The organism is Geodermatophilus sp. SYSU D01105 (genome assembly GCF_054050095.1).
In genome coordinates, this window is the sequence record NZ_JBJGYR010000007.1 from 114,569 (window position 1) to 228,267 (window position 113,699).

107 protein-coding genes, 1 tRNA gene and 1 riboswitch (2 of these 109 running past the window's edge) are annotated in these 113,699 nt (G+C 75.9%); of the genes, 54 read left to right on the top strand and 54 right to left on the bottom strand.

The genetic code is table 11. From position 1 onward, the window contains the following. The 6 genes from ACI79I_RS08530 to ACI79I_RS08555 form a co-directional block, all read right to left on the bottom strand. Positions 1-530 carry the beginning of a serine/threonine protein kinase gene (locus tag ACI79I_RS08530; RefSeq protein ID WP_456991877.1) on the bottom strand. Its footprint begins 1,378 nt before the window's first position, so 530 of the gene's 1,908 nt are visible here — the first part of the coding sequence; the start codon lies at positions 528-530; the stop codon falls past the left edge of the window. Further along, the gene (locus ACI79I_RS08535) at positions 530-1,972 is read right to left on the bottom strand and encodes a peptidoglycan D,D-transpeptidase FtsI family protein (protein WP_456991878.1); all 1,443 of its coding nucleotides are present in this window, start codon (positions 1,970-1,972) and stop codon (positions 530-532) included. The genes ACI79I_RS08530 and ACI79I_RS08535 overlap by 1 nt, the downstream gene beginning before the upstream one ends. After that, a complete protein-coding gene (locus ACI79I_RS08540; RefSeq protein ID WP_456991879.1) occupies positions 1,969-3,387 on the bottom strand; it encodes an FtsW/RodA/SpoVE family cell cycle protein in 1,419 nt (472 codons plus the stop codon). The genes ACI79I_RS08535 and ACI79I_RS08540 overlap by 4 nt, the downstream gene beginning before the upstream one ends. Positions 3,388-3,430: 43 nt before the next feature. Continuing rightward, positions 3,431-4,813, bottom strand: a complete 1,383-nt coding sequence (locus tag ACI79I_RS08545; protein ID WP_456991880.1) for a PP2C family protein-serine/threonine phosphatase — start codon at positions 4,811-4,813, stop codon at positions 3,431-3,433. Positions 4,814-4,868: 55 nt separating this feature from the next. Then, complete coding sequence (locus tag ACI79I_RS08550; RefSeq protein ID WP_456944869.1) at positions 4,869-5,330, bottom strand: FHA domain-containing protein FhaB/FipA; 462 nt, start codon at positions 5,328-5,330, stop codon at positions 4,869-4,871. 211 nt (positions 5,331-5,541) lie between these two features. Then, positions 5,542-6,354: an FhaA domain-containing protein gene (locus tag ACI79I_RS08555; protein WP_456991881.1), complete on the bottom strand. Its 813-nt coding sequence runs from the start codon at positions 6,352-6,354 to the stop codon at positions 5,542-5,544. Between the two features lie 187 nt (positions 6,355-6,541). On the opposite strand from ACI79I_RS08555, the gene ACI79I_RS08560 reads away from it, so the two are divergent. After that, positions 6,542-6,624: transfer RNA gene (locus ACI79I_RS08560), tRNA-Leu, on the top strand. A gap of 58 nt (positions 6,625-6,682) precedes the next feature. Here the strand turns inward: ACI79I_RS08560 and ACI79I_RS08565 are convergent. The 4 genes from ACI79I_RS08565 to ACI79I_RS08580 all read right to left on the bottom strand — a co-directional run bounded on the left by ACI79I_RS08565 (position 6,683) and on the right by ACI79I_RS08580 (position 12,536). Further along, positions 6,683-9,589: an EAL domain-containing protein gene (locus ACI79I_RS08565; protein ID WP_456991882.1), complete on the bottom strand. Its 2,907-nt coding sequence runs from the start codon at positions 9,587-9,589 to the stop codon at positions 6,683-6,685. A 598-nt stretch (positions 9,590-10,187) separates the two neighbouring features. After that, positions 10,188-10,661: a DUF1707 SHOCT-like domain-containing protein gene (locus ACI79I_RS08570; RefSeq protein WP_456991883.1), complete on the bottom strand. Its 474-nt coding sequence runs from the start codon at positions 10,659-10,661 to the stop codon at positions 10,188-10,190. Positions 10,662-10,750: 89 nt separating this feature from the next. Then, on the bottom strand, positions 10,751-11,230 hold the full coding sequence (locus ACI79I_RS08575; RefSeq protein WP_456991884.1) for a pyridoxamine 5'-phosphate oxidase family protein: 480 nt from the start codon (positions 11,228-11,230) through the stop codon (positions 10,751-10,753). Between the two features lie 142 nt (positions 11,231-11,372). Then, positions 11,373-12,536: an acyl-CoA dehydrogenase family protein gene (locus ACI79I_RS08580; protein WP_456991885.1), complete on the bottom strand. Its 1,164-nt coding sequence runs from the start codon at positions 12,534-12,536 to the stop codon at positions 11,373-11,375. An 84-nt stretch (positions 12,537-12,620) separates the two neighbouring features. Between ACI79I_RS08580 and ACI79I_RS08585 the strand changes: the two genes are divergently transcribed. Both ACI79I_RS08585 and ACI79I_RS08590 read left to right on the top strand, forming a co-directional pair. Continuing rightward, positions 12,621-13,220 (top strand): TetR/AcrR family transcriptional regulator, encoded by a 600-nt coding sequence (locus ACI79I_RS08585; protein ID WP_456991886.1) that lies wholly within the window; start codon positions 12,621-12,623, stop codon positions 13,218-13,220. A gap of 10 nt (positions 13,221-13,230) precedes the next feature. Further along, positions 13,231-13,710, top strand: coding sequence for a GNAT family N-acetyltransferase (locus ACI79I_RS08590; RefSeq protein ID WP_456991887.1), 480 nt, complete (start codon positions 13,231-13,233; stop codon positions 13,708-13,710). 5 nt (positions 13,711-13,715) lie between these two features. Here ACI79I_RS08590 and ACI79I_RS08595 read toward each other — a convergent pair whose 3' ends face one another. After that, positions 13,716-14,771, bottom strand: coding sequence for a hypothetical protein (locus ACI79I_RS08595; RefSeq protein ID WP_456991888.1), 1,056 nt, complete (start codon positions 14,769-14,771; stop codon positions 13,716-13,718). Beyond that, complete coding sequence (locus ACI79I_RS08600) at positions 14,768-15,211, bottom strand: hypothetical protein (protein WP_456991890.1); 444 nt, start codon at positions 15,209-15,211, stop codon at positions 14,768-14,770. The genes ACI79I_RS08595 and ACI79I_RS08600 overlap by 4 nt, the downstream gene beginning before the upstream one ends. Before the next feature lie 152 nt (positions 15,212-15,363). On the opposite strand from ACI79I_RS08600, the gene ACI79I_RS08605 reads away from it, so the two are divergent. From ACI79I_RS08605 to ACI79I_RS08625, 5 genes are all read left to right on the top strand, one after another. Further along, positions 15,364-16,272, top strand: a complete 909-nt coding sequence (locus tag ACI79I_RS08605; protein ID WP_456991891.1) for an aldose 1-epimerase family protein — start codon at positions 15,364-15,366, stop codon at positions 16,270-16,272. A gap of 1 nt (position 16,273) precedes the next feature. Beyond that, complete coding sequence (locus ACI79I_RS08610) at positions 16,274-16,993, top strand: MOSC domain-containing protein (protein WP_456991892.1); 720 nt, start codon at positions 16,274-16,276, stop codon at positions 16,991-16,993. A 217-nt stretch (positions 16,994-17,210) separates the two neighbouring features. Continuing rightward, on the top strand, positions 17,211-17,435 hold the full coding sequence (locus ACI79I_RS08615) for an RNA-binding S4 domain-containing protein (RefSeq protein ID WP_456991893.1): 225 nt from the start codon (positions 17,211-17,213) through the stop codon (positions 17,433-17,435). 41 nt (positions 17,436-17,476) lie between these two features. Beyond that, a complete protein-coding gene (locus ACI79I_RS08620; protein ID WP_456991895.1) occupies positions 17,477-18,667 on the top strand; it encodes a pyridoxal phosphate-dependent aminotransferase in 1,191 nt (396 codons plus the stop codon). Further along, the gene (locus tag ACI79I_RS08625) at positions 18,664-19,455 is read left to right on the top strand and encodes a nitrilase-related carbon-nitrogen hydrolase (protein WP_456991896.1); all 792 of its coding nucleotides are present in this window, start codon (positions 18,664-18,666) and stop codon (positions 19,453-19,455) included. The genes ACI79I_RS08620 and ACI79I_RS08625 overlap by 4 nt, the downstream gene beginning before the upstream one ends. Positions 19,456-19,488: 33 nt before the next feature. On the opposite strand, the gene ACI79I_RS08630 is transcribed toward ACI79I_RS08625, so the two are convergent. After that, entirely contained in the window at positions 19,489-20,538 is a 1,050-nt protein-coding gene (locus ACI79I_RS08630) for a DUF2382 domain-containing protein (protein ID WP_456991898.1), read from the bottom strand. 142 nt (positions 20,539-20,680) lie between these two features. On the opposite strand from ACI79I_RS08630, the gene ACI79I_RS08635 reads away from it, so the two are divergent. Then, positions 20,681-22,243, top strand: a complete 1,563-nt coding sequence (locus tag ACI79I_RS08635; RefSeq protein WP_456991899.1) for a CYTH and CHAD domain-containing protein — start codon at positions 20,681-20,683, stop codon at positions 22,241-22,243. Between the two features lie 87 nt (positions 22,244-22,330). Beyond that, complete coding sequence (locus ACI79I_RS08640) at positions 22,331-23,536, top strand: metallophosphoesterase (protein WP_456991900.1); 1,206 nt, start codon at positions 22,331-22,333, stop codon at positions 23,534-23,536. Between the two features lie 25 nt (positions 23,537-23,561). Here the strand turns inward: ACI79I_RS08640 and ACI79I_RS08645 are convergent, their stop codons facing one another. After that, complete coding sequence (locus ACI79I_RS08645) at positions 23,562-24,128, bottom strand: TetR/AcrR family transcriptional regulator (protein WP_456991902.1); 567 nt, start codon at positions 24,126-24,128, stop codon at positions 23,562-23,564. Positions 24,129-24,458: 330 nt separating this feature from the next. Here ACI79I_RS08645 and ACI79I_RS08650 point away from each other — a divergent pair, with 330 nt between their 5' ends. From ACI79I_RS08650 to ACI79I_RS08660, 3 genes are all read left to right on the top strand, one after another. After that, positions 24,459-25,199: a GntR family transcriptional regulator gene (locus ACI79I_RS08650; protein ID WP_456991903.1), complete on the top strand. Its 741-nt coding sequence runs from the start codon at positions 24,459-24,461 to the stop codon at positions 25,197-25,199. 34 nt (positions 25,200-25,233) lie between these two features. Further along, positions 25,234-25,701 carry an SRPBCC family protein gene (locus ACI79I_RS08655; protein WP_456991904.1) on the top strand — a complete coding sequence of 156 codons (468 nt, stop codon included), beginning with the start codon at positions 25,234-25,236 and terminating at the stop codon, positions 25,699-25,701. Between the two features lie 111 nt (positions 25,702-25,812). Continuing rightward, on the top strand, positions 25,813-26,082 hold the full coding sequence (locus ACI79I_RS08660; protein ID WP_456944887.1) for a GlsB/YeaQ/YmgE family stress response membrane protein: 270 nt from the start codon (positions 25,813-25,815) through the stop codon (positions 26,080-26,082). Between the two features lie 27 nt (positions 26,083-26,109). Here the strand turns inward: ACI79I_RS08660 and ACI79I_RS08665 are convergent, their stop codons facing one another. After that, positions 26,110-26,748 (bottom strand): MBL fold metallo-hydrolase, encoded by a 639-nt coding sequence (locus ACI79I_RS08665; protein ID WP_456991905.1) that lies wholly within the window; start codon positions 26,746-26,748, stop codon positions 26,110-26,112. Positions 26,749-26,865: 117 nt separating this feature from the next. Between ACI79I_RS08665 and ACI79I_RS08670 the strand changes: the two genes are divergently transcribed. Further along, a complete protein-coding gene (locus ACI79I_RS08670; RefSeq protein WP_456991906.1) occupies positions 26,866-27,096 on the top strand; it encodes a hypothetical protein in 231 nt (76 codons plus the stop codon). A gap of 56 nt (positions 27,097-27,152) precedes the next feature. On the opposite strand, the gene ACI79I_RS08675 is transcribed toward ACI79I_RS08670, so the two are convergent. After that, the gene (locus ACI79I_RS08675) at positions 27,153-29,741 is read right to left on the bottom strand and encodes a LuxR C-terminal-related transcriptional regulator (protein ID WP_456991907.1); all 2,589 of its coding nucleotides are present in this window, start codon (positions 29,739-29,741) and stop codon (positions 27,153-27,155) included. Next, a complete protein-coding gene (locus ACI79I_RS08680; RefSeq protein WP_456991908.1) occupies positions 29,738-31,735 on the bottom strand; it encodes an Hsp70 family protein in 1,998 nt (665 codons plus the stop codon). The genes ACI79I_RS08675 and ACI79I_RS08680 overlap by 4 nt, the downstream gene beginning before the upstream one ends. A 296-nt stretch (positions 31,736-32,031) precedes the next feature. Between ACI79I_RS08680 and ACI79I_RS08685 the strand changes: the two genes are divergently transcribed. From ACI79I_RS08685 to ACI79I_RS08695, 3 genes are all read left to right on the top strand, one after another. Next, positions 32,032-33,210, top strand: coding sequence for an IniB N-terminal domain-containing protein (locus ACI79I_RS08685; RefSeq protein ID WP_456991909.1), 1,179 nt, complete (start codon positions 32,032-32,034; stop codon positions 33,208-33,210). A gap of 105 nt (positions 33,211-33,315) precedes the next feature. After that, positions 33,316-35,127, top strand: a complete 1,812-nt coding sequence (locus ACI79I_RS08690) for a dynamin family protein (RefSeq protein WP_456991910.1) — start codon at positions 33,316-33,318, stop codon at positions 35,125-35,127. Further along, on the top strand, positions 35,124-36,710 hold the full coding sequence (locus tag ACI79I_RS08695; RefSeq protein ID WP_456991911.1) for a dynamin family protein: 1,587 nt from the start codon (positions 35,124-35,126) through the stop codon (positions 36,708-36,710). The genes ACI79I_RS08690 and ACI79I_RS08695 overlap by 4 nt, the downstream gene beginning before the upstream one ends. Here the strand turns inward: ACI79I_RS08695 and ACI79I_RS08700 are convergent. The 4 genes from ACI79I_RS08700 to ACI79I_RS08715 all read right to left on the bottom strand — a co-directional run bounded on the left by ACI79I_RS08700 (position 36,615) and on the right by ACI79I_RS08715 (position 41,089). Continuing rightward, on the bottom strand, positions 36,615-37,244 hold the full coding sequence (locus tag ACI79I_RS08700) for a hypothetical protein (RefSeq protein ID WP_456991912.1): 630 nt from the start codon (positions 37,242-37,244) through the stop codon (positions 36,615-36,617). The genes ACI79I_RS08695 and ACI79I_RS08700 overlap by 96 nt on opposite strands. A gap of 151 nt (positions 37,245-37,395) precedes the next feature. Beyond that, entirely contained in the window at positions 37,396-38,187 is a 792-nt protein-coding gene (locus tag ACI79I_RS08705; RefSeq protein WP_456991913.1) for an enoyl-CoA hydratase-related protein, read from the bottom strand. Positions 38,188-38,423: 236 nt separating this feature from the next. Continuing rightward, complete coding sequence (locus tag ACI79I_RS08710) at positions 38,424-40,085, bottom strand: AMP-binding protein (protein ID WP_456991914.1); 1,662 nt, start codon at positions 40,083-40,085, stop codon at positions 38,424-38,426. Positions 40,086-40,090: 5 nt separating this feature from the next. Next, the gene (locus ACI79I_RS08715) at positions 40,091-41,089 is read right to left on the bottom strand and encodes a cyclase family protein (RefSeq protein WP_456991915.1); all 999 of its coding nucleotides are present in this window, start codon (positions 41,087-41,089) and stop codon (positions 40,091-40,093) included. A gap of 286 nt (positions 41,090-41,375) precedes the next feature. On the opposite strand from ACI79I_RS08715, the gene efeU reads away from it, so the two are divergent. The 5 genes from efeU (at position 41,376) to ACI79I_RS08740 (ending at position 48,348) form a co-directional block, all read left to right on the top strand. Beyond that, a complete protein-coding gene (gene efeU / locus ACI79I_RS08720; protein ID WP_456991916.1) occupies positions 41,376-42,275 on the top strand; it encodes an iron uptake transporter permease EfeU in 900 nt (299 codons plus the stop codon). Beyond that, positions 42,262-43,419 carry an iron uptake system protein EfeO gene (efeO, locus tag ACI79I_RS08725; RefSeq protein ID WP_456991917.1) on the top strand — a complete coding sequence of 386 codons (1,158 nt, stop codon included), beginning with the start codon at positions 42,262-42,264 and terminating at the stop codon, positions 43,417-43,419. Before efeU ends, efeO begins: the two co-directional genes overlap by 14 nt. 72 nt (positions 43,420-43,491) lie before the next feature. After that, positions 43,492-44,802 (top strand): iron uptake transporter deferrochelatase/peroxidase subunit, encoded by a 1,311-nt coding sequence (gene efeB / locus ACI79I_RS08730; protein WP_456991918.1) that lies wholly within the window; start codon positions 43,492-43,494, stop codon positions 44,800-44,802. A gap of 233 nt (positions 44,803-45,035) precedes the next feature. Then, complete coding sequence (locus tag ACI79I_RS08735) at positions 45,036-46,700, top strand: protein kinase domain-containing protein (RefSeq protein WP_456991919.1); 1,665 nt, start codon at positions 45,036-45,038, stop codon at positions 46,698-46,700. Between the two features lie 79 nt (positions 46,701-46,779). Next, a complete protein-coding gene (locus ACI79I_RS08740) occupies positions 46,780-48,348 on the top strand; it encodes a protein kinase domain-containing protein (RefSeq protein ID WP_456991920.1) in 1,569 nt (522 codons plus the stop codon). 14 nt (positions 48,349-48,362) lie between these two features. Here the strand turns inward: ACI79I_RS08740 and ACI79I_RS08745 are convergent, their stop codons facing one another. Further along, the gene (locus ACI79I_RS08745; protein WP_456991921.1) at positions 48,363-48,764 is read right to left on the bottom strand and encodes an MmcQ/YjbR family DNA-binding protein; all 402 of its coding nucleotides are present in this window, start codon (positions 48,762-48,764) and stop codon (positions 48,363-48,365) included. A gap of 51 nt (positions 48,765-48,815) precedes the next feature. Beyond that, the gene (locus tag ACI79I_RS08750; protein ID WP_456991922.1) at positions 48,816-49,460 is read right to left on the bottom strand and encodes a hypothetical protein; all 645 of its coding nucleotides are present in this window, start codon (positions 49,458-49,460) and stop codon (positions 48,816-48,818) included. A 125-nt stretch (positions 49,461-49,585) separates the two neighbouring features. Here ACI79I_RS08750 and ACI79I_RS08755 point away from each other — a divergent pair, with 125 nt between their 5' ends. After that, positions 49,586-50,857 carry a competence/damage-inducible protein A gene (locus tag ACI79I_RS08755; RefSeq protein ID WP_456991923.1) on the top strand — a complete coding sequence of 424 codons (1,272 nt, stop codon included), beginning with the start codon at positions 49,586-49,588 and terminating at the stop codon, positions 50,855-50,857. Continuing rightward, the gene (locus ACI79I_RS08760) at positions 50,854-51,240 is read left to right on the top strand and encodes an SRPBCC family protein (RefSeq protein WP_456991924.1); all 387 of its coding nucleotides are present in this window, start codon (positions 50,854-50,856) and stop codon (positions 51,238-51,240) included. Before ACI79I_RS08755 ends, ACI79I_RS08760 begins: the two co-directional genes overlap by 4 nt. A 51-nt stretch (positions 51,241-51,291) precedes the next feature. Here the strand turns inward: ACI79I_RS08760 and ACI79I_RS08765 are convergent, their stop codons facing one another. Further along, positions 51,292-51,666 carry a VOC family protein gene (locus ACI79I_RS08765; RefSeq protein WP_456991925.1) on the bottom strand — a complete coding sequence of 125 codons (375 nt, stop codon included), beginning with the start codon at positions 51,664-51,666 and terminating at the stop codon, positions 51,292-51,294. A gap of 432 nt (positions 51,667-52,098) precedes the next feature. Between ACI79I_RS08765 and ACI79I_RS08770 the strand changes: the two genes are divergently transcribed. The 8 genes from ACI79I_RS08770 to ACI79I_RS08805 all read left to right on the top strand — a co-directional run bounded on the left by ACI79I_RS08770 (position 52,099) and on the right by ACI79I_RS08805 (position 62,728). Then, entirely contained in the window at positions 52,099-53,718 is a 1,620-nt protein-coding gene (locus ACI79I_RS08770; RefSeq protein WP_456991927.1) for an acyl-CoA dehydrogenase family protein, read from the top strand. A 175-nt stretch (positions 53,719-53,893) separates the two neighbouring features. Continuing rightward, a complete protein-coding gene (locus tag ACI79I_RS08775; protein ID WP_456991928.1) occupies positions 53,894-55,936 on the top strand; it encodes a putative bifunctional diguanylate cyclase/phosphodiesterase in 2,043 nt (680 codons plus the stop codon). Positions 55,937-56,063: 127 nt separating this feature from the next. Further along, positions 56,064-56,765 carry an NYN domain-containing protein gene (locus ACI79I_RS08780; protein ID WP_456944911.1) on the top strand — a complete coding sequence of 234 codons (702 nt, stop codon included), beginning with the start codon at positions 56,064-56,066 and terminating at the stop codon, positions 56,763-56,765. A gap of 5 nt (positions 56,766-56,770) precedes the next feature. Then, entirely contained in the window at positions 56,771-58,279 is a 1,509-nt protein-coding gene (locus ACI79I_RS08785; protein WP_456991929.1) for a phospholipase D-like domain-containing protein, read from the top strand. Positions 58,280-58,356: 77 nt separating this feature from the next. After that, entirely contained in the window at positions 58,357-58,593 is a 237-nt protein-coding gene (locus ACI79I_RS08790) for a hypothetical protein (RefSeq protein WP_456944913.1), read from the top strand. A 155-nt stretch (positions 58,594-58,748) separates the two neighbouring features. Next, entirely contained in the window at positions 58,749-59,390 is a 642-nt protein-coding gene (locus ACI79I_RS08795) for a flagellar brake protein (protein WP_456991930.1), read from the top strand. Between the two features lie 30 nt (positions 59,391-59,420). After that, complete coding sequence (locus tag ACI79I_RS08800) at positions 59,421-61,118, top strand: ABC transporter (protein WP_456991931.1); 1,698 nt, start codon at positions 59,421-59,423, stop codon at positions 61,116-61,118. Next, entirely contained in the window at positions 61,115-62,728 is a 1,614-nt protein-coding gene (locus ACI79I_RS08805; RefSeq protein WP_456991932.1) for a GTPase, read from the top strand. Before ACI79I_RS08800 ends, ACI79I_RS08805 begins: the two co-directional genes overlap by 4 nt. 141 nt (positions 62,729-62,869) lie before the next feature. On the opposite strand, the gene ACI79I_RS08810 is transcribed toward ACI79I_RS08805, so the two are convergent. Next, positions 62,870-63,373, bottom strand: a complete 504-nt coding sequence (locus ACI79I_RS08810; RefSeq protein ID WP_456944917.1) for an ATP-binding protein — start codon at positions 63,371-63,373, stop codon at positions 62,870-62,872. Positions 63,374-63,539: 166 nt separating this feature from the next. On the opposite strand from ACI79I_RS08810, the gene ACI79I_RS08815 reads away from it, so the two are divergent. Next, positions 63,540-64,259: an ANTAR domain-containing protein gene (locus ACI79I_RS08815; protein ID WP_456991997.1), complete on the top strand. Its 720-nt coding sequence runs from the start codon at positions 63,540-63,542 to the stop codon at positions 64,257-64,259. On the opposite strand, the gene ACI79I_RS08820 is transcribed toward ACI79I_RS08815, so the two are convergent. Continuing rightward, the gene (locus ACI79I_RS08820; RefSeq protein WP_456991933.1) at positions 64,222-65,175 is read right to left on the bottom strand and encodes a nucleoside hydrolase; all 954 of its coding nucleotides are present in this window, start codon (positions 65,173-65,175) and stop codon (positions 64,222-64,224) included. The two genes, ACI79I_RS08815 and ACI79I_RS08820, sit on opposite strands and share 38 nt — an antisense overlap. Before the next feature lie 12 nt (positions 65,176-65,187). Beyond that, positions 65,188-66,531, bottom strand: coding sequence for an APC family permease (locus ACI79I_RS08825; RefSeq protein WP_456991934.1), 1,344 nt, complete (start codon positions 66,529-66,531; stop codon positions 65,188-65,190). A gap of 325 nt (positions 66,532-66,856) precedes the next feature. Between ACI79I_RS08825 and ACI79I_RS08830 the strand changes: the two genes are divergently transcribed. Together ACI79I_RS08830 and ACI79I_RS08835 are read left to right on the top strand one after the other, a co-directional pair. After that, complete coding sequence (locus ACI79I_RS08830) at positions 66,857-67,549, top strand: hypothetical protein (RefSeq protein WP_456991935.1); 693 nt, start codon at positions 66,857-66,859, stop codon at positions 67,547-67,549. An 869-nt stretch (positions 67,550-68,418) separates the two neighbouring features. Further along, positions 68,419-70,464 (top strand): SpoIIE family protein phosphatase, encoded by a 2,046-nt coding sequence (locus tag ACI79I_RS08835; RefSeq protein ID WP_456991936.1) that lies wholly within the window; start codon positions 68,419-68,421, stop codon positions 70,462-70,464. A gap of 57 nt (positions 70,465-70,521) precedes the next feature. Here ACI79I_RS08835 and ACI79I_RS08840 read toward each other — a convergent pair whose 3' ends face one another. Both ACI79I_RS08840 and ACI79I_RS08845 read right to left on the bottom strand, forming a co-directional pair. Then, the gene (locus ACI79I_RS08840; protein WP_456991937.1) at positions 70,522-70,950 is read right to left on the bottom strand and encodes an ATP-binding protein; all 429 of its coding nucleotides are present in this window, start codon (positions 70,948-70,950) and stop codon (positions 70,522-70,524) included. A gap of 118 nt (positions 70,951-71,068) precedes the next feature. Continuing rightward, positions 71,069-71,602, bottom strand: coding sequence for a DUF1697 domain-containing protein (locus ACI79I_RS08845; RefSeq protein ID WP_456991938.1), 534 nt, complete (start codon positions 71,600-71,602; stop codon positions 71,069-71,071). A gap of 117 nt (positions 71,603-71,719) precedes the next feature. On the opposite strand from ACI79I_RS08845, the gene ACI79I_RS08850 reads away from it, so the two are divergent. Further along, positions 71,720-73,054 (top strand): uracil-xanthine permease family protein, encoded by a 1,335-nt coding sequence (locus tag ACI79I_RS08850; protein WP_456991939.1) that lies wholly within the window; start codon positions 71,720-71,722, stop codon positions 73,052-73,054. Positions 73,055-73,067: 13 nt separating this feature from the next. Here the strand turns inward: ACI79I_RS08850 and ACI79I_RS08855 are convergent, their stop codons facing one another. From ACI79I_RS08855 to ACI79I_RS08880, 6 genes are all read right to left on the bottom strand, one after another. Next, positions 73,068-73,835, bottom strand: a complete 768-nt coding sequence (locus tag ACI79I_RS08855; RefSeq protein ID WP_456991940.1) for an energy-coupling factor transporter transmembrane component T family protein — start codon at positions 73,833-73,835, stop codon at positions 73,068-73,070. Beyond that, complete coding sequence (locus ACI79I_RS08860) at positions 73,832-75,223, bottom strand: ABC transporter ATP-binding protein (RefSeq protein ID WP_456991998.1); 1,392 nt, start codon at positions 75,221-75,223, stop codon at positions 73,832-73,834. Before ACI79I_RS08860 ends, ACI79I_RS08855 begins: the two co-directional genes overlap by 4 nt. A 32-nt stretch (positions 75,224-75,255) precedes the next feature. Next, positions 75,256-75,870 (bottom strand): ECF transporter S component, encoded by a 615-nt coding sequence (locus tag ACI79I_RS08865; protein ID WP_456991941.1) that lies wholly within the window; start codon positions 75,868-75,870, stop codon positions 75,256-75,258. Further along, positions 75,867-75,970: riboswitch (TPP riboswitch) on the bottom strand. (Overlaps the previous gene by 4 nt.) A gap of 144 nt (positions 75,971-76,114) precedes the next feature. Next, complete coding sequence (locus ACI79I_RS08870) at positions 76,115-77,407, bottom strand: Nramp family divalent metal transporter (RefSeq protein ID WP_456991942.1); 1,293 nt, start codon at positions 77,405-77,407, stop codon at positions 76,115-76,117. Positions 77,408-77,515: 108 nt separating this feature from the next. Further along, entirely contained in the window at positions 77,516-78,238 is a 723-nt protein-coding gene (locus ACI79I_RS08875) for a Mut7-C RNAse domain-containing protein (RefSeq protein ID WP_456991943.1), read from the bottom strand. A gap of 19 nt (positions 78,239-78,257) precedes the next feature. Next, complete coding sequence (locus ACI79I_RS08880) at positions 78,258-79,715, bottom strand: aminotransferase class I/II-fold pyridoxal phosphate-dependent enzyme (RefSeq protein WP_456991944.1); 1,458 nt, start codon at positions 79,713-79,715, stop codon at positions 78,258-78,260. 96 nt (positions 79,716-79,811) lie between these two features. Here ACI79I_RS08880 and ACI79I_RS08885 point away from each other — a divergent pair, with 96 nt between their 5' ends. Together ACI79I_RS08885 and ACI79I_RS08890 are read left to right on the top strand one after the other, a co-directional pair. Continuing rightward, positions 79,812-80,324: a VOC family protein gene (locus ACI79I_RS08885; RefSeq protein WP_456991945.1), complete on the top strand. Its 513-nt coding sequence runs from the start codon at positions 79,812-79,814 to the stop codon at positions 80,322-80,324. A gap of 77 nt (positions 80,325-80,401) precedes the next feature. Further along, positions 80,402-80,947, top strand: coding sequence for a GNAT family N-acetyltransferase (locus ACI79I_RS08890; protein ID WP_456991946.1), 546 nt, complete (start codon positions 80,402-80,404; stop codon positions 80,945-80,947). Here the strand turns inward: ACI79I_RS08890 and ACI79I_RS08895 are convergent, their stop codons facing one another. After that, the gene (locus ACI79I_RS08895) at positions 80,948-81,394 is read right to left on the bottom strand and encodes a rhodanese-like domain-containing protein (protein WP_456991947.1); all 447 of its coding nucleotides are present in this window, start codon (positions 81,392-81,394) and stop codon (positions 80,948-80,950) included. A gap of 107 nt (positions 81,395-81,501) precedes the next feature. Between ACI79I_RS08895 and ACI79I_RS08900 the strand changes: the two genes are divergently transcribed. Continuing rightward, positions 81,502-82,161, top strand: a complete 660-nt coding sequence (locus ACI79I_RS08900) for a GntR family transcriptional regulator (RefSeq protein WP_456991948.1) — start codon at positions 81,502-81,504, stop codon at positions 82,159-82,161. Next, the gene (locus ACI79I_RS08905; protein WP_456991949.1) at positions 82,145-83,167 is read left to right on the top strand and encodes a 1-aminocyclopropane-1-carboxylate deaminase; all 1,023 of its coding nucleotides are present in this window, start codon (positions 82,145-82,147) and stop codon (positions 83,165-83,167) included. The genes ACI79I_RS08900 and ACI79I_RS08905 overlap by 17 nt, the downstream gene beginning before the upstream one ends. A gap of 51 nt (positions 83,168-83,218) precedes the next feature. Here the strand turns inward: ACI79I_RS08905 and ACI79I_RS08910 are convergent, their stop codons facing one another. The 6 genes from ACI79I_RS08910 to ACI79I_RS08935 all read right to left on the bottom strand — a co-directional run bounded on the left by ACI79I_RS08910 (position 83,219) and on the right by ACI79I_RS08935 (position 86,608). Then, the gene (locus tag ACI79I_RS08910; protein ID WP_456991950.1) at positions 83,219-83,524 is read right to left on the bottom strand and encodes a hypothetical protein; all 306 of its coding nucleotides are present in this window, start codon (positions 83,522-83,524) and stop codon (positions 83,219-83,221) included. 17 nt (positions 83,525-83,541) lie between these two features. Beyond that, complete coding sequence (locus ACI79I_RS08915; RefSeq protein ID WP_456991951.1) at positions 83,542-83,937, bottom strand: DUF1622 domain-containing protein; 396 nt, start codon at positions 83,935-83,937, stop codon at positions 83,542-83,544. A gap of 35 nt (positions 83,938-83,972) precedes the next feature. Next, complete coding sequence (locus ACI79I_RS08920; RefSeq protein WP_456991952.1) at positions 83,973-84,194, bottom strand: hypothetical protein; 222 nt, start codon at positions 84,192-84,194, stop codon at positions 83,973-83,975. 471 nt (positions 84,195-84,665) lie between these two features. Next, positions 84,666-85,349 carry an alpha/beta fold hydrolase gene (locus ACI79I_RS08925; protein WP_456991953.1) on the bottom strand — a complete coding sequence of 228 codons (684 nt, stop codon included), beginning with the start codon at positions 85,347-85,349 and terminating at the stop codon, positions 84,666-84,668. Next, positions 85,346-85,555 (bottom strand): hypothetical protein, encoded by a 210-nt coding sequence (locus ACI79I_RS08930; RefSeq protein ID WP_456991954.1) that lies wholly within the window; start codon positions 85,553-85,555, stop codon positions 85,346-85,348. Before ACI79I_RS08930 ends, ACI79I_RS08925 begins: the two co-directional genes overlap by 4 nt. Before the next feature lie 30 nt (positions 85,556-85,585). Continuing rightward, the gene (locus ACI79I_RS08935) at positions 85,586-86,608 is read right to left on the bottom strand and encodes an NADP-dependent oxidoreductase (protein WP_456991955.1); all 1,023 of its coding nucleotides are present in this window, start codon (positions 86,606-86,608) and stop codon (positions 85,586-85,588) included. 323 nt (positions 86,609-86,931) lie between these two features. On the opposite strand from ACI79I_RS08935, the gene ACI79I_RS08940 reads away from it, so the two are divergent. The 3 genes from ACI79I_RS08940 to ACI79I_RS08950 all read left to right on the top strand — a co-directional run bounded on the left by ACI79I_RS08940 (position 86,932) and on the right by ACI79I_RS08950 (position 90,933). Then, positions 86,932-88,071, top strand: coding sequence for a class I SAM-dependent methyltransferase (locus ACI79I_RS08940; protein WP_456991956.1), 1,140 nt, complete (start codon positions 86,932-86,934; stop codon positions 88,069-88,071). Positions 88,072-88,129: 58 nt separating this feature from the next. After that, positions 88,130-89,221 carry a class I SAM-dependent methyltransferase gene (locus tag ACI79I_RS08945; RefSeq protein ID WP_456991957.1) on the top strand — a complete coding sequence of 364 codons (1,092 nt, stop codon included), beginning with the start codon at positions 88,130-88,132 and terminating at the stop codon, positions 89,219-89,221. A gap of 128 nt (positions 89,222-89,349) precedes the next feature. Beyond that, complete coding sequence (locus ACI79I_RS08950; protein ID WP_456991958.1) at positions 89,350-90,933, top strand: methyl-accepting chemotaxis protein; 1,584 nt, start codon at positions 89,350-89,352, stop codon at positions 90,931-90,933. 360 nt (positions 90,934-91,293) lie between these two features. On the opposite strand, the gene ACI79I_RS08955 is transcribed toward ACI79I_RS08950, so the two are convergent. Then, positions 91,294-91,785: a phosphoribosyltransferase gene (locus ACI79I_RS08955; protein WP_456991959.1), complete on the bottom strand. Its 492-nt coding sequence runs from the start codon at positions 91,783-91,785 to the stop codon at positions 91,294-91,296. 61 nt (positions 91,786-91,846) lie between these two features. Here ACI79I_RS08955 and ACI79I_RS08960 point away from each other — a divergent pair, with 61 nt between their 5' ends. Continuing rightward, a complete protein-coding gene (locus ACI79I_RS08960) occupies positions 91,847-92,341 on the top strand; it encodes a hypothetical protein (protein WP_456991960.1) in 495 nt (164 codons plus the stop codon). A 9-nt stretch (positions 92,342-92,350) separates the two neighbouring features. Here ACI79I_RS08960 and ACI79I_RS08965 read toward each other — a convergent pair whose 3' ends face one another. The 4 genes from ACI79I_RS08965 to uraD all read right to left on the bottom strand — a co-directional run bounded on the left by ACI79I_RS08965 (position 92,351) and on the right by uraD (position 94,769). Beyond that, positions 92,351-92,917 (bottom strand): DUF6461 domain-containing protein, encoded by a 567-nt coding sequence (locus tag ACI79I_RS08965; RefSeq protein WP_456991961.1) that lies wholly within the window; start codon positions 92,915-92,917, stop codon positions 92,351-92,353. Between the two features lie 4 nt (positions 92,918-92,921). Continuing rightward, positions 92,922-93,812: a factor-independent urate hydroxylase gene (pucL, locus tag ACI79I_RS08970; protein WP_456991962.1), complete on the bottom strand. Its 891-nt coding sequence runs from the start codon at positions 93,810-93,812 to the stop codon at positions 92,922-92,924. Positions 93,813-93,957: 145 nt separating this feature from the next. Further along, positions 93,958-94,275 carry a hydroxyisourate hydrolase gene (uraH, locus tag ACI79I_RS08975; protein ID WP_456991964.1) on the bottom strand — a complete coding sequence of 106 codons (318 nt, stop codon included), beginning with the start codon at positions 94,273-94,275 and terminating at the stop codon, positions 93,958-93,960. Further along, complete coding sequence (uraD, locus tag ACI79I_RS08980; protein WP_456991965.1) at positions 94,272-94,769, bottom strand: 2-oxo-4-hydroxy-4-carboxy-5-ureidoimidazoline decarboxylase; 498 nt, start codon at positions 94,767-94,769, stop codon at positions 94,272-94,274. The genes uraH and uraD overlap by 4 nt, the downstream gene beginning before the upstream one ends. An 81-nt stretch (positions 94,770-94,850) precedes the next feature. On the opposite strand from uraD, the gene aceB reads away from it, so the two are divergent. The 6 genes from aceB to ACI79I_RS09010 all read left to right on the top strand — a co-directional run bounded on the left by aceB (position 94,851) and on the right by ACI79I_RS09010 (position 105,431). After that, positions 94,851-96,422, top strand: a complete 1,572-nt coding sequence (gene aceB, locus ACI79I_RS08985) for a malate synthase A (RefSeq protein ID WP_456991967.1) — start codon at positions 94,851-94,853, stop codon at positions 96,420-96,422. 12 nt (positions 96,423-96,434) lie between these two features. Continuing rightward, positions 96,435-97,727 carry a DUF6986 family protein gene (locus ACI79I_RS08990; RefSeq protein WP_456991968.1) on the top strand — a complete coding sequence of 431 codons (1,293 nt, stop codon included), beginning with the start codon at positions 96,435-96,437 and terminating at the stop codon, positions 97,725-97,727. A gap of 44 nt (positions 97,728-97,771) precedes the next feature. Then, the gene (locus tag ACI79I_RS08995; RefSeq protein WP_456991969.1) at positions 97,772-102,898 is read left to right on the top strand and encodes a SpoIIE family protein phosphatase; all 5,127 of its coding nucleotides are present in this window, start codon (positions 97,772-97,774) and stop codon (positions 102,896-102,898) included. 101 nt (positions 102,899-102,999) lie between these two features. Further along, positions 103,000-104,001, top strand: a complete 1,002-nt coding sequence (locus ACI79I_RS09000) for an anti-sigma factor RsbA family regulatory protein (protein ID WP_456991970.1) — start codon at positions 103,000-103,002, stop codon at positions 103,999-104,001. Positions 104,002-104,047: 46 nt separating this feature from the next. Next, the gene (locus ACI79I_RS09005) at positions 104,048-104,893 is read left to right on the top strand and encodes an SDR family oxidoreductase (protein WP_456991971.1); all 846 of its coding nucleotides are present in this window, start codon (positions 104,048-104,050) and stop codon (positions 104,891-104,893) included. A gap of 7 nt (positions 104,894-104,900) precedes the next feature. Continuing rightward, positions 104,901-105,431, top strand: a complete 531-nt coding sequence (locus ACI79I_RS09010) for a MarR family winged helix-turn-helix transcriptional regulator (RefSeq protein ID WP_456991973.1) — start codon at positions 104,901-104,903, stop codon at positions 105,429-105,431. Positions 105,432-105,450: 19 nt separating this feature from the next. Here ACI79I_RS09010 and ACI79I_RS09015 read toward each other — a convergent pair whose 3' ends face one another. The 4 genes from ACI79I_RS09015 to ACI79I_RS09030 all read right to left on the bottom strand — a co-directional run bounded on the left by ACI79I_RS09015 (position 105,451) and on the right by ACI79I_RS09030 (position 109,372). Beyond that, on the bottom strand, positions 105,451-106,233 hold the full coding sequence (locus tag ACI79I_RS09015) for a DUF899 family protein (protein WP_456991974.1): 783 nt from the start codon (positions 106,231-106,233) through the stop codon (positions 105,451-105,453). A 119-nt stretch (positions 106,234-106,352) separates the two neighbouring features. Then, the gene (locus ACI79I_RS09020; protein WP_456991975.1) at positions 106,353-107,363 is read right to left on the bottom strand and encodes an ATP-dependent DNA ligase; all 1,011 of its coding nucleotides are present in this window, start codon (positions 107,361-107,363) and stop codon (positions 106,353-106,355) included. A gap of 150 nt (positions 107,364-107,513) precedes the next feature. Continuing rightward, complete coding sequence (locus tag ACI79I_RS09025; RefSeq protein ID WP_456991976.1) at positions 107,514-107,906, bottom strand: MerR family transcriptional regulator; 393 nt, start codon at positions 107,904-107,906, stop codon at positions 107,514-107,516. Continuing rightward, the gene (locus ACI79I_RS09030) at positions 107,906-109,372 is read right to left on the bottom strand and encodes a SulP family inorganic anion transporter (RefSeq protein ID WP_456991977.1); all 1,467 of its coding nucleotides are present in this window, start codon (positions 109,370-109,372) and stop codon (positions 107,906-107,908) included. The genes ACI79I_RS09025 and ACI79I_RS09030 overlap by 1 nt, the downstream gene beginning before the upstream one ends. A 184-nt stretch (positions 109,373-109,556) precedes the next feature. On the opposite strand from ACI79I_RS09030, the gene ACI79I_RS09035 reads away from it, so the two are divergent. Then, a complete protein-coding gene (locus ACI79I_RS09035) occupies positions 109,557-110,129 on the top strand; it encodes an NADPH-dependent FMN reductase (protein WP_456991978.1) in 573 nt (190 codons plus the stop codon). Positions 110,130-110,430: 301 nt separating this feature from the next. Then, positions 110,431-110,907, top strand: a complete 477-nt coding sequence (locus tag ACI79I_RS09040) for a DnaJ family domain-containing protein (protein WP_456991979.1) — start codon at positions 110,431-110,433, stop codon at positions 110,905-110,907. A 93-nt stretch (positions 110,908-111,000) separates the two neighbouring features. Here ACI79I_RS09040 and ACI79I_RS09045 read toward each other — a convergent pair whose 3' ends face one another. After that, positions 111,001-111,369: a nuclear transport factor 2 family protein gene (locus ACI79I_RS09045; protein ID WP_456991980.1), complete on the bottom strand. Its 369-nt coding sequence runs from the start codon at positions 111,367-111,369 to the stop codon at positions 111,001-111,003. A gap of 20 nt (positions 111,370-111,389) precedes the next feature. Beyond that, a complete protein-coding gene (locus ACI79I_RS09050; protein ID WP_456991981.1) occupies positions 111,390-111,779 on the bottom strand; it encodes a hypothetical protein in 390 nt (129 codons plus the stop codon). Between the two features lie 87 nt (positions 111,780-111,866). Here ACI79I_RS09050 and ACI79I_RS09055 point away from each other — a divergent pair, with 87 nt between their 5' ends. Together ACI79I_RS09055 and ACI79I_RS09060 are read left to right on the top strand one after the other, a co-directional pair. Next, entirely contained in the window at positions 111,867-112,685 is an 819-nt protein-coding gene (locus tag ACI79I_RS09055; protein WP_456991983.1) for a helix-turn-helix domain-containing protein, read from the top strand. 29 nt (positions 112,686-112,714) lie between these two features. Continuing rightward, positions 112,715-112,915, top strand: coding sequence for a hypothetical protein (locus tag ACI79I_RS09060; RefSeq protein ID WP_456948285.1), 201 nt, complete (start codon positions 112,715-112,717; stop codon positions 112,913-112,915). 81 nt (positions 112,916-112,996) lie between these two features. Here the strand turns inward: ACI79I_RS09060 and ACI79I_RS09065 are convergent, their stop codons facing one another. Continuing rightward, positions 112,997-113,699 carry the final stretch of a hydantoinase B/oxoprolinase family protein gene (locus ACI79I_RS09065; protein ID WP_456991984.1) on the bottom strand. 1,169 nt of this gene lie beyond the right edge of the window, so 703 of the gene's 1,872 nt are visible here — the last part of the coding sequence; its start codon lies beyond the right edge, outside the window; the stop codon is at positions 112,997-112,999.

The window sequence follows — 113,699 nt, forward strand, 5'->3', positions numbered from 1 at the left end:
ACCATGCCGGTGCGGGTCAGCGGCGTGGCGTCACGCGCGCGGGCGATGCCGAAGTCGGTCAGCTTCACCACGCCGTCCGGGCGGACGATGAGGTTGCCCGGCTTGATGTCGCGGTGGACGACGCCGGCCTTGTGCGCGGCCGAGAGCCCGTCGGCGGCCTGGCCCAGGACGTGCAGGGTCCAGTCGACCGGGAGCTTGCCCTCCTCGTGGAGGATCGTGACCAGCGGCTTGCCCTCGACCAGCTCCATGACCAGGAAGGCCAGCTGGGCGCCGCGCTCGTCCTGCGTCTCCCCGTAGTCGTAGACCGAGGCGATGTTGGGGTGGCTCAGCGCCGCGGTGTGCCGCGCCTCGTTGCGGAACCGCGCGACGAAGCTGGGATCGCCGGTGAACTCGCTGCGCAGGACCTTGGCGGCGACGACGCGGTCGAGCACGCGGTCCCGGGCGCGCCAGACCTCGCCCATGCCGCCGGTGGCGATCGGGGCGGTGATCTCGTAGCGGCCGGCGAGCACCGTGCCGGTGGAGAGAGCCATCAGCCGCCCTGTCCCTCGAGGTGTGCCTGCATGACCCGGCGGGCGATGGGTGCGGACACGTCCCCACCCGTACCCCCGCCGTTGGCGACGAAGACCGCGACCGCGATCTGCGGGTCGTCGGCGGGTGCGAACCCGATGAACCAGTTGTGGTCGGGCCCGGCGTTCTCCGCCGTCCCGGTCTTGCCGGCCACCTGGACGCCGGAGATGCGGGCGGCCCGGCCCGAGCCGTTGGTGACGACGCTCTCCATCATCTCGGTCAGCTGGTCGGCCACCTCGGGGGTGACCGGCTCGCTCAGCTCCTCCGGGTCGGTCTGGTCGAGGACGGACAGGTCGGGGGCGCGCAGCTGGTCGACCAGGTAGGGCGTCATGAGCGTGCCGTCGTTGGCGACCGCTGCGGCGATCATCGCCGCCTGCAGCGGGGTCACCACCACGCTCTGCTGGCCGATGGAGCTCACACCGAGCTGCGCGTCGTTCTCCGGGTCGCCCATGGTGCTGGGCTCCACCGTGAGGGGGATCTCGCGCCGCTCGCCGTCCATCCCGAACGCCTCGGCCATCTCCCGGACGCGGTCCTCGCCGAGGTCGATGCCGAGCTGGGCGAAGGCGGTGTTGCAGGAGATGGTGAGCGCGTCGATCAGCGGCTGCTCGCCGGTGCTGCTGCAGCGGGAACCGCCGAAGTTCTCCAGCTCGGTGGAGGTGCCGGGCAGGGTCAGCGTGTCCGGCGCCGGGATCACCGTGTCGGGGGTGTACTCCCCGGTGGACAGCGCGGCCGCCGAGACGATCACCTTGAACACCGATCCCGGCGGGTAGTTGTCGCTGATGGCCCGGTTGAGCCGGGGGTCGCGGTCGGCCTCGTTGAGCTGCGCCCAGTAGTCCCGGATGGCCTGCGGGTCGTGGCTGGAGAGCAGGTTCGGGTCGTAGGTGGGCGTGCTCGCCATGCCCAGCACCGCGCCGGTCGACGGGTCGAGCGCGACCACCGCACCCGTCACGCCCTCCAGTCCGGCCATGGCGGCCTCCTGGACGGCCGGGTCCAGCGTGAGGACGACGTCACCCCCGCTGGGGTCGCGGCCGGTGAACAGGTCGGCGATCCGCCGGGCGAACAGCCGGCCGTCGGAGCCGGCGAGGATCTCGTTCTCGGCCCGCTCGACCTGCGAGTTGCCGTACACCAGCGAGTAGTAGCCGGTCACCGGCGCGTACAGCGGGCCCTGCGGGTACTGCCGCAGGTAGGTGAGCCGGTCGTCGGTGGCGACGGAGTTGGCGATCTCGGTCCCGGCCACGACGATCGAGCCCCGCTCCCGGTCGTACTCCTCGGTGAGGACCCGCGTGTTGCCGGTGTCGTTGCGCAGCTCGTCGGAGCGCACCACCTGGATGTAGTTGACGTTGACGATGAGCAGCGTGAACAGGACGAGCACGCTGATCGCCACGCGGCGCAGGGGGGCGTTCACGGTGTCACGACCTCGGTCGGGGCGTCGCCCAGCGCCGGCTTGGGCGGACCGGCCGGGGCGGCCGGGCGGCGGGCGGCGTCACTGATCCGCACCAGGACGGCGACCAGCACGAAGTTGGCCACCAGCGAGGACCCGCCGTAGGCGACGAACGGGGTGGTCAGGCCGGTCAGCGGCAGCAGCCCGGTGACCCCGCCCAGCACGACGAACACCTGCCAGGCGATGGCGAAGGACAGGCCCGCGGCGAGCAGCTTGCCGAACGCGTCGCGGACGATCAGCGACGTCCGCAGTCCGCGCTCGACCAGGATCAGGTAGACGACGATCAGCGCGACCAGGCCGAAGAGACCCAGCTCCTCGCCGAGGGCCGCGGCGATGAAGTCGCTCTTGGCGACCGGCACCTGGTCGGGGCGGCCGCCGCCGAGGCCGGCGCCGAACAGCCCGCCGGTGCCCAGCCCGAACAGCGACTGGACCAGCTGGTAGCCGCCCTCGTCGCGGTAGGCGAAGGGGTCCAGCCAGGTGTCGACGCGGACCCGGACGTGCCCGAACAGCTGGTAGGCCAGGAACGCGCCGGCGGCGAACAGTCCGACGCCGATGAGCAGCCAGCTGGCCCGCTCGGTGGCGACGTAGAGCATCACCACGAAGATGCCGAACAGCAGCAGGGAGCTGCCCAGGTCGCGCTCGAAGACCAGCACGAGGATCGACATCGCCCAGGCGACCAGCACCGGGCCGAGGTCGCGGGCGCGCGGCACCTCCAGGCCCATCACCCGGCGGCTGGCCAGCGCGAGGACGTCGCGCTTGTCGACGAGGTAGGCGGCGAAGAAGACGACCAGGCAGATCTTGGCGAACTCGCCGGGCTGGATGCTGAAGCCCGCGACCCGGATCCAGATCTTGGCGCCGTACACCTCGGAGATCGACGCGGGCAGCACCGCCGGGAGGGCCAGCAGCACGAGGCCGACGAGGGCCAGGGTGTAGGCGAACCGGGAGAGCAGCCGGTGGTCCCGCAGCACCATGACCACGGCCACGAACAGCGCCACACCCAGCGTCGCCCAGATCAGCTGGACCGGTGCGTCCTCCCGGGTGGCGGTGGCGTCGACCTGCTCGCCGGCGAGGTCGAGCCGGTGGATCATGGTCAGCCCGAGCCCGGTCAGCAGCGCCACGGCCGGCAGCAGCAGCGGGTCGGCGTAGGGGGCGAACCTCCGGACGACGACGTGCACCACCGCCCACAGCGCGGTGAACCAGCCGCCGAAGGTGACCAGCTCGGGGCGCAGCGACCCGGTGATGGTCAGGTCGACGATGCACTGCGCGGCCAGCGTGATGAGCACGGCGAAGCCGAGCATCGCCAGCTCCGTGTTGCGCCGCGTGGGCGTGCCCACGCCCGGCGCGACCGCGCGGGGGTCGGTGGAGGGGGCCGCGGTCACGCCACCACCCCGTTCCCTCGTCGGCCGCCCTCCCGGACCCCGGTCACCGCGCCTCCCGGCAGTCCACGCCAGGCTCGGGCGTCGCCGTCCGCTCCGTCGTCGTCGGCGCCTCGGTCGGCTCCGCGGACTCCGACGGCGTCGCCTCGCCGTCCGGGGCCGGCGGGGTCGGGGTGGGGGAGGCCGACAGCGCCGTCCCGCCCTCCTCCTCGTCGGCCGACGGGCAGACCGGCAGCCGGGAGTCGCGCAGCATCGCCACGATCCGCTCGGCGTGCGCGCCGTCGGTCGCCTCGATGCCGCGCCGGACCTTGCTCGCGTCGGCCTGGGTGAGGTCGCCGACGGCGAGGTCGGTCACGTCGGAGACCTGGTTGAGGTCGACCCCCAGCAGCGCGGTGTCGATGCCGCGGAAGACCGCGACCTGCTCACCCTCGGAGGTCTCCTGCACACCCACGAACCAGTTGGACAGCACCCACACGTAGGCGCCGACGGCGGCCGCGGCCACCAGCACCACCGCACCCAGCGCCCAGAGCAGCCGGCGGCGGCGCCGGCGCGGCGGCGCGGCGGAGGCCGCCGGCCCCGGGGACGCCGGGGGAGGCGGCGGCGGGTCGGCCAGGGCGGCCCGCCCGGCGGCCGACCGCGGGTCGACCTCGCGCTGGCCGACGTTGTCACCGGCCGCTCCGTCGACGACCGGGTCCAGCGGGGCGTCGTGGCCGCCGTCCTCCACGACGTCGGCGACGATCACGGTGATGTTGTCCGGGCCGCCGCTGCGCAGGGCCAGCTCGATGAGCCGGTCGGCGGTCGACTGGGGATCGGGGTCCTTGAGCGCCTCGGCGAGGGTCTCCTCGCTGACCACGCCGGAGAGCCCGTCGGAGCACAGCAGGTAGCGGTCGCCGGCGCGGGCCTCGCGCATCGACAGGTCGGGGTCGACCTCCTGCCCGTTCAGCGCGCGCAGCAGCAGCGAGCGCTGGGGGTGGTGGTTGGCCTCCTCCGGGGTGATCCGGCCGTCGTCGATGAGCGTCTGCACGAACGTGTCGTCATGGGTGATCTGGGTGAGGACGCCGTCGCGCAGCAGGTAGGCACGGGAGTCACCGATGTGGCACAGCGCCAGCCGCCCGCCGGCGAACAGGACGGCGGTCAGCGTCGTCCCCATGCCCTCCAGCTGCGGGGACTCGCGGATGACCTCGCGCAGGTGCTCGCTGCCGTCGAACACGGCCGCGCGCAGCGCCTGCAGCATGTCGCCGGAGGGCGCGTCGTCGTCGAGGTGCTCCAGCGCCGCGATGACCACCTTGCTGGCGACGTCGCCGGCGGCGTGGCCGCCCATGCCGTCGGCGACGGCGAGCAGCCGGGGCCCGGCGTACACCGAGTCCTGGTTGTTACCGCGGACCAGTCCACGGTCGGACCGGGCCGCGTAGCGCAGTGCCAGGCTCATCGGATCGGGCTCCCGGGGATGCGACCGCTCCTCGGGGTGCACTCACAGGTGACTGTCATGTACGCAGCTCCAGGGCCGTCTGGCCGATGCGGATCGGCTGGCCCGGGGACACGAGCAGCGGCCCCTGGACGCGCTGCTGGTCCAGGTAGGTGCCGTTGGTGGAGCCGAGGTCCTCGACGTACCACTGGCCGCCGCGGTTGGTCAGCCGCGCGTGCCGCGAGCTGGCGAAGTCGTCGGTCAGCACCAGCGTGGAGTCATCGGCGCGGCCGATGAGGATCGGCTGGTCCCCGAGCGTGATCTTGGTCCCGGTCAGCGGGCCGGCGGTGACCACCAGCGTCTTCGGCCCGCGGCTCTTCCGCTTGCCCGGCGCGGCCGCGCGGGGCGGCACCGACGCCACCCGGCCGGCGCGGCCGCCGAACAGGTCGGCGCGGACCACGCGGAAGGCCGCGAAGATGAACAGCCACAACAGCAGCAGGAAGCCGAAGCGGAAGATCTGCAGGACGATCTCGGCCGTCACGGAGCCGCCTCGCTGGCGCTCGCCAGCGCCGTGGCGGGCCGTGCTGCGCTCCTGCGTGCCCTCGCCGGCTCGGGCACCGAAGCCGCCTCGCTGGCGCTCGCCAGCGCCGTGCCGGGCCGTGCTGCGCTCCTGCGTGCCCTCGCCGGCTCGGGCACCGGAGCCGCCTCGCCGGCGCTGGCCCACCTGGTCACCGATCCCACTCCGCGGGGGCTCACGCGCCGTCCTGCCGGTAGACCAGCACCGAGTGGCCGATGCGGATCACGTCGCCGTCGCTCAGCGGCTGGCGGGTGATCCGGCGGCCGTTGACCAGGGTGCCGTTGGTGGAGCCGAGGTCCTCGGCGATCGCGGTGCCCCCGTCGAGGACGACGTCGACGTGCTTGCGGCTGACCCCGGTGTCGGGCAGCCGGATGTCGGCGTCGGTGCCGCGGCCGATGACGTTGCGCCCGGTGGTCAGCTCGTGGCGGGTGCCCGGGCCGTCGACGAGGAGCACGTGGGTGACCCCGGGCTTGGACCCCGCGCGGCCCACGACCGACGACGGGACCTGCCGGCCGGTGTCGGTGGCCATCCGGCTGCGCAGCGGCGGCAGCGGGGGCACCGCGCCGCTGCCGGTCACGGGCGCGACCGGTTCGTCGGCGCGAGTTCCGGGGCGGGCCGGGTCGGCGACGTGGGAGCTCACCTCGAACACGCCGGTGGGCAGGTCGTCGTCCCGCTCGAGCCGGACCTGGACGGCGTCGAAGACCTGGTAGCCCTCGCCCTCGATGTGCTCGGCGACCATGTCGGCGAGCTGGGTGGCCAGCTGCTCGGACCACTCGGCCAGGTGCTCGTAGTCGGTGGAGCCGAGCCGGACGTCGTAGACGTTGGGCGCCAGGACCCGGCCCTCACCGAGCACCGAGCGTTGCTCGTCGGCCTCGCGGGTCAGCGCCTTGGCGATCTCCGCGGGGTGGACCTTGCCCTTGAAGATGCGGGCGAAGGCCAGCCCGACCATCCCCTCCAGCCGTCGCTCGAAGCGCTGCAGCACACCCACAGTCGCTCCCTTGCGCTCGCCCGGACGTCTCGATCTGCCACCGTTGATCGTAGCCGGGTGCGGCGCGGCTGACCGTGGCGCAACGCCCCAGGCGCCCCACCCGCCCCAGCCGTGCGGCGCGGTCCGGCGCTGCAGCCGCCCCCCTGCCAGCGGCCCCGCTCCGGGCTGCTAGTGTCTCTCCCTGCCAGGGCAAGTGGCGGAATGGCAGACGCGCACGGTTCAGGTCCGTGTGTCCGGAAGGACGTGGGGGTTCAACTCCCCCCTTGCCCACAACAGCGACGACAGCGGCCCCCGGGATCCCCGGGGGCCGCTGTCGTGCCAGGACGGGTCACCCGGTCAGCGCAGCGCGGGGAGAGCTGCCAGCGTGCGCGAGGAGGACCTCGCGCACGGCAGCGGGTTCGGCAGGACGGCCGAAGAGGTGGCCCTGGACCCGGTCGCAGTCCATGCCCCGCAGCGCCTCGGACTGGGCGCACGTCTCCACGCCCTCGGCCACGACACGGAGGCCGAGGCCGTGGGCGAGGCCGATGATGCCGGCGACGAGAGGCGAGGAGGGGGCGGCCTCGGTGAGCTCCGAGGTGAAGGACCGGTCGATCTTGAGCTCGGTGACCGGCAGCCGCTGGAGCTGGGCCAGCGAGGAGTAGCCGGTCCCGAAGTCGTCCACGGAGATCCCGACACCGTGGGCGCGGAGCTGCTCCAGGTGCCCGTGGCGGGTGGCGACCTCGGTGAGCACCTGGCTCTCGGTCACCTCCAGGGTCAGCGACCGAGCCGGCAGTCCGGTCTCGGCGAGGACGCGGAGCACGGATCCGGTGAAGCCGGGATCGGTGAGCTGGACGGCGGAGACGTTGACGGCCACCTCGAGGTCCGATCCGTCTGCCCGCCAGGCGGCGAGGGTCCGGCATGCCTCGTACAGCACGTGTTCGCCGATCTCGCGGATCTGGCCGCTGGCCTCGGCGAGGGGGATGAAGACGTCGGGTCGGACCGGCCCGAGCGTGGGGTGCTGCCAGCGCGCGAGGGCCTCGACGGCGACGACCCGGCCGCTGGCGAGGTCGACCTGCGGCTGCAGGTGGACGACGATCTCACCACGGCCGATCGCGCCGTGCAGGGCGGTCTCCAGGCGCAACTGCTGCCGCGCCCGCTCGTCCTGCTCGGTGGGCGCAAGGGCGCCCGTCCTGCGCCGGCGCATCGCCTCCTCGGCGCGTTGGACGAGGTCCTGGGCCTCGGTCCGTGCGGCGTCGTCGGACGTGCTTGACGCCGCCCCGGTCACAGCGATGCCGATGGCCAGGCCGACGAACACCTCCTGGCCGTCGACGTCCAGCGGGGCGGAGAGGGAACGGTGGATCCGGTCGGCGACCTCCTGGGCGCCGGCCTCCGCGGTGTCGGGGAGCAGGACGACGAACTCGTCGCCGCTGGAGCGCGCCACGGTGTCCTGCTCTCGGGTCACCGACCGCAGCCGGCGGGCGACCTCCTGGAGCACCTCGTCCCCCGCACTGTGTCCGAGGCTGTCGTTGACGCGCTTGAGCCGGCTGACGTCGCAGTACAGGAGTGCGACGGGGCCGGCCGGCGGCACGGCCTGGCTCACGGCGGCCTGGAGCCGCGCGTCGAGGTGCGCCCGGTTCGGCAGACCGGTGAGTGGGTCGTGGGCGGCCCGGTGCCTGATCTCGTCGAGCAGGTGCGTGTTGTCCAGAGCCACGCCGGCCAGGCCGGCCAGGCCCCACATGCGCTCGGTGATCCCCTCGCCGAGCGTGGTCGGCGGTGTGCTGTGCGCCCAGTAGGCGAGCACGATCCCCACCAGCCGGTCGTCCACGTTGATCGGCACCCCGCCCATCGCGGTGACGTCGAAGTCGCGCAGGACCTCATCGGCCCAGGGTGAGCTCGACCGGTCGACCAGCATCGGTGCGCCCACGGCGATCAGCTCGCACAGCTCGGGGCTGTCGTCCGTGCTCGTGACGAAGCCGGCGGCCCGGTCGGCCAGGTCCGGCGGCCAGCCGCTGAGGCCGGCGATCCAGACGGCCTGGACCTCGGGATCCCACAGCGCCACGGCGGCGCGGTCGGCGCCGCAGAGCGTGGGGACGGCGTCGGCGATGGTCTGGGCGATCTGCTGCGCCTCCCGGCGTCCCGTGAGTGAGCGCGCGACGGTGAGCAGCAGGCGTGCGGTCTCCTCCTGCTCGCGCGCCTCGGCCAGCGATGCCGTCAACTCGATGGCGGCTGCCGCGTACCGGGCATAGGCGGTGAGCAGTTCGACGTCGCCGGGAAAGGGCTCCTGGCCGGGCCAGGCGACCACGGCGAGGACCCCGTACTCCCGGGTCGCGGAGGTCACCGGCACGGCGAGCACGGACGTCCCGCCGATCACCCGGCACCCGGCCTCGAGCCGTTGGTCCCCGAGCGCGGCCAGCACCGACGAGCCCAGGCCACGGGAGCGTACGTGCCGCTTCCGGTGGGGCAGTCGGACGTCGAGCACGTAGCCGGGGGCGTGCACGGCGCGGTCCACACGTTCGGCGACGCGGTCGAGGGTGTCCTCGAGGGAATCCCCGCTGAGCAGGTCAGTGGCGGCTTCCTGCAGGTCGTGCAGTCGCTCCTCCGCATCCGCGGCGGGCGCGTGGCCCGTGCCGCGCAGCGTCCAGCGGCTCCGGCCGCGGCCACGCCACCGGGAGGACGCGTGCTGCTCCTGCCAGGTGACCGTGTACTCGCACTGCGGGGCGCCGTCGACCTGGCAGGTCCAGTGCTCGACGACCGCCGGGGGGAGACCGAACAGCACCGGAGCCTCGCGGAGCATCCCGATGTTGTAGTCGCAGTCCACGCGACCGGGGTGGTGCGGTGGCAGCACCCGCCAGGTCAGCTGCGCCGTCCCGTTCACGGCCGACTCGCAGCGGAACACCGCGGAGGTGTCCAGGCGGGTGGAGACTCGCGAGACCTGACGGAGCAGTCCCGCGGGGGTCCCGAAGGTCGTCAGTACGCGCCGCAGCGCCATCACCGCGGGGTCCGCGATGGCGGCGTTGCCCAACGCGAGCCCGATCCGCGGGTCACCGAGTTCCTCAGCGGCTGCGTCGAACAGCCGCAGCTTCGCCGGGTACGACACCCGGCCCCCGAGGCTCTGCAGCAGTGCCCGCTGGTCGGCCAGTCCCGCGCGGTCGAGCACCCGTTCGACGGCACACTCACCGCCCTGCGCGGCGACCACGCTCAGCAGCAGCCGCGTGGTCACCGTGGAGGTCCCCGCCAGTGCCTGCGCCTCGTCCACGGTGCCTCCGTCCTGTCCGGCCCGGCGCCGATACCCAGCGCCGGACCCATTCCGCCCTTCCCGGCGGGTATCGGCCGGTTCTGTACCGGCTTGAGGCCCCGAGTGCGCGCTCCTCCCCCGCAAGGGTGCCGTGGCCGGCGCGGACCGTCGGTCGATCACAGCGCTGACGGCCGGGTGGCGGGAGACGGGCGCGGCCCCGCAGGTGACGCAGCCGACCAGTCGGACCCGTTGCGACGTGAGGTGGCACGAGAACGCCACCCCGTCGTCGACAGACCGCCACCATTCCTTCGTCAGCCGAGAACGGCTGTCGTCCATGCGTCGTCGACGAGGTGGTGTCGCACCCGGATCGTCGTCCGAAGCCGGTCCGACACGCGCACGCATCTCCGTCCGGCTTCCCGGCACCCCTGACGTCCTGCCGCACCGGAGCTCGGGACCGCGCAGCTGCGGTCACGGCGCCGGCAGCCCGGCCCCCTCGTCGGCGCCGGCGGAGCACGGCGCCCCCCGCGGCCGGCCTCGGGCGGCCGGGGGAGCGCACCGCCTGAGCCCCGGAACGCTCCCGTCGGTCACTGTCCGGGGCCGGCTCGCTGCGTCTGCGGGGTCAGGGCAGGGGGCGGCGCCCGTCGTCGTCCCGGCGCCGGTCGCCGATCGACTGGGCCAGCAGGACGGCGCCCCACGGGCCGATCACCCAGATCGGCCACGGGTAGAGCAGCTCGCCGCTGGCGATGCACGTGGTGATCCACACACCCAGCACGATGACGGCGGTGACGAGCCAGTTCCGCCACGCGACCTGCCGCGAGGGGCCGCCGGCCCAGCCGCCCCAGGAGCCGGTGTGGCTGATCCCGTGCCCGGCCGGGACGGCGGGCGTGGACGCGGGCGCGGGCTTCGGCTCGACCGTCTTCGGGAGGTCCGCGGTGATCTCTGCGAGCTCGCCGTAGGTGCGGGCGGCGTAGGTGCGGGCCAGGCGCTCGTCGTACTCGGCGACGCTCAACCGGCCGGCGGACATGTGCTCGCCCAGCTGGGTGGCGACGGCTGCACGGTCGGCGTCGGCGGCGCGCAGGTGCGACTCGGGCATCGGGGACCTCTCTCAGCGGGGAGTCCAGTCTGGTCCGCGACGGGACGCCGGGTCCACTGACGTTCGTCACGGCTTGGGGATGGGACCCGTCAGGTCCGCTCGGTCCGGGTCAGCCCCGTGCCCGGCCGCCACGAGCTGATGACCAGCGCGGTCTTGTCGTCGTTGAGGGCGGTCAGCACCACCTGGTCGATGTCGACGCGGAAGAGCTCGTAGTCGATCGACTCCTCCGGGAGCCCCGCCGCGGCCGCGTACCCCCGGCGCTCCCCGGGGTCGGTGAGCTCGGTCGCCCGACCGGAGAGCTTGGCGTCGGCGGCGAAGGTGTCGGGCTCGTCACTGCCGCTGTGCAGCGCGAACCGCGGGTCGCGGCGCAGGTCGGCGAACTTCACCGACCCCGGCATGCCGGCCAGCCACGGCTCGCCTGCGACGAACTGCATCTCGATGCCGCTGACCCGCGGCGAGCCGTCGGCGCGCAGCGTGGCGAGGACCTTGTGCCGATGGGCGTCGAAGGCCGCCCGCACCCGGGCGGCGAACTCCGGCTCGGCTGCTTCCACGTCCGAGAACGAGGCCATGGACGCAGATGGTGCACCCGACCGGCCACGGATCGGGCTCTCGGACGACCGGGGGACGCGCACCGACTCGTACGACGTCGTGGCCATCGGGCCGCGATGACCACGAGACCGCAGGACTCGACGCGCGAGCCGGGGGACGGCGTCAGCTCGCGGCGGGGGCGCCCTCGGCCGCGAGGTGCCGGCCGATGACCATGCGCTGGATCTGGTTGGTGCCCTCGAAGATCTGCATGACCTTCGCCTCCCGCATGAAGCGCTCGGCGGGGTGGTCGCGGGTGTACCCGGCGCCCCCGAGCACCTGGACGGCGTCGGTGGTCACCCTCATCGCGGCGTCGGTGGCCACGAGCTTGGCGATGCTGGCCTGCCGGGAGTACGGCTTCCCGGCGTCCTTGCGCCGCGCGGCCACCAGGTAGGTGGCCCGGGCCGACTCGACGGCGGCGGCCATGTCGGCGAGCAGGAACGCCACGCCCTGGTGCTCGACGATGGGCCGGCCGAAGGTCTCCCGCTCCCGCGCGTAGCCGATCGCCAGGTCCAGCGCGGACTGGGCCAGCCCGACGGCGACCGCGCTCACGCCGAGCCGCCCCGAGTCGAGGGCGGCCAGCGCGATGCCCAGCCCGTGCCCGGGGTCCCCGACCAGCCGGTCTTCGGGGATCGGGACGTCGTCGAGCCGGATCGCGGCCGTCGTCGACGCGGTCAGCCCCATCTTCTCCTCGGGCTTCGCGGCGGAGAAGCCGGCGAGGTCGGGGGTCAGGTGGAAGCACGAGATGCCCCGCGGGCCGTCGTCCGGGGTGCGCAGGAACGTGGAGTAGAAGTCGGCGTGGCCCCCGTGGGTGACCCACGCCTTCTCGCCGTTGGCCAGCCAGCCGGCGTCGGTGGCCTTGGCGGCGGCCCGCATGGCGCGGGGGTCGGAGCCGGCGTGCGCCTCCGAGAGGCAGTACGCGCCGAGCAGCTGCCCGCCGACCATCGCCGGGAGCAGGTCGCGGCGCTGCGCCTCGGTGCCGAACCGGTCGATCGGGAAGCAGGCGAGGGTGTGCACGCTCACGCCGAGGGCGACACTGGCCCATCGGGCGGCCAGCTCCTCGACCACCTGCAGGTAGACCGCGTAGGGCTGGCCACCACCCCCGACGTCCTCCCCGAACGGCAGGCCGAGCAGGCCGACCTCGCCCAACAGGCGGAACACCTCCCGGGGGAACCGTTCCTCGCGCTCGAACGACGCCGCCTTCGGCGCCAGCTCCGCGTCGGCGATCTCGCGGGTGAGGGCGAGGAGGTCGGCGGCCTCCTGGGTGGGCAGTTCACGGTCGACCGGCACGGCATCTCCTCGTCGAGACAGTACCGGGGACGATACCGCAGTACAGTTCCCGGTCCAGGGGGATGCTGGTCCGCCGGAGGTGCCATGACGACGACCGTCCCGCCGTCGGACGCCGGGGGTGTCCGGCTGACCCGGCGCCAGGCCGAGCTGCTCGACCAGCTGGAGGCGCTGTTCCTGGCCGAGGGCTTCAGCCGGTTCACCCTCGAGGACCTCGCCGTCCGGCTGCACTGCTCCAAGAGCACCCTGTACGCGCTGGCCGAGAGCAAGGAGCAGCTCGCCGCCCGCGTCATCCGGCACTTCTTCCGCAAGGCCACCGCCGAGGTCGAGGCCTGGACGGCGACCGAGGAGGACCCCGCGCTGCGGGTGACCGCCTACCTGACCGCCGTCGCGCGGGCCCTGGCGCCCGCCGGCCCGGCGTTCTACCGGGACCTGGACTCCTTCGCCCCCGGCCGGGCGGTCTACGAGCAGAACACCGCCCGCGCCGCGGAGCGGGTGCGGGAGCTGATCGCCGACGGCGTGGCACGCGGCCGCTTCCGCGAGGTGCACCCGGCCCTGGTCGCCGACACGGTGAGCACGCTGGTGTTCCGCATCGGCCGCGGCGACACCGCCCGCGCCACCGGGCTGGACGACGCCGCCGCCTACCGCGAGCTGGCCGCCCTGCTGCTGCACGGGATCAGCCTGTGAGGATGCGGCGGTGACCACCTCGACCTGCTCCGTGACCGCCGCCGCCTGGGACGACCCGGAGGTGCGCGCCCTGACCACGGCGCAGCAGGGCGAGCTGCGGGCCCGCTACGACGGCGCGGGCGAGCCGGGCACCCCGCCGTCGGCGGCCGACGTCGGCGTGGTGCTCGTGGCCCGGGACGCCGACGGGACGGCGATCGGCTGCGGTGCGCTGCGTGGCCTGGAGCCCGGGGTCGCCGAACTCAAGCGGATGTACGTGGTGCCCTCGGCGCGCGGGCGCGGGGTGTCCCGGCAGCTGCTCGCCGCGCTGGAGGCCGAGGCCGGGGCGCGCGGTTGGACCACCCTGCGCCTGGAGACCGGCCCGCGGCAGCCGGAGGCGATCGGGCTGTACGAGAGCGCCGGCTACCGGCCGATCGAGGCCTTCGGTGCCTACGTCGACGAGCCCGACGCCGGCTGCTCCCTGTACTACGAACGGGTGCTCGGGCCGGCCTGAGGGGGTCAGCAGGTGCCGTCCGCCGCGACGCCCGGCTGGCCGAACTCGAGGCGCACGCGCTCGTCGCGGGGGATCAGGATGGCGCGCCCGTACTCGGCGTTCCAGGCCTTGGGCAGCAGCAGGTACTGACTGCCGGACTGGATGAGCAGGGACAGCCCGGTGTAGCGATAGCGGTAGGCCGCGTCGTCCGCGCAGCGGAGCTCGGTGATGCCGGGCCCGCGCAGGCTGAGGTCCCCGGCGCTGTAGAGCACGGTGTCCGGTTGGGCGGACACCAGCGTGGACGCGAACTGTTGTGCCCGGAGGCGGCCCACCCCGCCGGCGTAGCTGCCCGCGGCCCAGAACAGCCCGATGGCCACGAGCAGGAAGACGACACATCCCTGCGCCACGGCCAGGGCGTCGACCGACTGCCCGGGTCGTCCGCCGGCTCTGCGTCCCGCCCAGCTCATCCGCGCGAGACGTGCGGCGTAGGCCAACAGGAGCACGCCGATCGACAGGGCGAGCCCCCGGCCCTCCCCGAAGGGGAAGCGCCATGCGCCGAGGGTGGCCGCCAGCGAGAGGGAGACGAGGACGGCGCCGGTGACGGCCGCGACGGGTGCCAGGATCGTGCGCAGGGGACCGCGGAGCCGATCCGGCAGCGTGCCCGACAGGACCTGGTGGGTCCAGAGCGCGAGGAGGGCCAGCCCGAGCAGGAGGACGACGGGGAGGCCCGCGACGTCGATGCTGCGGAACAGCTGGTCGTTCACCGTCAGGTCGAGGACGGTGACGGGGACCCCGAAGTACCCGACGAGCGCCGTGGCGTGCGCCCGGCCGAGGTAGAACAGCAGCGCCGTCACCAGGGTCGTCGGTGCCACCACGGCACCGACGACCCTGAGCAGTTGCGGCAGCGCGGTCGTGGCCTCGGCGACGGCGGACTCCGGAGCGCCGTCGGCCGTCTCCGTGGCCCGTCCGCGGTGGTCGTCGGTCGCCGGCCCGTCGGCCCGGGCCGTGCCGCGCGCGCCCGGTTCCGGACCGCGGGCTCCCCCCGGTGCACCCGCCGCGGCCGGGACCCCGGTCGCGGTCACGCCCCGGCCAGCCCGCACAGCGCGCGGTCGTCGCCCGGGTCCTCCGGGGTGGTGTCCGTCGCGACCTCGACCGTCACCGTCGCGCCTCGGGGGACGTGGCGCTCCCCGTTCCTGTCCTCGGCGGGAGGGTCCGTGCTCGTGATCCGGCAGGCGAGGTGGCTGATCCGGCGGTCCTCCGGCACGGCGGGCTCGGTCTGGATGTCCAGGCACCCGTCTTCGCCGACGGCCCCTGGGTCGCAGTTCTCCTGCTGCTTGGTCACCCAGCGGTCCAGCCGGCCGCCCCCGGCCTCGACGAGCAGGATGCTGTCCGGTGCCGAACCCGGTCGGACACCTGGCGTGTCCTCTGCGGACGACGTGCCCGAGCCCGACGAGCACCCCGCCAGGACCCCGGTCACGCCGGCGCTGAGCAGGAGGCTGGACAGCCGATGGAACCGCAGCATCGCTTCCCCCAGCGAGTACGACCGCTCTCGGTAGTAGGACGATCCCCCTCCGTCGCTGATTCGTCGATGGGGTGGTTCGCCGTGGCCGCAGTGGCCGGCGGTCTGTCGCTGCGAGGAGCCGCCGTGGAGCACGGGTGTGGTGGGGTGGTCGCATGAGCGGTGCGTGGCCGGCCACCGAGCCGGCAGGGGTCGAGCTGACGGCCGGCCGTGCCCGGCTGGCCGTCGACCTGCGCGGCGGCGGCCTGCGGGCGCTGACGGTGGGTGGCCGGGACGTCGTCGACGGCTACGAGGCCGGGGCGGTGCCGGCCGGTCGCCGCGGCGGGGTGCTGCTGCCCTGGCCCAACCGGCTGCGCGAGGGCCGCTGGACCTGGGCCGGCCGCGAGCTCCAGCTCGACGTCGCCGCTCCGGGGAAGCCCGCCGCGCACGGGCTGGTGTCCTGGCAGCCGTGGGCGGTCCTCGAGCGGACCGACGACGCGGTCACCGTCGGCACCGTCGTCGAGCCGCGACCGGGCTACCCGTTCCGGCTGGCCGCGGCGATCGACTACGCGCTGCGCCCCGACCGGCTCACGGTGACCGTTCGGGTGCGCAACGCCGGCGGGGAGCCGGCGCCCTTCGGTGTCGGGATGCACCCCTACCTCGCGGTCGGCGCGACCGAGGACGGCGGGGTCGCAGACGCCGAGCTGACCGTGCCGGCCCGCACGGCGCTCGTCACCGACGGGGGCCTGCCCACCGGGGAGCGTGAGCCCTTCGACGGCGCGGTCGGCCGGATCGGGGACCGCGCGATCGACACCCCGGTCACCGACCTGGTGCGGGACGGCGACGGCTGGGCGCGGCTCCGACTGCGCGGCCCGGCGGGGGAGCTCCAGCTCGCCGTGGACGGCGCCTGGCCGTGGCTGCAGGTCTACACCGGCGACACGCTCCCCGAGGGGCAGCGGCGGCGCAGCGTGGCAGTGGAGCCGATGACCTGCCCGCCCAACGCCCTGGCCGACGGCGTCGACCTCGTCGTCCTGGACCCGGGGGCGGAGTGGGCCGGCACCTGGACCCTCTCCTGGGAGGCCTGACGTGCGCGTCGCAGAGCTGTGGCGCTACCCGGTCAAGTCCCTGCAGGGGGAGCGGGTGGACCGCGCCGACATCGGCCCTGAGGGACTGACCGGCGACCGTCAGTGGGCGCTGTTCGACGTGGCGAGCGGCTTCGGCCTCACCGCGCGGCGGGTCCCCGACCTGCTCTTCGCCTCCGCCCGGCTGCGCCCGGACGGCGCGGTGGAGGTGGTGCTGCCGGACGGCACGGTCACCGCCGACGACGCCGTCCTCTCCGCCTGGCTGGGCCGCCCGGTCGAGCTGCGTGCCGCGGCGGACGCGCCGGGGGACCGGCGGTACGAGAACCCCGCCGAGGTCGGGGAGGAGGACGAGTACGACTGGGACGCCTTCACCGGCGCCCGCGGGGCGTTCCACGACAGCTCCCGCATCCGCGTCTCGCTGGTCTCCACCGGCACGCTGGGCACCTGGGACCGGCGCCGCTTCCGCGCCAACGTGCTCCTCGACGGGGAGGGGGAGGACGCGCTGGTCGGGACCCGGGTGCGGCTGGGCGAGACCGAGCTGGACGTCGTCAAGCCCATCGACCGCTGCGTGATGGTCACCCGGCCGCAGCCCGGCGGGATCGGCCGGGACACCGGGGTGCTCCGGACGGTGCACCGTGAGCGCGGCGGCAGGCTGGCGATCGGTGCGCTGGTGGTCCGGCCGGGGCGCGTGGCCGTGGGCGACGAGGTGGACGCCGTCGGCTGAGGGCGTGGGCACGGGGCAGGTCTGGCGGTGCTCGTGCTCTGCGTACCCCGCGCATGCAGAGCACGAGGTGCCCAGGGACGGGGTGCCGCCGGGGGGCGGCAGTGCCGGCTCGAGCGGGGGGCAGCGCCGACCGCCGGGGCACCGCAGCGAGCGCCGGCGCGTCAGCAGCGGCCCAGCGGCGGACCGGAGCGCGGGCAGCCGACCGGCGTCAGGGACCATGAGCGGCGTGCGCACCGTCGACCTGCGTCCCGGCGAGGACTCCATCCGCCTCGGCCAGCTGCTCAAGCTGGTCGACGCCGTGCCGACCGGCGCCCAGGTGAAGGACGTGCTGCTCACCGGCGCGGTGCGGGTCAACGGCGAGCCCGAGGAGCGGCGCGGCCGGCAGGTCCGCCGGGGTGACGTGGTGCAGATCGAGGGCATGGAGGACGTGCTCGTCGGCTGACCGCCGTTCCACGTGGAACGTCGTCTGCCAGGCTGGGGGGCATGACCCGCGCGCCGTACCTGTCGGCCCGCCTGCAGGGCTTCGGGACGACGGTGTTCGCCGAGATGAGCGCGCTCGCCGTCGCCACCGGGTCCATCAACCTCGGCCAGGGCTTCCCCGACTACCCCGGGCCGCCCGAGGTGCTCGACGCCGCCCGGGCCGCGATCGGCACCCCGCACGACCAGTACCCGCCCGGGCCCGGCATCCCGGAGCTGCGCGAGGCGATCGCCGAGCACGGGCGGCGGTTCGGCGGTCACGCCTACGACCCGGCCGACGAGGTGCTGGTCACCGCGGGCGCCACCGAGGCGCTCACCGCCGCACTCCTGGCGCTGCTGGAGCCCGGCGACGAGGTCGTCCTCTTCGAGCCGATGTACGACTGCTACGCCGCCGGCATCGCCATGGCCGGCGGCGTGGCCCGCCCGGTGCCGCTGCGGCCGCCTGGGTCCGGCACCGGCCCGTGGACCTTCGACCCCGCGGAGCTCCGGGCGGCGGTGACCCCGCGGACCCGGCTGCTGCTGGTCAACAGCCCGCACAACCCGACCGGCAAGGTCTTCACCCGCAGCGAGCTGGGCACGCTGGCCGCCCTGGCCATGGAGCACGAGCTGCTGGTGCTCACCGACGAGGTGTACGAGCACCTGGTCTTCAGCGGCAGCCGGCACACGTCGATCGCCACGTTCCCGGGCATGCGGGAGCGCACGCTCGTGGTCAGCAGCGCCGGCAAGACGTTCAACGTGACCGGTTGGAAGGTCGGCTGGATCTGCGGCCCGGCCGAGCTGGTGGCCGCCGTCCGCACCGCCAAGCAGTTCCTGACCTACGTCAACGGCGGACCCTTCCAGCCGGCCGTCGCCGCCGGGCTGCGGCTGTCCGACGAGTACTTCACCGGCATCGCCCGCGACCTGGAGTACCGCCGCGACGTGCTGGTCGAGGGGCTGACCGCCGCCGGGCTGCCGGTCGTCTGCCCGGAGGCGACCTACTTCGCGACCGTCGACGTCCGGCCGGTGCAGCCCGACGGGGACGGCGTGGCGTTCTGCCGCTCGCTGCCGCAGCGGGCGGGTGTCGTCGCCATCCCCACCGTGGTGTTCTACGACCCCGCGCACGCGGCGCTGGGCCGGCACCTGGTCCGGTTCGCGTTCTGCAAGGGCGACGCCGTGCTGGGGGAGGCCGTGGAGCGACTGGAGAGGATGAGCCGATGAGGATCGCGGCGGTCCAGCACGACATCGTCTGGGAGGACCGGGCGGCCAACTTCGCCCGGCTGGCTCCGCAGGTGGCCCGGGCGGTCGGTGCGGGGGCGGAGTTCGTGCTGCTGAGCGAGACGTTCTCCACCGGGTTCACCATGACGCCGGGCATCGGTGAGCCCGAGGGCGGCCCGTCGTCGCAGTTCCTCCAGGCCCAGGCGGCCGAGCACGGCGTGTGGGTGGCCGGCAGCTGTCCCGAGGTGGGCGCGGACACCGAGGTGGGGGCGGACGCCGGTGGGGTCACGGCCCTGCCGCACAACTCGCTGGTGATCGCCGGCCCTGACGGCACCGTGCACCGCTACCGCAAGCTGCACCCGTTCACCCACGGCGGCGAGCACGAGCGGTTCCGCGCCGGCGAGAAGCCGCTCACCGTGGAGATCGGCGGGCTGCGGGTCACCCCGTTCATCTGCTACGACCTGCGCTTCGCCGACGTCTTCTGGGCCGCGGCCCAGGACACCGACGTCTACCTGGTGACGGCGAACTGGCCCGCGGCCCGGCGGCTGCACTGGCAGACGCTGCTGCAGGCGCGAGCGATCGAGAACCAGGCCTACGTCGTGGGCTGCAACCGGGTCGGTGCGGCCGGCGACGGCACCGAGCACGCCGGTGACAGCCGCATCGTCAGCCCGATGGGGGAGCTCCTGGCCACCGCCGCCGGGGTGGAGACGCTGGTGGTCGCCGACGTCGACCCCGCCGAGGTCGCCGCCGTCCGGGAGCGACTGCCCTTCCTGGCCGACCGCCGCAGCTGAGCGGAGTGCGAGGGCGCGGGAAGCGCGCCCCGCTCACCCCGCTCGGTGCGGTCGGTCCTCGTCGACGACGATCTGCTCCCGCTGCAGCTGCTCGGTCACCCGTTCCTGGCCGGTCACCACCTCGGTGCCCAGCCGCACCCGTTCCACCGGCACGACCTCGACCGAGACCACCGGCCGCTCGGCGTGCAGGACGATCTCCCCGGGCAGGCCCGACGTGGCCGCGGCGGTGCCGCCCGTGCCGGTTCCCCCGGGGGCGCTGTCGGGTGCCAGTGACTCACCGGGGCCGGGGTCGGGGGCGTCCACCGGCACCTGCTCCACCCGGATCTCCTCGCGGCGGATCGGGACGGTGAGGGTCACCTCCTCGGTCACCACGTACTTGACCAGCCGGGCGCGGGTCGCGGCGACCCGCTCGGTCCCCACCCGCAGCTGCTCCTCGCTGCGGGTCATCGCGCCGTCGGGGGCGGCGGTCCCGCCCGCGGCGCCGGCTGCCGCACCGGCCGCCCCTGCCACGGCCGCCCCGGCGGCGCCCGCGGGTGCGGTTCCGCCCACCTGCACGGTGTCCCCCGCCCGGCCGGTCTGCTCGACGCGGACGGTGTCCCCGCCGTGGGCGGTGGTCGCCACCGGCGCGGTCTGCTCGTCCGGCCCGGCACCCGCCGGGGGAGCCGTGTCCGCAACGGCCGCGGACGGGGCGCCCGCCGTGGCGCGCCCCTCTCCGCTGTCCACGGTCCCGGCGTCCCCGGCGGCGCTGTCCACGGTCCCGGCGTCCCCGGCGGCGCTGTCCACGGAGTAGTGACGGCGCAGCAGCTCCTCGGCGTCGGGGTCGAGGTGCTCGTCGGAGACGTGCGGCGCCTTGCGGACGGCGTCCCGCGTCACCGGCAGCTGCAGCGCGCCGTCGCCGAAGGTCGCCTCCGAGGCCGGGACGACGGAGCGGCGGGTCCCGAACAGGCCGGTCGACACCGCGACCCAGGTGGGTGCCCCCGTGCGGTCGTCGGTGAAGAAGTGCTCGACCGTGCCGATCTTCTGCCCGTCCGGGCCGTACGCCGTCGCGCCGATCGCCGCGGCCAGCTCCCGCTCGCTCAACATCTCAGCCGGCTCCCCTCCTGCAGGAGGCCCCGACGGGGCACTCTCCTGTGCGGGAGCGTGCCCAGGGCGGGCCCCTCGCGAACATCGGCGGAGGCCTGGGCGGAGTGCTGACCAGCCCGGACCTGGCCTACCGTGGCGGATCGTGACCACCGAGCACCTGGAGATCGAGCGCAAGTTCGAGGCCGACGACGCCTTCAGCCTGCCCAGCCTCGACGTGGACGGGGTGGCCGCGGTCGGCGCGCCGGACGAGCAGGAGCTGGAAGCCACCTACTTCGACACCCCCGACCTGCGGCTGCTGCGCTCCCGGGTCACCCTGCGGCGGCGCACCGGGGGCTCGGACGCCGGCTGGCACGTGAAGCTGCCCGCCGCGGCCGGCGCCCGCCGTGAGCTGCACCAGCCGCTTGGGCGGGCGGGCCGGACGGTGCCCAAGGCGGTCGTCGCCCCCGTGCTGGGCCTGCTCGGGACGGCGATCCCGGGCCCGGTCGCCACCCTGCGCACCCGCCGCGTCGTGCACCGCCTGCTCGACGGCGAGGACCGGGTGCTGGCCGAGGTCGCCGACGACAGCGTCGTCGGCACCGCCCTGGCCGCCGACCCCGGGGAGCCCGCGACGGTCACCACCTGGCGCGAGGTCGAGGTCGAGCTGGTCGACGGCGACGAGGTGCTGCTCGAGGCCGTCACCGAGCGCCTGGTCGCGGCCGGCGCCCGGTTCTCGGCGGTGCCGTCGAAGGTCGGCCGGGTCCTCGACGGCCGGGTGCCGGCACCCCGGCCGGTCGACGAGCCGGCGGCGCCGCCCGCGGGGAAGAAGGGCAGGAAGAAGCAGAAGGGCCCCTCGGCCGGGGACGTCGTCCTCACCGCCCTGGCCACCCAGCTCGCCGCGCTGCGCGAGGCCGACCTCGCCGTCCGCACCGAGCAGCCCGAGGGCGTGCACGACGTCCGCGTCGCCTGCCGCCGGCTGCGCAGCATCCTCGCCGCCTTCCGGCCCGTGCTGGACCGCGAGCGGACCGACCCGCTCCGCGACGAGCTGCGCTGGGTGGGCGAGCAGCTGTCCGCGGCGCGGGACGGCGAGGTCGCCCTCCAGCACCTGCGCGAGCTGGTCGAGGCCCAGCCGGTGGAGCTGGTGCTCGGGCCGGTCGCCGCCCGCATCCAGCAGACCACCGTCAAGGACCACGAGGCCGGCTCGCGGAAGGTCGCCCGGGCCCTCGCCGACCGCCGCTACCTGCGCCTGCTCGACTCCCTCGACGCCCTGCTGGCGGACCCGCCGCTCACCGAGGCGGCCGCCGACCCCGCGCCCGCGGTGCTCGCCGACGCCGTCCGGCGGACCGGCAAGCGCCTGCGCCGGGCGGTCGAGGCGGCGCGGTCGGCCGAGGGCGACGAGCAGGAGCACGAGCTGCACGAGGCCCGCAAGGCCGCCAAGCGGGTGCGCTACACCGCCGAGGTGGCCTCCGACGTGCTGGGCGCCCCCGCGGCGGAGCTGGTCGACCTGATGAAGCGGGTCCAGGACGTGCTGGGCGCCTCGCAGGACACCGTCGTCACCCGCCAGTACTGCACCCGTCTCGGGCGGGCCGCCTTCGCCGCGGGCGAGAACGCCTGGACCTACGGCCGGCTGCACGGCCTCGAGGAGGGGCGCGCCGCCGCGGCCCGGGCGGAGTTCTGGACGATGGAGCCGTCCCTGCGGACGGCGATCCGCGCCGCCGTCCGCGCCTGAGCCGGCCGGTCCCCCCGAGAACCCCGCCGGTCCCGAGAAACGAGGCCCCCGCTGTCCCTCATCGGCCTGCTCGGCTTCGGCACGGTCGTGCTGCTGGCCCTGGTCCTCCTGCACTCCTACCTCTGGTGGCGGCTGGTCCGCGGCACCACCCGCCCCGGGCCGGCGCGCAGCCGGCTGACCCTCCTGACGGTCGTCCTGGCGCTCCTGCCCGCCGGCGCGGTGCTGCTGCGCCGCGAGGACTCCGCGGCCACCACCGCCCTGCAGTGGGTCGGCTTCAGCTGGCTCGGCGTCGCGTTCTACCTGTTCCTGGCGCTCCTGGCGCTGGAACCGGTGCGGCTGCTCCTGCGGCGGTGGGCGGACACCCGGCAGCCCGTGCCGGTGCCCGTCCCCGCCGGGACGGCGCCGGCGGACTCCCCGCCGGAGACCCCGGCGGAGGCCGACACCGTCGCCGACCCGTCCCGCCGCCTGCTGCTGGCCCGCGGGCTGGCCGTGACGGCGGGGGCGGTCGCGCTCGGGACGGCGGGCACCGGCGCGTACCTGGCCAACTCCGCGCCCGTCGTCCGGCGGGTGCCGGTCACGCTGCCCGGGCTGGACCCCGCCCTGGACGGCCTGCGGATCGTCACCTTCTCCGACGGGCACCTGTCGGCCACCTACGGCGGGCGGCGCTTCGAGCGGCTCGTGGAGACGGTCAACGCCCAGCGCCCCGACGTCGTGGCGATCGTCGGCGACCTGGTCGACGGCGACGTGGCCGACCTGCGCGAGGAGGTCGCGCCGCTGGCCGACCTGGTCAGCGGGCAGGGGGTCTACTTCGTCACCGGCAACCACGAGTACTTCGTCGACACCACCACCTGGCTGGACCACCTGCCGACCCTCGGCGTGCAGGTCCTGCGCAACGAGCGGGTCGCGATCCGCCGCGGCGGTGCGTCGGTCGACCTGGCCGGCATCGACGACCGGACGGCCGCGCGCTCGGGCGTCCCCGGTCACGGCGCCGACCTCGACGCCGCGCTGGACGGCCGCGACGACGCCGTCCCGTTGGTGCTGATGGCCCACCAGCCGTGGATGGTCGAGCAGGCCAGCGCCGCGGGCGTCGGGCTGCAGCTGTCCGGCCACACCCACGGCGGGCAGCTGTGGCCGTTCGACTACGCCATCCGGCTCGACCAGCCGTCGGTCGAGGGGCTGTCCCGGGTCGGCGACACCCAGCTGTACGTGACCACCGGCGCCGGGTACTGGGGACCGCCGATGCGGGTCGGCGCCCGGCCGGAGGTCGCCGTCGTGGAGCTGCGGGCGCCCTGAGCGGACGAGGGGGCGCGGACCGGGGTCAGAGCTCGCGGAGGGCGGCCAGCACCTGCTCGGCGACCTCCTCCAGCGGCACCCGGCCGTCGGCCTCGGCCCAGCGGAGCAGGATCTGCGTGTAGGCGGACAGGCTGGCCGCGACGACCACGTCCGGCAGACCGGTGGCCGAGTCCTCGGACCGCACCAGACCGAGCACCATCTCGGCGGTGGCCCGCTCGAAGGTCGCCGCCCGGGTGCGCAGGCCCGGGGTCGCGACGACGATCCGCCACCGCGCGAGGAGTTCCTCGCGGTCCTCCCCCTGGTAGCTGGCCAGCCAGCCCAGGATCCCCTGCCGCATCCGCTCCGCCACGCTCAGCCCCTCCCCCTGGCCGAGGAGGACCTGCTCGATCTCCTCGGCCCGGGGCATCGGCAGGACGATGTGTTCCTTGCTGGGGAAGTGGTCGTAGAAGGTGGGTACGGAGACCCCCGCCGCCGCGGTGATGTGGGCGACGGTCACCTCGTCGTAGCCACGTTCCTGGAACAGCCGCATGGCGCAGTCGTAGATGCGCCGGTGGGTCTCCTGGCGACGCCGGGCGCGGGGGTCCTGCGACACGCTGTCAACCTGCCATCCTCCGGGCATCCCGTACGGAGGATGCGATGCCGCGTGGTGCTGGTCTGCAGCCTCTCATCCCGTCGGGGCGGGACACCGCCGTGGTGCGCGGAACGATCCGGGTGCGCCCCGGCGCGGCCCGGACGGTGGTGGGAGGCAGCCACGACGGCGCGCTCGTCGTCCCTGGTGAGCAGCTCGGCCAGCCGGACGGAGGTCGTGGAGGTCGAGGACGGCGACCGCTCCCGGCCGACCGCTCTCCTGGGGGATGACCCGACCGGCTGAGACAGACGTCTCAGACGACCAGACGTCTACCTGTCCAGTACCTTTGCTGTCGTGACCAGTGCCGTGTCGGGACCGAAGTACCTGTCGGTCCGCGAGCACCTGCGCCGCCGGGTGTCCGCGCTCCCCGAGCACACGCTGCTGCCTCCCGAACCGGTCCTCTGCGCCGAGTACGGGGTCAGCCGGATCACCCTGCGCCGCGCCGTCGACGGCCTGGTCGCCGACGGTCACCTGGTGCGCGAGCAGGGCCGGGGCACCTACGTCACCCGCCCGGCCATCCGGCACGAGTACCGCGAGAGCTTCGTGCACCGGATCGCCGGGTTCAGCTCGGTCATGACCGAGCAGGGCGCCCAGGTGGGCACCACGGTGCTCACCCAGCGGATCGTGCCGGTGCAGCCGCCGGTCGCGGCCGAGCTGGGCCTGGAGACCGCGACCGACGTCGTCGAGCTGGTCCGGCTGCGCAGCCTCGACGGCGTGCCCAACCACGTCGCGCACAGCTTCATGGCCGCCGACACCTACCCCCGCGCGGCGGAGGAGGACTTCAGCGAGGGGTCGCTCTACGACTTCCTGCGCCGGGAGTACTCCGCCGACCTGGCCCACGCGCGGATCGTCGTCGACGTGGGGACGGCCGCGCCGGACGAGGCCGACGTGCTCGGGGTCGTGGCCGGGTCGCCGCTGCTCGTCGTCCGGACGACGGTGCGCGACAGCAACGGTCAGCCGCAGGTGCACAGCTTCTCGCGGCTGCGCCCGGACGTCAGCCAGGTGGAGTTCGAGGTCTCCGTCGGCGGCCGGTGAGGCGGTGGCCCGGCGCCGACTACCGTCGGCGGGGATGACCACCGTGAGCGGCACCCGCGAGGTGCCCTTCGACCGCGCCCGGGTGTGGCGCGCCCTCGCCGTCCTGGCCCCCTACTGCTCGGTGTGCGACGTCTCCTACGTCGTCGACGGTGCCGGGTCCCCGGGCGTGGGGACGACGTTCGTCTGCGTGCCCGGCCGGCTCGGCGACGGCGCCCAGCCGCCCGCCGGGGCACCGCGGGGCGAGATCGTCGAGTGGGAGCCCCAGCAGGCGGTCACCACCCGGCTGGAGCTGACCCCGGAGACGTGGACGACGCGGATCGAGCTGGCCGACGCCGGCTCCGGCGCGACCAGCGTCACCATCACCGTGGGCCACGAGCCCCGCACCGGCGGCCGGCTGGCCCGGCGGCTGCAGCGCGGGGCGATCCGGCAGATGGTGCAGCGGACCGTGGACGGCGAGCTGGACCTGCTCCCCGCGCACGTGGACGTGTTGTCCCGCAGCTGAGGAAGGGTCACGATCGGGTGACCGGCAGGTGTGCCGCGGTGATCTTGGGGTAGCCACCTCGCCGAACGGGTGCGCCGACTGGGGCGCGCCCGAGGACGCAAGGAGGAAGACGTGCAGATCCTCGGTCTCATCGTCGTCGGCCTGATCATCGGGGCCCTGGCCCGTCTCATCAAGCCGGGCAAGCAGCGGCTGAGCATCCTGATGACGCTGGTCCTGGGCGTCGTGGGCGCACTCATCGGCGGCGTCGTCGCCAGCCTGCTGGGCACCGGCGACATCTGGGAGCTCAACGTGCTCGGCTTCATCGTGGCCGTGATCGCCGCGGTGGTGCTCATCGGCGTCGCCGAGGGCCTCTCGGGCGGTCGCAACCGCGCCGTCCGCTGACGCTGCGCCCGGGGGACCCGGTCGAGATCAGAGGTCGACCGAGTCCCCCGGGGACAGCCGGCTGTAGGGGGTGGGCGTGCCGGGGCCGCGCTCGCCCAGCCAGCCGCCGTAGACCCCCAGCCCCTGCTCACTGAGCAGCGCGTCGTGGATCGCGTAGGCCTGGTCGGCGTCCACCGCGCGGACGTAGTCGATGACGTCGGAGACCCTCGACCAGGGGGCGTGCACCGGCAGCAGCAGGGTGGGGACGGGCACCTCCGGCACCGTGAGGGCGTCGCCGGGGTGGAAGACCTGGCCGTCCACCAGGAACCCCACGTTGAGGATCTGCGGGACGTCGGGGTGGATCACCGCGTGCATCTCCCCGTGCACCGTCACGTCGAACCCGGCCGCGGTGACCGCGTCGCCGTGGCCGACCACGTGCACCCGCCCGCCCAGCCCGTCGAGCTGACCGGCCACCGAGCGGTTGCTCCACACCTCCAGCGCCGGGTCGGCGTCCATCGCCGCGCGCAGCACGTCGGCCGCGAAGTGGTCGAAGTGCTCGTGGGTCACCAGGACGGCGCCGGCGCCGTCGAGGACCGCCGGGTCGGTGAAGGCGCCCGGGTCGATGACCAGCCGCCGGTCACCGTCGCTGAGGACGACGCAGGCGTGGCCGTGCTTGGTCAGCTCCATGACCGCATCCTGCCTCGCCGCCGTCCGGTCGGCGATCGGGTGGTCCTCTCACCCCTCCGGGGGAGGGCACCGGGACGGGCCGTGTCCCTCGGGGCCGGCCGTGCCGACCGTCTCCGCATGAGCACCTCCACCCTCGCTCCCGCCCCGACCCACGTCCCGGCCCGCAGCCGCGCCCACGGCCCCACCGCGGCCCTGTGGCACGCGGTCGAGCTGCACCGGCCCACCGCCGAGCTCGACGGCGCCTGCGAGCTGACCCTGTGCGGCTCGCTGGCGCGCGTCACCGTCGACGAGCCGTGGCCGACGCCGGCCCGCGACGTCTGCCCGGCCTGCGTCGTCCTCTCCCGCTGAACGGAGTCCGAGGGCGCGGATGACGCGCCCCTGGCACTCCGCCCACGCGGGTCCTCCTACTCCCCCAGTTCGGCCCGGAGCCGGGCCAGCAGGTCCGACCGGCTGCTCGCCCCCAGGCGCTGCCGCATCCGGGACACGTGGTGCTCCACGGTCTTGGCGGAGATGTAGAGCCGCCCGCCGATCTCGCGGTAGGTCTGCCCGGCCACGACCAGCCGGGCCACCTCCCGCTCCCGCTCGGACAGCGCACCGCTCGGGGCCGGCGCAGGCGCACCCTCCGCGGCCGGCCGGGGCGCGGGCGCCGTGGGTGCGCCCTCGCAGCCGGCGCTGTCGGCCAGCGTCCGGGCGCAGCCCAGCAGCAGCGAGCGGGCCTTCTGGTCGGTCGCCCGGGCCGCGGCCTGACCGGCCAGCCGCGAGCCGTCCCACCCCAACCCCACGGCGGTGAGCTCCTCGGCCGCGGCCACCACGCTGGCCGCGTCGACGTCGCCGGCGAGCACCCGCATCCAGGACCGTCCCGCCCGGGCCAGGGTCGCCGCGTAGGGGCTGGTCCGCGCCGCCGCGACCAGGGCCGCCGCGTGCGGCCGCAGCCGGTCGGGGTCATCGGCCAGGATCGCCGCCTGCGCGCCGCTCCAGTGCAGCGACGTCGCCCACAGCTGCGGATCGCCCAGCCGCCCCAGCAGCGCCTGCGCCTCGGCCAGGTGCGGGCGGAGCCGGTCGTCGTCCTGCAACCGGGTCGCGGCCACGACCAGCTCGCCGAGCGGCAGCAGCGTGAACAGGTCCACCGGGTGGCGGACCACCGCCTCCCGCGCGCGCACCCACGCCCGCACCAGCGCGGGCACGTCGCTGCTGCGGCGGGCCAGACCCACCTCCAGGGCCTGCAGGAACACGTCGTCGCGCGGCTCCAGGGCCGCCGTCCCCTCCCGGGCCGCGGTCATCTGCGCCGAGTCCTGCGCCGCCGCCATGAGCTCGCGGGCGCGGGTCAGCCGTCCGGCCAGCATCGCGATCCAGGCCAGCAGCAACCGGTGCCGCGGCCGGCACGGCGGCCCGCCGAGGTCGGCGTCCACCGCGCGCTGCAGCACCGACTCGGCCACCCCCAGCTCGCCGCTGTGCAGCGCGACCAGCGCGGCCAGCGCCGCCGGGGTGTCCACCAGCACCGCCGTCCGCCCCACCGGCTCGAGCAGCGCCGCCGCCCGGGTGAGCGTGGACAGCGCCGCAGAGATGTCGTCGGCGGCGTTCGCGCCGGTGCGCAGCGACTGGGCGACGCCCTGGGCGGTCAACTCCTCGCTCACCGACAGCATCGTGGGCGCCCCGCGCGCGGCGCCGGCCTCCCCGAGGACGGCCTGTGCCTCCTCCGGTGCCCCCGTCGCCAGCAGGGCCAGGGCCGCGGCCCCGGCGCGTTCCGGGCCGGCCAGGCGGCAGAGGTCGGCCGCCCGGCCGAGCAGGCCGCGCTGGGCCAGCACGGCCGCGGTCACGCCCGCCGCCCGCGCCCGGTCCGGAGCGGCCGGGTCGGCCAGGGCGGTGTCGGCCCACTGCAGGGCGCCGTCGAGGTCCCCGGCCAGCACCGCGGCCTGGGCCCTCCGTGCGGCCAGCCCGGAGACCGGTGCCCCGGTCCGGGCCGCCTCGCCCAGCAGCTGCCCGGCCAGCGCCGGGTCCGCGGCCAGCGCCGCCTCCCCGTGTCGTTCCAGCAGCCGCGCCGCCCGCGGGTCGCGCACCCGCTCGGCCGCCAGCCGCCGGGCCAGCTCCACCGGCTCCTCACCGCGCTCGATCAGCAGCGACAGCAGCTGCCGGCGGGTCCGGCGGGTGATGTCGGGCGGGGTGGTCGCGAGCAGCACCTGCGCCACGATCGGCACCACCGCACCGCTGGCCAGCAGCAGGCCGCTCGCCCGCGCGGCGCTGATCAGCTCCGCCGCGTCGAGGGGCGGCACGCCGAGGAGGTCGCCGAGCACCTCGTCGTCCAGCGGAGCCCCGGCGGCGACGGCGTGCAGGAGGGCCCGGGTGCCCTCGTCGACCGACGCCAGGCCGGCGCGGGCCCGGTCGCCGACCTCCTCGGGCACGGCCAGCCGGGCCGGCTGCCCCGGGACGGCGGGCCCGGGCCCGCGCCGGGCCAGCGACCGCAGCAGCGGGTGGACCAGCGCGGGGAGCCCACCGGTCTGGGCGAGGACGGCGTCGACGAGCCCCGGGGCCACGGCCTGCCCCAGGTGCTCCCGCGTCCAGCTGCGGACCTGCGCGCGGTCGGCGTGCCCGAGGACGACGGCGCGCCGGTCGGGACCCACCTCGGCCAGCAGTGCGGTCAGCGGCCGCGGACGGGGCCACGGCCGGTAGGCGATCGACACCCGGGCGCCGGGGTGCCGCACCAGGCCGATCAACCCGGCCGCCGCCGCCTCGGTCAGCCGGTGCGCGTCGTCGACCACGACGGCGAACTCGTCCGGGAGCTCGGCCGGGTCGACCGGCGCGGCCTCGAGCACCGGCAGCCCCGCCCTGCGGTGGGCCGCGGCCAGCTCGGTCAGCAGCAGCGTCTTCCCGGTCCCCCCGGGGCCCTGCACGGTCACCGGGACCGCGGGACGGCCGGGCGGACCGGCCAGCTCGCGGACCGCGTCGGGCCCGCAGTCGGCCAGCAGCGTGCCGCCGGCGCCGATGTCGGCGATCACAGCGCCTCCGTGGCGGAGACGGGGTCGCTGACCGGGTCCGGCACCGGGACCGGGTCGGGCACGGGCTCGGGCTGCGGCTCGGGCTGCGGCTCGGGCTCGGGGTCCGGCTGGGGCTCGGGGTCGGGCACCGGGTCCGGCTCGGGGTCGGGCACGGGGTCGGGCTCGGTGACCGGCGCCGGATCGGTCGGCGGGGTCGTGGTCGGGGTGTCGTCGGGTGGGGTGGTCGTCGGGGTGTCGCTCGGGGGCGTGGTGGTCGGCGGGTCGGTGGTCGGCGGGGTGGTCGTCGGGGGCGTCGTCGTGGGGCCCTGGCCGGTCGCGGGGGGCGGCGTCGAGCCGGGGAGCGGCGGGGTGGTCGTCGTCCCGCCCCGGGGGGTCGAGGTCGTGCCCGGCGCCCGCGAGGCCCCGGCCGCGGGGGTGTCCGCGGCAGCCGCGGCGCCCCGGGTGGCGGTGGCGACCGCCGCGCCGAGCCCGCCGCCCGGCAGCACGCTGCCCGGGTCGACCGCCGGTGCGCGGCCCGCGCCCGTTCCCTGACCGCGGCCCGAGGCGGACCCGGCGGACTCGGCGGCGGGCGTGGTGCCCCCGACCGCGGCGCTGCCGGAGGCCACGACCTCGCCGTCCTGCACGCCGGCGACCACCCCGTCGGTCGGGACGCTGGTCAGGTCCACGCCGATCACGCCGGCGATGGCCGGGGGCAGCACGACCAGGCCGAGGAAGCCCCCGGCCACGACCGCGCCGCGCCGGACGCGGGAGCCGCGCGCGCTGCCTGCCGGGCGCACCGCGCCGCCCGGGCGCCGGGTCCCGGCGACGAGCGCCCTCGGCCGCCGCGGGGTGACCCCGGCCGGCTCGGGGGCGTCCTCCGGGGGGACGGCGAGCTCCGGAGGGGAGCCCGCCGGGACGGCGACCGTCGCGCCGACGGGGGCGGGGTCCCCGGTCTCGGCGGCGAGCAGCCGCACGGCCACCAGGGCGTCCGCGGCGAGGGCAGCGGCACCGAGAGCGGCAGTGAGGGCCGGGTCGGGGGAGACGACGAGGGGCCTGCCCAGCTCGCCGGAGAGCACCTCGGCCACCAGCGGGACGCGGACCGCGCCGCCGGCCAGCACGACCGCGTCCAGCTCGGAGAGCTCCACCCCGGCGGCGGCGAGGGCCTCGGTCACGGCCGACACCGACGCGCGCACGGGCCCGTCGACGACCTCGTCGAACTCCTCGCGGGTGAGCCGGACCGGTCCGTCCGGGCCCTCGGCGGCCACCAGGACGGTCGTCTCGGCCGACAGGGCCTCCTTGGCCGCGGTGCACGCCGCGCGCAGCGCCCGGGACGCGGCGGCGTCGGCCGGCGTCCCGGCGCAGCGGAGGACGTGCGCCACGACGGCGTCGTCGAGGTCGCGCCCACCCCACGGCCGCGCGACCGGGGGGGTCCCCAGGTGGCCCAGCGGCTCGTCGGGGGTGGGGCCGACCACCGCGGTGTCCAGCGTGCTGGCGCCCAGGTCGTAGACGGCGACGGTGGCGTCGGGCGGGAGGTCCCCGCAGGTCACGTGGTGGTGGGCCGCGGCCACCGCGCTCGAGACGAGGGAGAACCGGGGGACCCCGGCGTCCTCGAACGCGCGGGCGAGCACCGCCCGGCGGTGTCCGCCCCAGGACGGCGGGACCGTGACCACGGTCCAGGACTCGGGGCGACCCGCGTGCCGGGCGGCCGCCTCGCGGACGCGCTGGACCGCGCTGGCCACCAGCTCGGCGGCCGCGACCGGACGGTCGCCCGCGTAGAGGGGAGCGGGGTCGCCGACGCGGGCCAGGACGTGCGCCACCGGGGCCGCCCCCCCGGCCGCCCCGAACGACACGCGGCCGTCCTCGCCCACGGACAGCGCGGCGGGTGCCGTCGCCCCGGACTCCCCGATGACCAGCGCCTCTGCGCCCGCCGCACCTCCCTCGTCGCCGTCGCACACCGCGGCGGAGATGGATCCGTCGCCGATGTCGATGCCCAACCCGTACTCGCCGTTGCGCACAGGTGCCCCCTGATCCGCATTCCGCAACCCCGGCGCCCTGTGTCGGACCGGCCGGGTCCTCCGAACGTATGGCCCGCCTGCACCATCTGTCCCGCGCGGCACCCGCCACGGGCGGATGCGGACCGTAAGTAGGGGGCGACACCCCGCAGCCCCTAACGCTCAGTCAGCGCACACCCCCCATCGGGGTGACGAGGTTGGGGGGATCGACCCCGATGCCGGGGGAGCCCCCCGGCGGGTGGACTGCCGCTGCCAGCCGGCCGATGGCGGACCGGCTCCCAGACCCAGGAGTGCCAGCCATGTCGACTCTCGCCAGCTCGTTGCTCGACTTCATCCTCGACCTGTTCCGCGACCCGGCGAAGGCCGCCGCCTACGAGGAGGACCCGCAGGCGGCCCTCGACGCCGCCGGCCTGACCGACGTCTCGCCCGACGACGTCGCCGACCTCATGCCGATGGTCGCGGACTACTCCACGGTCGGCGGCTGGAACGGCGGCAACGGCGACTCCTGCGACGGCGACGGCGGTGCGCGCCCCGCCGGCGTCCAGTCCCGCAGCGACGACGAGGACGTCCGCGAGCACTCCGGCGGCACCGCCCACCTGCCGGCCCGCGACGAGGACGACGACGAGGACGACGACGACACCCAGGGCGGCTCCGGCCACGGCCACGGCCCGGCCGGGGGTCACGAGACCGTCGTGATCACCCACCTGCAGGAGATCCAGTACGAGAACCACGAGACCCACGTCTCGATCGACGCCTCCCACAGCATCTGGGTGAGCGGCGACGCGCAGGCGATCTTCGGGGACGACAACGTGTTCGTCGGCGGGGACGGCGTGGCCGCCGGCGGCGACGTCGACGGCGACGTGACCCAGATCGACAACGAGGGCGGCATCGTCGCCGGCGACGACGTCGAGGACGTCACCATCGACAACAGCGACAACTCGGTGAACGACTCGTACAACGACAGCTACGACGTCTCCGGCGACGGCAACGCCGTGGGCCGCGACAACGACGTCGACACCGAGATCGACACCGACATCGACGTGGAGAACTCCGGCAACACCCAGAACGGCGACGGCAACGTCGCCGGCAACGGCAACGACACGGACAACTCCACCGACGTGGAGGTGGACGTCGAGGACTCGTTCAACGAGGACAACTCCGACAACTCGGTGAACGACTCGGGCAACGACAACTCGACCACCACCACGACCGAGGTCGAGGTCGAGGACTCGTTCAACGACAACTCGACCGACGTCGACGTGGACGTCGAGGACTCCTTCCAGGACAACTCCGACGACGACGGCTTCGACGACTCGCTCAACGGCAACGAGCTGACGCAGGACAACAGCCAGAACACCGACAACAGCGAGTACACCGAGGTCGAGGTGGACGTCGAGGACAGCCTCAACGACAACTTCTCGGACAACCTCTCCGACAACTTCTCGGGCAACGAGGTCGAGGACGTCACCGCCGGCTGACCCACTCCCACCGGGTCCCGGGCGCGCCGCGGGGGCGCCCGGGACCCGGGCACGTCCCGGGCCGGCCCGCACGCGGGTGGTAAGACCGGGTGACTGGAGGTGACCGTGTCCACGACAGCACAGGTGATCGACCGGGCGGTGGCGCTCGCGGAGGTCTGCGAGCGGCCGGACCTGCACCGGCGGCTGCTCCAGGCGCGGGAGCGCTCGCAGACCCCCGGGGTGCGGGTGCTGGTCGTGGGCGAGCCCAAGCAGGGCAAGAGCTCGCTGGTCAACGCCCTGGTGGGCGCCCCGGTCTGCCCGGTGGCCGACGACGTCGCCACCGTCGTCCCGACGGTCGTGCGCAACGGGGAGGCCCCCCGCGCCACCCTCGTCCTGGCCGCCGGACCGGCCGCCGAGGCCGGGGCAGACGTCCCCACCGAGCGGGTGCCGGTGCCCATCGACCAGGTCGCGGCGCGGGTGACCGGCACCGACGAGCGGCTGCTGCAGGCGGAGGTGGAGCTCCCGCGGCGGCTGCTCGACGGCGGTCTGGAGCTCGTCGACACCGCCGGTGTGGGCGGGGTGGGCACGGTGCGGGCGCTGCGGACGGTCGACCTGCTGCCGACCGCGGACGCCGTCCTGCTCGTGTCCGACGCGAGCCAGGAGTTCACCGCCCCGGAGATGGCCTTCCTGGAGCAGGCGCGCGGCCTGTGCCCGACGGTCGTCTGCGTCCTCACCAAGACCGACGCCTGCCCGCAGTGGCGCACCGTCCTCGAGCTCGACCGCGCCCACCTGGCCGGCCGCGGCATCGAGGCGCCGCTGTTCGCCGTCTCCTCGGCGCTGGCGCAGCTGGCGGTGCAGCACCGGGACCGGGAGCTGCACGAGGAGTCCGGCATCGGGGCGCTGGTCACCCACCTGCGCCGCGAGGTCGTCGACCGCGCCGAGGTCCTCGCCCGGCGCGCGCTGGTGCACGACCTCGCGGCGGTCACCGAGCACCTCTCCCTCGCCGTCCGCACGGAGCTGGCCGGCCTGCAGGACCCGGCCGGCCGGGAGGAGCTGCTGCGCGGTCTGGAGGAGGCCAAGGCCGCCGCCGACGACCTGCGCCGCCGCTCCTCGCGCTGGCAGCAGGTGCTCGCCGACGGCGTCACCGACCTCATGAGCGACATCGACTTCGACCTGCGCGACCGGTCCCGGGTGGTGACCCGGGAGGCCGAGGAGGCGATCGACGCCCAGGACCCCGGTCCGGCATGGGCCGAGCTGGCCGCGTGGCTCGACCGGCGGATCGCCGCGGCCGTCGCCGACAGCTACGTCTGGGCCGGGCAGCGCTCGGAGTGGCTGGCCGAGCGGGTGATCGAGCAGTTCTCCCGGGACGGCGGCGCCGCGGTCCCGGCCCTGTCCGTGGGGGCCGCCGGCGACGCCCTGGAGAGCCTGGTCGACCTGCCGGAGATCGACGAGGGCGCCATGACCCTGCGCGAGCGGGCGCTGATCGGGCTGCGCGGGTCCTACACCGGCGTCCTGATGACCGGGCTGGTGACCAGCCTGGCCGGGATGGCGATCATCAACCCGATCTCGCTGGCCGCCGGCGTCCTGCTCGGGCGCAAGGCCTACAACGACGACAAGAAGCAGCGGGTGCAGCGGCGGCAGTCCGAGGCGAAGGCCGTCGTCCGCCGGCACCTGGACGAGGTGGTGTTCCAGGTCGGCAAGCAGCTCAAGGACCGGCTGCGGACCGTCCAGCGCACCCTGCGCGACCTGATCACCGACACCGCGGAGGAGATGTCCCGCTCCCTGGCCGACGCCGTGGCGGCCGCGCAGCGCTCGACCAAGGAGGCCACCGCCGAGCGCGACGCCCGCATCCGCTCCCTGCGGCTGCGGCTGGACCAGCTCGACCGGCTCGCCGCCGAGGTGCGCCAGCTCAGCCGGACGGCGGTGGCGGTCCCGTGACGCTCACGGCGGGGGCTCCGACGGCGGTCCTGGACGACGTCCGGGCGCTGCTGGACGACGCGCTGGAGCGCTACGCCGACCGGCCCGACGTCGCCGAGCGGCTGCGGGCGCAGCGGCGGCGGCTGGACGAGCCGCTGCGGCTGGCGCTGGTCGGGCGGGTCAAGTCCGGGAAGTCCACCCTGCTCAACGCCCTGGTGGGGGCGCGGATCGCGCCCACCGACGCCGGCGAGTGCACCCGGGTGGTGACCCTCTACCGGCACGGGGCCACGCCGAGGGCGGTCCTGCACGGCACGGACGGGCAGACCCGGACCCTGCCGGTCCGCCGGGCCGACGGCGGCCTGCAGCTGGAGCTCGGCGGGACCCCGCCCGAGGAGGTCGCCTCGCTGCTGGTGGAGTGGCCGGCCCCCGACCTGCAGCCGGCCACCGTGGTCGACACCCCGGGCATCTCGTCGCTGTCGGCGGACACCAGCGCCCGGACCCGCACCTTCCTGGACGGCGACGAGGGGACCGCGGGTGCCGACGCGGTCGTGTTCCTCACCCGCCAGCCCCAGCCCGAGGACGTCGCCGTCCTCGCCGGGTTCCAGGCCGGCGCGGCCGCCGGGGCGCACGCCACCACGATCACCGTGCTCTCCCGCGCCGACGAGGTCGGTGCCGGCCGGCTGGACGCCCTGCACGCGGCCGGCGCGGTGGCCCGGCGGATGTCCGAGGACCCCGAGCTGCGGGCGGTGAGCGCGGCCGTGGTGCCCGTCGCCGGGCTGCTGGCGCTGGCCGGCCGCACCCTGCGGCACGGGGACTACGTCGCCCTGCGCAGCCTGGCCACCGCCGACCAGGCGCAGGTCGCCGCGATGCTGCTCACCCCTGACCGGTTCTGCCGCGCCGAGGCGCCGGTGCCGCTCGCGCAGGACGTCCGGGCCGCGCTCCTGGACCGGCTGGGCCTGTTCGGCATCCGGCTGTCCCTCGCGCTGATCCGGGCCGGCGTGCCCGACGCCTCGGCCCTCGCCGTGGAGCTGCTGCAGCGCAGCGGGCTGGTCGAGCTGCAGCGGCTGATGCGCGTCCACCTCACCGACCGCGGTGACGCGCTGAAGGCGGGGACGGCGCTGCGGCTGCTGCAGGCCGTGCTGGAGGAGCACCCGGTGGACGGCGGCGACGCGCTGCGCGCCGGCGTCGAACGGGTCCGGCTGGCCACGCCGGCCCTGGCCGAGCTGGAGCTGCTGGCCCGGGCGCGGTCGGCCGACAGCCCGCTGGCGGAGCAGCTGCGGCCCGACGCCGAGCGCCTGCTCGGTGCCGAGGGGACCGGACCCGCCGCCCGCCTGGGGCTGCCCGCGGACACCCCGCACGCCGACCTGCGGACCGCGGCGTTCGAGGCGCTGGGCCGCTGGCGCGCGACGGCCGAGGACCCGTTGGCCGGCCGGGCGAGCGCCGACGCCGCCGAGGTCGTCGTCCGCTCGTGCGAGGCGCTGCTGGCCGAGCTGGACGGCTGGGGGACGTCAGCGGCGAGCGCCCCGGCAGAACGCGCGGGCGGAGCGGCTGAGGAGGGGGACGAGGGCGACGACGAACAGGCCGGCGGCGAGGACCAGCGCTAGCCGGTCGGTGTCGGCATCGCCGGCGACGACGCTCTGCGCCACGTCCAGGGCCAGCAGGAGCGGCGCCGCGGTGACCACCAGCGCCCAGCGGGCCCACGTGCGGGCGCGCAGCAGCAGGCCCACCCACAGCAGGGAGAGGGCGACCAGGGCGGCGACGCTCGCCAGCACCAGGACCATCGTGGCGCGCACGCCGTCGGCGACCAGGTCGGCGGAGGCCGCCGGGTCGGCGGCGGTGGCGGTCTCGGTCAGCCGGGCCCGCAACGCCTCGGAGTCCAGCAGCGCGGCACCCAGGCCGGTCAGCGCCGCCACGCAGCCGGCCCACCACAGCGCGGCGGTGGCCCGGACCGTGCCCGGCGCCGCCGGCCGAGGACGGCCGATCGGCGGGGCGAGGTCACTCGTGGTCGCCGGGCGCGGGGGCGGCGGCGGGGGGAGCTGCTGGACGACGTTGCCGGTGAGGACGACCCGCCGCGGCTGCGGTCGCCCGTCGGCCGCCCGCGGTGGCGGCGCGGTGCGTGGTGGCGGCGTCCGGCCCACCGGACCCGCTGCTCCGCTCCGCGTCCCCCGCGACCCCGCGGACCCCGTCACGTCTCCCCCTCCCGACGACCTCCCGGAGCCTGTCATCGCGAACCGGGGGTGACCGTCTCGGTACGGGGCGCGTCGGCAGGACCCGGTCGTGTCGACACCCTCAGTGACCGGTGAAGCGCGGCGTGCGCTTCTCCAGGAAGGCCTCCACGGCCTCGCGGTGGTCGGCGGTCTGCCCGAGCTCCTTCTGCAGCCGCGCCTCCAGGGCCAGGGTGTCCTCGAGGGAGTCGGTGGCGGCGGTGGCCAGCACCGTCTTGAGCGCCCGGTAGGCGGCCGTCGGGCCGGCGGCGAGGCGGGCAGCCAGTGCCTGCGCCTCGGGCAGCACCTGCTCGGGCTCGACCACCCGGTGCACCAGGCCCCAGGTCGCCGCCGTCTCGGCGGGGAAGGGGTCGGGCAGCAGCAGGATCTCCGCGGCGCGGGAGCCGCCGACGCAGTGGACCAGCCGGGAGGCCAGCGCGGAGTCGCTCGACAGGCCGATCCCGGTGAAGGCGGTGGTGAACTTGGCGCCGGCGGCGGCGATCCGCAGGTCCCCGGCCAGCGCGATGCCCAGGCCCGCCCCGGCGCAGGCCCCGTTGACCGCCACCACCACGGGCACGCGCAGCGCGGCCAGGGCCAGGACCAGCGGGTTGTACTCGTCCTCGACCACCGACAGCGAGCTCGCGGCGTCGCCCCGGAGCGCCTCGACGTGCTGGGCGAGGTCCTGCCCCACGCAGAACGCCCGGCCGCGCCCGGTGAGCACGATCGCCCGCACCGACCCGTCGGCGCCGACCTCCCGGACGACGTCGAGCAGCTCCCGGCGTGAGCGGTGGGTGAGGCCCGGCCGCAGCAGGGTGATGGTCGCGACGCCGCCGGCGTCCTCACGGGTCACGGTCTCCGGCTCTGTCGCCTCGGGCATCGTCGCCCCACCTCGTCTCTCGTCGGTCCTGCGGTCCAGCCCGTGCGGCCGCGGGCGTCCTCCCCTCCCGTGCGGGGTCCACCCCCACGGCGAACGGTGGGGAGGACCCCGCGCGATCAGGTCACCTGATCACGGCCCGGCCCGAGGAGCCCACCCGGTGGGCGGGTCGTCGCGGTCCCCATGGCGACCGTCCGGCTCTCGCTCCGCTCCTCGGTCGCTGGCGCTCCCTGCGGTGCTCACCCGGGCTTCCGGTCGCGGAGCTCCCGGCGGAGGATCTTCCCCGTCGTCGTCTTCGGCAGCTCGTCGACCAGTTCCACCGACCGCGGGTACTTGTAGGCGGCCATGCGTTCCCTGGCGAAGGCGATGACCTCCTCCGGGGTCGCGGTCGTGCCCGGCTTGAGCGACACGAACGCCTTCACCGACTCGCCGCGGTAGGCGTCGGGGACGCCGACGACCGCCGCCTCCCGCACGGCCGGGTGCCCGTACAGGACGTCCTCGACCTCGCGGGGCCACACCTTGTACCCGGCCGCGTTGATCATGTCCTTCTTGCGGTCGACGATGTAGAACCAGCCCTGCTCGTCCATGAACCCGACGTCGCCGGTGCGCAGCTCCCCGCCGGGCAGGGACTCGGCGGTCGCCTCGGGCTTGTTCCAGTAGCCCGGCACGACCTGCGGCCCGGCGGTCGCGATCTCCCCGATCTCCCGCGGCGGGAGCTCCTTGCCGTCCTCGTCGAGGATGCGGACGACGGTGTTGTAGACCGGCACCCCGACCGAGAGCGCGCCCGAGTCCGGGTCCACCGGCGCGGTCCGCCCCAGCGGCACCAGGTGCGACGGGGAGTTGGTCTCGGTGAGCCCGTAGGCGTTGTGGATGTAGTGCCCGGTCAGCGCCTCGAACTGCTCGGTGACCGCCGGGGCGATCGGCGCGCCGCCGGAGTAGATGGCCCGGAACGAGGCGAAGTCGTCCCGGGACACCCCGGGCACCCCCATCAGGGAGATGAACACCGTGATCGACCCGATGGTGAACGTGGGGCGGTGTTCCCGGATGGTGTCCAGCACCGCCTCGGGGTGGAAGCGGTGCGCCAGCACCAGCGGGCAGCCCACCAGCAGCGCGACGGCGACGTGGGCGACCAGCCCGGTGATGTGGAACAGCGGCGCGATGCCCAGGACGCTGTCCTCCGGCGTGAGCCGGACCCACTCCCGGTAGGTGTAGGCGTTGAAGGTCATCGTGCGGTGGGTGTTCATCGCGCCCTTGGGCACGCCCGTCGTCCCCGACGTGTAGGTCAGGATCGCCACGTCGTCCCCGGACGGCGCGGGGGCGTCGGGCTCCTCCCCGGCGTGGGTGGAGAGCAGCTCCTCGAGGTCGAGGGTGCCCTCCGGCCGGGTGCGGACGACGTCGCCGAGCACCCGCGGGTCGTCCCGGGTCTGCCGGTCGAGCGCGGAGCAGGTGACCACGGTGCGCACCTGCGTCTCCGGCAGGACGTCGCGGGCCACCCCCGTGTAGAGCTCCTCGAGGCACAGCAGCGCCGTGGCACCGGAGTCGCTGAGCAGGTAGGTCAGCTCGCGCGCCTTGTTCATCGGGTTGATCGCCACCGCCGCGCCGCCGGCCTTCCACGCGCCGAGCAGCCCGATGACGAACGCCGGGTCGTTCTGCACGTACAGGCCCATCCGGTCGCCCGGGGCGAACCCGGCCCCGGCCAGCCCCACGGCCAGGGCGTCGGAGGCGGCGTCGAGGTCGGCGAAGGTGAGGACGCCGTCGAAGTAGCGGATCGCGACGGCGTCCGGCGCGGCCGCGAGCGAGGCCTCGAAGACCTCGAGCATCGTGGCGTGGTCGGGGGTGATGTCGGCGGGCTGGCCCTCCGCGTAGAGGGCCAGCCACGGCCGCTGCTCGTAGGTCGACATCGCCGTCACTTGATCGCGAGGGGGTTGACCGGCGAGCCGGTGGCCCGGTGCACCTTCAGCGGCGCGGCGGCGTAGAGGAACGTGTACTGCCGGTCCGCCGCGCAGTTCTCGGCCAGCGCCTCCAGGTCGCAGATCTCGGTCAGGGTGACCCCGAGGTTGCGCATCAGCGCGCAGTGCAGGGGCAGCGCGGTGCCGTTGTTCGGGTCGTAGGTGACCTCGTTGGCGATGGTGTCGGTGACCAGGTTGGGGATCTCCATCTCCTGGAACCAGCGCACCAGCTCGGGGCTGTAGACCAGGCCGGGCTCGTTGAAGCCCTCGTAGAAGGCCTCGCCCTGGTCGTAGAACAGCTGGAGGAAGTTGGTCCGGATGACCAGGATGTCGTGCTTCTCGATCCGGGTGCCCTGGGCCTCGGCGCAGGCCATGAGGTCCTCGTGGGTGAAGGTCTCGCCCTTGTCGAGGGTGGGCTTCCCGCGGAAGCGGGCCATGTCGAGCAGGATGCCGCGGCCCACGACGCCGCGCTGGGCGATCGGCTCGACGCTGGCCTTGTCCATCCCGCCGACCGTCGTCCGGGCGTCGTAGCCGTTCCAGATCTGCCCGCCGTACCAGACGTGGCCCAGGGCGTCGTACTGCGTGGAGCCCTGCAGGAAGGCGTTGATCTTGTCGTCGGCGTAGTGCAGGCCGCCGGGGAACTGCGGGGCGTCGGGGGAGTCCCAGGTGGACTCGTCCAGGATCATCGTCCGCTCGGCCGGCGAGCGGCCGGGCCACACCGGGTCGCCCTTCGGGTCGCCGATCAGCCGCTGCAGCGTGAAGACCGTGCCCTGCTTGACGTGCTGGATGCCGCGGAGCACCTCCTCGGCGGTCAGGTAGTTGAGCGACCCGACCTCGTCGTCCGGACCCCACTTGCCCCAGTTGGTGGGCGCGTCGGCCAGGACCTCGGTCATGTCGGGGGCGGCGGGGGGCGGGGTGGGCGCCTGCTCCTCGGCCTGCTCGGCAGCGTTGGTCATCGGGGGACCGTCCTCTCGGCGTTGGGAGGGAACCGGCGGCGGCCGCCGGGGGTGTCCACCGTCACAGTCGACCGTTGCGGCTGGCAAGCGTTGGCCGCGTCCGGATCGGGACCGCTGCAACCTCGCCGCAACGCCGCTCCCGGCGGGCCCGGCTCCGCGGCCGCCCGTCCGCGGCCGCCCGTCCGCGGCCTGCGACCCGCCTGGAACCCCGCGGATCCGTGAGTAAGGTGAGCCTGCCCTACGACGCCGTCGCGGGGCTCGCCCGTGTCACGGATGGGGTCCCCGCATGGACCAGGCGTTCCTCGCCAGCTACCTGATCGGGCTCCGGGAGGGGCTCGAGGCCACCCTGGTGGTCAGCATCCTGGTCGCCTACCTGGTGAAGTCCGGCCGCCGCCGGCAGCTGCTGCCGCTGTGGGCCGGCGTCGCCCTCGCCGTCGCGCTCTCGGTGCTGTTCGGCGCGCTGCTCACCTACACCGAGACGACGCTGCTGGCCGACCACCGGTCGCGGGAGCTGTTCGAGGCGATCACCTCGGTGCTGGCCGTCGTCCTGGTCACCTGGATGGTCTTCTGGATGCGGCGGACCGCCCGCAGGCTCAAGGGCGAGCTCACCGGGCAGCTCGAGCACGCCCTGGGGATGGGCGCGCTGGCCGTCGCCGGCGTCGCCTTCCTCTCGGTCGTCCGCGAGGGCCTGGAGACGACGCTGCTCTTCTACGCCGCCGCGCAGGGCGCGACGACGACCGCGACGCCGCTGGTCGCGATCAGCGCGGGCGTGCTCAGCGCCGTCGTGATCGGGGTCGGCCTCTACGCCGGCGCGATCCGGGTGGACCTGTCGCGGTTCTTCACGGTCAGCGGGGTGCTGCTCGTCCTCGTGGCCGCCGGGATCCTCAAGTACGGCGTCCACGACTTCCAGGAGGCCGGCGTGCTGCCCGGCCTCGACGTGCTCGCCTTCGACGTCTCCGGCGTCCTGCCCCCCGACAGCTGGTACGGGGCGGCCCTCGCCGGGATGTTCAACGCCACCCCCGCCCCGACCGTCCTCGAGTCGATCGCCTGGGTGGTCTACGTCCTCCCGGTGCTGCTCGCCTTCCTCTGGCCGGCCCGGCCGCGGTCCGCCACTCCCCCGTCCTCCCCCGGCGCCCAGCTGGGGAGCCCGTCGACCCCGGAGACCCACGAGAATGTCCGCGCGTAGCCGTCGCCTCCCCGTCCTCGCCGCCACCCTGCTCGCGGCACTGACCACCGCGGCCTGCAGCAGCAGCGGCGGGACCGGAGCCGCAGAGGGCGCCTCCGGCTCGTCGGCCGCGGACACGATCGCGGTCGCAGCGGCCGACGACGCCTGCGACGTGGCCGAGTCCGAGCTGCCGGCCGGCACCCACTCCTTCCAGGTCACCAACCAGGGCAGCCGGGTCACCGAGTTCTACGTCTACGCCGAGGGCGACCGGGTGATGGGCGAGGTGGAGAACATCGCCCCCGGGCTGACCCGCGAGCTGCTCGTCGAGCTGCCGGCCGGGGACTACCAGACCGCCTGCAAGCCGGGGATGGTCGGTGACGGGATCCGCAACGGGCTCACCGTGACCGGGGAGGCGCCGCAGCTGTCCGAGGACGAGAGCCTCGCCCAGGCCTCGGCGGACTACCAGCGCTACGTGCAGAGCCAGACCGGCGCCCTGCTGGAGCAGACGACCGCCTTCACCGACGCCGTCCGGGCCGGGGACGTCGAGGGGGCCAAGGCGCTGTTCCCGGTGGCGCGCACCTACTGGGAGCGGATCGAGCCGGTGGCCGAGAGCTTCGGCGACCTCGACCCGCTCATCGACGGCCGCGAGGGCGACCAGGAGCCCGGCCAGGACTTCACCGGCTACCACCGCATCGAGCAGGCGCTGTGGGTCGGGGGCACCACCGAGGGCATGACCCCCTACGCCGACCAGCTGGACGAGAACGTGCAGGAGGTCGTCGACCTCGCCAACGACGTGACCCTCGACCCGCTGCAGCTGGCCAACGGCGCCAAGGCGCTGCTCGACGAGATCGCCACCGGCAAGATCACCGGCGAGGAGGACCGCTACTCGCACACCGACCTGTGGGACTTCGCCGCCAACCTCGAGGGCTCCGAGGCCGCCGTCCAGGCGCTGCGCCCCTACCTCGAGGAGGCCGACCCCGACCTGGTGGCCGAGATCGACGAGCGGTTCGCGGCCACCGAGGCCGAGCTGGAACAGCACCGATCCGGCGACGGTTGGGTCCTGTACGACCAGCTCACGCAGGAGCAGCTGCGCGGCCTGAGCGACAGCATCACCGCGCTCACCGCTTCCGTCAGCCAGGTCGCCGCGGTCGTCGCCGACCGCTGACCAGCAGCGCGGTCGGCCGACCGCGGATCGAACCCGCGGTCGCCCGCCGCGGACCAGCGCAGTGAGGCAGTCATGAGCGAACCGACCCCGTCTGTCCGGGGCCTGTCCCGGCGCCGCCTGTTCGGCCTGGTGGGAGCCGGCACCGCGGGGGTCCTCGCGGCCGGGGCCGCCGGCGGCGCGGTGGGGCGGGCCACCGCGGAGGGCAGCGGCACGGCGACGGCGGCCGGGCCGTCGCCGACCGACGCGGTGGAGTTCACCGGCGTGCACCAGGCCGGGATCGTCACGCCGGCCCAGGACCGGCTGCACTTCGTCGCCTTCGACGTCACCACCGACAGCCGCGACGAGCTCGTCGAGGTGCTCAAGGCCTGGACGGCGGCCGCGCGCCGGATGGCCGCCGGCCAGGACGCCGGCCCGGTCGGCGCCGTCGACGGTGACCAGTACGCCCCGCCGGACGACACCGGCGAGGCGATCGGCCTGCCGGCGTCCGGGCTGACCCTGACCATCGGCTTCGGCCCGACCCTGTTCACCGCCGCCGACGGCACCGACCGCTTCGGGCTGGCCGCCCGCCGGCCCGGGCCGCTGGTGGAGCTGCCCCCCTTCCCCGGCGACCAGATCGACCCCGCCATCAGCGGTGGGGACCTGTGCATCCAGGCCTGCGCCAACGACCCGCAGGTGGCCGTGCACGCCGTCCGCAACCTGGTCCGCATCGGCGCCGGGGTGGTCTCCGTCCGCTGGTCGCAGCTCGGTTTCGGCCGGACGTCGTCCACCACGACCGGGCAGGCCACCCCGCGCAACCTGTTCGGCTTCAAGGACGGGACCGACAACCTCAAGGCCGAGAACACCGAGACCCTGGACCGGTTCGTCTGGGTCGGGGACGACGATGCCGACGGGGGCGGGGCCGACTGGCTGACCGGCGGGACCTACCTGGTCACCCGCCGCATCCGGATGCTCATCGAGCCCTGGGACAGCTCCACGCTGGACGAGCAGGAGAAGACCATCGGCCGGACCAAGGGCGCCGGCGCGCCGCTCGGCCAGCAGCGGGAGTTCGACCCGGTGGACTTCACCGCGCAGGTGGACGGCGAGTTCGCCATCCCCGAGACGTCGCACGTGTTCCTCGCCCACCCGACGAACGCAGGGACGGCGATCCTGCGACGCGGCTACAGCTTCGTCGACGGCTCCGACGGCCTGGGCCGGCTCGACGCCGGGCTGTTCTTCATCGCGTTCCAGCGCAACCCGGAGACCGGCTTCGTCCAGGTGCAGCGCAACCTGCGCGACGACGCCATGAACGAGTACATCCGGCACACCTCCTCGGCCGTGTTCGCCTGCCCGCCGGGCGTCCGCGACGAGTCCGACTGGTGGGGTCGATCGCTCTTCGAGCCGTGACCGAGTCGTGATGAACGGTCCCGTCACGGGGTGTCCCTGACCTGGGACGATGGGGGCGATCTCCCGGAGGGGGCACCTGCGCCCGCGCCCTCGGACAACGACACGCCCGAGACGCGGTCGGCGGTCCGCCGCATGTGTACCGGCGCTCCTCACGGGACATCCAGACCCAGGGGGGACCGGCACCCCCCGGGCCGAGATCGGGCGGCCGGGTCGCAGGCGAGGGGTGAGCCACGGTGGTGGAGCCGGGACGGCGCAGCCTGGGTGGCCGCTACGAGCTCGCCGACCTGATCGCCGCCGGCGGCATGGGGCAGGTGTGGCGGGGCTGTGACACCCTGCTCGGCCGGCCCGTCGCGGTGAAGGTCCTCCGCAGCGAGTACACCGCCGACCCCACCTTCCGGGCCCGGTTCCGCGCCGAGGCCCAGCACGCCGCGGCGCTGAGTCACCCCAACATCGCCGCCGTCTTCGACTTCGGTGAGACCGAGGCGGAGGACGGCAGCGGCGAGCCGCTGTCCTACCTGGTCATGGAGCTGGTGGAGGGCGAGCCGCTGTCGGCGGTGCTGCACCGAGGGGACCGGTTCGACGCCGAGACCACCCTCTCCCTCCTGGAGCAGACCGCCTCCGCGCTGGCCGAGGCGCACCGCGTCGGACTGGTCCACCGGGACGTCAAGCCGGGCAACATCCTCGTCCGCGCCGACGGCAGCGTGAAGATCACCGACTTCGGCATCGCCTGGTCGGCCGACAGCGTGCCGCTCACCCGCACCGGCCAGGTCATCGGCACGCCGCAGTACCTCTCGCCCGAGGTCGCCGAGGGCCACCACGCCACCCCGGCCAGCGACGTCTACGCCCTCGGCCTCGTCGGCTACGAGTGCCTGACCGGGCACCCGGCCTTCGACGGCGACAACGCGGTCACGATCGCGCTCAAGCAGGTGCGCGAGGACCCCGACCCGCTGCCCGACGACCTGCCCGGCGACGTCCGCACGCTGATCCGCCGCGCCCTGAGCAAGGACCCCGCCGTCCGCATGGCCGACGGCGCGGCGTTCGTGGCCGCGATCGAGGACGTCCGGGCCGGCCGCCCGCAGCCCGAGCCGCCGGCCACGCAGGCCGTCGCCGTCCCGCCGCCCCCGCCTGCCGGGAGCGGGGAGCCCCCCGCCGGCCCGCCGTCGCTGCCGACGCCGCGGACGGACAGCACGCCCGCGCCGCACACGATCAGCCCGCCGGTGCACCGCCGGCACGGGCCGGCCGCGGTGCTCGTGCCGCTGCTCACGCTGCTGCTGGGCGCCGGGGCCGCCGCGGGGGTGTTCGTCGCCGTCAACGACGGGCCGAGCGCACCGCCGCAGGTCGCCGCGCAGACGCAGGGCGCGGAGATCCTCCTCGACGTCACGGACTACGTGGGCCGGCCGGTCGACGAGGTGGCGCTGGCACTCTCCGCGCTGGGCCTGCTGGTCTCCCGGCAGGAGCAGGTGACGCCTGACTCCGTGCCCGGCCTGGTCACCGGGCTGGAGCCGCCGGGCGGGGCGCTGCGGCCCGGTGACGAGGTGGTCGTGCTCTACGGCGTCGCGCCGCCGGTGTCCCGGACGCCGGACCGCGGCTCCTCGCCGGTGACCGGCGCCGCCGGCGAGGGACCCTCCACCGTCCGGCCGGCACCGCAGGAGGAGCAGGAGGCCGCGCCGACCACGACCGTCCCGGCGCCGGATCCGACGCAGTTGTCGGGCAGCGCCCCGCCGTCGTCGTCCGCGCCGACGACGACCGCGCCGGCCACGACCACCACGACCACCACGGCGCCGACCACGACCACGACCGCGCCGACGACCACGACCACCACGTCGTCGTCCACCTCGGAGGAGTCGCGCTGGCAGGACCAGGACGACGAGGACGACGACGAGGAGGACCGCGGCTGACCGGCGTCCGGATGTCGTCTGCCGCCTGCGGTGGCACGCTGGGGAGCCGCTGAGGGACGGCCGAGGTCAGGAGGCAGGTGTGACGGAGCTCGGGCGGCGCACGCTCGGCGACCGCTACGAGCTGCTGACCCTGCTCGCGACCGGCGGCATGGGCCAGGTGTGGCGGGCCCGGGACCGGCTGCTCGACCGGGCCGTGGCGGTCAAGGTCCTGCGCAGCGAGTACACCGGCGACCCGACCTTCCTCGCCCGGTTCCGCGCCGAGGCGCACCACACCGCCCGGCTGCTGCACCCGGGCATCGCCGCGCTGCACGACTACGGGGAGGTGGTGTCCGGGGAGGGGGAGACCCTGGCCTACCTGGTGATGGAGCTGGTGGAGGGGGAGCCGCTCTCCGCGCTGCTCGCCCGGGAGGGCCGGCTCGGCCCCGAGCGGACCCTGGACGTCGTCGGGCAGACGGCGGCGGCGCTGGCCGTGGCGCACGCCGCCGGGGTGGTCCACCGCGACGTCAAGCCCGGGAACGTGCTGCTCGGCGTGGACGGCAGCGTCAAGATCACCGACTTCGGCATCGCCTGGTCGGCGTCGAGCGTGCCGCTCACCCGGACCGGCCAGGTGGTCGGCACCGCCCACTACCTGGCCCCGGAGCAGGCGGCCGGCGGCAAGGCGGGCCCGGCCAGCGACGTCTACGCCCTGGGGGTCATCGCCTACGAGTGCCTCGCCGGGCGGCGCCCGTTCGAGGGTGAGAGCCCGGTGCAGGTCGCGCTGATGCAGATCCGCGACGAGCCCGACCCGCTCCCCGACGACGTCCCCGGGCCCGTGCGCACCCTCGTCGCCACCGCGCTGGTCAAGGACCTGGCCGCCCGGTTCCGCGATGGCGCCGCCGTCCGGGACGCCGTGGCCGACGTCCGGGCCGGACGTGCCCTCCCGCCGCCCCCCACGGCGGCGCTGCCGCTCACCGGGCTCACCCCGGTCCCGCGACGTCGCCGGTTGCTGGTCCCGGTCGTCGCGCTGCTGGCCGGTGTCGGCATCGGGATCGGCGCCCTGCAGCTCGCGGACGACCGGACGCCGGTGGCCGTGGCCTCGCCTGCCGCCCCGTCCGACCCGGCGGGGGAGGACGACGGTCAGCAGGTCCCGGGCGTGCTGGTGGCCGCCGCCGACCACCTGGGTCGGCCCGTCGACGAGGTCGAGGCCGCGCTGGCCGCCCTGGGCCTGCGGGTCGAGCGGGTGGTGCAGGAGCGCGGGGACGTCCCCGCCGGGCAGGTGACCGCCCTCGGCCCGGTCGGGGCGCTGGTACCGGGCGACCTCGTGACGCTCACCGTGTCGGTGGCCCCGCCGCCCGCGCCGGTCGTGCGGGAACGGGTGGTCGTCGAGACCGTCGTCCCGCCCTCGTCGCCGGAGCCGGCTCCCGAACCCGCTCCTGCGCCCGAACCCGCGCCTCCGGTGACGGAGGCCGTGGACGACTCCGGGGGTGGCCCGGAGGACGCGGAGGGCGAGGAGGCCGAGGACGAGTCGGAGGACGCCGACCAGGGGTCCGACTCGTCCTCCGACTCGGGGAACGGGAACGGCAACGGCAACGGCAACGGGAACGGCAACGGCAACGGCAACGGGAACGGGAACGGGAAGGGCCGCGGGAACGGGAACGGCCGCGGCTGACCCGTCCCCCGAGGTCAGCGCCGGTCGGGTACGGAGGCGTCCTGCGGTTCGCCGTGGGACTGCCTCGCACCGGTCGGGCGCTTCCTCCTGGGCAGTCCCTCCACCACCAGCTCGTACGAGTTGCGCACCAGCTCGTCGACGAGCTCCCGCGTCATCGCGTCACCAGCGCGGATGGTCAGCCAGTGCCGCTTGTCCATGTGGTAGCCGGGGACGACCTCCGCGTACCGCTGCTGCAGCGCCCGGCTGTGCTCGGGCTCGCACTTCAGGGTCACGACCGGCTCGCCGGGCACCTCGGTCGCGAGCAGGAACACCTTGCCGACGACCTTGAACACCTCCCACTCGGGCCCGAACGGGTGCTCGTGCGTGACCGCCGGGAGCTGAGCGGCGGTCCCCATCGCGATCGCGAGCAGCTCCACGCCGTCCAGCCTCTACTCGACCGCCCGTGCGTCTCCCCGTGCCTGCCGGACTCAGCGCCGGCGGACCGGGGCGATCCAGAGCGCCACGCCGAGGGCGGCGAGCGCGGCGGTGAGGACGAAGCCACGGTTGCTGTCCACGGCCGGGAGGACCACCAGCACCCAGAAGACCGCCAGGCCGGTCAGGCCGGCGGCGGCCACCCGCCAGGCGCCCTCGGGGCGCCGCCGGACGCTGGGGAGGACCCGGCCGGCGAACGGCAGCAGGCCCACGACGCCGGCCAGCGTGGCGAACGCCGACCACAGCGGCACCGTCGACCAGAGGGCCCCGGTGTCGACGCGCAGCAGCAGGCCGACCTCGAGCAACACCAGGCTCAGCCCGGCCACGCCGGCACCCATGAGGGAGGCCCGCTGGCGGGGCGTCATCGACGCCGTGCGGCCGGCGCGCGGTTCGCGACCCGTGCGGGGCTCGCGCCTCGTGCGCGCCCGGTCGCCCTGCCGGGGCGTCGGCGCCGCGGCAGAGGGCGGCGGGGTGCCGGGGAGCCCGGGCACGAAGTCGACCGGGCCGGTCGCCTGCACCGGTGGCCCGTCGTACTCGGCCCGGGGGAGGTGCTGGGTGCCCGTGGCGGTGCCGGGCACCGGGATCTCGTGCGCGCCGGGGCCCAGCGTCGCGGGCTGGGGGCTGGTGGTCGGCTGGTGCACGGTTCCTCCTCGCTCGCGCGCGGCATCCGGCGGCGGACCGGTCCGTCCCCGGCACGGTAGCGGGGGAGGGGCCGTGTTCCCCGCAAGCGACGCGGCGGGTCCCGGACGTCGTTAGGGTCGGCCGGGTGGGTGCGCGCGCAGGGATCGTCGTCACCGGGACCGAGGTGCTCACCGGCCGGGTCACCGACCGGAACGGGCCGTGGCTCGCCGAGCAGTTGCGGCTCCTGGGCGTGGACGTCGGTGCCGTCCTCGTGGTGGGGGACCGGCCGGAGGACCTGCGGGGTGCGCTGCGGTACCTCGCCGGGGAGGACCTGGTCATCACCAGCGGCGGCCTGGGGCCGACCGCCGACGACCTGACCGCGGAGGTGGTCGGGGACGTGCAGGGCCGGCCCTCGGCGGTGGACCCGTCGCTCGAGCGGGGGATCGGCGCCATCGTCGAGGGCCTCATGGAGGGCCGCGGCTGGCGGGCCGACCCCGAGGCCACCGCGGCCGGTGTGCGGAAGCAGGCGACGGTGCCCGCGGGCGCCACCGTGCTGCCGCCGGTCGGGACCGCCCCCGGCCTCGTCGTCCCCCCGGCCGAGGGCCACGCGGGGCCGGTGGTCGTCGTGCTGCCCGGTCCGCCGTCGGAGCTGCAGGGCATGTGGCCCGCCGCGCTGGCCGACGAGCAGGTGCAGCGCGCGCTGGCCGGCCGTGCCGAGCTGCGGCAGGAGACGGTCCGGCTGTGGGGCACGCTGGAGTCGCAGCTGGCGGCCACGCTCCGGCAGCACGAGTTTCCCGCCCTGGAGGTCACCACGTGCCTCCGGGACGGCGAGCTGGAGATCGTCAGCCGGTTCGGGCCGGCGGCGCAGCCGGACTACGACCGGCTGGTCGACGTCCTGCGGGAGGCGCACGGCGAGCACCTGTTCTCCACCGGTCCGACCGTCGACGACCTGGTCGCCGAGGCGCTCGGCTCGCGCGGGCTCACCGTGGCGACGGCGGAGTCCTGCACCAGCGGGCTGCTCGTGGCGCGGCTGACCGAGCGGGCGGGCTCGTCGGCGTGGGTCCTCGGCGGGGTCGCGTCGTACGCGAACTCGGCCAAGGAGCAGCTGGTCGGGGTCCCGGCGGAGATGCTCGCCGAGTACGGCGCCGTGAGCACGCAGGTGGCGGCGGCGCTCGCGGACGGGGCGCGGGCCCGCTTCGGTGCCGACGTCGGCGTCGGCATCACCGGGATCGCCGGTCCCGGCGGCGGGTCGCCGGAGAAGCCGGTCGGCACGGTGCACCTGTGCGCCGTCGGCCCGGACGGGCACCAGCCGCGGTCCGTGGTGCTGCCCGGATCGCGGTCGGCCGTCCGGCAGCGCGCGGTGTCACTCGCGATGCACATGCTGCGGCAGCTCCTCCTCGGCGGGCCTCCGGCATGACGGTCCTGACGCTGCACGCGACCGGGCCCGAGGCGCCGGCGGAGGTCTGGGAGCGCTACGCCGTGCCGGCGCGGTGGCCGGAGTGGGCACCGCAGATCACCGGCGTCGACGTGCCCGGCCCCCGGCTGGTGGCAGGCGTGGCGGGCCGGGTGCGCGGGCCGGTCGGGGTCGCACTGCCGTTCGTGGTGGACGCCGTGGACGAGGCGGCGCGGCAGTGGTCGTGGACGGTGTCGCTGGGACCCGTGCGGCTGCACCTGCTGCACTGGGTGGCCGAGGGGCCCGACGGCGGCAGCACCACGGGGCTGCGGATGGACGGCCCGGCTCCGGTGGTGGTCGGGTACGCGCCCCTGGCCAGGCTGGCGATCGGCCGCCTGGTCCGCTGACCCGGCCGGCTCGCGTCCGCCGTCCTGCGCCTCGGCCGAGCGGCGCCGACCCTACTGCTCGGCCCAGACGCCGAGTTCGTTCCCGCTCGGGTCGGTGAAGTGGAACCGCCGTCCACCGGGGAACTCGTACGGCCCGTTGACGACCTGCCCACCGGCGCGCGTCACCGCCGCCACGGACGCCTCGAGGTCGGTCGAGTAGAGGAGCACCAGCGGGCCGCCCGGGCGCACGTCCTGGTCGAGGCGCAGGCCGCCCACCTCCGCGTCGGATCCGCCCCGCGGGTCCCGGATCCCGGCGTACGCCGGCCCGTAGTCGGTGAACTCCCAGCCGAAGGCCTCGGCGTAGAACCGCTTGGCCCGCTCGAGGTCGGTGACCGTGAACTCCAGGTAGTCGATGGTGTGGTGTCGATGCGGGGACGGGTCGGCCATGCCCTGCATCGTGCGCGAGTGCTGCGGACCTGCCCATGGCCCGCCGCACGACCGGCGTTCGATCGTGGCAGCGCTGGACGGTGCGGACCGCGGGGCGCATCGAGGTGCCGAGCGCCACGAACCACTCGTCGGCAGCACCGCCGCGCAGCCCGGCGGCCACCGCTGCCATCCCCGCTGGGACGCCAACCGGGGGCCACGCACCCGCCCATCCTGCGTGGTCGACGCGGACCCGCTCGCCACCGACCCTGCGGCGGCGACGACGCGGCGCGGTGGGCGTGGGCGCGGCCAGGCGGCAGCGCGACCGGCGCAGGTGGCAGCGCGAATCCGGCACCGGCGGCAGCGCGACCGGCGCAGGCGGCACCGCGACGCAGCGGCGCGCAGCGCCGCCGTGAGCGCGTTCCACGTGGAACCGCCCCGTCGTACCGTGCCGCCATGGGCGCCACGCACGAGGTCACCAACCAGGTCCCGCCGCTGGTCGGACACGACCCGATCGCCGGGGACGCCGCCCTGACCGAGGCCTGCCTCCGGCACGCCGACGCGGCCACCCTGGAGTCGCTCAAGGCGCTGGGGGCGCTCGCCGGGAGCGAGCAGGCGCAGGAGTGGGGGCGGCTGGCGAACGAGAACCCGCCCCGCCTGGCGACCCACGACCGCTACGGGCACCGCGTCGACGAGGTCGAGTTCCACCCCGCCTGGCACGACCTCATGCGGACGGCGTTCGAGCACGGCCTGGCCGGTGCCCCGTGGGCGTCCCCCGAACCCCACGCGCACGTGCGCCGGGCCGTCGGCTACCTCGGCTGGACCCAGGTGGAGATGGGCCATGCCTGCCCGGTGACCATGACCTACGCCGTCGTCCCCGCGCTGCGCGCCGCCCCCGACCTGGCCGCCAACTTCGGACCAGGGCTCACCGCGACCGCCTACGAGTTCGGGCTCACCGAGCCGACGGGCAAGCGGGGCCTGGTCGCCGGCATGGGGATGACCGAGAAGCAGGGCGGCTCCGACGTGCGGGCCAACACCACCCGCGCGGTCCCGCAGCCGGACGGCACCCACGCCCTGACCGGTCACAAGTGGTTCACCAGTGCCCCCATGAGCGACCTCTTCCTCGTCCTCGCCCAGCTCCCCGAGGGCGTCTCCTGCTTCCTCGTCCCCCGGGTGCTGCCCGACGGCAGCCGCAACGTGTTCCGGCTGCAGCGGCTCAAGGACAAGCTGGGCGACCGCTCCAACGCCTCCAGCGAGGTGGAGTTCGAGGGGACGACGGGCTGGCTGGTGGGGGAGCCCGGCCGCGGGGTCCCGACCATCATCGAGATGGTCAACACGACCCGGCTCGACTGCGTCCTGGGCTCCGCGGCCACCGTGCGCGCCGCGCTCACCCAGGCCGTCCACCACGCCCGGCACCGGCGGGCGTTCGGCGCGCTGCTGGTCGACCAGCCCCTGATGCAGAACGTGCTCGCCGACCTCGCCCTGGACTGCGAGGCGGCCACCGCGCTCGCCGTCCGGCTGGCCGCGGCCGTGGACGCGGGCGAGGCCGACTTCCTCCGCCTGGCCGGGGCGGCCGCCAAGTTCTGGGTCTGCAAGCGGACCCCGACCGCGGTGGCCGAGGCGCTGGAGGTGCTCGGCGGCAACGGGTACGTCGAGGAGTCCGGCCTCCCGCGGCTCTACCGGCAGGCCCCCCTGAACTCGATCTGGGAGGGCTCGGGCAACGTCATCGCCCTCGACGTGCTCCGGGCGATGGGGCGCTCCTCGGACTCCCTGGCCGCCGTCCGCGCCGAGATCGACCTCGCCCGCGGAACCGACCCGAGGCTGGACGCCGCCGTCGGCCGGCTGGCCGCCGAGCTGGCCGACCCCGACCAGCTGCCGATGCGTGCCCGTCGCGTCGCCGGCCTGCTCGCCCTGTGCCTGCAGGCGTCGCTCCTCGTGCGGCACGCCCCTGGTGAGGTCGCCGACGCCTTCTGCGCCACCCGGCTGGCGGGGGACTGGAGCCCGGTGCTCGGGACCCTCCCGACGGGTACGCCCGCGCGCCGGATCGTGGATCGGGCGAGGGTGGAGGCTGCCTGAATTACACGCGTGCCGTTACCCTCGGTGGTGCGTCGGACGCCGTAGCCGGGGGATCGGGCGGCGGCGTCGTCCTCACCAGCAGGGACCGGCGTATGCCGCAGGGGGAGAGAGAGCGGGCAGAGTGCACGGACACGTCCGGAGTGAGCGCGCTGCCTCGGCCGACCCCCTGTCACGGGTGTCCGATGCGGTCTACCGCATCGACCGGCGCTGGCGGTTCACCTACGTCAACGCCGCGGCGGAGGAGCTCTTCGGCCGGAACGCCGAGGAGATGGTCGGCCAGTACGCCTTCGAGCTCTTCCCCGAGGTCCTCGGCTCCGTCATCGAGGACGAGTACCGGGGGGTGCTCGACGACGGGCGCCCGCGGACGTTCGAGTACTTCTACGTCCCCTTCGGCCGCTGGTTCGAGATCCGCGCCTTCGCCGACGCCGACGGGCTCACCGCCTTCCTGCGCGACATCGACGAGGAGCGCCGCAGCGAACGGAAGACCGCGGCCGAGCTGCACCAGCTCTCCGCCGTCCTGGAGGCGCTGCCCCAGGCCACCGCGCTGATCGACCCGGACGGCCGGATCGCGTCGGTGAACCGCCGGTGGCACGCCGCGAGCGAGCTCCTCCGCGCGGCCGGGCTGCGGCCCGGCGCGGTCGGGGACGACTACCTGCAGGCCCTCGCGCAGAACCTGTCCCTCGCGGACCTGCGCACCATCTCCACCGGCATCGGCGAGCTCCTCACCGGCGGCCCGGGCACGGCCGACCGCGCCTTCGTCCACGACTACGCGCACGCCTTCGGCCCCGACCCCCAGTGGTTCCGGCTGCAGGCCGCGCGGGTCGAGCACTCCGGGCAGGTGGTCGTCACCCACACCGACATCACCGAGCGGGTCCGCGTCCAGGAGCAGCTGGCCTGGCAGGCCAGCCACGACGACCTGACCGGCCTGCCCAACCGCTCCCGGCTGCTCCAGCTGGTCGGGGAGGCCCTCGCCGAGCCGAACGCCCGGGCGGCGCTGCTGTTCCTGGACCTCGACGGGTTCAAGACGGTCAACGACTCGCTCGGTCACGAGGTCGGCGACGAGCTGCTGCGCCAGGTGGGCGGTCGGCTGGCCGACCAGGTGCGGCCGACCGACGCCGTCGGCCGGCTGGGCGGCGACCAGTTCCTCGTCCTGGCCCGCGGGTGTGACACGTCCGAGGCCGCGGCGCTGGCCTTCCGGCTGCAGTCGTCCTTCACCCGGCCCTTCGTCGCCAACGGCATCTCCGTCCCGCTGTCGGCCAGCATCGGCGTCGCCGCCGCCCAGCCCGGCGCCCAGCAGGCCCACCAGCTGCTCAGCGACGCCGACGCCGCGGCCTACGCGGCCAAGGGGTCCGGCCGCGACCGCATCCACCTGTTCTCCCCGGGCCTGCGCGAGGCCGCGCGCTGGCGGCTGGAGGTGGCCAACCGGCTGCGGGACGGCGCGGTCGACGAGTTCGTCGTCCACTACCAGCCGGTGGTGCGCGTCGACACCGGGGAGGTCGACGGCGTCGAGGCGCTGCTGCGCTGGAACCACCCCGAGCGCGGGCTGCTCTCGCCCGACGCCTTCCTCTCCGTGGCCGAGGAGACCGGCCAGCTGATCCCGATCACCCGCTGGCTGTTGGGGGAGACCACCCGCCAGGCCGCCGAGTGGGCCGCCCAGGGCCTGCCGCTGCGCATGTCGGTCAACATCAGCGCGCGGCACTTCTCCGCCGAGACGCTGGTCCGCGACGTCCGCGTGGCCCTGCACGACTCCGGGCTGCCCCCGGAGCGGCTGGTGCTCGAGCTGACCGAGACCAGCGTCGCGGAGGACCCCACCCGCGCCGAGGACCAGCTGTCGGTGCTGCGCGGCTTCGGCGTCCGGGTGGCGATCGACGACTTCGGGACCGGCTGGTCCTCCCTCGCCCAGCTGCTCGCGCTGCCCATCGGCACGCTGAAGATCGACCGCTCGCTGCTGACCGCGGCCGCCCGGCTGGCCGCCGGCGGCACCGGTGCCGTCCTGGCCGCGATCGTCTCCCTGGCCCGCACCCTGGGCATCCGGTCGGTGGCCGAGGGCGTCGAGACCGCCGAGCACCTGCAGATGGTCCGGGAGGCCGGGTGCGACCTGGCCCAGGGCTACCTGGTGGCCCGGCCGATGCCCGCCGCCGACGTCACCCGCTGGGCGCTCCGGGTGCGCGACGCCGGCGGCGACTCCTGCGCGCTGGCCCTGCAGAGCCGCCGGTGACGGCCGGCCGGTGAGCGCGTCCCGCCTCCGCCGGAGGGTGTCCCGTCGGGCCACCGCACCGGCCGGTCCGCCGCGCCCGGCCGGTCCGCCGTCCACCACCTCGCCGCCCACCCGGCAGACTGCCCCCGTGAGCGACCTCGACCTGGACCTGGCCGGTGAGCCGGACGCCGACACCGCGGACGGCGCGCGGGAGGGCCGGGCCCGCCCGGCGCTGGACCTGCTGATCTGGGACGCGCCCAACATCGACATGACCCTGTCGACGGTGATCGGCGCCCGCCCGACCGCTGCCTCCCGCCCGCGGTTCGACGCCATCGCCGCCTGGTTCGTGGAGGGCGCGGGCGACCCGCTGGCGCCGGACGCGCCGGAGGTGGAGGCGTGCGTGTTCGCGAACATCCCGCCGGTCGTCGGTTCCCTGCAGCGGTGGGTCGAGGCGCTGCGCAGCTTCGGGTTCGCCGTGTTCGCCCGGCCCAAGACGCAGCCCGACGACGACATCGACCAGGACATGCTCGACCACATCGCCGTCCGGCAGCACAGCCACCGCCTGCGCCGGCTGGTCGTCTTCTCCGGGGACGGGCGCAACTTCGCCGAGCCGCTCGAGCAGCTGGCGCGGTCGGGCACGCAGGTCGTCGTCGTCGCGTTCAGCGAGGTCGCCGGCTACGCCATCGGGTCGGACCTGCTGGAGTTCATCGACATCGAGGACGTGCCCGGCGCGTTCGTCGAGCCGCTGGACCGCGTGCGGCTGGACGCCCTGCCGCCGGACGGCGCCTGGCTGCGGCCGACCCGGAGCCTGCGCGACTTCGTCTCCGGCTTCCTGCGCCGCAACGGCTGACGGGGGTGTTCGACGAGGGGTCCGGGCCGGTCGCCACCGAGGAGCTCCTGGTCCCGGGGGAGACCTGCTGGCGGGTGGAGCGGGCCGACCGGCACGCGGTCTTCGTCGACGCCGCCGACTACTTCGCCGCGCTGAAGGGGGCGGTGCTGCGGGCGCAGCGGCGGGTGCTGTTCATCGGCTGGGACTTCGACCCGCGGATCCGGCTGGACCCGCGCCGCTCGGGACGACGGCACTCGGGGTCCCGGCGCGCGGACAAGCTCGGGCGGGTCCTCGAGGACGCGGTCAAGGCCAACCCGCAGCTGGAGATCGGCGTCCTGCAGTGGGACTACGGGATGGTCCTGGCCCTCGGCCGCGGGCTCGCCCCGATCGTGCTGCTCAACCGCCGCACGCCGTCCCGGCTGACCATGACGGTCGACACCCACCACCCGGTGGGCGGCGCGCACCACCAGAAGATCGTGGTGATCGACGACTGCCTGGCCTTCGCCGGCGGCATCGACGTCACCGCCGACCGCTGGGACACCCCCGAGCACCTCGACCGCCAGCCGCTGCGCCGCCGTCCGTCGACGCACCGGCCGACCGGGCCGTGGCACGACGTGACCAGCCTGGTGTCCGGGCCCGCCGCCCGGGCGCTCGGTGACCTGGCCCGCGAGCGGTGGGAGAGCGGCACCGGCCGCTCCCTGGAGCCGGTCCCCGACGTCGAGGCCTGCTGGCCACCCGACGTCGAGCCGCTGCTCACCGACGTCGACGTCGCGATCTCCCGCACCCGCCCCGAGTACGGCGGCGACGAGCTGGTCCACGAGGTCGAGCTGCTGTGGCTGGCCGCGATCGCCGGCGCCCGGCGCACCGTCTACATCGAGAGCCAGTACTTCGCCAACCGCCGGATCGCCGAGGCGATCGCCGAGCGGCTGCGCGAGGACGACGGGCCGGAGTTCGTGGTCGTCAACCCGGAGAGCGCCGACGGCTGGCTGGAGGAGAAGGCGATGGGCACCGCCCGCGCCAAGCTGCTCGCGCTGGTCGGGGACGCCGACGTCCACGACCGGTTCCGGCTGTACGTGCCGGTCACCGCGGGACGGCGGCCGGTCTACGTGCACGCCAAGGTCATGGTGGTCGACGACCGGCTGCTGCGGATCGGCTCCTCGAACCTCAACAACCGGTCGATGGGTCTGGACACCGAGTGCGACCTGTCGATCGAGGCCCGCGCCGGTGATCCGCGGCGCGACGAGCTGGCCGGGGCGGTCACCGGTCTGCGCGACCGGCTCCTCGGGGAGCACCTCGGCGTGCCTCCGGAGGCCGTGGCCGAGGTGGTGGCCGGCTCCGGCGGCTCGCTGGTGCGCGCGGTGGAGAGCCTGCGCCGGCCGGTCGGCCGCTCGCTGGTGCCCTTCCGGGCGCCCGACCTCGGCCCGGTCGAGCGGGTGCTCGCCGACACCGAGCTGCTCGACGCCGAGCGGACGCCGAACCGGTGGCGGCGCATCCGGCGCAGCTTCCGCCCCCGGCTGGGGTCCCGGGCCCGCTGACCCCGCCGGGCGGCTCGCCGGTGTCCCCGGGTCCGCCCCGGGGAAGGAGAGGACCTCCGGACGGGTGAGGAGGGGTCATGGCGGTCTGCGAGGTCTGCGGCAACGACTACGAGCTGGCCTTCGAGGTGGTGGCCGCGGGCGCACGGCACACCTTCGACAGCTTCGAGTGCGCGATCCACAAGATGGCGCCGGTGTGCGAGCACTGCGGCTGCAAGGTCATCGGCCACGGTGTCGTCGTGGAGGGCTCCTTCTACTGCTGCGCGCACTGCGCCCGGCAGGTGCACGGGGACGCCCCCGTCAGCGACTCCGCCTGACGACAGCCGCGGGAGCACCGCCCGAGGAGCGTCTCTCCCCCTGCCGGGTGGGGTCTGCGTCGCGGCACGGTTGCAGGTGGCAACGGCGGTTACCGTTCCCTCCTGAGCGACGTCTGCGGAGCTGCCGTGTCGCGGAACGGAACGGAGGGGTGAGCATGGCCGTCGTGGCTGGGGGCGTCCACCCCGCGGTGGACGCCGAGGCCGAGGTGACGCTCGCGGGCCACCAGGTCTGTGTGAGCACCCGGGTCGAGGCCTCCGGCGACACCACGCTCGTCCTCCGCCCGTCCAGCAGCGAGTTCGTCGACCAGCAGGTGGTCCGCGTCGGCGACCGCGTGGAGGTCTTCTGGCGTGACGGCGCGGGCGGCTGGATCATGCCCGCGGAGGTGGCCACCGTCGCCCGGGGCGCCGTGCCGCGCTGGCACCTCGCCGTGACCGGTCCCGCGGAGCAGACCCAGCGCCGCGAGGCCGTGCGCGCCCGGGTCGCCCGGCCCGTCGTCCTCGCGGTCAACGGCGTCGACCTCGAGGGACAGAGCCTCGACCTGAGCGAGGCCGGCACCCGCTGCGTCGTCGAGGCCTACGGCAACCCGCCGCTGCCCGGCGCCGGGCTCGGGGTGACGGTGGAGCTCGAGGACGGCGCGATCACGACCTGGGCCGAGGTCGCCCGCCAGCTCACGCGGGGCTCCCGCTGGCAGCTCTCCCTGCGCTTCGTCGACCTCCCCGAGCGGGAGCAGGACCGGCTGCGTCGCCGGGTCTTCCGGGCGCTGCGCGAGGAACGCGCCACCCGCCCCGACGACTGAGGACGGCGACGGCGGGGCAGATCCCCTGGTGTGACGCTCCCTGCCCGCCTGCCCGAGGCCCTGGTCGCCCTCCGGGACGCCGTCGCGGCCGCTCCGCTCGGGCTGGCCACCCCCGGGAGCGAGCCCGCCCGCCGGGCCGCCCGCGGCGTGGTGGAGCAGGTCGACGACTACCTCCTGCCGCGCCTGCGCGACCTCGACGCCCCACTCCTCACCGTGGTGGGCGGCTCCACCGGCGCGGGCAAGTCGACCCTCGTCAACAGCCTCGTCGGTGCGCCGGTGACCACCTCCGGCGTGCTGCGGCCCACGACGCGGTCGCCCGTGCTGGTCTGTGCTCGCGTCGACGTGCCGGCGTTCGAGGGGGACCGCGTGCTCCCCGGCCTGGCCCGGGTCACCGGCTCGTCCGGGGGCCCCGGGACGCTGCAGGTGGTGGCGCGGGACGACGTCCCCCCGGGGCTGGCCCTGCTCGACGCGCCGGACGTCGACTCGGTGGTCGAGTCCAACCGCGAGCTGGCCGCCCAGCTGCTGGCCGCCGCCGACCTGTGGGTCTTCGTCACCACCGCCGCCCGCTACGCCGACGCCGTCCCCTGGGACGTGCTGCGGACGGCGCAGGAGCGGGGGACCGCGCTGGCCGTGGTGCTCGACCGGGTGCCGGTCGGCGCGGCCGGCGAGATCGCGCCCGACCTCGCCGGCATGCTCGAGCGCGCCGGCCTGTCGGGGACGCGGCTGTTCGTGGTCGAGGAGCGGCCGCTGGTCGACGGCCGGCTCCCCGAGGACCAGGTCGCCCCCATGCGGCAGTGGCTGCACGCGCTCGCCGCCGACCAGGAGCAGCGGGCGGCGGTCGTCCGGCAGACCCTCACCGGCGCACTGGCCAGCCTGGAGGACAGGGTGGCCGGCATCGCTGAGGCCGTCGACGAGCAGGCCGCGGCCGCCACCGCGCTGCGCGGGGCCGCGGCCGCCGCCTACACCGCCGCCTACGACGGCATCGAGGAGGGCGTGCGCAGCGGCAGCCTGTTGCGCGGGGAGGTGCTCGCGCGCTGGCAGGAGTTCGTCGGCACCGGCGAGTGGATGCGCTCGCTGCAGAGCTCGATCGGTCGGCTGCGCGACCGGGTCAGCGCCGCGCTGACCGGGCGGCCCACCCCGGCCGAGGACCTCACCGGCGCCCTGGAGACCAGCGTGGAGACGCTGTTGAGGGCCGAGGCCGACCGTGCCGCCGAGCGGACCGTCACCGCGTGGCGGGCGATGCCCGGCGGGCCGGCGTTGCTGGCGGCCAGCGACGAGGACCTCGAGCGGGTCTCCGAGGACTTCCCCGAGGCCGCCGCCGCGCAGGTCCGGGACTGGCAGGGCCACGTGCTCGACCTGGTCCGCGAGGAGGGTGCCGGCAAGCGGACCCGTGCCCGCGTCCTGTCCTGGGGGGTCAACGGCGCCGGCGCGGTGGTCATGGTCGCCGTCTTCGCCCAGACCGGCGGCCTGACCGGCGGCGAGGTCGCCGTCGCGGGCGGGACGACCGCGCTGGGTCAGCGGCTGCTGGAGGCGGTGTTCGGGGACGCCGCCGTCCGCTCACTGGCCGCCCGGGCGCGAGAGGACCTGCAGGCCCGCGCCGATGCCCTGCTGCGCTACGAGCAGGGGCGGTTCGAGCGACTGGTCGACGCCGTCGGTGCCGCACCGGACGACGCCGCCCGGCTGCGCACCGCCGTCACCGCCCTCGGCGCCGCCCGGACCGACCGGTGAGGCGGGGCACCGCGCCGCTGGCCGACCGGCTGGCGGCCCTCCGCGAGGCGGTCGAGGTGGCCGAGGACCGGCTCGAGGTGCCGGAGGTCGGCCGGGCCCGCGCGCTGCTGGCCAAGGCCGGTGCCCGGGAGGCGCTCGGCGACGCGACCGTCGTGGCGCTGGCCGGGGCGACCGGCAGCGGCAAGTCCACCCTGTTCAACGCGCTGTCGGGCGCCGAGGTCAGCACGCCCGGCGTCCGTCGGCCGACGACCGGCGTCGCGCACGCCACCGTGTGGGTGGCCGACGGCGGTCCGGACGACACGACCGACCGGCTGCTGGACTGGCTGGAGGTCCCCCGCCGGCACCGGCACGCCCCGGAGCCGGCCCTCGACGGCCTGGTCCTGCTCGACCTGCCCGACCACGACAGCATCAAGCTCGAGCACCGGCTGGAGGTGGACCGGCTGGTGCAGCTGGTCGACGTGCTGGTGTGGGTGCTCGACCCGGAGAAGTACGCCGACGCCGCCGTCCACGACCGCTACCTCGTGCCGCTGGCCGGCCACGCCGGCGTGCTGCTCGTCGTCCTCAACCAGGTCGACCGGCTCGACGCCGTGGCCGCCGAGGAGTGCCTGGCCGACCTGCGCGCGCTGCTGGACCGGGAGGGGCTGGCGGACACCCCGCTGCTCGCGGTCTCGGCGCGCACCGGCACCGGCCTCGGCGAGCTCCGGGCCGACCTCGCCCGGCGGGTGTCGGCCCGGCGCGCGGCCACCGACCGGCTCACCGCGGACGTCCGCGACGTGGCCCGGGCGTTGTCGGCCCACTGCGGCGAGGGCGGCCCCGGGGTGGGACGCCGGGAGCGTGAGCAGCTCACCGCCGCGCTGGCCGAGGCGGCCGGGGTGCCGACCGTCGCGGCGGCCGTGGCGCGCTCGACCCGGCGCAGCGGGACGGCGGCCACCGGCTGGCCGGTCGTCCGCTGGACCCGCAAGCTGCGCGCGGACCCGCTGGAACGGCTCCACCTGGGCGCGGCGCAGGACCCGGCACGCGGGGGTTCGGCGGGCTCCCGGACGTCGCTCCCGGCGGCCGGCGCGGTGCAGCAGGCCGGCGTGACGCGGGCGGTACGCGAGGCGCGCGAGGCCGCCGGCGAGGGCCTGCCGCAGGCGTGGCGGGACGACCTGCGGCGCACCGTCGAGGTATCCGAGCAGCAGCTGGCCGACCGGCTCGACCGTGCGGTGGCCGGCACCGACCTGGGCCCCTCGCGCACGCCGCTGTGGCAGCGCGGGGTCGGCGGTCTGCAGTGGCTGCTGACCCTCGTCGCGCTGGCCGGCGCGCTGTGGTTGCTGGCCCTGGTGGCCCTGGGCCTGTTCCAGCTCGACGACGTCGTCCCGCTGCCCCGGGTGGAGGGGTTGCCCCTGCCCACGCTGCTGCTGGTGGGCGGGTTGCTGGCGGGGGCGCTGCTGGCCCTGGTCGCCCGGCCGTTCGTGGGCCTGCGTGCCCGGCGGCGGGCGCGCCGAGCCGAGGCGCGGCTGCGCGCCGCGGTGGACGTCGTGGCCCAGGAGGAGGTGCTGGCACCGATGGCGGAGGTACGTGAGGACCACGACCGGTTCTGCGCCGCCGTCACCCGCGCCGGCAGGTAGGCGGGGACGGCACCTGGCCGCGGGGTGGACCGGTCGCGGGGGCTCTGCGGGTCTCCCGATCGGGACACGGGAGGGGCTCAGCTCAGCGGGGGGACGGCACCTGGCCGCGGTGCGGTCCGGTAGGACCGCGATGTCACCGCCTCAGTCCTGGTGGCGGGGGATCTCCGGCGCCCGGGGCTCCGGCACCCACTCCTGGGCGCTCTCCAGCGGCTGGCGGCCGTTGGGCAGCCGCGCCCACACGTGCTTGCGGCCGGGCCGGTTCTCCCAGCCGTACTCGGAGGACAGCTGCGCCACCAGGTGCAGCCCCATGCCACCCAACGCGGGGTCGCGGTCGACGGCGGGGACCGGCGGCTTGTCCGGCGCCTCGTCGCTGAGGTCGAGCAGCCAGCCGTCGGTGCCGGCCACCACCAGGGCGCGGACGGCGCCACCCCCGTGCCGCAGGGCGTTGGACGCGAGCTCCTCGAACACGAGCAGCAGCCCGTCGCGGGCGTCGTCGGTGGAGGCCGAGCAGACCGACGGGTGCGCGATGCGGGCACGCAGGTCGGCGCGCACCCGGGAGACGACGTGCATCGAGTCCAGCTGCCAGTGCCAGACGTCGCCGGGCATGGAGGGGACGGGAGCGTGCGGCCACGTCTCCTGGCCCATCGCGACCTCCTCGCCGGTGCTGGGCGGACTCCCGGCCCGTCCGCGGCCAGCCCGGGGTCCATCCTGACCGAAACGGCCGCGTCCTGCAGAAGCGGGTGGGGTCGCGCCGGGATCCGGGGGGTCCTCACGGGAGGTCTGGGCAGGGCAGACTGGCCGCGTGGACGAGATGTTGCGCGACCTCTCCCGGGTGGTCCTGGCCGAGCGCGCCCTCGCCGACGTCCTCGGTGAGATCACCGACCTGGCCAGCCGCGCCATCCCGGGTGCGGAGTCGACGTCCATCACCCTGATCCGCGGGGACAAGGCGTTCACCGCCGCGCACACCGGCGAGATGGCGCTGGCCGCCGACGAGATCCAGTACGAGCGCGGTCACGGGCCCTGCATGGACGCCGGCCGTGCCGGGGTGGTGCTGCGGATCGACGACATGCACACCGAGCAGCGCTGGCCGGACTACACGGCCCGCGTCACCGAGGTCGGCGTCCGCAGCTCGCTCTCGGTGCCCCTCCCGTACCAGGGCAGCGCGATCGGCGCGCTCAACGTCTACTCCTCGCAACCGGCGGCCTTCGCCGCACCGGAGGCGGAGGAGGTCGGCCGCGCGGTGGCCGAGGCGCTCGCGGTCGCGGTGGCCAACGCCGACGCGCACGACCGGCTCGCCGAGCACGCCCGCAACATGCGGCTGGCGATGGAGTCGCGGGCGGTCATCGAGCAGGCGAAGGGCGTGCTGATGGCCCAGCGCCGGGTGGACGCCGACCAGGCCTTCGAGATCCTCCGCGAGGCCTCCCAGCGCTACAACCGCAAGCTGCGGGAGATCGCCGCCGGCATCGTGGACTCCACGCACGACGGCGGCCGGGTCACCGAGCGCCCCGGCTCAGCGCCTCCAGCCGGCTGACCAGGAACTCCACCGCGGCCGGGCTGTCGACCGTCTCGGCCACCTCGACGGCGGTGGGCGAGTCGGAGACGGTGCGCCGGTCGACCAGGGTCTGGCCGCGGCCGGCGCCCAGGGTGGTGTCGACGACGACGTCGCGCCGCGCGGTGCCCACGGTGCCCGGCACGATCGCCTCGGTCAGGGCCAGTGCGTCGTGGACGACGACGCCCGTCGTCCCGTACTGGGCGCGGGCGTGGTCCACGTACTGCTGGAGGACCGCCGCCGCCGTCGCCCCGATCGGCCCCGCGGCGGCGAACCGGGCGATCCCGTCGGCGTCCAGCACCGTCGGGACCGTGACGTCGAGCCCGACCAGCACGGTCGGCACCCCCGAGCCCAGCACCCGCTGGGCGGCCTCCGGGTCGGCCCAGACGTTGAACTCCGCAGCGGCGGTGACGTTCCCGCCCCGGCCGGCCGAACCGCCCATCAGCACCAGCCGGCCGATCCGGTCGGCGGCCTCGGGGTAGGTGGCCAGCAGCAGCGCGATGTTCGTCCACGGCCCGATCGCGGCCACGGTCACCGGCGTCTCCGAGGCCAGCAGCAGCTCGGCGAGGGCCACCACGGCCGGACGCGGGTCGACGGCGGCCGGGGAGGCCGGCAGCTGCACCCCGCCCAGTCCGGTGCCGCCGTGCACGTGCCCGGCCCGCTCCGGCTGCCGGTAGACCAGCGAGTCCCGGGCTCCGGCGGCGACCGGGACGTCCGAGCGCCCCGCCAGGTGCAGCACCCGCAGCGCGTTGTCGGTGGTCTGCGCCAGCTCGACGTTGCCGTGCACCGTGGTGACCAGCCGCAGGTCCACCTCGGGGCTGGCCAGGGCCAGCAGGATCGCCAGCGCGTCGTCGATGCCCGGGTCGGTGTCGATCACCAGCGGGGTGCGGTCGGCCACCGGGCCATCCTGTCAGCCGGCGACGGAGCGCTCCCGGGGCTCGGTCCGGTCCCGCCGCCGGCGCGCGACCTGCGTCCCGGCGTGCAGGAGCACGCCCACCGCCAGCAGCACCCCGGCGCGCACCCACGTCCCCGCCTCCTGCCGCGCCAGCAGGAGCAGGCAGGAGGCGATGCCCAGGACCGGCAGCACCGTCGGCGCCCGCCAGTGGTCGGCCTCCACCCGGTCGCGGCGCAGCACCAGCACCGCGGTGTTCGTGCTGAGGAACACCAGCAGGAGCAGGAGGACGACGGTGTTGGCCAGCGCGGCCAGCGAGCCGGTCGCGGTCAGCACCATCGCCACCGCCGTCGTCACGGCGATCGCCACCCAGGGGGTGCGGCGTCCCGGCAGCACCCGGCCCAGCGCCCGCGGCAGCAGGCCCTGCTCGGCCATGCCGAACGCCATCCGGCTGGCCATGATCATCGTCAGCAGCGCGCCGTTGGCGACCGCGATCAGGGCGACGAGGCCGAACAGCTGGTCGGGGATGCCGGCGTCCGCGGCCCGGACGACGTCCAGCAGCGGGCCGCTGGAGCCGGCCAGCTCCTCCGGTGGCAGCACCACCGCGGCGGTGAGGCCGACGAGCACGTAGACCACGCCCGCGGTGAGCAGCGCGCCGAACAGCGCCCGCGGGTACACCCGGCGCACGTCGCGCACCTCCTCGGCGACGTTGGCCGAGGTCTCGAAGCCGACGAAGGAGTAGTAGGCGAGCAGCGCCGCGCCGAGGACCGCCGAGCCCGCCGAGACCCCGGGCGGGAACTCCACGGTGCGGCCCAGGTCGCCGTCCCCCCGGCCGAGGACCACGGCCCCGAGGACGACGACGAGCACCAGGCCGGAGGCCTCCACCAGCGTCATCACCGTGTTGGCCCGCAGGGACTCCTTGATCCCCCGGGCGTTGAGCAGCGCCACGAGGAGCAGGAACACCAGTGCCGCCGGCGCGGCGGGCACGTCGAGGAACACGCCCAGGTAGTCGCCGGCGAAGGCCAGGGCCAGGCCGGCCGCGCTGGTCACCCCGGCGGCGAGCATGCAGAAGCCGACGAGGAACGCGACCACCGGGCGCCGGAACGCCCGCTCGGCGAACACCGCCGACCCGCCCGCCCTCGGGTACTTGGTGACCAGCTCGGCGTACGAGGCGGCCGTCAGCAGGGCCAGCAGGAGCGCCAGCACCAGCGGCACCCAGATGGCGCCACCCACCTCCGCGGCCACCTCGCCCACGAGGGCGTAGACGCCCGCGCCGAGGACGTCCCCGAGGACGAAGAGGTAGAGGAGCCTGCCGCTGACTGCGCGGCGCAGCCTGGTCTCGGGTTCGGCCGGTCCGGTCACCGGTCGAGTCTCGGCAGGCGGGACCGACCCGGCAAACCGGGACCGACCCGGCGGACCGGGCCCCGACACGCGGGCGCGCCCCAGCGGGTCCCGGGGTGACCGAGCCCCTGACCAGCGGCTCCCACGCTCGGGAGGGCACGGCTTGTCGACAAGGCCCTGGGACGAGCGCGGGGTCACCGGCCGGTGCGGAGACCCGCTGCAACGGTTCGGTCACGCGCTCTCCGGGAGGTGTCCCGAACGGCCGTCCGCGCGGGCCGCCGTCCCTACCTTTCTCCTTGTCCGCGGCACCTTCCCCGGTCGCGGCAACTACCTGCAGGAGGACGTCATGGCGTTGGACCGGGCACCCGTGACCCGCGCGTCCCGCGTGGCGGACGACCTGACCCTCAGCGGCCTGCTCGACGTGCTCGAGCGCGCCGACGAGCTGCCCCTGCGCCGGCCGCGGCCGGGCCGGGCGGCCGTGCTGCGCCCGGGTGCGGCCCGGCGGCCGGCCCGTTCCCTCCCGGTCGCCCGGCCGGTGCCGGCGCCCCGGCCCCGCCCGGCCGCGCCGGCGTCCTCCGCCGCACCGGTGCCGGAGCCGCCGGCCGCCGCCCCCCGGCCGGCGGCCGACCAGCCGGCGCGGCCGAGCCTGCGCGCCCGGCTGCGCGGGCTCGTCCGCCGCCTGGCCCTCTGGGGTGCCGGGCCCGACGGCGCCCACCTCGCGTGGGGCCGCCCGGTCCCCCCGGCTCTCCGTCCCGACGGCCCGGTGGTGCTCACCGAGCTGCCGAACACCCCCACGATCCAGCCCGCGGCGCCTTCCCCCGCCGCGGCGCTCCGTCCGGCCCGGGCTCCCCGGCCGGTCGCTCCGCCCCGCGTCCCGGTGGTCCCCCCGCTCGCCCGGCAGGTGCCGGCACCGCGGCCCACCCCCTCCCCGGGAACCGCGCCGGCCGGGCACCGCCGAGGAACGCCCCGGGCCTCCGCCCCGGCCCGGGCGCGGGGTGACCCGCGGCCACCCCCGGCCCGGGGATCGCCGTCCGGCTGATCCCAGCGCGACCACGGCCCTCGCCGCGGACGCCGTCCACCGCACCCCCGCCAGCCCGCCGGCTGCCGGTCACCGCCTTCCCCCTCCGGTGACCGCGACCGTCGCCTCGGCACCGTCTCGCTCCTCCTGGCCGACCTCGCACCGCCCCGCCCGTCCCCTCGTGACGGTGGCACCCGCCGCCCCAGTCGTCCCGCTCCACCGGTACTCGCCTCGACCTCCCGCCGACTGCGCCCCGACGCAGCGCGCGGACCCACCAGGGAGGCGCAGACCGCTGGGCGGCCGGCTCGCGGCACCGGGCCGCCGTCCGCGGGAGGGACCAGGTCATCCGCCGGCACCCGCGCCCCCGGGTCCGACCGGCACGACCTCGCCGGGCGCCGTCGCGGGTCCGCGCCGCCGGGTCGCCTCCCCGGCGCGGCCGGGAGTCGACGCAGCAGACCGGCCGGGCCACGGAGCCGCCGTGCTCGCCGGGCGCCGTGACGCTGGACGCCCGCACGCAGGACGTGACCCTCGTGCCGGCGGACGACGACCGTCCGCCCCTCCCCGCCCGACGGCGGGCGCCCTCCCGGACCGGGGGCGCCCGCCGTCGGTCGTTCTCCCGGCGAGGCGTGACCCTTGGGCAGCAGGCTCGTTCCCCAGGGTGGAGGAACGCTCCACGACGACGCGGTCGCTCGCGACCGCTCGGGTCCCGCCCTCCCTGCCCCCGGGGGCGGGACCCGTCCGCGGTGTCGATCCCGCCACACCTGTTGTACGGAGGGCCACGCCGTGAGACAAAGGACCAGCCGGCCGTCTCCCCGCGGGCACCGGCCAGGCCGCGGCCGAGCCGCGTCAGCCCCCGCCGCCCGGCCCCTGGATTGCGAGTGACTCGAGACGTGAGCGTGGACCGGCCGCGCCCGGTGGCCGGGTACCCCGAGCCCGAGCTCGCCCGACTCCGCTTCGACCTCGCGATCGACGCCGCCGGCATCGGCAGCTTCGACTGGGACCTGGTCACCGGCCGGCTCACCTGGGACGACCGGTTGCTGGCGATCTTCGGCTACGACCGCGCGACGTTCGACCAGACCATCGACGCCTTCGCCGCGCGGGTGCACCTGGACGACCGGGACCGGACCCTGGCGGCCCTGCAGGGCGCCATCGACGCGGTCGGCGAGTACGACGCGGAGTTCCGGATCGTCCTGCCCACCGGGGAGACCCGCTGGGTGCAGGGCCGCGGCCGGGCGCTCGCCGACGCCCACGGGGTCGCCGTCCGCCTGCTCGGTGCCGGCTACGACACCACCGACCACCGGCACGCCGACGCCCGCGTCGCCCGGGTGCTGGAGTCGATGAACGCGGCGTTCTTCGCCCTCGACCGGCAGTGGCGGTTCTCCTACGTCAACGCCGAGGCCGAGCGGGTGCTGGGCCGCTCCCGCGCCGAGCTGCTCGGCGGCGACATCTGGGAGCTCTACCCGCACGCCGTGGACAGCGACTTCGAGGTCCACTACCGCGGGGCGGCGGCCACCGGCCAGGAGCGGGTCTTCGAGGCCTACTACCCGCCGCCGCTGGACGCCTGGTACGAGGTGCGGGCGTGGCCGGGCCCCGACGGGCTGTCGGTGTACTTCCTCGACGTCACCGAGCGCCGGGCGGCCGAGGAGCGGGCGCGTGCGGGTGCCGCCCGGCTGGCGATGATCGCCGAGGTCAGCGCGGTGACCGCCGAGACGCTGACCGCCGGCAAGGGCGAGGAGGCCGCGTTGCAGCGGCTGGCCGAGGCGGTCGTCCCCGTGCTGGGCGACTGGGCGATCGTCAGCCTCGCGGGGGAGGACGGCCGGATGCGGGACGTCGGCTCGTGGCACGGCGACCCGGACGTCCGGCCCGCGGTGGAGCGCTATGCGGGCCTGCGCCTCGCCGCCATCCGCCCCGACGCACCGGTCATGCGGGCGCTGGCCTCGGGGCGGACGCTCACCGTCGACGACGTCGGGGCCACGGTGGGCAACACCCTGACCGGCGAGGCGGCGGAGCTGTTCTGGCAGCTGGCACCGCGGACGGCGCTGACCCTGCCGCTGTCGGCCCGCGGGCGCACGCTGGGCGCGCTCAGCGTCTACCGGTCGCCCGACCGGCCGCGGGTCGGCGCCGACGACGTCGCGGCCGCGCAGGAGGTCGCCTCCCGGATGGCGCTGGCGCTGGACAACGCCCGCCTCTACGAGCAGCAGCGCAGCCTGGCCGAGGGCCTGCAGCGCAGCCTGCTCACCGAGCCGCCGTCCGCCGACTCGGCGGAGATCGTGGTGCGCTACCTGCCGGCGGTCCAGGTCGCCGAGGTGGGCGGCGACTGGTACGACGCCTTCCTGCAGCCCGACGGGTCGACCGTGCTGGTCATCGGCGACGTCGTCGGCCACGACACCGCCGCCGCGGCCGCCATGGGCCAGCTGCGCGGGATGCTGCGCGGCATCGCGCACCGGCCCGACGTCGGCCCGGCCCGGGTCCTCGCCGACCTCGACGCCGCGATCGAGGGCCTGGGCATGCGCACGATGGCGACCGCGGCCGTCGCGCGGGTCGAGCAGACGCCGGAGCAGCGCGCCGCCGGGCTGACCAGCCTGCGCTGGTCCAACGCCGGGCACCCTCCGCCCCTGCTGCTGCACGCCGACGGGCGGGTGGAGGAGCTCGCCGGGGAGCGCCCGGAGCTCATGCTGGGCGTCGACCCGGCCGCCCGGCGCAGCGAGCACGCGGTGACCTTCCGGCGCGGCGCCACCGTGCTGCTCTACACCGACGGCCTGGTGGAGGGGCGTGACCTGCCGCTGGACGAGGGCATCGCCCGGCTGCGCGGCGCGCTGGCCGAGCTGGGCAGCCTGCCCCTCGAGCAGTTCTGCGACGCGGTGATCGAGCGGCTGCGGCCGGAGGGCCTGCAGGACGACATCGCCCTGGTCGCCATCCGCCTGCACCCGCAGTAGGAGGACCCGTCCTCCTCACCGCTCGCAGGCTCGCGGCGAGCCCCTGGACGGGGCCGCTCAGGAGCTCAGGACGGCCCAGACGTGCTTGGCGCCGGCGGAGACGTACCAGCCGTGGTCGGTGGCCAGCTCCGCGATGAGGTAGAGCCCCAGGCCGCCCTCGCTGGGGTCGCGGCCCACCGCGGGCGTCGGCGGCGTGGCGGCCGCGCTGTCGGAGACCTCGATCAGCCAGCCCGCCCCGGTTCCGCGGACCGCCGCGGCCACCCGACCGCCACCGTGCCGCAGTGCGTTGGAGGCCATCTCGTCGAGGGCGAGCACCAGCCGGTCGCGGAGGTCGACCGTGGTGGGGTCGACGGCGCTGAGGTGCCGACGCAGCTCCGCCCGGACCCGCGGCAGCTCGGCGACGTCGGCGAGCTCCCACCGGAGGCCCTCGCGGGCCGCCGGAGGAGTGGCCGACGGCCAGACCGGCCCGGCCGTCTCCCGTGTCACGCCGCTGGTCCCCTCACGTGCTCGTCGCCCGGAGGCGCACCTCGCTGCGGCCCGCGGGCGAGCCGAACACCTGCGTATGGCACCACCGGCCCCCCGCTAAACCTGGCTGTAACAGGTGTCACACGGCGCCCAGATCGGCCAGCTTCCGGACGGTGTTCCAGTTCCGCGAGGTCCCCGGCACGCCGAGCAGCGTGTCCCAGCGCCACGACGCCAGCGGCGTGCCGGCGATCCCGTCGGGCAGCCAGAGCAGCAGTTCCCGGCCGACGACCCGGTACTCGCCACGGTCCGCCGGGGGCAGCGCGGCCACCCGCTCGGGGTCCGGCGGCCGACGCAGGAAGGTGACGAGCAGCCGGGCCGGGTCCGTGGCGACGGCACCGAGCGGGTCGGCGGCCACCAGGTCGGCGACCTCCGTCCCGGTCCGGACGACGACGGGGACCTCGAAGCCGAACCGCTCCCGCAGCGCCGCCTCGACGTCGGCGGTCAGCTCGTCGGCGGACAACGGGCTGTCCAGGACCACGTTGCCGCTGCGCAGGTGGGTGCGGACGCCGCCGTGGCCGCGCGCGGTCAGGGTCTCCCGCAGCTCGGGCATCCCCATCTGCCGCGCCCGCCCCAGGTTGACGCCCCGGAGCAGCACCACGTAGCGCGTCGGCACGGGCGGCACCGTAGCGCCCCGGCCCGGGGGCCCCCGCACCGCAATGGGGACGACACCGGCCCGGAACAGAGCTCCGCGACCCTGCTGGCGGACCGACGCCCAGCCCCAGGAGTCCCGATGACCACCACCGAGCCGACGACCGCCCCGGCCCACGACCGCGCCGACCCCGATGCCCGCCCGCCGTGGACCGTCGCGGTGCCGCTCGGGCTGCAGCACGTCCTGGCGATGTTCACGTCGAACCTCACGCCGGCGATCCTCCTGGCCGGCGTCATCGGCGCGACGACCGGCGAGGCGGTCCTGCTGGTCCAGGCCGCGCTGCTGTGCGCGGGGCTGGCCACCCTCCTGCAGACCGTCGGCATCGGCCCGGTCGGCAGCCGGCTGCCCCTGATGATGGGCTCGGGCTTCGCGTTCATCGCCGTCGCCGTCCCGCTCGCGGGGGAGTACGGGCTGTCCGCCGTCCTGGGCGGGGTGCTGGTGACCGCCGCCGTCCAGGTGGCGATCGCCCTGGGCATCCACCGCATCGCGTTCCTCTTCCCGCCCGTGGTGACCGGGACGATCATCCTGGTGATCGGGCTGGGACTGCTGCCCAGCGGCGTCAACCTGGCCGCCGGTGGCGTGGGGTCACCCGACTTCGGCTCGCCGGTGGACCTGGGCGTCGCCGCGCTCGTGCTCGTGCTGACCGTGGTCCTCAACCAGTTCTGCCGCGGGCTGCTGTGCACGGCCTCGGTGCTCGTCGCCGTCGTCGTCGGCTACCTGGTCGCGATCCCGCTGGGCCTGCTGGACCTCTCCGGCGTCGGCGACCGGCCGCTGGTGGCCGTGCCCACCCCGTTCGAGTTCGGGGTGTCCTTCCCGCTCGTCGCGGTGCTCTCGATGGCCGTCGTCGGCGTGGTCAACATGGTCGACTCGGTGGGCACCGTCCACGCGGTGACCGAGGGCGGGGCGGGGCGCCCGGCCACCGCCCGCGAGCTGCGCGGCGGCATCCTGGCCGAGGGCGGCAGCGCCGTCCTCGGCGGGGTGTTCGGCGCCCTGCCGACGACGATGTTCAGCCAGAACATCGGCCTGGTCGCCCTCACCAGGCAGATGAGCCGACACGTGGTGACCATCGGCGCGCTCGTCCTCGTCGGGCTGTCCCTGCTCCCGCAGGTCGCGGCGGTGCTGGCCGCGATCCCGCCGGCGGTGCTCGGCGGGGGCGTGCTGGTCCTGTTCGGCATGGTGTGCGCGATCGGCGTGCAGCTGCTGAGCAAGGACGGCCTGGACACCCGCGGGCTGCTGATCGTGGCGCTCTCGGTGGGCCTGGGCCGGGGGATCGCCGCCGCGCCGGACGCCGTGGACCGCGTCACCGGCGAGTGGGGGGCGCTGTTCGACTCGGGGATCGTCGTCGCGGCCGTGGTCGCCGTCGTCCTCAACCTCGTGCTGCCCGGCCGGTCCCGCCGCCCGGTGCCCGCGGCCTGACGGCCCCGGGGCCTCAGCCGAGCAGCGGGTCCCAGGCCCCGGTGGTCACGCTCAGCGCCACGGCGGCGGCGCAGACGGCGACCGCGCCGGCGACGAACCAGCCGTCGCGGGCGCGCAGCACCGAGCCGCGGGCGTTGGAGCGGGGGACGCCGGAGTCGAACCCGCGGGCGTCCATCGCCGTCGCCAGCCGGGTGCCGCGCCGGATCGCCGCCACCAGCAGGGCGAACGCCGTGCCGGCGAGCAGCCGGGCCCGGGCCGCCGGGTTCGCCCCCGCGTCGACACCCCGGGCCCGCCGGGCCAGCCGGATGGTCTCCCACTCCGCGGCCAGCAGCGGGACCAGGCGCAGCGCGGCCAGGGCGCCGTAGGCGAACCGCGTCGGCACGCGCCAGTGCAGGGTGAGCGCGTCGGCCAGCCGGACCGGGTCGGTGGAGGCCACGAGCAGGATCCCGGGCAGCGCCAGCGCGATGACCCGCAGGCCCCAGGTGGCGCCGCTTAGCCAGGCCGTCGCGCCGTCGGCCGCGCCGAAGGCGACGTTGACCCAGGCGACCCCGGCCGCACTGAGCAGCAGCGGCCAGGTCCGGCGGAGGACCTCCCGGGGCGTGGTGAGCCCGGCGGCCGGCAGCAGCGCGAGCTCGGCCGCGAGCACCACCGCCGGGGTGACCAGGTCGCCGCTGACCAGCAGCACGACCGTGAGGACGGCGATGGCGCCCAGCTGGGCGACCGGGTTCACCGCCGACAGCGGGACCGGGCGCACCGGGCCGAGGGCGAGCGGCGGGGTCACGGGACCGCCACCGGGACCCCGAGGCTCAGGACGTCGTCGGCCAGTGCGGCGACGACGTCGGCGTCGTGGGTCACCAGGCACAGGGCGCGGTCGCCGTCCTGCTGCTCGGCCAGGAGGGCCACGAGTTCCGACCAGGTGTCCCTGTCCTGGCCGAAGGTCGGCTCGTCGAGCACCAGGACCGGGGGCCCGGTGGCCAGCGCGGTGGCGACCGACAGCCGCCGCTGCTGCCCGCCGGAGAGGGTGAAGGGGTTGGCGTCGGCCAGCGGCGCCAGGCCGAGCCGCTCCAGCAGCTCGTCGGCGCGCCGGTGGGCCGCACCCTCGCCGGCGCCGGCACGCAGCGGGCCGAGCGAGAGCTCGTCGCGCACCCGGCCGGTGAGGAACTGGTGCTCCGGGTGCTGGAAGACGGTGCCGACCCGGGCGACCAGCTCGCCGGCCCGCCAGCGGGACGGCGGCCGGTCCGGGCGCCGCAGCCCCGCCGTGAGCGCCGGCCCAGCGGTGACCCGGCCGGTCGTGGGTGCCCGCAGGCCGGCCAGCAGCAGCGCCAGCGTGGACTTGCCGGTGCCGTTGGGACCGGTGACGGCCAGGGTCCGGCCCGCCCGGAGGACGGCGTCGGCCGGCGGCAGCGCCGGGGTGGCCGCGCCGCGGTGGGTGTAGCCGGCCGCCTCCGCCGTCAGCAGCACCGCCCCGGCGGGGTGCGCGCGCCGGTCGGGGAGGCGCAGCGGAGCAGGGGCCCACCCCGGACCGTGCTCCACCACGCCGCCGCCCGCCCGCAGCTCGACGACGCGGTCGACCAGCGGCAGCCAGGACGCGGCGTCGTGGTCGACGACCACCAGCGTGGCGCTCCGGTCGGCGACGGCCCGGGAGACCGCGCCGCGCACCAGCTCGGCGCCGTCCGGGTCCAGCTGGGCGGTGGGCTCGTCGAGGAGCAGCAGGCCGGGACGGGGGGCGAGCGCGCCGGCCAGCACCAGCCGCTGCTTCTGCCCGCCCGAGAGGGCGCCGGTCGCCCGGTCCCGGCCGAGGTCGAAACCGACCGCGGCCAGGGCGGCGTCCACGGCCGGCCCGATCGCGGCCGGCGGGGTGCCGACGTTCTCCAGCCCGAAGGCGACGTCGTCCCCGGCGCGGGTCATGACCAGCTGCGAGTCGGGGTCCTGGAAGACCATGCCGACGCGCTGCCGCCGCCGGTCGGGCGGCTGCCCGTCGACGGTCAGCTCGCCGACGGCATCCCCGCTCTCGGGCTCCAGCAGCCCGCCCAGCGCCCGCAGCAGCGTGGACTTGCCCGACCCGGAGGCTCCGGTGAGCAGCACCCGCTCACCGGGCGCGACCACCAGGTCGACGTCCCGGACCGCCCAGGCCCGCCGGGTGGCGTGCCGGAAGCCCCACCCGGCCAGCCGGACGGCGGCCGGGGCACCACCGGTCAGCGTCAGACCCGGGTGCGGCCGGAGGCGAACGCCGAGAGCGCACCGCTGGCGGCCAGCGCGCGGGTCAGCGCCGTGCTGCCGAGCCCGGCGATGACGGCGGTGCTGGCCACGACCAGCGCCACGTAGGTCGTCTTCCAGCCCGCGGTCCAGTCCGGGTAGTAGTAGACGAGGTCGAGGACGGCGGCCATCGCGCCGGCCAGCGCCGCGGACAGCAGCGCCTGCGGCCAGCCGAAGCGGCGGTACCGGGCGACGGCGAACCCCGCCTCGCCGGCCAGGCCCTGCAGCAGGCCGTAGACGATCGTCGTCGTCCCCCACGCCGAGCCGAGGAGCGCGGAGACGATCGCGGCGACCAGCTCGGCGAACAGGCCGGCGCCGGGCTTGCGCACCACCAGCGGGGCGAGCACGGCGGGGATGAGCCAGACGCCGTACATGAACGCCTGCGCGGGCGGGAAGGCGGCGAAGGCCGTGCCCGTGCCCGCCCACAGCAGGCCCCAGGCCCAGAAGACGACGCCGAAGGCGACGCCCAGGACGGCGGTGACGACGATGTCGACGGTGCGCCAGCGCGCACGCGCCCCGGTGGGCGCAGTCGACGACGGACGGACGGCCTGCTCGGCCATGACTTCCTCCAGACTCCCTGCGCCGGCATGACCCGGATCAGGTTCGAGGGTCTGCGGGATCCCGCACTCTCAGCGCCGAAGCGCTCCCCTGCTGTGTGTGTTCGGTTGTGGTGCCAGCCTAGCCCGCTCCGCCGCTGCCGCCGTCCGCCGGTGTCCCCCGTCCGCCGGTGCCCCCGTGATCATGGCGCCCGGCCCCCTGCTCCCCGCCGCTCGCAGGCTCGCGGTGGGGGGCAGGGGGTGTCCTTCACCCGAGGACGAAGCCCAGCAGCAGGTGGGCGTTCAGGCCGATGATCAGCGCGGCGACGACCGCACCGGCGATCGTGGTGACCGGCCGGTTGACCCAGTTGCCCATGACCGAGCGACGGGCGGTCAGCCACAGCAGCGGCACCAGGGCGAACGGGATGCCGAAGGAGAGCACCACCTGCGACCAGACCAGCGCCGTCGTCGGGTCGCCGCCGAGGACGAGCACCGCCAGGGCCGGCGCCAGGGTGATCAGCCGGCGGGCGAGCACCGGGATGTGCCGGCGCAGGAAGCCGGCCATGACCACCTGGCCGGCGTGGGTGCCGACCGACGAGGAGGCGAAACCCGAGGCGAGCAGCGCGAGGGCGAAGGCCAGGGCGGCTCCGGTGCCGAGCTGGTCGCCCAGCCCCGCGTGCACGCTCTCCAGCGAGGCGATGCCGTCGTCGGCGGTGAACAGCTGCGCGGCGATCACCAGCATCGCGGCGTTGACCAGCCCGGCCAGCCCCATCGCCACCAGGACGTCGATCCGCTGGGCCTTCAGCAGCCGGCGGCGGCCGGACGCGGTGCGCCCGGCGGTGACCACGTCGCCGTAGCGGCCCGGGGTGAGCGCGGAGTGCACGTAGATGACGTGCGGCATCACCGTCGCGCCCAGGATCCCGGTGGCCAGCAGCAGGCTCTCCGACCCGGAGAACGACGGCACCAGGCCGCCCGCGACCCCGCCGGCGTCGACGCCGGAGCCCACCAGCGTGTAGCCGAAGCCCAGGCCGATCACCAGCAGCAGCCCGGCGATCACCCGCTCGAAGGGCCGGTGCCCGCGGGACTGCGCGGCCAGCAGCACGAACGCCACGACGGCGGTGATGACCCCGCCGATCGGCAGCGGCACCCCGAAGAGCAGGTACAGCGCGACCGCGCCGCCGACGATCTCGGCCAGGTCGGTGGCGATGGCGACCGCCTCGGCCTGCAGCCACAGGCCCCGCGTCACCGGGCGCGGCAGCTGCTCGCGGCAGAGCGTGGCGAGGTCCCGTCCGGTCGCCAGGCCGAGCTTGGCGGTGAGGCTCTGGATCAGCATCGCCATGAGGTTGGCCGCCACGATCACCCACAGCAGCGTGTAGCCGAACGAGGCGCCGCCGGAGAAGTTGGTCGCGAAGTTGCCCGGGTCGACGTAGGCCACCGCGGCGACGAAGGCCGGGCCCAGCAGCGGCCAGATGCGCCGCCGGCCGCTCGTGTCGCGGGCCGGTCTGGGGACGCCGACGAGGGTGGTGGGCAGGACGGCGGCCTCGGTCTTCGAGAGGTACACGGCGGCCTCGCAGCGGTGGAGCGGGTGGGTGGGCGCTCCTCCCTGTGCCCGCCGCGGGTGACACGCCGGGGCCAACGTGTGGCCCCCGGGGGCCGAGGTGAGGCTGTCCTACGCGGTGCCGGCACCCCGCCGCTCCGCCGCCGCGACGACCGCCCCGATCCGGCGGGCGTGCGCGCCGCGCCAGTAGACGCGGCCGCAGGCCGGGCAGCGGGAGAACTCGTCGTGGGTCCGCCGCGTCCCCGGCGGCAGCCGGTCGGCGATCTCCGCCTTGGCGACCGGCTGCAACAGGGCGCCGCAGGCGGTGCACCGGGTCAGCGGCGCCAGCGGGGGAGCGAACCGGTCGAGGACGTCGGCGAGCTGGTCGTCGGGTCGGGCGCCGCGCACCAGGGCCCCGGAGGGCAGCGCCCGCCGCATCAGCAGGCCGCGGTCCTGGGTGAGCAGGACGCGCTCCTCCGCCGCCGCGCGGGCCACGAGGTCGGGGTCGTCGGCGTCGTTGGACCACGCGGCGTCCAGCCCGAGCAGCCGCAGCCGGCGGGCCAGCGCGCCCAGCCCGACGTCCAGCAGGAAGCCACCCGGCGGCAGCGGCTGCGGCCGGGCGGCCTCCGACACCTCCACGGTGCTCCCCGGCCGCGTCCGCTCGGTGGCGCCGGCGGGGGTCCCGTCGACCCGGAGGCCGCCGACCTCGGTCAGCGGCACCCCGGCGGCCTGGACGACGTGGCCGATCGTGGCGTCCGGGTCGAACCGCATCCGCCGGACGCCCCGGTGCCGGTCCCGTCCCGGCAGGAGGAAGCGCAGCGACACCGGGACGACGACGTCGACCGCACCGGTCACCGTGCGCCTGCCCCGGGGCTCATGAGACGACGCGGAGGGTCTCCATCGACGGGTCCGCCGCGTCCGGGACGAGCATCCCGGCCCGGACGCCGCTGGTCAGGTAGTCGACGACCTCCTGACCGATCCGCTCGCCGGGCGCCAGCACCGGCACTCCCGGCGGGTAGGGGCTGACCATCTCCGCGGCGACCCGGCCGACCGCCTCGGCCGCCGGGACCTGCTCGGCGCGGGCGAAGAAGGCCTCCCGCGGGGTCATGGCCTGCTCGAGCTCGAGGGCGGGCGGCGAGGGGAGGTCCACCCGCGGCGGGCGCTCCATCGACGGGGCGGCGTCGACGAGCGCCCACAGGGCGTCGACCAGCACCTTCTCGGTCTCGTCGTCGTCGGCGTGGGTGAGCCGGGCGTTGACCCGGAAGGTGTCGGCCGAGCCCAGGTCCACGTGGCAGGCGGCCCGCAGCCAGTCGCCGGCCTGGAAGCCGGTGATGCCCAGCCCCCGGACGTCGATGGTGATCGCCAGCGGGTCGAGGTCGAAGGCGCCGCCGGTGCCGATGACCTCGCGGCCCATGACCTCCAGGCCCGGCATGGCCGCCACGTCCTCCCGCACCCGCAGCGCCCGGGCGATCGCCGTCCCCAGCAGGTCGCGGCCCTGCTCGACCATCTGCCGCCGCCAGCCGTCGAGGGTGAGGTAGACCAGCGCCGAGGAGCTGGTGGTGCCGAGCAGGTCCTCCCGCTGCTTGAGCACGTCCGGGTCGACCCGCTGGCCCTTGAGGTGGAACACCGAGCTCTGCTCGATCGCCCCGCCCATCTTGTGCACGCTGGTCACGACGACGTCCGCCCCGGCGTCCATGCCCCAGGCCGGCAGGTCGGGGTGGAACGGCAGGTGCGCGCCCCAGGCCTCGTCGACGATGAGCGGCAGGTCGCGCTCGTGGCAGGCCTCCGCGACGCCGGCGATGTCGGCGCAGGTGCCCCAGTCGGTCGGGGTGATCAGCAGCATCCCCTTGGCGTCGGGGTGCCGGGCCAGCGCCCGGCGGACGTCCTCCGGCTCCGGCGGGTGGGCCAGGTGCCGCTCGGGGTCGACGTGCGGGTGCACCCACACCGGCCGGATGCCGCTGATGATCAGCCCGGCCACCACCGACTTGTGCGCGTTGCGGCTGACCAGCAGCTCCTCGCCCGGACCGGCGACCGAGATCATCGCGCTCTTCACCGACAGCGAGCTGCCGCAGGTGGAGAAGAAGGCCTTGTCGGCGTCGACGGCGTCGGCCATGAGGTCCTCGGCCTGGGTGGTGATCGCCTGCGACTCGCGCCGGTCGTCGAGCCCGTTGAGCGAGAGGACGTCGGAGGCGAACACGCCCTCGCCGACCACCTCGACCACCCGCGGGTCGGCGCCGCGGCCCTGCTTGTGGCCGGGCGGGCCGTAGACGACGTCCCCCCGGCGGCGGAACTCCTGCAGGGCCTCGAGGACGGGTACGCGCGAGTGGTCCATGGCCCGCCCCTACCCGGGGAGGCGGAACAGATACTTGAATTCTCAAGCAAAGCCGCGCAGACTGGCCCCAGTCCGACCGGAGACAGGAGCCCGACCATGCCCGTCCAGCGCCTCAACCACGCCGTCCTCTACGTCCGCGACGTCGCCCGCAGCCACGCCTTCTACCGCGACGTGCTCGGCTTCCGGGTGAAGATGGAGATCCCCGGCGCCGCGGTGTTCCTGCAGGCCGAGGGGTCGAGCAACGACCACGACCTGGGCCTGTTCCAGATCGGCGCGGGCGCCGGCGCGTCCGAGGCCGGCCGCCGCACCGTCGGCCTGTACCACCTGGCCTGGGAGGTCGACACGCTCGCCGAGCTCGCCCGGATCCGCGACGCGCTGCTGCAGGCCGGGGCGCTGGTCGGGATGTCCGACCACGTGACCACCAAGGCCCTGTACGCCCACGACCCGGACGGCCTGGAGTTCGAGGTCTCCTGGCTGCTGCCGGCCGAGTTCATCACCCCCGAGCTCATGGAGGGCGCCGCCATGACCTCGCCGCTGGACCTGGACCGGGAGATCGCCCGGTACGGCGCGCACACCCGCGGCGGCGTGGGCGTCTCCGTCCCCGCCTGAAGGGGCAGCGGAGTCCCACGGCGCGGAGGACGCGCCCCTGGCACTCCGCTCGGGGCCGTGGGGCACGATGCCCTCCCGTGATCCCCGATGAGCTGGCCGCCGGTGCGCTGCGCCTGCGGCCCTGGCGGGAGGACGACGTCCCTGCAGTGTTCGCCGCCCTGCAGGACCCGGCCTGCCGGCTGTGGAGCGGGGCGGGCACCGTGTCGAGGGAGGATGCCGCCCTGATGGTGCGGGTGCGGATGGACCCGACCCTCGAGGACCGCGCCGCGTGGGCCGTCGTCGATCCCGCGGGCGCGCTGCTCGCCTCGGTGTCCCTGCACTCCATCGATCGCGGCCAGGGCGACGCGGAGGTCGGCTACTGGACCGTGCCCGCGGCGCGGGGGCGTGGCGTGGCCCCCGTCGCGGTCGACGCCGCCTGTCGCTGGGCCTTCCCCGCCCTCGGCATCGACCGGGTGGAGCTGTGCCACGCCGTGGAGAACGCCGCCTCGGCACGGGTCGCGGAGAAGGCGGGCTTCAGCCTCGAGGGCCGGCTGCGCCGCTCCTACCGCTACGGCGACGGGGTCGAGCACGACGAGCTGCTCTGGGCGCGCCTCTCCGGCGACCCGCCCCCGGCGCTCGGCTGATCAGCAGCCGCAGCGGGCCCCCGCCGGCGCGGTGAGCGGGTCGACGACGGCCCGCGAGACGCCGGCGGCGGTCTCCACCGGCAGGCCCTCGCGGGCCCAGTACTCGAAGCCGCCGATCATCTCCCGCACCCGGAAGCCGAGCTGCGCCAGTGCCAGCGCGGCGCGGGTGGCCCCGTTGCAGCCCGGGCCCCAGCAGTAGGTGACCACCGGGACGGACCGGTCCAGCTCGGCCGGCGCCCGGTCGGCGATCTCCCGGCCGGGCAGGTGCACCGCGCCCGGGACGTGCCCCTGCTCCCACGCCTCGCGGCTGCGGCTGTCGAGCAGCACGAACCCCGGCGTCCCGGAACCCAGCGCCGCCGAGACGTCGCTGACGTCGGTCTCCACGGCGAGCCGCCGGGCGAAGTGGGCGGCAGCCTCGGAGGGCGGCGTGCTCCAGTCGTCGATCACACCGTCGATGGTCGCGGCGCCCGTCGCCGGCCACGAGGTGCGTTCCTGCCGAGGACCGCAGCGTCCCGGCCTTGACGCGGCGGCATTTGACATCTGAGATGTCAGTTGTGTCCCTCGCTCCGGTCGGCCGCGTGCTGCTGCGCGACGTCGCCCTCGTGCGCATCCGGGAGGCGATCGTCTCCGGCGACCTCGCGCCCGGGGCGGTGGTCAAGGACGCCGAGCTGGCCGCTCGCCTCGGGCTGTCGGTCGCCCCGGTGCGCGCGGCGCTGGCCCGGCTGGCCGACGAGGGCCTGGTCGAGGCCAAGCCGCAGAGCCACACGCGGGTGACGCCGCTGCGGGTGCGGGACGTCCGCGATGCCGCCGCCGTCGTCCGGGCGATGCACGAGCTGGCGGTCCGCGAGGCGGTGCCGGTCACGACCCCGGACGACGTCGCCGCCATGCGGGCGGCCAACGAGCGCTTCGCCGCCGCGGTCGCGGCCGGGGACGTCGACGCGGCGCTGGCCGCCGACGACGAGCTGCACGCCGTCCCGGTCGCCCGCTGCGGCAATGCCGCCGTCGCCGCGACCATCGACCGCTACACCCCCGCCGTCCGCCGGCTGGAGCGGGCCCGCTTCGCCGCGGCGCACGGCCGGGAGTCCGTCGTCCTGCACGACCGCCTGATCGCCGCCTGTGCGGCCTCCGACGTCGACGCCGCCGTCGCCACGACCACCGAGATCTGGACGGCGCTGCTGTCCGAACTGGAGGAGCCCGATGTCGACCCTCGCTGACTTCCCCCGCTACCCGCTGCTGTTCGGCCCGTCGCCGGTGCACCGGCTCGACCGGCTCACCGAGCACCTCGGCGGTGCCGCGGTGTGGGCCAAGCGGGAGGACGTGAACTCCGGCATCGCCTTCGGCGGCAACAAGACCCGCAAGCTCGAGTACCTCGTGGCCGACGCGCTGGCGCAGGGCTGCGACACGCTGGTCTCGATCGGCGGCGTCCAGAGCAACCACACCCGCCAGGTGGCCGCGGTCGCCGCGCGGGTCGGGCTGAGGTGCGTGCTCGTGCAGGAGAGCTGGGTCGACTGGCCCGACGCCGTCTACGACAAGGTCGGCAACATCCTGATCAGCCGGCTGGCCGGGGCCGACGTCCGGCTGGTCAAGGCCGGGTTCGGCATCGGGTTCAAGGAGAGCTGGGAGGCCGCGCTCGCCGGGATCGAGGCCGACGGCGGCAGGCCCTACGCGATCCCGGCCGGGGCGAGCGACCACCCCCTGGGCGGGCTGGGCTTCGCCGGCTGGGCGGAGGAGGTGGCCGCGCAGGAGGCCGAGCTCGGGGTCTTCTTCGACACCGTCGTCGTCTGCTCGGTGACCGGCTCGACGCAGGCCGGGATGGTGGCGGGCTTCGCCAAGCTGGAGGAGGACGGCGCCCGGCCGCGGCGGGTGCTCGGCATCGACGCCTCGGCCAAGCCCGCGGAGACCCGGGACCAGGTGCTGCGCATCGCCCAGCGCACCGGCTCGCGGATCGGCCTGCGCCGGGAGCTCACCCGCGACGACGTCGAGCTCGACGAGCGCTACCACGCCGGCGTCTACGGCATCCCCGACGAGACGACGATCCGCGCGATGGAGCTGGCCGCCCGCACGGAGGGCATGGTCACCGACCCGGTGTACGAGGGGAAGTCGATGGCCGCGACGATCGACCTCGTCGGCCGGCGCGAGATCGACCCGTCGTCCACCGTGCTCTACGCCCACCTCGGCGGCCAGCCGGCGCTCAACGGCTACAGCGCGCTGTTCTCCTGAGCCTGCAGCGGAGTGCGAGGGGCGAGGGATCCTCGCCCCCTCGCACTCCGCTCAGGCGCGCCAGGCGGGCCGGACCAGTTGTCCCAGGGGTGGCAGCCGTCGCCGGCCGGGGGATGGGGGCCGGCCCGACCAGGCGCGCCGCGCCGTGCGCAGTCCCGCCCCCACGACCCGCCGGAGGGCGACGACGGCGGCCGCGACGGCGAGGGCCTGCCAGCTCGGGTCGCCGGCCAGGCGCAGCAGGCCGGCGGCCAGGAGCAGGTCCAGGAACACGGTGAGGGCCAGCGGTGGCCGGCGGGTCACCGCCAGCGCGAGGACCCCGCAGACCAGCGCAGCGGCGACGACCGCGGTCGCTGCCACGCCGGTCACCTGTTCGATCACACCGTCCGCCCCTGGTGCTGGTCGGCGGGGTCGACGGTCCCCCGGCCCTGGTCCTCGGCGACCTGCCGGCGTTCCTCGGCGATCTCCCTGCCGAGGAAGTAGTTCAGCGCCGTCCGGATGGCCGCCACCGCGGCCAGCTGTCCGAGCTCCCGGAAGCTGGGCGCCACCGCCGTCCGGAGGACGTCGCTGGCCAGCTGGAACTCCAGGCCGAGAGCGAGGAACCGGCCGAGGGTGAGCCGTACCGGGACGAAGGCCGCCGCGCTCCGGTCGCGCAGGCCCACCCAGAGGAACCGGACGAAGGCCCACACCGCCCCGATGATGATGACGGCGGCGCCACAGGCCTCCACGACCGTGACCAGGACGCCCACGACCTCGGCGAGCAGTTCTTCCACGCAGCGGACCTACCCGGGCCGGAGCGCGTCACCACTCAGGCGCCGAGCGAGTCCGCCGCGGAGCCGTCGAGCGTGTCGAGGGCCTCGCGGATGCGGCGCTCCTCGAACGCGAGCGAAGTGCGACTCCATGATCGCGGCCAGGCCGTCGAGCTCCCCGGCCAGCCGCCGGTGCCCGCGGCCAGCTCTCCGGCGAGCTGCTCGATCCGCAGCACGATGCCGGAGATCATCGCGTGGTCCTCGGCCATCTCCTCCAGCACCGGGCGCAGCTCGGGGAACGCCGCGGCGAGCGCGGGGGAGGCGCCGGCGTCCTCCCCGGTGTGGTGGCGGGTGAGGGCCGTGCAGAAGGCCGGGCAGTGCGCCGGCAGCGGACGGCGGCCGTCGGGCGCGGCGCGGCCGCGGCCTGCAGGTCCCGCAACTGCGCCCGCAGGTCGTCGTGGACGCGGACCAGCTCCGCGCCGAGCGCCTCGGCCCGGCCGCGGGCTGGACGCGGACGACCGGACCGGTCGTCGAGGGTCGAGGCATGGGGTGGGTGTGGTGGGCACGGGGTCCTGTCGGGAGGAGGTCGCGGCGGCGGTCGCGGCCGCGCGGCGGGGACAGGACGCGGGGGCGGGCCGCGGGCCCACCCGGCGCTCAGCCGCCTGCCGGGGACCCGTCTCGTGTGCGGCGCGAGGCCGACCCGGCAGTCACGGGCGGGAGGCCGGCGCCGGCCGCGAGCGGGCCCCGACCACTCACAGCGGAACGGCCAGCTCCGACTGCTCCAGCGCCGCGCGCAGGTCCGCCCGCCACGGCGCCAGCTCCGCCCCGGCCAGGACGACGTCCCGCACGAACGCGTGCCAGACCGGCGCGCGCCGCACCATGCTGTGGCCGCCGGCGATGGTGAACCGGGCGATCCGGGCGCCGGCGTCCCGGGCCCGGACGGCGAACTCCGCCGACAGCGCCGCCGGCACCCAGCGGTCTCCCCGCCCGTGCAGCACCGCCACGGTCCGGTCGCGCAGGTGCTCCACCGGCTCGCCGGGCGGGGTCCACGGGGCCAGCGCGCACACCGCCCGCACCGACGGGTCCCCGCCGGCGCGCAGCACCGCTCGGCCGCCCATCGAGTGGCCGACCAGCACCACCGGGACGTCCTCGCCGTGGCGGGCCCGCAGCTCGTCGAGGGTCCAGCGGACGTCGGCGTAGGCGTCGGCCGCCTCGGCGTTCCAGCCGGCCACCCGGTAGCGGACCAGGTACGTGCCGACCCCCTGCTCCGCGGACGACGCGCGGACGAACTGCTCGATCGCCCGCATCCGCAGCAGGGACAGCGCCCGCTCCCGCGGCGGCTCGAGGCTGGCCACAGTGCCGCCGTGGCAGAACACCGCCAGCGCCCGCAGCGGCCCGGGCGGCAGGACGGAGTCGAGGGCGGGGCCGGCCGTCACCGGCGCCAGCGGCGGCGCCCGCCACGGAGCGTGGCGCGGGCGCGGTCACCCAGGTCACCGGCGCGCAGCAGCGTGCGGCTCACCGGGGTGGAGCCGGTGCGCCGCTCCAGGGCGCGGCCGGCCCGGCGCAGCAGGCCGGAGGTCAGCGGGACGACGACGGAGAGCACCAGCCACATGCGGAAGCGGCGGGTCAGGAAGAGCCACATGCGCACCAGACTGCCCCGAACCCCGCGGGCTCAGTCGGGGTCGGGTGCCAGCCGGACGACCATCTTCCCGGTGTTGGCCCCGCGCAGCAGGTCCAGGAACGCCGGGACGGCGCTCTCGATCCCCTCGTAGACGGTCTCCCGGACGACGAGCTCACCCGACCGCAGCCAGCCCGACACCGTCTCGGTGAACTCCTCCCGCAGGTCGGCGTGGTCACCGACCAGGAAGCCGCGCAGCGTCAGCCGCTTGCCGACCATCAGCCCCAGGTTGCGCGGGCCGGGCGGCGGCTCGACGGCGTTGTAGCCGGAGATCGACCCGCACAGCGCCGCCCGCCCGTGCACCCGCAGCACCCCGATCGCGGCCTCCAGGTGCGCGCCGCCGACGTTGTCGAAGAAGACGTCGATGCCGCCGGGTGCGGCCTCGGCCAGCGAGAGCGCCACCGGGCCGTCGTGGTGGTCGAAGGCGGCGGTGAAGCCGAGCTCACCGGTGAGCCAGGCGACCTTGGCCGGGCTCCCGGCGCTGCCCACGACCCGTCTGGCGCCGCGCAGCCGGGCGAACTGCCCCACCAGGCTGCCCACGGCACCCGCGGCGGCGGAGACGTAGACGTCCTCCCCGGTGGTGAACCCGGCGATCCGGAACAGCCCGGTGTACGCGGTGAGGCCCGGCATGCCGAGCACGCCGAGGAACCACGACGGCGGGACGTCGGTCAGCGACGGCAGCCGGGTGACCGCACCGGCGTCCAGGACGGCGACCTCCCGCCACGCCGCGTCGGTGAGCACGAGGGCGCCCTCGGGCAGGTCGGGTGCGCGGGAGGCGACCACCCGGCCGACCGCACCGCCCCGCATCACCTCGCCCACCTCCCAGGGCGGCGCGTAGGACGGCGTCGAGCGCATCCGGCCGCGCATGTACGGGTCGACCGACATCGCCACCATGCGGACGACGACCTGCCCCTCGGCGGGGTCGGGCACCGGCACCTCGACCAACCGGAAGTCCTCCGGCGTCGGCTCGCCGTGCGGGCGGGCGGCCAGGTGCCACTCGCGCGTCGTCCCGGCCATCGGTGCTCCTCCCGGCTCGGTGCTGCTCCGGGTCGATCCTGCCGCCGGGCCGCGGTCCCCGCCGTCCGGGTCGGGCGCCTGCCCTGCGCGCGTGGGCTCGGAGCATGCTGTTCTCCCGGTCCAGGACCCAGCCGGTGTCACCCGAGGACGCCCTGCCCGGCCGTCCCGACCCGCTGCCGCACGTCCCCGAGGTGCACGCGGTCAACGGCAACCGCATCCAGCCGCCGTTCCCCGCGGGTCGGCCTCCCCGGCGTCCGAAGCGGAGTCGCGGTATCGGAAGCTCTACCGTCGTATCCGGTCCCGAGACGGCGGTGGCGCTTCCGATGCCTGCGATCCCGCGCGAGGAGCTGTTCGCGCAGCTGCGACGCGAGCCCGACGTCGAGGCGCCGGACCTGGTCGCCGTCGACGCCACCGACCGGCTGCTGCTCGCCGAGGCCGGTGAGGCGATCCCGGCGGCCGGCCCCGGCCGGGTGGTCGTGGTCGACGACTCGCACGGCGCGCTGACCCTCGGGGCGGTGGGCGCCGGCGCCCGCGACGTCCGCGTGCACCAGGACCTGCTGGTCGGCGAGCTGGCCCTGGCCCGCAACGCCGATCGCACCGGCCTCTCCGGCACGTACCGCTCCCTGCCGCTCGCTCTCGAGCTGGTGGACGGCGCCCGGATGGTGCTGGCCAAGGCGCCGAAGTCGCTCGACGCGCTGCGCGAGCTCACCGAGCTGGTCGCGGCGGCGGCCGACCCGGAGGTCACCGTCCTCGTCGGCGGGCGGGTCAAGCACATGACGCTGGCGATGAACGACGTCCTGGGGGTCGGCTTCACCGAGGTGCGCGCGACGCTCGCCCGGCAGAAGTCCCGGGTGCTCGTCGCCCGCGGCCCGCGGCCGGGCGTCGCGCCGTCCTTCCCCCGCCGGCAGGTGCACGCCGACCTGGGCCTCACCGTCTGCGCGCACGGCGCGGCCTTCGCCGGGACGCGGGTCGACGTCGGCACCCGCGCCCTGCTCGCCGCCCTGGCCGACGCCGCCCCCGACGCGCGCACCGCGCTGGACCTGGGCTGCGGCACCGGCGTCCTCGCCACGGCGCTGGCGCTGGCCCGGCCGGGGCTCGTCGTCGACGCCAGCGACCAGTCCGCGGCCGCGGTCGCCTCGGCCACGGCGACGGCCGCGGCCAACGGGGTGGCCGACCGGGTGCGGGTGACCCGGGACGACGCGGCGTCCACCGTGCTCGACGGGAGCGTCGACCTGGTGGTCTGCAACCCGCCCTTCCACCTCGGCGCCGCCGTGGTGACCGGCGCCGCCGACCGGCTGTTCGCCGCCGCCGGCCGGGTGCTGCGGCCCGGCGGCGAGCTGTGGACCGTCTACAACAACCGGCTCCCGCACCGGGCGGCGCTGCGCCGCCTGGTGGGCCCGACCCGGGTGGTGGCCTCCGACCGCCGGTTCACCGTCACCGTCTCCACCCGCAGCTCGAGGTGACGGACGGGGTCGGAGGGCCCTGGTCGGATCGCCGCCCCGCGGGCCACGGTCCGGGGGCATGACGACGACCGAGACCCCGCCCGCGGGCACCGCCGACGACCTCGCCGGACGCATCCTCGCCGGGGTGACCGCCACCCTCGAGCTCGCCGCCGTCGACCTCGGCGTGGCGCTGGGCTGGTACCGCGCCCTGGCCGAGGCCCCCGCCACCGCGCCCGAGCTCGCCGACCGGACCGGCTCCGACGCCCGCTACGCCCGGGAGTGGCTCGAGCAGCAGGCGGTGGCGGGGATCCTCACCGTCGACGACGTCCGGGCCGAGCCCGACGCCCGGCGGTACGCCCTGCCGGCGGAGTACCGCGGCGTGCTGGTCGACGAGCTGGACCTCTCCTACATGCCGCCGTTCGCCCGCGTGGCGATGGCGTTCGTGCGGAACGTGCCCCGGCTGCGCGAGGCCTACCGCACCGGCGCCGGGCTGAGCTGGGCGGGGATGGGCCGCGACGCCCGCGAGGCGCAGGGCGACGCGAACCGCCCGTACTTCCTCGGCCCGATGGCCACCGAGGACCTCCGCTCGCTCCCGGAGGTCGACGCCGCGCTGCGGGCCGGCGGCCGGGTCGCCGACGTCGGCTGCGGCATGGGCTGGTCGGCCATCGGGATCGCCCGGGCGTACCCGCGGGCCCGGGTCGAGGGCTTCGACATCGACGAGCCCTCCGTCGAGCAGGCGCGGCGCAACGCCGAGGAGGCCGGCGTGGCCGACCGGGTGCGGTTCACCTCCGTCGACGCCGGGTCAGCGGCCGGCGAGCCCGGCGCGTACGACCTGGTGACGGCGTTCGAGTGCGTCCACGACATGCCCGACCCGGTCGCCGTCCTCGGCGCGATGCGGCGGCTGGCGCGGCCCGACGGCACCGTGCTGGTCGTCGACGAGCGGGTGGCCGAGGAGTTCACCGCGCCCGGCGACGACGTCGAGCGGCTGATGTACGGCTACAGCCTCCTCTGCTGCCTGCCCGACGGGCGGTCCACCCGGCCCTCGGTCGGCACCGGCACGGTGATGCGGCCGGCCACCCTGGAGCGGTACGCGCGGGAGGCGGGGTTCGCCGGCGTGGAGGTCCTGCCGATCGAGAACGACTTCTTCCGCTTCTACCGGCTGCGGGTGTGAGACAGGTCACGGTTCGGCCACGTCCATGAAACCTGGAGCAGTTGCGCTGTAGTCGCTCCACCGTCCGGCCGAAGCAGCGGGCAACGGCGCGCACCTCCGCGCCGATCCCTGGTGCGCAGGAGTGCCCGATGGCGCGCAGCCTCTGGTCCGACCGTCCCCTCGGCGTCAAGCTCGCGGCCCTCGTCGCCGCCGGCGCCGTCGTCCTCGCCGTCTTCGCGGTCATCGCGGTGCAGGCGCTGTCCGCCACCGGCGAGCGTGCCGACGAGCTGCTCGTCACCACCTCGGCCACCGGCGCGGCGCTGGAGGCGGACATGATGCACGACGCCGTCCGCGGCGACGTCCTGTCCGCGCTGCTGGCCGCCGGCGGGCCCGAGCACCGCGCGGCCGTCGCCGACCTGGCCGACCACGCCGGCACCTTCCGCGAGGTGCTGGCGGCGGTGGCGGACTCCGGGCTGGAGCCGGCTGTCGCCGCGGCCGTCGAGGAGGTGACGCCCGAGGTCGAGGCCTACCTGGTCGCCGCCGACCGGATCGTCACGCTGGCCGGCGCCGACCCGGTCGCGGCCCGGGCCGCGTACCCGCAGTTCGCCGAGGCGTTCGCCGTCCTGGAGGAGGACCTGCCCGCCGTGGGCGAGGCCGTCGGCCGCGAGGCGGCGGAGGCCGCCGCGCAGAGCGCCGACCAGCGGACGACGGCCATCACCCTCTCCGTCGTGGTCGCTGTCGCCGGGGTGCTCGTGCTGGGTGCCCTCGGCTGGGTCGTGACCCGGTCGGTCGTCGGGCCGCTGCGCCGCGTCGAGGCCGTCGTCACGGGCATGGCGGACGGCGACCTGCGCGGCTCGGCCGGCGTGACCAGCCGCGACGAGGTGGGCCGGATGGCGGCCGCGCTGGAGGCCTCGATGGCGAACGTGCGAGCCGTCCTGGCCACCATCGGGGACACCTCGACGACGCTGGCCTCCGCGACCGAGGAGCTGTCCGCGACCGCGCAGGACATGACCCGGCTGGCGGACGCGTCCTCGGTGCAGAGCGGGGTCGTGGCCGAGGCGGCCGGCCAGGTGTCGGTCAACGTGCAGACCGTCGCCGCGGGCTCGGAGCAGATGGGTGCCTCCATCCGGGAGATCGCCCGCAACGCCAGCGAGGTGGCCCGGGTCGCCGGGCAGGCGGTGCAGGTCGCCGATGCGACGAACGCGACCGTGAGCAAGCTGGGGGAGTCCTCGGCCGAGATCGCCGGGGTCGTGCAGGTGATCACCGCGATCGCCGAGCAGACCAACCTGCTGGCCCTCAACGCGACCATCGAGGCCGCCCGGGCCGGGGAGGCCGGCAAGGGCTTCGCGGTGGTGGCCAACGAGGTCAAGGAGCTGGCCCAGGAGACGGCCAAGGCCACCCAGGACATCACCGCCCGGGTCGAGGCCATCCAGGGCGACACCTCCGGCGCCGTCCGCGCGATCGGGGAGATCTCCCGGATCATCGGCCTGATCAACGACTCGCAGGGCACCATCGCCGCCGCCGTCGAGGAGCAGACGGCGACCACCACGGAGATGAACCGCAACGTCGCCGAGGCAGCGACCTCGGCCGGCCAGATCGCCGAGAACATCGCCTCGGTCGCCGGCGCCGCCGGGGCCACCACGAGCGCGATGACCGACGCGCGGACGGCGATGGACGAGGTGGCCCGGATGGCCGCCGCGCTCAGCGCCTCGGTGGGCCGCTTCCGCTACTAGAAGGACCCCGTCCTCCTCACCGCTCGCGGGCTCGCGGCGAGCCTCTGGACGGGGCCAGGTGCGATGGGGGACCCCGTCCTCCTCACCGCTCGCAGGCTCGCGGCGAGCCTCTGGACGGGGCCAGGTGCGATGGGGGTCCCCGTCCTCCTCACCGCTCGCGGGCTCGCGGCGAGCCTCTGGACGGGGCCAGGTGCGATGGGGGACCCCGTCCTCCTCACCGCTCGCAGGCTCGCGGCGAGCCTCTGGACGGGGCCAGGTGCGATGGGGGACCCCGTCCTCCTCACCGCTCGCAGGCTCGCGGCGAGCCTCTGGACGGGGCCGCCCCTGCCCCCACCACTCGCGGGCTCGCGACGGGGCCGTTCAGCGGGCCGGGCGGCTGCTGCGCGTTCGGACCGGCGGGAGGGTCGACCAGGGGAAGTCGATCCACCGGTCGGTGCGGCGCCACACGTAGTCGCAGCGCACCACCGACTGCGGCTTCTCGTAGACCACCGCCGTCCGGACCTCGGCGACGTAGCCGGCGCAGAAGTCGCGGACCAGTTCGAGCGTCTTGCCGGTGTCGGCCACGTCGTCGGCGACCAGCACGTTCGCGCCGGTCAGGTCGACGACGTCCAGCGTCGGCGGCAGCACCACCGGCAGCTCCAGGCGCTCGTCGACGCCGGTGTAGAACTCGACGTTCATCACGAACAGGTTCTTGACGTCGAGCGCGTAGCCCAGCGCGCCGCCGAGGAACAGCCCGCCGCGGGCGATGGAGAGGATGAGGTCGGGCTCGTAGCCGTCGGCGGCGACCTGCTCGGCCAGCTCGCGGGCGGCGGTCCCGAACAGCTCGTAGGTCAGCGTCTCGCGCTCGCTCACCGCGCGATCCTCGCAGGAGCGCCTCTGGGCAGCGCCCCGGGGAGCCGGGCAGGGTGGGGTCATGACGACGTCGCGCCGCCTGCCCCCCGCCGTCCGCACGGTGCTGCCCTGGCTGCTCGCCTGGTGGGCGTTCCAGGCGGTGGTGGCCGTCACCGGCCGGCTGGTCGCCCGCCGCAGGAACGAGGGTGACGAGAGCACCGCGGGCATCCGCCGGGTGGTCGCCGTCGGCGGGCTGGAGCTGAGGCCGACCAACCCCGAGCTCTCGCGGGTGCGGATCGACCTGGTCATGGGCGGCGGCGAGCTCGACCTCACCGGGGTGCCCCGTGTCCCCGGCGGCGTCGACCTCACCGTGCGGGCGCTGATGGGCGGGCTCGGCGTGCGCGTCCCCTCCGACTGGCGGGTGTGGTGGTCCTTCCGCGGCGTCGGCGGGATCGGCATGGAGCAGGGAGCCGGGCTGACCCGCACCGACGACGAGCGCGGCGCCGACCTGCGCATCCACGCCGACGTGCTGTTGGGCGGCATCGGGGTCGAGGCGGCGGCGACGGCTCGGTCGTAGGGCGACGGCTCAGTCGTAGAGCGTCGCGCAGGGCAGCCGGCCCTCGAGTCCCTCCCGGGTGATCGTCAGGCCGAAGCGGCGCTCGACGAGGTCCGCGCACGCCGCGGCCGGCCGCGGCCTGCCCTCCTCGAGCGGCCCGCCCTCGTGCAGCAGCCCGATCCCGGTCAGCACGTCGTCCAGGGCGTGCGGCTCCCGGCCCCACCGGAACTCCGGGATGGCGACGTCGAAGCCGGTCACGTAGACGCCGTCCCGCGCGTGCAGGCAGGACCTGACCGCCGCGGTGACGCAGAGGGCCACGGCCTCTCCGCCGCGAGCGGTCAGCCGCTCCAGCAGGGCGGGGTCGCCGCCCCGCACCGTCGAGGCCTCCACGGCGTACAGCCAGCCCTGCGCCGTCCCGACCCGGACGGCGGGCCGGTCCAGCTCCAGGGCCTCGCCCAGCGTGCACCCGCCCCGGTCGAGCTCGCCGGCGTCCAGGGCGGCGAGGAGGTCCTCGACCCTCGGCCCGCGCACCGCCGTCAGCGTCAGCAGCACCTGGTCGGCCACCCAGTCGGCGAACCAGTCGAACCGCCCGGTCACGGCGTCAGCAGAAGCCCGGCGTCCCCCGCCAGGCCGCCTCGGCCGGGGGGACGTCGTCGCGCAGGACGGTGCCCTCGATGAGCCCGTAGGGACGGTCGTCGGCGTGGTAGACGACGCCGGGGTTGTCCAGCCCGAAGACCGAGAGGTCCTGCAGGAAGTGGTGCCTGTTCGGCATCGACATCCGCACCTCGGCCACCTCCGGGTACCGCTCGAGCACCGCCTCGCCCATCGCGTACAGCGTCTGCTGCAGGGCCAGGGAGTGGGTCGCGGCGAAGGTCTCCAGCAGCGTCGCCCGGACCCCGGCGAAGGCCGCGTCGAAGTCCGGGTCGGCGCTCGTGTACCGCCAGCGCGCGGTCACCGCCGTGGCGAGGATCCGCTCCCGGGTCTCGGCCAGCGTCGTGTACCGGTCGCGCGGGAAACCCCGGAACTCCGAGCCGGTGGTCTTGAGGACGACGAGGTCGCGCAGCCCGGCGAGCACGTGCACGTCGTCCCCGTCCACGGTCACCACCGCCGTCCGGACCTCGCCGCCGTCCCGCCGGAACGCGTGGTCGTGCGGCTGCCCGCCGACGACGATCCGGTCCCACCCGGAGGAGTCGATCGCCACCCGGGCCCCGGTGATCCACGGGTGGGCACCGGCGAAGTGCCGGGCCAGCCGCAGCCCGAACGACTCGATCGCGCCGACCCCGTCGCGGGCGAAGGCGAACACGGTGTTCTTCTGCGTGTCGGTGGTGAGCACGTGGGCGTTGTCGCCGGCGGTGTGCGCGGCGGTGAAGTCCCCGCGCAGGCTGGTGCTCACGTTCAGGTCGACCAGGGTGTGCCGCGGGCTGCTGCGGTCGACCGCGACCACCCGCACCTCCGCCTTGCCGTACTGGTTCGGGCCGAGCCGGATCGCCATGGGCGGCACTGTTGCACGTGGGACGTTGCGTGCGGATGACGCGCGGTCACCCCAGCGCCGCGGCGACCCGCCCGGCCCGGCCGCCCGTACCCGTCGAACGGGACCCCGATCAGCTCGACCTCCGCCATGGCACCTCCTGGGCGGTTCAGCTCCCGCGGTAGGTCGAGTAGGCGAACGGTGCCAGCAGCAGCGGCACGTGGTGGTGCTCCCCGGGCTCGGAGACGGCGAAGGTGAGGACCACCTCCGGGTAGAAGGTGTCCCGCCCCTGCTCGGCGAACCACGGTCCGGTGGCGAACTCCAGCCGGTGGGTCCCGAGGCCGGTCGCGCCCTCCACCAGCCGGCAGCGGCCGTCGTCGTCGGTGACCCCCTCGGCGAGCAGCTCCCCGCCGGCGAACAACCGGACGGCGATGCCCATCGCCGGGCGCCCCAGCCCCGCGTCGAGGACGTGCGTCGAGACGCTCATGAGACGAGCTCCCGCACCCGCAGCGCCGTGATCTGCGCCAGCTGCTCGGTCACCTCGGCCCGCTCGGCCTCCTCGTCGTTGCCCAGCCGGCGGCGCAGCTCGCCCAGCATCTCCCCGGGGCTGCGGCCGGCGGCGCGGACCAGGAACACGTGACCGAAGCGCTCCTCGTACTCCCGGTTGCCCTCGGCCAGGGCGGTCCGCGTGGCGTCGTCCGCCCCGGCCATCGCGCCCTGCTCCCGGCGGGAGGCCTCGGCCCCGGGGGAGGAGCCCTCCGGCCGGTCGCCGATCCGCGGGTGCGCGGCCAGGGCGAGGGCCACCTCCGCCCACGGCAGCCCGCGGGCCACCTGCTCGGCGCGGGCCACCAGCGTCTCGACGTCCGGATAGGGCCGCCCGGCAGCGATCTCCGCGGCGAAGTGCGGTGCGTCGTTGCAGGCCCGCAGGCGCTGGACGGCGCGGTCGGCAGGCTCGGCGTTGAAGTCGTCGAGAGCTCCCATGCGGCGAGGATGCCAGCCTCGCCGCCGTCGAAGGCCCCGGAGACTCCCGCGGACGGGCTGCGACGTGGCAGGGTGCCCGCCATGGTGGACGTGCGCGTGACCGGCCCGGACGTCGAGCGGGGCGAGGAGGTCCTCACCCCCGAGGCGCTGGAGTTCGTCGCCGACCTGCAGACCCGGTTCGGCGCGCAGCGCGACGCGCTGCTCGCCGCCCGAGCGACCCGGCGGGCGGAGATCGCCGCCGCGCGGTGGCTGGACTTCCGTCCGGACACGGCCGAGATCCGGGACGGCGAGTGGCGGGTGCCCCCGCCCCCGCCCGGCCTGGTCGACCGACGGGTGGAGATCACCGGCCCGACCGAGCCGAAGATGGCGATCAACGCGCTCAACTGCGGGGCGAACGTGTGGCTGGCCGACCTCGAGGACGCCAACACCCCGCACTGGCGCAACGTCGTCGGCGGCCAGCTGGTGCTGCGCGACGCCGTCCGCCGGTCCCTGTCGTTCACCAGCCCCGAGGGCAAGGAGTACCGGCTCCGTGAGGACGGCGCCCTGCCCACGATCGTGCCGCGCCCCCGTGGCTGGCACCTGCCCGAGCGGCACCTGCTCGTCGACGGCCAGCCGACCGTCGGGGCGCTCGTCGACGCCGGTCTGCACCTGTTCCACAACGCCCGCGAACAGCTGGAGCGCGGCAGCGGCCCGTACTTCTACCTGCCGAAGATGGAGGGCCACCTCGAGGCCGGCCTGTGGAAGCTGGTGTTCGACCACGCCGAGCAGGCGCTCGACCTCCCGGCCGGCTCCATCCGCGGCACGATGCTCATCGAGACCATCCCGGCGGCGTTCGAGATGGAGGAGATGCTGCACGCGCTGGGGAACCACGCCGCGGGCCTCAACGCCGGCCGCTGGGACTACCTGTTCAGCGTCATCAAGGTCTTCCGCGAGGCAGGCGCGGACTTCGTGCTGCCCGACCGGTCCGCGGTGACCATGACCGCGCCGATGATGCGCGCCTACACCGAGCAGCTGGTCGCCGTCTGCCACCGGCGCGGGGCCATGGCCATCGGCGGCATGGCGGCGGCCATCCCCAGCCGGCGCGACCAGGAGGCCAACGAGCGCGCGCTGGCCAAGGTGCGCGAGGACAAGACCCGCGAGGCCGGCGACGGGTTCGACGGGTCCTGGGTGGCCCACCCCGACCTCGTGTCGATCTGTCGCGAGGCGTTCGACGCCGTCCTCGGCGACCGGCCCAACCAGCTCGACCGGCAGCGTCCGGAGGTCGCCGTCACCGCCGCGCAGCTGCTCGACGTCTCCGGGGTGCCGGGGGAGCGCACGATGGCCGGGCTGCGGGCCAACGTCGAGATCGCGATCCGCTACCTGGCCGCCTGGCTGGGCGGCAACGGCGCGGTCGGCATCCACGGGCTCATGGAGGACGCCGCCACCGCCGAGATCAGCCGGTCCCAGGTGTGGCAGTGGGTGCACAACGCGGTCGAGCTCGACTCCGGTGAGGTCGTCACCGAGGAGTTGGTGCGCCGGGTGGTGGCCGAGGAGGTCGAGGGCATCGGGCAGCTGGACCGGCTCGACGACGCCCGGCGACTGTTCGAGCAGGTGGCCCTCGCCGACGAGTTCCCGGACTTCCTGACCCTGCCCGCCTACGACCTCATCGACTGAGGGAGGGCCCCGGTGCCCCCCTCACCTCGCGAGCTCGGCGAGGGACCCCGCACCGGGGCCGGGGCCGTCGGCGTCGACGTGACCGTGCCCGAGGAGGTCTACGCCGAGCTCGACCGGCGGCTGGCGCCGGTCGACGCGGCGCGGGCGGCCGCCTACCCGGGCGAGCGGGCCGGCCGGCAACCGGTGCACACCTGCTACGTGCCCGCGGACGCCGTCGTCCCCGGGCTGGCGGCCGCCTGGGGCGCGGCCGCGCTGGCCGCGCTCGACGAGCACGGGCTGCCCGACCTCGGCCTGGACGGCGGCCTGGTCGAGCAGGTGCTGCCGCGGGCGCGGGCCAAGCTGGCCCACGAGCCGGTCGAGGACCTGCGGGTGGACGCCGAGGACGGCTACCGCGGCGCGCTCGAGGCCGAGGACGGCGACGTGCGCCGGGCGGCCGCGGCCGTGGCCGCCGACCTGGCCGCGGGAGCCGGCCCGCCGTCGGTCGGCATCCGCGCGAAGTCGCTCGAGGGACCCACCCGGCGCCGCGGCGTCCGCAGCCTGGACCTGTTCCTCGGCGGCCTCCGGGGGACGGCGGTCCGCTGCACGGTCACGCTGCCCAAGGTGACCGACGTCGAGCAGGTGCGGGCCTTCCTCCCGGTCCTCGACGCGCTGGAGGGCGCGCACGGGATCCCCCTCGACCTGGAGCTGCAGGTGGAGACGCCGCAGGCGGTGCTCGGCGCCGACGGGACGGCGACCGCCGCGCGGATGGTGCACGCGGCCGGCCCCCGGCTGACCGGCCTGCACTACGGCACCTACGACTACAGCGCCGCCCTCGGCATCCCCGCGGCGCACCAGGCCTCGGACCACCCCGCCGCCGACCACGCCAAGCAGGTGCTGCAGGTCGCCGTGGCCGGCACCGGCGCCCGAGCCGTCGACGGCTCCACCAACGTCCTGCCGGTGGGCCCGCGCGAGCAGGTGCACGCGGCGTGGCGGCTGCACGCCGGCCTGGTGCGGCGGGCGCTGGAGCGCGGCTTCGCCCAGGGCTGGGACCTGCACCCCGCCCAGCTGCTGACCCGCTACGTGGCCACGTACGCGTTCTACCGGGCGGCCCTCCCCGCGGCCGCGGGACGGCTGGCCGCCTACCGGGAGCGGGTCGACGGTGGTGTCCTCGACGAACCGGCCACCGCGCGGGCGCTGGCGACCGTGCTGCTGCGCGGCCTGGACTGCGGCGCCCTCGACGACACCGAGGTGGCCGCCGCGGCCGGCGTCGACCGTGCGGTCCTCGACGGGCTGGCCGGCCGTCGGCGCGGTTCCCGAGCGGTGTGAGCGATCCGGCCCCGCGCGACCTACCATCCCTGCGTGATGCCGCGGTGAGCGAGGAGGACCCCGAGCGGTCGCTGTTCGCGAACGGCGGCGAGGTCGGCCGGGCGATGGCCGAGCGGGACTGGACCGAGACCCCCCTCGGCCCGCCCGAGGACTGGCCCGCCGAGCTGCGCAACGTCGTCCGGATCCTGCTGACGTCCCGGTTCTCCATGTGGGCCGCGTACGGCCCGGAGCTGACCTTCTTCTACAACGACGCCTACCGGCACGACACCCTGCAGGCCAAGCACCCCTGGGCGCTGGGGCGGCCGGCGTCGGAGGTGTGGGCCGAGATCTGGGACGACATCGGGCCGCGCATCGAGTCGGTGCTCGCCACCGGTGTCGCCACCTGGGACGAGGACCTGCTGCTCTTCCTCGAGCGCAGCGGATATCCCGAGGAGAGCTACCACACCTTCTCCTACAGCCCGCTGGACGACGCCGACGGCCGCACGCAGGGGATGCTCTGCGTGGTCACGGAGAACACCGAGCGGGTGGTCGGCGAGCGCCGGATGGCCAGCCTGCGGGACCTCGCCGCGGCGGTCGCCGCCACGCGCACGCAGGCCGACGTCCTCGCCGCCGTCTGCGAGCAGCTGGGGCGCGACCTCGCCGACCTGCCGTTCAGCCTCACCTACCTGCTGGACCCGAGCGGCGCCGCCCGGCTGGGTTGCGCGGCCGGGATCGAGCCCGGGTCGGCCGCCGCCCCCGCCGTCCTGCTGCCCGGCGACGACGTCTGGCCGCTGGAGCGGGTCTCCGCCGGGGACCACGTGGTCCTCGAGGACCTCGGAGAGCGCTTCCCCGACCTGCCCACCGGCCCCTGGCGGCGGCGCCCGACGCAGGCGGTGCTGGTGCCGATCGCCCCCACCTCGGGGGCGGTCGCGGGCTTCCTCGTCGCCGGCCTCAACCCGCACCGCCGCTACGACGACCGCTACCGGGGGTTCCTCGAGCTGGTCGCCAGCCAGATCGCCTCGGGCCTGCAGGCTGCGAGCAGCTACGAGGCCGAGCGCAGCCGCGCGGAGGCGCTGGCCGAGCTCGACCGCGCCAAGACCGACTTCTTCAGCAACGTCAGCCACGAGTTCCGCACCCCGCTGACGCTCATCGCCGGGCCGGTCGCCGAGCTGCGCTCCTCCCCGGTGGCCGCCGACCCCCGGGTCGGCCAGGAGCTGGAGGCCATCGAGCGGAACACGCTGCGGCTGCAGAAGCTGGTCAACACGCTGCTGGACTTCTCCCGCATCCAGGCCGGGCGCATCGAGGCCCGCTTCGAGCCGGTCGACCTGGCGGCCGCGACGGCCGAGCTGGCCAGCGTCTTCCGCTCGGCGGTCACCCGCGCCGGCCTGGAGTTCACCGTCGACTGCCCGCCCCTCGCGGAACCGGTTCACGTCGACCGGGACATGTGGGAGAAGGTCGTCCTCAACCTGCTCTCCAACGCGCTGAAGTTCACCTTCACCGGCGGCATCACGGTGCGGCTGGCGCCCACGGACGGCGGGGTACAGCTCACCGTGAGCGACACCGGCACGGGCATCCCCGCCGACGAGCTCCCCCGCCTGTTCGAGCGCTTCTCCCGGGTGCGGGGTGCGCGCGGCCGCTCCGGGGAGGGCAGCGGCATCGGGCTGGCGATGGTGCGCGAGCTGGTCGGCCTGCACGGCGGCACGGTCGACGTCACGAGCGCCCCCGGCGACGGGACGACGTTCACCGTCACGCTGCCGTGGGGGACCGGCCACCTGCCGCCGGAGCAGCTGGCCGAGGCCGCGCCGGACGGTGCGACGGTCCCCCCGGCGGTCTCCCCGGCGGTGGCGCCGTTCCTCGCCGAGGCGCTGCGCTGGCTGCCCGTCGGCGACGGCGACGGCGCCGGTGCGGCCGCGGCCGCCTCGCTCCCGCCGCGGGGGACGGCCGGCCGGGTCCTCGTGGCCGACGACAACGCCGACATGCGCGGGTACGTGCAGCGGTTGCTGGCTCCGCGCTACGACGTGCGGACGGTCGCCGACGGGCGCCAGGCGCTCGAGGCGGCCCTGGCCGAGCCGCCGGACCTGGTCGTCAGCGACGTGATGATGCCGGAGCTGGACGGCATGCAGCTGCTGGCCGCGCTGCGCGCCGACAGCCGCACCGCCCGCGTCCCCGTGGTGCTGCTCTCCGCCCGCGCGGGCGAGGAGGCCGCCGTCGAGGGGCTGGCCGCCGGGGCCGACGACTACCTGGTCAAGCCGTTCTCCGCGCAGGAGCTCGTGGCCCGCGTCGACGCGCACCTCCAGCTGGGCCGGGTCCGCCGGGCTGCCGAGGAGCGGTTCACGGCCATGGCCGACCTCGCCCCGGCGCTGATCTGGGTGGCCGACCCGGAGGGCCGCCGGGTGTTCGTCAACCGGGGCTGGACGCAGTACACCGGCCGCGCGGTCCGCGACGAGCTCGGCAGCGGGTGGGTCGACGGGCTGCACCCGGAGGACCGCGACCGTTACGCGGCGACCGTCGACGCGGCCGTCGCCCGGCGCGAGGGCTGGGAGGTGGAGTTCCGCCTCCGCCGCAGCGACGGGGCCCACCACTGGCTGCTGGAGCGCGCCGTTCCGATCGGTGCCGGCGAGACCTTCGCCGGGCACGTCGGCAGCTGCACCGACGTCAACGCCCGCATCCGCGAGACCGAGCGGCAGACGCTGCTGGCCGACGTCGGCGCGGCGCTGGACCGGGAGACCACCCTCGACGGGCAGCTGGGTGCGCTGGCGCGGCTCGTCGTCGACCGGCGGCTGGCGGACCTCTGCACGGTGCGGCTGGTCGGTGAGGACGGCGGGCTGCGCTGGGCGGGCATCGCCGGTCTGGACGGCCGGACCGAGGCCGCGCTCGCCGACCTGGACCCCGACGTCGGGGTGGGGCCCGAGGTGGTGCGGACCGGCCGGTCGGTCGTGCACGCGACGCTGGCGGGCGCCACCGACCTCGGCACGGGCCACCCGGCCCTGGCGCCGCCGCTGGCGGTCGCCTCGGTGCTCGCGATCCCGCTGACCGTGCGCGGGCGGGTCCTCGCCGTCCTCGTGCTGGGCCGCCGGGCCGACGCGCCGGCCTACACCGAGGACGACCGGGGGCTGGCCGAGGAGATCGCCGCCCGGGCCGCCCTGGCCGTCGACAACGCGGTGCTGCTCGCCGACGAACGCGCCGCCGCCCACCGGCTGGCCCTGCTGCACCGCGCCACCGCGGAGCTGTCGGCGGCCACCACCCCGGTCGAGGTGGCCGCCGCGGCCGCCGGCCACATCCGGGCGCTGACCGGCCCCGACAGCCGGGTCGCCGTGTACGAGCTCGACCCGTCGCACCGCTCGCTGAGCGCGCTCACGATCAGCGGGGGCTCCGAGGAGGGCCAGCGGCTGTGGCGCACCCTGCCCCTGTCGGCGCCGCTGGTCGCCACGGCGGCGGTCAGCCTGCGCCGGCCGCTGTGGATCGAGGACGTCGCCAGGATGCCGCCCGCGGACCGGCAGCTGCCCGCCGAGCTGGCCGAGAGCGTCCGGGCGTACGGGCTGGCGGCCAACGTCGGCCTCCCCCTCGTGGTGGCCGGCCGGGTGGTGGGGGTCCTCGTCGTCGCCTGGCCGACGGTGCAGCGCTTCTCCGCCAGCGACCGGGCCATGCTGCTGGCCGTCGCCGAGCAGTGCGCCCAGGCCCTCGACCGTGCCCGCCTGTACCGGTCCGAGCGCAGGATCGCCGAGACCCTGCAGCTGAGCCTGCTGCCGGCCCAGCTGCCCCGGCTGGAGCGGCTGGCCCTCGCCGCGCACTACCTCCCCGGTGCCGAGGGCACCCAGGCCGGCGGCGACTGGTACGACGTGGTGGAGCTCGAGGGCGACCGGGTGGCCATCGCGGTCGGCGACGTCGTCGGCCAGGGTCCGGCCGCCGCCGCCGTCATGGGTCAGCTGCGCAGCGCGCTGTCGACGGCCCTGCTGCAGGGCTGCGGTCCCGCCGAGTCGCTGGAGCTGCTGGACCGCTTCGCCGCCCGGCTGCCCGGGGCGCTGGCCTCGACGGCGGCCTGCCTCGTGGTCGACGCCGCGGCCGGGACGGTGTGCTGGGCGCGGGCGGGACACCCGCCCGCGCTGCTGGTCACCCTCGAGGGGGCGCGGCTGCTCGACGGCGCCGGCGCCGGCGCCGTCCTCGGGGCACCGGGCCGGGCGCCGTACACCGAGGCCGCCGCCGAGGTCCCGGTCGGCGCCACCTTGCTGCTCTACACCGACGGGCTCGTCGAACGCCGCGGCGAGGTGCTCGACGAGGGACTGGACCGGGTCCGCACCACGGCCGCGCGGCACGCCGCCGCCGATCCGGCCCGGCTGACCGCCCGGCTGCTCGCCGACGTCCTCGCCGACACCGACCAGCCCGACGACGTCGCGGTGATCGCCGCCCGCCTGCTGCCCGGCCCGCTGGCCCAGCGGCTGCCGGCCGACCCGCGTCGGCTCTCGGCCGTCCGCCGCGCGGTGACCGCCTGGACGGCGGCGGCCGGGCTCCCGGAGGACGCCGCCGACGACCTCCAGCTGGCCCTCGGCGAGGCCCTGGCCAACGCGGTGGAGCACGCCTACGCCGGCGCCGGGGAGGGCGAGTGCTCCTACCGGGTGGCGCGGGACGCCGACGGCGGGGTGCGCGTGGAGGTCCGCGACAGCGGGGTCTGGCGCCCGCCGCCGGAGGACAAGGGCTTCCGCGGGCGCGGGCTCGACCTGATCAGCGCGCTGGCGACCGACGTCGAGGTCGGCCACGGGGAGGGCTCCGGCACGACGGTGCGCTTCCGGCTGCCACCGCCGACCACCGCCGCCCCCGAGACCACACGGCGGCCGGCGCAGGGGACGGAGGACGGCGACGCGCCGGCGCGGCTGCTGGTCTCCGACGGACCCGGGGGCCTGCGGCTGGAGGTGGTGGGGGAGCTGGACCTCGCCGCCACCGGCCCGGTGGGCGAGCAGTTGGTCGACCGCCTGGCCCGGCTGCCGGCGGGCTCGCGGGCCACTCTGGACCTCCGGCGGACCACCTACCTGGCCAGCGCGGGCGTCGGGATGCTGCTGCAGGCCCTCGCCCGTGCGGGTGACGCGGGCGTGCAGCTCCGCCTGCGGACGGAGCGGGGCACGCCACCGGCGCGCATACTCGGACTGGCCGGGTTGGGGGAGCAGCCGGCCGGGGAGGCCGTGCGTCCGTCGACGTGACGACGCGCACAGGGGTCCCCGGTGACGAGGACCGGGTCGGGATGGTCCAGGATGTCGCTCCGGTCGACCGGAGCGACGCGGCCAGGAAGAGGACGGGAACGGTGCACCACCGGGCAGAGGAGCGTGCCGAGCTGCGCGCACACCACGTCCTGCCCGGTCACCGGCACAGCGCCCGGCCGCACGCCGCCGCCCTCGTCGGCTCCGAGGACGAGCTGCTGGCCGTGGCCGTCCCGTTCGTGGAGGAGGGCCTGCGCGCCGGCGACCTCACCGTCCTGTCCTGCGCGCCGGAGACCGCCGCGCTGGTCGCCGGTGCCCTCGGCGAGCGGGCCGGCGGCGTGGAGACCGACGCCCGCGTCTCGCTGCTGGACACCCGGGCGCCGGATGCCATCGGCGCCACCCTGCAGCTGCTCGACCGCGCGGCGGCCACCCCCTCGGGCTGGCTGCGGGTGCTGGGCCAGACCGAGTTCGGCCCGGAGCCGGCCACCTGGCGCGAGGGGCAGCGCTACGAGGCCGCGGTGAACGCGCTGCTGGACGGCTGCCCGCTGACCGCGACGTGCCTGTACGACCGCCGGACGTTGCCGCCCGAGGTCGTCGAGACCGCCACCCGGACGCACCCGGAGCTGGTGTCCCCCGGCCGGCGGACGGTCAGCCCCCACTACCGCGACCCGGCCGAGTACCTCGCGGGGCTGCCGGTGCCGCGTGAGCCGGTGGAGGACACCCCGCCGGTGCTCGTCGTCGACGACGCCCCCACCCTGGCCGGGCTGCGCCACGCGATCGGCGCGGTCCTCGCCGCCGAGGTGCCCGACCGCGAGCTGCGCGAGGACCTGCACCTGGCCACCAGCGAGGTGGCGGCCAACGCGTTCCGGCACGGCCGGCGTCCGGTCTCCGCCCGGATCTGGACCGACGGGAGGCGGATGGTCTGCACCATCACCGACTCCGGCACCGGCTTCGGCGATCCGCTCTCCGGCTTCCGGCCCGCTCACGGCGCCGACCTGAGCCGCGGCGGCATGGGCCTGTGGCTGGCCCGCAAGCTGTGGGACTCCGTGGACCTGCTGCCCCGCCCCGACGGCCTCTGCGTGCGGCTCAGCACCCGTCTGTCCTGAGACCCGGTCCTTGACGCGGCAGATACCTCACTGCTGAGGTATCCGCGTGATCGTGGTGACGGCGGCGGGCGGGCAGACCGGCACCGCCGTCGTCTCGGCCCTGCGGGCGCGCGGGGAGGCGGTGCGGGCCGTGGTCTCCCGGCGGGGCCCGCGGCCGGAGCTCACCGCGCTGGGCGCGGAGGTCGCGGTCGCGGAGCTGACCCAGCCGCTGCCGTGGGCCGACCTCCTCGCCGATGCCGACGCGCTGTACCTGATCTGGCCGAACTTCGACCCGGACGAGGCCGAGGGGGCTCCCGCGCTGTTCGGCGAGGCGCGCCGGGCCGGCGTCCGCCGCGTCGTCTACCACTCCGTGCTGCGGCCCCAGGCCCGGACGATGCCGCACCACGCGGCCAAGGACCGCGCCGAGGAGGCCCTCGACGCCTCCGGCCTGGCCTGGCGGGTGCTGCAGCCCTGTGCCTACGCGCAGAACCTCGACGACGCGGTGGCCGACGCGGCGCGCACCGGCCGGCTGCGCAGCCCCTGGGGCCTGCGGACGGCGCAGTCGCTGGTCGACCTGTCCGACGTCGCCGAGGCCGCGGCGGTGCTGCTCACCGAGGAGGGCCTGGACGGCGGGACCTTCGAGGCGGCCGGGCCCGAGCCGCTGACCGCGCCGCGCCTGGCCGACCTGGTGGCCGCGCACCTCGGCCGGGAGGTGACCGCCGAGGACGTCGTCCCGCGGGGTGAGCTGCCGGCCGCCTACGCCGGGCGCTGCCGCCGGCTGATGTTCGACCACTACCGGGCGCACGGCTTCGTCGGCAGCCCGCGGGTCCTCACCGCGCTGCTGGGCCGGCCGCTCCGCACCTACGCCGAGCACCTGGCGTCCCTCCCCGCGCCGGGTGGACCGGAACGGTGACCGGGCGGTGACCGAGCGCACCAGCGTGCCGCGGGTGGGGGACGCGGTCGACCTGATCCTCGAGCAGTGGGGCCGGGAGCGTCCCGACCTCGACTGCAGCCCGATGGGCGTCATCGGCCGGATCTCCCAGCTGCAGCGTGAGGTCTTCCTCGCCCAGCGGGCCACCTTCGCCCGGCACGGCCTCGACGCCCCCTCCTTCGACGTGCTCGCCGCGCTGCGCCGCGCGGGGGAGCCCTACCAGCTCACCCCGACCGCGCTCATGCGCACCGCGCTGGTGACCTCGGGCGCGATCACGCAGCGGCTGGACCGGCTGGAGGAGAAGGGCCTGATCACCCGGGGGCGCAGCGAGGCCGACGGGCGGGCCGTCGTCGTCACGCTCACCGACGCCGGCCGCGCGGCCCTGGACGCCGCCCTGCCCGACCACCTGGAGACCGAGCGCGGGCTCCTGGCCGGGCTCAGCGAGGACGACCGCGAGCAGCTCGCCGGGCTGCTGCGTCGGCTGCTGATCGCGCTGGGCCGGGTGCCGCAGGAGCCGTGACGCCGTCGCCGACGGCGCGTCAGTGGTGGGGGCCGTGCCGGCCGAGGGTCTCCACGGGGGTCGCGCCGGGGCGGGTCCACTGCGGCACGGGGCGGCTGGTCGGGCCCCAGGTGGCGTTCCCGTCGGCATCGGAGCGCCAGTACCAGCACGCGTGGTCCCCCTCGGGCCAGCCCTCGGGCTTGTCCTCCCACGCCTCGCCGCGGCCGTAGGGCGTCCTGTCGAGCAGGCCGAAGGACGCCGCGACCGGCTCGTTGCCGCGGCCGGTCGTGGAGTAGGTGAGGAACGTGCGGTCGCCGTCGCGCAGGAAGCTGGTCAGGTACCCCATCTCCCCGCCGATCGGCTCCGCCACGTCGCGGACGGAGTACCAGGGCTGGGTGTAGCCCATGAACTCCACGAAGGCGGCCACCTCGTCCCACCGTCCCGTGGTGAGGACGGCGAACGAGACGCCGCGGGCCTCGAGGTACACGGTGTCCCTCAGCTGCCAGGCCGTCATGGTGCAGCCCTCGCACTGCCCCTGGTGCGGCGCGCCGTCGTACCACATGTGCTTGTAGACCACGAGCTCGTCGCGGCCCCGGAACAGGTCCAGGAACGGGACCGGGCCGGCGGGTCCGACGACCTCGACCGTCCCGTCGAACTCCACCATCGGCAGCCGGCGGCGGGCCGCGGCCAAGGCGTCGCCCTCCCGGGTGTGGGCCTTCTCGCGGACCAGGAGGTCCTCCCGGGCGGCCTGCCAGGTGGCCAGGTCGACGACGGGCGGGCGGCCGGGCAGCGCGGTGGTCGGGTTCCCGGGCGCGGTGGTCATGGCGTCCTCCGTGGGATCTCGTGCCGGGTGGCGGCGTACGACGGACACCAGGACCGACTCGCGACCCGGCCGGAACTCATCGGCGGGGCGCCCTCGGACCGCGTCGGGCCGGCGCGCGCTCAGAGCTCGGGCACGTCCTCCGGGAGGAGGTCGGGGCGGACCCGCACGAAGCGCAGCGGGTGGCGGAACACGCCGGCCTGCAGCGCGGCGTCGGCGCTGACCTCCACGACGACGTCCGGCCGCACCCGGGTGAGCGGCACCGACAGCCGGCCGCCGCCGAAGCGGCCGGTGCCGATCCGGTCCGGCCACGGGTGCCCGGGCCCGGCGGGGCGGAGGACGGCGGCCAGCTCGGCGGCCTGCTCCGGCGCGAGCGGGCTGGTGCGCCCGACCACCACCAGCTCGCCGTCCCGGTAGCGGCCGGCCACCAGCTGGCCGGGCCGCTCGACCGGGCCGATGACCCCGCCGGCGACGACCTCGGTGGTCTCCCAGGACTTGACCTTCACCCACTCCCGCCGGCCGGGGGCGTAGCGGGTGGCCGCACCCTTCGCGACCAGCCCCTCCACCCCGGCGGCGCGCCACTCGGTGGACCACTGCTCGGCCTCGGCGCGGTCGGTCGTGGCCGGCGAGAGCTGCATCGGCGGCGCCCAGCGGGCAGCCAGCTCCTCCAGGGCCGCCCGGCGCTCCCGCAGCCGGCGACCGCGCAGGTCCGCCCCGCCGAGGGCGAGCAGGTCGAAGGCGACGTAGGAGGCCGGGGCCGCGGCCACCAGCGCGCTCATCCGGCCGGGCGCGGTCACCATCCGGCGCTGCAGCAGCCCGAAGTCCAGCCGCGACCCGTTCCACACGACGACCTCGCCGTCCACCACCGTGCCGGCGGGCACCTGGGCCACCGCCGCGGCGGCCACGTCGGGGAAGCGGGCGGTGAGGTCGCGGCCCTGCTTGGACCACAGCCGGGTGGTGCCGCCGGTGCGGACGACGACCAGGCGGTAGCCGTCCCACTTGGGCTCGTAGACCACGCCGCCGGGCAGCGCGTCGGCCCGCGGGATGTCGCGGACGGGCTTGGCCAGCTCCACCGCGACCGGCCCGGCCAGCTCGGGCGGCAGGTCGGGCAGGCCGGGGACGGACAGGGGCACGTCGGTCAGCCTGGGGGGTCAACTGCCGTCCCGCAGGGCGCTGAACTGCGTGTTCACCCCTTCGTGGCAGGTCGCCACCCTCCGCGAGGAACCGGGCGGGACGCACGTTCCCGCTCGGACGGTCAAGTCACGATCGGGGAACGGGGCGGGTCAGGTGCGCTCGGTGGCCAGGCGGTCGGCGAGGGTGCCGGCGAAGTCCTCCGCGACGGCGAGCTCGGCGCGCAGCGCGTCGACCCGGACCCGGGCAGCCTCGTGGAACACCCGCAGCCGGTCGAGGAGCCGGTCGCGGTCCGGCCCGGTCGCCGCCGCCAGGTCGGCGAGCAGGGTGAGCAGCTCGCGCATCTCCTCGAGGGAGAAGCCGAGCGGCTTCATCCGCTTGACCACCTCGAGCCGGGCGACGTCGTCGGAGCTGTAGAGCCGGAACCCGCCCTCGCTGCGGGCGGTCGGCACGACCAGCCCGCTCTCCTCGTAGAAGCGGATGGTGCGCAGGCTCAGCCCGGTGCGCTCGGCGACCTGGCCGATCTGGAGCAGCCGGGCGGCCATCAGTGCGCCCCGGCGAGCTGACCGGTGTGCCGCTCGTAGCGGTCGGCCGAGTGCCCGCTCAGGCCGGTGATCTCGACGGTCTTCCCACGGCTGGCGTACTTGTGCGTGATCGCGTCGAGGGCGGCGACGGTGGAGGCGTCCCAGACCGAGGCCCGGGACAGGTCGATGACCACGTGCTGCGGGTCCCCGGCGTAGTCGAACTGGGCGTAGAGGTCGTTGCTGGAGGCGAAGAAGAGCGCCCCCTGCACGGTGTAGACCCGGCTGCCGTCCGGGCCCGGGACGCTGCTGACCTCGGCCAGGTGGGCGACGCGGCGCGCGAAGAGGACGCACGCCACGAGGACGCCGGCGCCGACCCCGACGGCGAGGTTGTGCGTGAGCAGGGTGCCGGCGACGGTCGTGAGCATCACCGCGGTCTCGCTGCGCGGCATCCGGGGCAGCGTGCGCAGGCTGTGCCAGTCGAAGGTCGCGATCGACACGAACACCATCACCGCCACGAGCGCGGCCATCGGGATCACCGCGACGACGTCGCCGAGGACCACCACGAGGACCAGCAGGAGGACGCCGGCGAGGAAGGTCGACAGCCGCGTCCGCGCCCCGGACCGCACGTTGATCATGGTCTGGCCGATCATCGCGCAGCCGCCCATGCCGCCGAAGAAGCCGGTGACGATGTTGGCCACGCCCTGCCCCCAGGACTCGCGGGTCTTGTCCGAGTGGGTGTCGGTGATGTCGTCGACCAGCTTGGCGGTCATCAGGGACTCCAGGAGCCCGACGAACGCGATGCCCAGGGCGTACGGCGCGATGATCGCCAGCGTCTCGAGGGTGAACGGCACGTCGGGCAGCGCGAGGAACGGCAGGCTGCCGGGCAGCTCGCCCTGGTCGCCGACGTCCGGGACGGAGAGGCCCGCCGCGACGGTCAGACCGGTGAGCACGACGATCGCCACCAGCGGCGCCGGGACGGCGGTGGTGAGGCGCGGCAACAGGACGATGATCGCCAGTCCGGCGGCGGCCATCGGGTAGACCAGCCAGGGGACGCCGACCAGGTGCGGCAGCTGCGCGGTGAAGATCAGGATCGCCAGCGCGTTGACGAAGCCGACCATCACGCTGCGCGGGACGAACCGCATCAGCCGGGCCACGCCGGCCGCCGCCAGCACGATCTGGCAGACGCCGCCGAGGACCACCGCGGCCAGCAGGTACTCCAGCCCGTGCTCGCGGGCGAGCGGGCCGACCACCAGGGCGATCGCGCCGGTGGCGGCGCTGATCATCGCCGGGCGGCCACCGGTGAACGCGATGACGACGGCCATCGTGAACGAGGCGAACAGCCCGACGCGCGGGTCGACGCCGGCCAGGATCGAGAAGCTGATCGCCTCGGGGATGAGGGCCAGCGCGACCACGAGGCCGGCCAGCACCTCGGTGCGGGCCACGGTGGGGGACACCCAGGCCGGGCGGGTCAGGCGCAGGGAGGGCACGGGTCTACTCCGGTTCGGCGGCGAGGGGATTGCGTGCACCCGCGGGGCGTCGTCGCGGCCGGGGGGAGCGGGTGTGACCCTACCCTGACGTGAGGGTCGGGTCGGTGCGCTCTCGGCCACAGTGGGGAATCGGTGCGCCGCCCTGCGGTTGAGAGCTCAACGAAGCGATCGAGAGGAGCTCTCCGTGTCCCGTCCCGTCCTGCAGGTCATCGCCGCCAGCACCCGGCCCGGTCGCCGCGGTCTCGCCGTCGCCCGGTGGGTGACCCGCCTGGCGGAGGCGCACGGGCGCTTCGACGTCGAGCTGGTCGACCTCGCCGAGGTCGGGCTGCCGGTGTTCGACGAGCCCAACCACCCGCGGCTGCAGCAGTACGTCCACCAGCACACCAAGGACTGGAGCGCGACGGTCTCCCGCGCCGACGCGTTCGTCTTCGTGACCCCGGAGTACAACCACTCCTTCCCGGGCGCGCTCAAGAACGCCCTGGACTTCCTCTCCGCCGAGTGGGCCGACAAGGCGGCCGGCCTGGTGACCTACGGCGGCGTCTCGGCCGGCCTGCGCGCGTCGAGCGCGCTCAAGCCGGTGCTCGGCGCCCTGCGGGTGCTGCCGGTGGTCGAGGCGGTGTCGGTCCCGTTCTTCGCCCAGTTCCTCGACGAGGACGACGAGTTCGTGCCCAACGCCGAGCTGACGGCCGGCGGCACGGCGATGCTCGACGAGCTGCAGCGGGTCACCGCCGCGCTGCGCCCCCTCCGGGCCGCCTGAGGTCCGCGCTGTGCCCCCTCCGGCAGCCTGACGACGGCCCCCCCTGCCCCCACCCCGGCGGACGATCTCCCGGGTCCCACCCCTCCCCAGCCGGCGATCATGGAGTCGGGGAGGCGACACCCCGACTGCGACCGGCGTGTCGCCCCCGCAGGTCCATGATCGATGGAGGACCGGGCGGGATCGGGGACCGGGCGGGACCGGGCGGGACCGGGCGGGATCGGGACGGGGACCGGGCGGGATCGGGACGGAGATCCGACGGGGACCGGGCGGGCGGTCGGCGGCCGGTGTCACCCTGGAGGGGATGACCGAGCGCAAGCCACCGGGCATGTCCTTCGAGACCTGGGTCGACCAGCAGATCACCCAGGCCCAGGCCCGCGGGGCCTTCGCGGACCTCGAGGGTGCGGGCCGGCCGCTGCGCCGGCGGGAGCGGGAGCAGAGCAGCTACGAGTGGGCCCTGGAGTGGGCGCGCCGGCAGCAGGCCGACCCGCGCGACCTGCTGCCGCCCGGCATGGCGTTGCGCAGGGAGCGCGACGAGCTCCCCGAGCGCGTGGCGGGGCTGCCCTCGGAGGCGGCCGTGCGGGCGGTGGTCGACGACTTCAACGCCCGAGTCCAGGCCTTCTGGCGCCGTCCGCAGGAGAGCCGCTGGGCGCCCGTGCCCGGCCTGGCCGACCTCGACGCGCTGCTCGAGCACTGGCGGGCCACCCGCCCGCCGCCGCCCCCGCCGGTGGAGGTCCCGGCCGCTCCGCCGCGTCGCAGGTGGTGGCACCGGCGGCGATGACCGCCGGACGCGCTCCGTACGCGAGCGTCGAGGAGGGCTGACCCGCGACGAGGCCGGTGGCCCCCCGCAGGGGACCACCGGCCCGGTCCGGGGTCAGGCGGCGGCCGGCACCCGGTCCAGGAAGCCCAGGACGGTGCGGATCCGCCCGTCGCCGTCGGTCACCGCGACGTCGACCCCGACGATCGGCGCCTCCTGCCCCTCGGGGCCGAGGTGCCACGTGAAACGCACCTGGTCGTGGTGGGCGTCCACGGGGCCGGCGAGGCGGAACACGAACCCGGGGAACCGTGCCTGGACGGCGGCGATGGTCGCCTCGATCGCGTCCCGTCCCGCCACGTCGGCCAGCGGGTCGGTGTAGCGGGCGTCCTCGGTGAACAGCTCCTCGACGGCGGTGCGGCGCGCGGCCGGGTCGGTCTGGTTCCAGGCCGCGAGGTAGCGGGTGGCCAGGTCGGGCGATGCGGTCATGGTCGGTCTCCTGTCGTGGGTCAGTTGCGGCGCAGGCCGGCGGCCTGCAGGACGGCGAAGGCGGCGACGACGAGCGCCTGCAGCACCAGCCAGGCGGCGCCGACGGTCGTGGGCGAGCCGAGGCCGGCCAGCACGACGACGACGCTGCCGGCGGCCCAGAGGGCGTTGGCCGTCACCACCGTGCGGACGGCGGCCGGGGCGGGGCGGGTGCCGACCAGCCACACCGCCGCGGCGAAGGCCAGCAGGAACACCCCGATCCCGCGCAGCCAGCCGGCGGGCAGGCCGAGCAGGTCGGCGAGGGGAGAGGCGGCGAGCAGGTACGCGGCGCCGTTGAGCCCGGTGACGACGGCGTCGAGCCGCAGCGCCGGCCGGAGCAGGGGGAGCGGGGCGGAGCGGGTTGTCGTGGTCATGGCGACCACCGTGGCCGCGTCGGCGAGGCAGGTCGATTACCTGCGAGGTAAGCGACGCCGAGGCTCTCCGTCGCTAGCGTCGAGGACATGACAGCCGTCGAGGCGCGACCGTCGGTCGGCGAGCTGCTGCGCGACTGGCGGCAGCGGCGCCGGCTGTCCCAGCTGGACCTCGCGAGTGAGGCGGGGGTCTCCACCCGGCACCTGAGCTTCGTGGAGACCGGTCGGGCCCGGCCCAGCCGCGAGATGGTGCTGCACCTGGCCGAGCAGCTCGAGGTGCCGCTGCGCGAGCGCAACGAGTTGCTGCTCGCGGCCGGGTACGCCCCGGTGTACGGGCGGCGCCGGCTGGAGGACCCGGACATGGCCGCCGTCCGCACGGCCCTGGACCGCGTGCTGGCCGCCCACGAGCCCTACCCGGCGCTGGCCGTCGACCGCGGCTGGCACCTGGTCGCGGCCAACCGCAGCATCGCGCTGCTCACCGAGGGGGCCGACCCGGCGCTGCTCGAGCCGCCGGTGAACGTGCTGCGGCTCGGCCTGCACCCCCGCGGACTGGCGCCCCGGATCCTGAACCTGCCGCAGTGGCGCACCCACCTGCTCGCCCGCCTGGCCCGGGAGGCGCACCTGACCGCCGACCCGGCGCTCGCCGCCCTGCACCGGGAGCTCGCGGCGCTGCCCGGCGGGTTCGACCGCCGCCCGCCCGACGGCATCGCCGTGCCGCTGCGCGTGCGACAGGGCGACGACGTGCTGAGCTTCCTCAGCACGGTCACCACGTTCGGGACCGCGGTCGACCTCACCGCCGCCGAGCTGTCGGTCGAGGCGTTCCTGCCGGCTGACGACGCCACCGCCCGCTGGCTGGCCGGCCGTTCACCGGCAGCGAACGAGCGGGGTAGCCCAGCGGCGGCCGGGTAGGGGAGCGGCCCCGAGATGAGGAGGTCGCCATGACCGAGGTACCGGGCACCGACCGCGACCAGGCGCGCGAGAACGTCCTGCACGAGACGCCGCTGGTCCCCGAGGACGTCGAGGGCGCCGGGGACGACGACCCGCGCCACACCGACCACCCGACCTACCGCGGCGACGAGGGCCAGACCGGGGACGACGTCAAGCCGCCGGCCGGCAGCACCGGGCTCGACACGCCCTGATGCCCCTCGCGTGCTCGTGCTCTGCATGCCGAGAGCACGCAGAGCACGAGCACGCCGGGAGGACGGGCCCGGCAGGGGTCCTCAGAGGACGTCGAACTCGTTGAACGCCGCGCCGCCGGAGAGCACCGCGTAGCCCGGGCCGCGGTCGAAGAAGGGCTCCTCGCCGGTGCGGGCCGCCCGCATGGCCGCCCGCAGCTCCGTGGTCGCCGCCTCGTCGGCGGTCCCGTCCTCGCGCACGATGACGCCGTAGTCCTCCCGGGCGCCGGTCACCGACACCTTCCGCCAGGCGATGTCGCGCAGGACCTCGTCGACCGGCCGGTCCAGCGGGTCGCCCCAGCCGCCGCCGCCCGTCGTCCGGATGCGGACGACGGTGCCGGCCGCCAGCGGCTCGGCGTCGGCCAGCGCGTCGACGTCGTGCTCGTCCGGGCCACCCGGGTCGACGGTGATCTGGAACGGCTTGCCCGCCTTGCCGCCCTTGACGCCCCAGCAGGCGAGGATCGAGCGGTCGGCGATGGACATGAAGTGCGCGTCGCGGAGCACCCGGATGTGCTTCTCGTAGCCGCAACCGCCGCGGTGGCGGCCGGGGCCGCCGGAGTCCATCGCGAGGCCCAGCCGCTCCACCCGCAGCGGGAACCGGCCCTCGGTGAACTCCGTCGGCAGGTTCCGCGAGTCGGGCACGACGTGGATGGTGTCCTCGCCGTCGGCGTAGTACCGCCCGCCCGAGCCCCCGCCCAGCACCTCGCGCATGAGGTAGGGCTGCCCGTCGGCGTCGGTGCCGTAGACG

Bases quoted from the DNA above. Each gene is read 5' to 3' on its own strand.
- ACI79I_RS09025 (WP_456991976.1), bottom strand. From the start codon at position 107,906: ATGGCCGCCCGGCTGCTCCAGATCGGCCAGGTCGCCGAGCGCACCGGG.
- ACI79I_RS08605 (WP_456991891.1), top strand. From the start codon at position 15,364: ATGAGCGGTGCGTGGCCGGCCACCGAGCCGGCAGGGGTCGAGCTGACG.
- ACI79I_RS08905 (WP_456991949.1), top strand. From the start codon at position 82,145: ATGTCGACCCTCGCTGACTTCCCCCGCTACCCGCTGCTGTTCGGCCCG.
- ACI79I_RS08945 (WP_456991957.1), top strand. From the start codon at position 88,130: ATGACGACGACCGAGACCCCGCCCGCGGGCACCGCCGACGACCTCGCC.
- ACI79I_RS08950 (WP_456991958.1), top strand. From the start codon at position 89,350: ATGGCGCGCAGCCTCTGGTCCGACCGTCCCCTCGGCGTCAAGCTCGCG.
- ACI79I_RS09050 (WP_456991981.1), bottom strand. From the start codon at position 111,779: ATGACCACGACAACCCGCTCCGCCCCGCTCCCCCTGCTCCGGCCGGCG.
- ACI79I_RS08960 (WP_456991960.1), top strand. From the start codon at position 91,847: ATGACGACGTCGCGCCGCCTGCCCCCCGCCGTCCGCACGGTGCTGCCC.
- ACI79I_RS08830 (WP_456991935.1), top strand. From the start codon at position 66,857: ATGGCGTTGGACCGGGCACCCGTGACCCGCGCGTCCCGCGTGGCGGAC.
- ACI79I_RS08655 (WP_456991904.1), top strand. From the start codon at position 25,234: ATGACCACCGTGAGCGGCACCCGCGAGGTGCCCTTCGACCGCGCCCGG.
- ACI79I_RS08790 (WP_456944913.1), top strand. From the start codon at position 58,357: ATGGCGGTCTGCGAGGTCTGCGGCAACGACTACGAGCTGGCCTTCGAG.
- efeO (WP_456991917.1), top strand. From the start codon at position 42,262: ATGTCCGCGCGTAGCCGTCGCCTCCCCGTCCTCGCCGCCACCCTGCTC.
- ACI79I_RS08930 (WP_456991954.1), bottom strand. From the start codon at position 85,555: ATGTGGCTCTTCCTGACCCGCCGCTTCCGCATGTGGCTGGTGCTCTCC.
- ACI79I_RS08570 (WP_456991883.1), bottom strand. From the start codon at position 10,661: ATGCCCGAGTCGCACCTGCGCGCCGCCGACGCCGACCGTGCAGCCGTC.
- ACI79I_RS08600 (WP_456991890.1), bottom strand. From the start codon at position 15,211: ATGCTGCGGTTCCATCGGCTGTCCAGCCTCCTGCTCAGCGCCGGCGTG.
- ACI79I_RS08575 (WP_456991884.1), bottom strand. From the start codon at position 11,230: ATGGCCTCGTTCTCGGACGTGGAAGCAGCCGAGCCGGAGTTCGCCGCC.
- ACI79I_RS08765 (WP_456991925.1), bottom strand. From the start codon at position 51,666: ATGGCCGACCCGTCCCCGCATCGACACCACACCATCGACTACCTGGAG.
- ACI79I_RS08630 (WP_456991898.1), bottom strand. From the start codon at position 20,538: ATGTTGAGCGAGCGGGAGCTGGCCGCGGCGATCGGCGCGACGGCGTAC.
- efeU (WP_456991916.1), top strand. From the start codon at position 41,376: ATGGACCAGGCGTTCCTCGCCAGCTACCTGATCGGGCTCCGGGAGGGG.
- ACI79I_RS08670 (WP_456991906.1), top strand. From the start codon at position 26,866: ATGAGCACCTCCACCCTCGCTCCCGCCCCGACCCACGTCCCGGCCCGC.
- ACI79I_RS08810 (WP_456944917.1), bottom strand. From the start codon at position 63,373: ATGGGCCAGGAGACGTGGCCGCACGCTCCCGTCCCCTCCATGCCCGGC.
- ACI79I_RS08770 (WP_456991927.1), top strand. From the start codon at position 52,099: ATGGGCGCCACGCACGAGGTCACCAACCAGGTCCCGCCGCTGGTCGGA.
- ACI79I_RS08940 (WP_456991956.1), top strand. From the start codon at position 86,932: ATGCCTGCGATCCCGCGCGAGGAGCTGTTCGCGCAGCTGCGACGCGAG.
- ACI79I_RS08815 (WP_456991997.1), top strand. From the start codon at position 63,540: ATGTTGCGCGACCTCTCCCGGGTGGTCCTGGCCGAGCGCGCCCTCGCC.
- ACI79I_RS08625 (WP_456991896.1), top strand. From the start codon at position 18,664: ATGAGGATCGCGGCGGTCCAGCACGACATCGTCTGGGAGGACCGGGCG.
- pucL (WP_456991962.1), bottom strand. From the start codon at position 93,812: ATGGCGATCCGGCTCGGCCCGAACCAGTACGGCAAGGCGGAGGTGCGG.
- uraD (WP_456991965.1), bottom strand. From the start codon at position 94,769: ATGGGAGCTCTCGACGACTTCAACGCCGAGCCTGCCGACCGCGCCGTC.
- ACI79I_RS08885 (WP_456991945.1), top strand. From the start codon at position 79,812: ATGCCCGTCCAGCGCCTCAACCACGCCGTCCTCTACGTCCGCGACGTC.
- efeB (WP_456991918.1), top strand. From the start codon at position 43,492: ATGAGCGAACCGACCCCGTCTGTCCGGGGCCTGTCCCGGCGCCGCCTG.
- ACI79I_RS08615 (WP_456991893.1), top strand. From the start codon at position 17,211: ATGAGCGGCGTGCGCACCGTCGACCTGCGTCCCGGCGAGGACTCCATC.
- aceB (WP_456991967.1), top strand. From the start codon at position 94,851: ATGGTGGACGTGCGCGTGACCGGCCCGGACGTCGAGCGGGGCGAGGAG.
- ACI79I_RS08715 (WP_456991915.1), bottom strand. From the start codon at position 41,089: ATGACCAACGCTGCCGAGCAGGCCGAGGAGCAGGCGCCCACCCCGCCC.
- ACI79I_RS08795 (WP_456991930.1), top strand. From the start codon at position 58,749: ATGGCCGTCGTGGCTGGGGGCGTCCACCCCGCGGTGGACGCCGAGGCC.
- uraH (WP_456991964.1), bottom strand. From the start codon at position 94,275: ATGAGCGTCTCGACGCACGTCCTCGACGCGGGGCTGGGGCGCCCGGCG.
- ACI79I_RS08665 (WP_456991905.1), bottom strand. From the start codon at position 26,748: ATGGAGCTGACCAAGCACGGCCACGCCTGCGTCGTCCTCAGCGACGGT.
- ACI79I_RS09055 (WP_456991983.1), top strand. From the start codon at position 111,867: ATGACAGCCGTCGAGGCGCGACCGTCGGTCGGCGAGCTGCTGCGCGAC.
- ACI79I_RS08585 (WP_456991886.1), top strand. From the start codon at position 12,621: ATGACGACGACCGTCCCGCCGTCGGACGCCGGGGGTGTCCGGCTGACC.
- ACI79I_RS08850 (WP_456991939.1), top strand. From the start codon at position 71,720: ATGACCACCACCGAGCCGACGACCGCCCCGGCCCACGACCGCGCCGAC.
- ACI79I_RS08935 (WP_456991955.1), bottom strand. From the start codon at position 86,608: ATGGCCGGGACGACGCGCGAGTGGCACCTGGCCGCCCGCCCGCACGGC.
- ACI79I_RS08880 (WP_456991944.1), bottom strand. From the start codon at position 79,715: ATGGACCACTCGCGCGTACCCGTCCTCGAGGCCCTGCAGGAGTTCCGC.
- ACI79I_RS09015 (WP_456991974.1), bottom strand. From the start codon at position 106,233: ATGACCACCGCGCCCGGGAACCCGACCACCGCGCTGCCCGGCCGCCCG.
- ACI79I_RS08685 (WP_456991909.1), top strand. From the start codon at position 32,032: ATGTCGACTCTCGCCAGCTCGTTGCTCGACTTCATCCTCGACCTGTTC.
- ACI79I_RS09060 (WP_456948285.1), top strand. From the start codon at position 112,715: ATGACCGAGGTACCGGGCACCGACCGCGACCAGGCGCGCGAGAACGTC.
- ACI79I_RS09045 (WP_456991980.1), bottom strand. From the start codon at position 111,369: ATGACCGCATCGCCCGACCTGGCCACCCGCTACCTCGCGGCCTGGAAC.
- ACI79I_RS08705 (WP_456991913.1), bottom strand. From the start codon at position 38,187: ATGCCCGAGGCGACAGAGCCGGAGACCGTGACCCGTGAGGACGCCGGC.
- ACI79I_RS09040 (WP_456991979.1), top strand. From the start codon at position 110,431: ATGACCGAGCGCAAGCCACCGGGCATGTCCTTCGAGACCTGGGTCGAC.
- ACI79I_RS08620 (WP_456991895.1), top strand. From the start codon at position 17,477: ATGACCCGCGCGCCGTACCTGTCGGCCCGCCTGCAGGGCTTCGGGACG.
- ACI79I_RS08865 (WP_456991941.1), bottom strand. From the start codon at position 75,870: ATGGCCGAGCAGGCCGTCCGTCCGTCGTCGACTGCGCCCACCGGGGCG.
- ACI79I_RS08545 (WP_456991880.1), bottom strand. From the start codon at position 4,813: ATGAGCCTGGCACTGCGCTACGCGGCCCGGTCCGACCGTGGACTGGTC.
- ACI79I_RS08760 (WP_456991924.1), top strand. From the start codon at position 50,854: ATGACGGTCCTGACGCTGCACGCGACCGGGCCCGAGGCGCCGGCGGAG.
- ACI79I_RS08710 (WP_456991914.1), bottom strand. From the start codon at position 40,085: ATGTCGACCTACGAGCAGCGGCCGTGGCTGGCCCTCTACGCGGAGGGC.